This window comes from Candidatus Zixiibacteriota bacterium (assembly GCA_036480375.1).
Classification (GTDB): Bacteria; Zixibacteria; MSB-5A5; order GN15; family JAAZOE01; genus JAZGGI01.
The window spans coordinates 1-115,343 of record JAZGGI010000003.1 but is presented as its reverse complement, the minus strand read 5'-3'; the positions used below and the strand labels follow the sequence as shown (position 1 = coordinate 115,343).

General features: G+C 44.2%; 85 protein-coding genes, 3 tRNA genes and 3 rRNA genes (1 of these 91 running past the window's edge). 82 read left to right on the top strand and 9 right to left on the bottom strand.

Annotation, left to right across the window (positions count from 1 at the left end):
* From flgG to V3V99_00405, 24 genes are all read left to right on the top strand, one after another.
* On the top strand, window positions 1-779 hold the 3' portion of the coding sequence (gene flgG, locus V3V99_00520; GenBank protein ID MEE9441139.1) for a flagellar basal-body rod protein FlgG. Its footprint begins 10 nt before the window's first position; only the last 779 of its 789 coding nucleotides appear in the window; the start codon falls outside the window, past its left edge; its stop codon occupies window positions 777-779.
* A 2-nt stretch (window positions 780-781) separates the two neighbouring features.
* Window positions 782-1,486, top strand: coding sequence for a flagellar basal body P-ring formation chaperone FlgA (flgA, locus tag V3V99_00515; protein MEE9441138.1), 705 nt, complete (start codon window positions 782-784; stop codon window positions 1,484-1,486).
* A gap of 15 nt (window positions 1,487-1,501) precedes the next feature.
* Window positions 1,502-2,089: a flagellar basal body L-ring protein FlgH gene (locus V3V99_00510; GenBank protein ID MEE9441137.1), complete on the top strand. Its 588-nt coding sequence runs from the start codon at window positions 1,502-1,504 to the stop codon at window positions 2,087-2,089.
* 8 nt (window positions 2,090-2,097) lie between these two features.
* Window positions 2,098-3,207 (top strand): flagellar basal body P-ring protein FlgI, encoded by a 1,110-nt coding sequence (locus V3V99_00505; protein ID MEE9441136.1) that lies wholly within the window; start codon window positions 2,098-2,100, stop codon window positions 3,205-3,207.
* Window positions 3,208-4,101, top strand: coding sequence for a transglycosylase SLT domain-containing protein (locus tag V3V99_00500; protein MEE9441135.1), 894 nt, complete (start codon window positions 3,208-3,210; stop codon window positions 4,099-4,101).
* Window positions 4,102-4,130: 29 nt separating this feature from the next.
* Complete coding sequence (locus tag V3V99_00495; GenBank protein MEE9441134.1) at window positions 4,131-4,661, top strand: flagellar protein FlgN; 531 nt, start codon at window positions 4,131-4,133, stop codon at window positions 4,659-4,661.
* A 2-nt stretch (window positions 4,662-4,663) separates the two neighbouring features.
* Complete coding sequence (gene flgK, locus V3V99_00490) at window positions 4,664-6,064, top strand: flagellar hook-associated protein FlgK (GenBank protein MEE9441133.1); 1,401 nt, start codon at window positions 4,664-4,666, stop codon at window positions 6,062-6,064.
* Between the two features lie 34 nt (window positions 6,065-6,098).
* On the top strand, window positions 6,099-6,413 hold the full coding sequence (gene csrA / locus V3V99_00485) for a carbon storage regulator CsrA (GenBank protein ID MEE9441132.1): 315 nt from the start codon (window positions 6,099-6,101) through the stop codon (window positions 6,411-6,413).
* Between the two features lie 13 nt (window positions 6,414-6,426).
* On the top strand, window positions 6,427-6,597 hold the full coding sequence (locus V3V99_00480; GenBank protein MEE9441131.1) for a hypothetical protein: 171 nt from the start codon (window positions 6,427-6,429) through the stop codon (window positions 6,595-6,597).
* Between the two features lie 15 nt (window positions 6,598-6,612).
* Window positions 6,613-8,538, top strand: coding sequence for a flagellar hook-associated protein FlgL (gene flgL / locus V3V99_00475; GenBank protein ID MEE9441130.1), 1,926 nt, complete (start codon window positions 6,613-6,615; stop codon window positions 8,536-8,538).
* A 20-nt stretch (window positions 8,539-8,558) separates the two neighbouring features.
* Window positions 8,559-9,035 (top strand): flagellar assembly protein FliW, encoded by a 477-nt coding sequence (fliW, locus tag V3V99_00470; protein MEE9441129.1) that lies wholly within the window; start codon window positions 8,559-8,561, stop codon window positions 9,033-9,035.
* Between the two features lie 79 nt (window positions 9,036-9,114).
* A complete protein-coding gene (locus V3V99_00465; GenBank protein MEE9441128.1) occupies window positions 9,115-11,799 on the top strand; it encodes a tetratricopeptide repeat protein in 2,685 nt (894 codons plus the stop codon).
* Between the two features lie 263 nt (window positions 11,800-12,062).
* The gene (locus V3V99_00460) at window positions 12,063-14,216 is read left to right on the top strand and encodes a flagellin (GenBank protein MEE9441127.1); all 2,154 of its coding nucleotides are present in this window, start codon (window positions 12,063-12,065) and stop codon (window positions 14,214-14,216) included.
* Window positions 14,217-14,296: 80 nt separating this feature from the next.
* Entirely contained in the window at window positions 14,297-14,665 is a 369-nt protein-coding gene (locus V3V99_00455; GenBank protein MEE9441126.1) for a flagellar protein FlaG, read from the top strand.
* Window positions 14,666-14,696: 31 nt separating this feature from the next.
* The gene (gene fliD / locus V3V99_00450) at window positions 14,697-17,030 is read left to right on the top strand and encodes a flagellar filament capping protein FliD (protein ID MEE9441125.1); all 2,334 of its coding nucleotides are present in this window, start codon (window positions 14,697-14,699) and stop codon (window positions 17,028-17,030) included.
* On the top strand, window positions 17,031-17,516 hold the full coding sequence (locus V3V99_00445) for a flagellar export chaperone FliS (protein ID MEE9441124.1): 486 nt from the start codon (window positions 17,031-17,033) through the stop codon (window positions 17,514-17,516).
* Window positions 17,517-17,530: 14 nt separating this feature from the next.
* On the top strand, window positions 17,531-17,983 hold the full coding sequence (locus V3V99_00440) for a hypothetical protein (GenBank protein MEE9441123.1): 453 nt from the start codon (window positions 17,531-17,533) through the stop codon (window positions 17,981-17,983).
* Window positions 17,984-18,043: 60 nt separating this feature from the next.
* On the top strand, window positions 18,044-18,415 hold the full coding sequence (locus tag V3V99_00435; protein MEE9441122.1) for a hypothetical protein: 372 nt from the start codon (window positions 18,044-18,046) through the stop codon (window positions 18,413-18,415).
* 29 nt (window positions 18,416-18,444) lie between these two features.
* On the top strand, window positions 18,445-19,350 hold the full coding sequence (locus V3V99_00430; GenBank protein ID MEE9441121.1) for an HDOD domain-containing protein: 906 nt from the start codon (window positions 18,445-18,447) through the stop codon (window positions 19,348-19,350).
* 568 nt (window positions 19,351-19,918) lie between these two features.
* The gene (locus V3V99_00425) at window positions 19,919-21,349 is read left to right on the top strand and encodes a tetratricopeptide repeat protein (protein MEE9441120.1); all 1,431 of its coding nucleotides are present in this window, start codon (window positions 19,919-19,921) and stop codon (window positions 21,347-21,349) included.
* A gap of 20 nt (window positions 21,350-21,369) precedes the next feature.
* A complete protein-coding gene (locus tag V3V99_00420; GenBank protein MEE9441119.1) occupies window positions 21,370-21,918 on the top strand; it encodes an acyltransferase in 549 nt (182 codons plus the stop codon).
* On the top strand, window positions 21,915-22,565 hold the full coding sequence (hisH, locus tag V3V99_00415) for an imidazole glycerol phosphate synthase subunit HisH (protein ID MEE9441118.1): 651 nt from the start codon (window positions 21,915-21,917) through the stop codon (window positions 22,563-22,565). Before V3V99_00420 ends, hisH begins: the two co-directional genes overlap by 4 nt.
* Entirely contained in the window at window positions 22,528-23,295 is a 768-nt protein-coding gene (locus V3V99_00410) for an AglZ/HisF2 family acetamidino modification protein (GenBank protein ID MEE9441117.1), read from the top strand. Before hisH ends, V3V99_00410 begins: the two co-directional genes overlap by 38 nt.
* A complete protein-coding gene (locus tag V3V99_00405) occupies window positions 23,288-24,547 on the top strand; it encodes an N-acetyl sugar amidotransferase (GenBank protein ID MEE9441116.1) in 1,260 nt (419 codons plus the stop codon). Before V3V99_00410 ends, V3V99_00405 begins: the two co-directional genes overlap by 8 nt.
* Window positions 24,548-24,602: 55 nt before the next feature.
* Here V3V99_00405 and V3V99_00400 read toward each other — a convergent pair whose 3' ends face one another.
* Window positions 24,603-25,655 carry an NAD-dependent epimerase/dehydratase family protein gene (locus tag V3V99_00400; protein ID MEE9441115.1) on the bottom strand — a complete coding sequence of 351 codons (1,053 nt, stop codon included), beginning with the start codon at window positions 25,653-25,655 and terminating at the stop codon, window positions 24,603-24,605.
* A gap of 200 nt (window positions 25,656-25,855) precedes the next feature.
* On the opposite strand from V3V99_00400, the gene V3V99_00395 reads away from it, so the two are divergent.
* From V3V99_00395 to V3V99_00260, 28 genes are all read left to right on the top strand, one after another.
* The gene (locus tag V3V99_00395; protein ID MEE9441114.1) at window positions 25,856-27,124 is read left to right on the top strand and encodes a DegT/DnrJ/EryC1/StrS family aminotransferase; all 1,269 of its coding nucleotides are present in this window, start codon (window positions 25,856-25,858) and stop codon (window positions 27,122-27,124) included.
* Between the two features lie 131 nt (window positions 27,125-27,255).
* Window positions 27,256-27,332, top strand: a tRNA-Val gene (locus V3V99_00390).
* Window positions 27,333-27,374: 42 nt separating this feature from the next.
* Complete coding sequence (gene thrS / locus V3V99_00385; GenBank protein MEE9441113.1) at window positions 27,375-29,333, top strand: threonine--tRNA ligase; 1,959 nt, start codon at window positions 27,375-27,377, stop codon at window positions 29,331-29,333.
* Window positions 29,330-29,938 carry a translation initiation factor IF-3 gene (infC, locus tag V3V99_00380; GenBank protein MEE9441112.1) on the top strand — a complete coding sequence of 203 codons (609 nt, stop codon included), beginning with the start codon at window positions 29,330-29,332 and terminating at the stop codon, window positions 29,936-29,938. Before thrS ends, infC begins: the two co-directional genes overlap by 4 nt.
* A gap of 30 nt (window positions 29,939-29,968) precedes the next feature.
* Window positions 29,969-30,163: a 50S ribosomal protein L35 gene (gene rpmI / locus V3V99_00375; GenBank protein ID MEE9441111.1), complete on the top strand. Its 195-nt coding sequence runs from the start codon at window positions 29,969-29,971 to the stop codon at window positions 30,161-30,163.
* A 36-nt stretch (window positions 30,164-30,199) separates the two neighbouring features.
* On the top strand, window positions 30,200-30,547 hold the full coding sequence (gene rplT, locus V3V99_00370) for a 50S ribosomal protein L20 (protein MEE9441110.1): 348 nt from the start codon (window positions 30,200-30,202) through the stop codon (window positions 30,545-30,547).
* 5 nt (window positions 30,548-30,552) lie between these two features.
* On the top strand, window positions 30,553-31,569 hold the full coding sequence (gene pheS, locus V3V99_00365; protein ID MEE9441109.1) for a phenylalanine--tRNA ligase subunit alpha: 1,017 nt from the start codon (window positions 30,553-30,555) through the stop codon (window positions 31,567-31,569).
* 3 nt (window positions 31,570-31,572) lie between these two features.
* Window positions 31,573-33,954 carry a phenylalanine--tRNA ligase subunit beta gene (gene pheT, locus V3V99_00360; protein ID MEE9441108.1) on the top strand — a complete coding sequence of 794 codons (2,382 nt, stop codon included), beginning with the start codon at window positions 31,573-31,575 and terminating at the stop codon, window positions 33,952-33,954.
* A gap of 12 nt (window positions 33,955-33,966) precedes the next feature.
* Window positions 33,967-34,269: a hypothetical protein gene (locus V3V99_00355; GenBank protein ID MEE9441107.1), complete on the top strand. Its 303-nt coding sequence runs from the start codon at window positions 33,967-33,969 to the stop codon at window positions 34,267-34,269.
* A gap of 102 nt (window positions 34,270-34,371) precedes the next feature.
* Window positions 34,372-34,662: a cell division protein ZapA gene (locus V3V99_00350; GenBank protein MEE9441106.1), complete on the top strand. Its 291-nt coding sequence runs from the start codon at window positions 34,372-34,374 to the stop codon at window positions 34,660-34,662.
* 95 nt (window positions 34,663-34,757) lie between these two features.
* Window positions 34,758-36,320, top strand: coding sequence for a ribonuclease Y (gene rny / locus V3V99_00345; GenBank protein MEE9441105.1), 1,563 nt, complete (start codon window positions 34,758-34,760; stop codon window positions 36,318-36,320).
* Window positions 36,321-37,157 carry a TIGR00282 family metallophosphoesterase gene (locus tag V3V99_00340; protein MEE9441104.1) on the top strand — a complete coding sequence of 279 codons (837 nt, stop codon included), beginning with the start codon at window positions 36,321-36,323 and terminating at the stop codon, window positions 37,155-37,157. It begins immediately after the preceding gene.
* Complete coding sequence (locus V3V99_00335) at window positions 37,147-38,037, top strand: bifunctional 5,10-methylenetetrahydrofolate dehydrogenase/5,10-methenyltetrahydrofolate cyclohydrolase (protein ID MEE9441103.1); 891 nt, start codon at window positions 37,147-37,149, stop codon at window positions 38,035-38,037. The genes V3V99_00340 and V3V99_00335 overlap by 11 nt, the downstream gene beginning before the upstream one ends.
* A 273-nt stretch (window positions 38,038-38,310) precedes the next feature.
* Window positions 38,311-42,738, top strand: a complete 4,428-nt coding sequence (locus tag V3V99_00330) for a hypothetical protein (GenBank protein ID MEE9441102.1) — start codon at window positions 38,311-38,313, stop codon at window positions 42,736-42,738.
* Window positions 42,735-44,552 (top strand): PorV/PorQ family protein, encoded by a 1,818-nt coding sequence (locus V3V99_00325; GenBank protein MEE9441101.1) that lies wholly within the window; start codon window positions 42,735-42,737, stop codon window positions 44,550-44,552. The genes V3V99_00330 and V3V99_00325 overlap by 4 nt, the downstream gene beginning before the upstream one ends.
* Before the next feature lie 131 nt (window positions 44,553-44,683).
* The gene (locus tag V3V99_00320; GenBank protein ID MEE9441100.1) at window positions 44,684-46,699 is read left to right on the top strand and encodes a SpoIIE family protein phosphatase; all 2,016 of its coding nucleotides are present in this window, start codon (window positions 44,684-44,686) and stop codon (window positions 46,697-46,699) included.
* 285 nt (window positions 46,700-46,984) lie between these two features.
* Window positions 46,985-48,571, top strand: a complete 1,587-nt coding sequence (locus V3V99_00315) for a GGDEF domain-containing protein (GenBank protein MEE9441099.1) — start codon at window positions 46,985-46,987, stop codon at window positions 48,569-48,571.
* Between the two features lie 179 nt (window positions 48,572-48,750).
* On the top strand, window positions 48,751-49,734 hold the full coding sequence (locus V3V99_00310) for a polysaccharide biosynthesis/export family protein (protein MEE9441098.1): 984 nt from the start codon (window positions 48,751-48,753) through the stop codon (window positions 49,732-49,734).
* A gap of 47 nt (window positions 49,735-49,781) precedes the next feature.
* A complete protein-coding gene (locus tag V3V99_00305; GenBank protein ID MEE9441097.1) occupies window positions 49,782-50,909 on the top strand; it encodes a tetratricopeptide repeat protein in 1,128 nt (375 codons plus the stop codon).
* 14 nt (window positions 50,910-50,923) lie between these two features.
* Window positions 50,924-51,634, top strand: a complete 711-nt coding sequence (locus V3V99_00300) for a CpsD/CapB family tyrosine-protein kinase (GenBank protein MEE9441096.1) — start codon at window positions 50,924-50,926, stop codon at window positions 51,632-51,634.
* Between the two features lie 5 nt (window positions 51,635-51,639).
* Complete coding sequence (locus V3V99_00295; protein MEE9441095.1) at window positions 51,640-52,494, top strand: XrtA system polysaccharide deacetylase; 855 nt, start codon at window positions 51,640-51,642, stop codon at window positions 52,492-52,494.
* A gap of 30 nt (window positions 52,495-52,524) precedes the next feature.
* Window positions 52,525-53,838 (top strand): FAD-binding oxidoreductase, encoded by a 1,314-nt coding sequence (locus V3V99_00290; protein ID MEE9441094.1) that lies wholly within the window; start codon window positions 52,525-52,527, stop codon window positions 53,836-53,838.
* A gap of 12 nt (window positions 53,839-53,850) precedes the next feature.
* Window positions 53,851-54,588, top strand: coding sequence for an SDR family oxidoreductase (locus V3V99_00285; GenBank protein MEE9441093.1), 738 nt, complete (start codon window positions 53,851-53,853; stop codon window positions 54,586-54,588).
* Window positions 54,589-54,641: 53 nt separating this feature from the next.
* Window positions 54,642-55,586, top strand: coding sequence for an ABC transporter ATP-binding protein (locus tag V3V99_00280; GenBank protein ID MEE9441092.1), 945 nt, complete (start codon window positions 54,642-54,644; stop codon window positions 55,584-55,586).
* Entirely contained in the window at window positions 55,579-56,376 is a 798-nt protein-coding gene (locus V3V99_00275) for a hypothetical protein (GenBank protein ID MEE9441091.1), read from the top strand. The genes V3V99_00280 and V3V99_00275 overlap by 8 nt, the downstream gene beginning before the upstream one ends.
* A 102-nt stretch (window positions 56,377-56,478) precedes the next feature.
* Window positions 56,479-57,846, top strand: coding sequence for a dipeptidase (locus V3V99_00270; GenBank protein ID MEE9441090.1), 1,368 nt, complete (start codon window positions 56,479-56,481; stop codon window positions 57,844-57,846).
* A 4-nt stretch (window positions 57,847-57,850) separates the two neighbouring features.
* The gene (locus tag V3V99_00265; GenBank protein MEE9441089.1) at window positions 57,851-58,639 is read left to right on the top strand and encodes an SDR family oxidoreductase; all 789 of its coding nucleotides are present in this window, start codon (window positions 57,851-57,853) and stop codon (window positions 58,637-58,639) included.
* A gap of 56 nt (window positions 58,640-58,695) precedes the next feature.
* Window positions 58,696-59,544, top strand: coding sequence for a DMT family transporter (locus V3V99_00260; GenBank protein MEE9441088.1), 849 nt, complete (start codon window positions 58,696-58,698; stop codon window positions 59,542-59,544).
* A 42-nt stretch (window positions 59,545-59,586) separates the two neighbouring features.
* Here the strand turns inward: V3V99_00260 and V3V99_00255 are convergent, their stop codons facing one another.
* Window positions 59,587-60,723 (bottom strand): aminopeptidase, encoded by a 1,137-nt coding sequence (locus V3V99_00255; protein ID MEE9441087.1) that lies wholly within the window; start codon window positions 60,721-60,723, stop codon window positions 59,587-59,589.
* A gap of 127 nt (window positions 60,724-60,850) precedes the next feature.
* On the opposite strand from V3V99_00255, the gene V3V99_00250 reads away from it, so the two are divergent.
* On the top strand, window positions 60,851-61,870 hold the full coding sequence (locus tag V3V99_00250; GenBank protein MEE9441086.1) for a DUF3179 domain-containing (seleno)protein: 1,020 nt from the start codon (window positions 60,851-60,853) through the stop codon (window positions 61,868-61,870).
* Between the two features lie 236 nt (window positions 61,871-62,106).
* On the opposite strand, the gene V3V99_00245 is transcribed toward V3V99_00250, so the two are convergent.
* Complete coding sequence (locus V3V99_00245) at window positions 62,107-64,689, bottom strand: T9SS type A sorting domain-containing protein (GenBank protein ID MEE9441085.1); 2,583 nt, start codon at window positions 64,687-64,689, stop codon at window positions 62,107-62,109.
* Between the two features lie 223 nt (window positions 64,690-64,912).
* The gene (locus tag V3V99_00240; protein ID MEE9441084.1) at window positions 64,913-67,474 is read right to left on the bottom strand and encodes a hypothetical protein; all 2,562 of its coding nucleotides are present in this window, start codon (window positions 67,472-67,474) and stop codon (window positions 64,913-64,915) included.
* 221 nt (window positions 67,475-67,695) lie between these two features.
* On the opposite strand from V3V99_00240, the gene V3V99_00235 reads away from it, so the two are divergent.
* From V3V99_00235 to V3V99_00175, 13 genes are all read left to right on the top strand, one after another.
* A complete protein-coding gene (locus V3V99_00235) occupies window positions 67,696-68,940 on the top strand; it encodes an MFS transporter (GenBank protein MEE9441083.1) in 1,245 nt (414 codons plus the stop codon).
* Window positions 68,933-70,126: a hypothetical protein gene (locus tag V3V99_00230; protein MEE9441082.1), complete on the top strand. Its 1,194-nt coding sequence runs from the start codon at window positions 68,933-68,935 to the stop codon at window positions 70,124-70,126. Before V3V99_00235 ends, V3V99_00230 begins: the two co-directional genes overlap by 8 nt.
* Window positions 70,127-70,209: 83 nt before the next feature.
* A complete protein-coding gene (locus V3V99_00225) occupies window positions 70,210-72,717 on the top strand; it encodes a T9SS type A sorting domain-containing protein (protein ID MEE9441081.1) in 2,508 nt (835 codons plus the stop codon).
* A 29-nt stretch (window positions 72,718-72,746) separates the two neighbouring features.
* The gene (locus tag V3V99_00220) at window positions 72,747-74,162 is read left to right on the top strand and encodes a C1 family peptidase (GenBank protein ID MEE9441080.1); all 1,416 of its coding nucleotides are present in this window, start codon (window positions 72,747-72,749) and stop codon (window positions 74,160-74,162) included.
* A 188-nt stretch (window positions 74,163-74,350) separates the two neighbouring features.
* Window positions 74,351-75,709 carry a Trk system potassium transporter TrkA gene (gene trkA / locus V3V99_00215; protein ID MEE9441079.1) on the top strand — a complete coding sequence of 453 codons (1,359 nt, stop codon included), beginning with the start codon at window positions 74,351-74,353 and terminating at the stop codon, window positions 75,707-75,709.
* A 9-nt stretch (window positions 75,710-75,718) separates the two neighbouring features.
* A complete protein-coding gene (locus tag V3V99_00210) occupies window positions 75,719-77,317 on the top strand; it encodes a TrkH family potassium uptake protein (protein ID MEE9441078.1) in 1,599 nt (532 codons plus the stop codon).
* A gap of 123 nt (window positions 77,318-77,440) precedes the next feature.
* Entirely contained in the window at window positions 77,441-81,007 is a 3,567-nt protein-coding gene (locus V3V99_00205; protein ID MEE9441077.1) for an insulinase family protein, read from the top strand.
* A gap of 688 nt (window positions 81,008-81,695) precedes the next feature.
* Window positions 81,696-83,253 (top strand): 16S ribosomal RNA (locus V3V99_00200).
* A 146-nt stretch (window positions 83,254-83,399) separates the two neighbouring features.
* Window positions 83,400-83,473, top strand: a tRNA-Ile gene (locus V3V99_00195).
* 9 nt (window positions 83,474-83,482) lie between these two features.
* Window positions 83,483-83,555 (top strand) — tRNA-Ala (locus V3V99_00190).
* A gap of 163 nt (window positions 83,556-83,718) precedes the next feature.
* Window positions 83,719-86,735: ribosomal RNA gene (locus tag V3V99_00185) — 23S ribosomal RNA — on the top strand.
* A 93-nt stretch (window positions 86,736-86,828) separates the two neighbouring features.
* Window positions 86,829-86,945 (top strand): 5S ribosomal RNA (gene rrf / locus V3V99_00180).
* Together the 16S, 23S and 5S rRNA genes with 2 tRNA genes alongside form the textbook arrangement of a ribosomal RNA operon.
* 359 nt (window positions 86,946-87,304) lie before the next feature.
* Window positions 87,305-90,016 (top strand): VCBS repeat-containing protein, encoded by a 2,712-nt coding sequence (locus V3V99_00175; protein MEE9441076.1) that lies wholly within the window; start codon window positions 87,305-87,307, stop codon window positions 90,014-90,016.
* Window positions 90,017-90,515: 499 nt separating this feature from the next.
* Here the strand turns inward: V3V99_00175 and V3V99_00170 are convergent, their stop codons facing one another.
* Complete coding sequence (locus V3V99_00170) at window positions 90,516-91,460, bottom strand: hypothetical protein (protein MEE9441075.1); 945 nt, start codon at window positions 91,458-91,460, stop codon at window positions 90,516-90,518.
* Window positions 91,461-91,602: 142 nt separating this feature from the next.
* Window positions 91,603-92,979 carry a sodium:alanine symporter family protein gene (locus V3V99_00165; GenBank protein ID MEE9441074.1) on the bottom strand — a complete coding sequence of 459 codons (1,377 nt, stop codon included), beginning with the start codon at window positions 92,977-92,979 and terminating at the stop codon, window positions 91,603-91,605.
* Window positions 92,980-93,172: 193 nt separating this feature from the next.
* On the opposite strand from V3V99_00165, the gene V3V99_00160 reads away from it, so the two are divergent.
* From V3V99_00160 to V3V99_00125, 8 genes are all read left to right on the top strand, one after another.
* Window positions 93,173-95,107: a S8 family serine peptidase gene (locus tag V3V99_00160; protein ID MEE9441073.1), complete on the top strand. Its 1,935-nt coding sequence runs from the start codon at window positions 93,173-93,175 to the stop codon at window positions 95,105-95,107.
* A gap of 53 nt (window positions 95,108-95,160) precedes the next feature.
* The gene (locus V3V99_00155) at window positions 95,161-96,981 is read left to right on the top strand and encodes an ATP-binding protein (protein ID MEE9441072.1); all 1,821 of its coding nucleotides are present in this window, start codon (window positions 95,161-95,163) and stop codon (window positions 96,979-96,981) included.
* Between the two features lie 3 nt (window positions 96,982-96,984).
* On the top strand, window positions 96,985-97,695 hold the full coding sequence (locus V3V99_00150; GenBank protein MEE9441071.1) for a response regulator: 711 nt from the start codon (window positions 96,985-96,987) through the stop codon (window positions 97,693-97,695).
* A gap of 85 nt (window positions 97,696-97,780) precedes the next feature.
* Entirely contained in the window at window positions 97,781-98,650 is an 870-nt protein-coding gene (locus V3V99_00145; protein MEE9441070.1) for a YicC/YloC family endoribonuclease, read from the top strand.
* Window positions 98,651-98,660: 10 nt separating this feature from the next.
* Complete coding sequence (gmk, locus tag V3V99_00140; protein MEE9441069.1) at window positions 98,661-99,284, top strand: guanylate kinase; 624 nt, start codon at window positions 98,661-98,663, stop codon at window positions 99,282-99,284.
* 37 nt (window positions 99,285-99,321) lie between these two features.
* Window positions 99,322-99,573: a DNA-directed RNA polymerase subunit omega gene (rpoZ, locus tag V3V99_00135; GenBank protein ID MEE9441068.1), complete on the top strand. Its 252-nt coding sequence runs from the start codon at window positions 99,322-99,324 to the stop codon at window positions 99,571-99,573.
* Window positions 99,548-101,815 (top strand): type I DNA topoisomerase, encoded by a 2,268-nt coding sequence (gene topA, locus V3V99_00130; protein ID MEE9441067.1) that lies wholly within the window; start codon window positions 99,548-99,550, stop codon window positions 101,813-101,815. The genes rpoZ and topA overlap by 26 nt, the downstream gene beginning before the upstream one ends.
* A gap of 252 nt (window positions 101,816-102,067) precedes the next feature.
* Complete coding sequence (locus V3V99_00125; GenBank protein MEE9441066.1) at window positions 102,068-103,126, top strand: hypothetical protein; 1,059 nt, start codon at window positions 102,068-102,070, stop codon at window positions 103,124-103,126.
* A gap of 299 nt (window positions 103,127-103,425) precedes the next feature.
* On the opposite strand, the gene V3V99_00120 is transcribed toward V3V99_00125, so the two are convergent.
* From V3V99_00120 to V3V99_00110, 3 genes are all read right to left on the bottom strand, one after another.
* Entirely contained in the window at window positions 103,426-104,235 is an 810-nt protein-coding gene (locus tag V3V99_00120) for a DUF2971 domain-containing protein (protein MEE9441065.1), read from the bottom strand.
* 966 nt (window positions 104,236-105,201) lie between these two features.
* Window positions 105,202-106,023 carry a methyltransferase domain-containing protein gene (locus V3V99_00115; protein MEE9441064.1) on the bottom strand — a complete coding sequence of 274 codons (822 nt, stop codon included), beginning with the start codon at window positions 106,021-106,023 and terminating at the stop codon, window positions 105,202-105,204.
* Between the two features lie 22 nt (window positions 106,024-106,045).
* Entirely contained in the window at window positions 106,046-107,086 is a 1,041-nt protein-coding gene (locus V3V99_00110) for a cysteine synthase family protein (protein ID MEE9441063.1), read from the bottom strand.
* A gap of 240 nt (window positions 107,087-107,326) precedes the next feature.
* Between V3V99_00110 and tilS the strand changes: the two genes are divergently transcribed.
* The 8 genes from tilS to V3V99_00070 all read left to right on the top strand — a co-directional run bounded on the left by tilS (window position 107,327) and on the right by V3V99_00070 (window position 115,152).
* Window positions 107,327-108,703 (top strand): tRNA lysidine(34) synthetase TilS, encoded by a 1,377-nt coding sequence (gene tilS / locus V3V99_00105; protein MEE9441062.1) that lies wholly within the window; start codon window positions 107,327-107,329, stop codon window positions 108,701-108,703.
* Window positions 108,684-109,235, top strand: a complete 552-nt coding sequence (hpt, locus tag V3V99_00100) for a hypoxanthine phosphoribosyltransferase (GenBank protein MEE9441061.1) — start codon at window positions 108,684-108,686, stop codon at window positions 109,233-109,235. Before tilS ends, hpt begins: the two co-directional genes overlap by 20 nt.
* An 18-nt stretch (window positions 109,236-109,253) precedes the next feature.
* Window positions 109,254-111,218 (top strand): ATP-dependent zinc metalloprotease FtsH, encoded by a 1,965-nt coding sequence (gene ftsH, locus V3V99_00095; protein ID MEE9441060.1) that lies wholly within the window; start codon window positions 109,254-109,256, stop codon window positions 111,216-111,218.
* Window positions 111,142-111,774 carry a GTP cyclohydrolase I FolE gene (gene folE / locus V3V99_00090; protein ID MEE9441059.1) on the top strand — a complete coding sequence of 211 codons (633 nt, stop codon included), beginning with the start codon at window positions 111,142-111,144 and terminating at the stop codon, window positions 111,772-111,774. Before ftsH ends, folE begins: the two co-directional genes overlap by 77 nt.
* 29 nt (window positions 111,775-111,803) lie before the next feature.
* Window positions 111,804-112,646, top strand: a complete 843-nt coding sequence (gene folP, locus V3V99_00085; protein ID MEE9441058.1) for a dihydropteroate synthase — start codon at window positions 111,804-111,806, stop codon at window positions 112,644-112,646.
* Complete coding sequence (gene cdaA, locus V3V99_00080; GenBank protein ID MEE9441057.1) at window positions 112,647-113,408, top strand: diadenylate cyclase CdaA; 762 nt, start codon at window positions 112,647-112,649, stop codon at window positions 113,406-113,408. It begins immediately after the preceding gene.
* A 197-nt stretch (window positions 113,409-113,605) separates the two neighbouring features.
* Window positions 113,606-114,238, top strand: coding sequence for a type IV toxin-antitoxin system AbiEi family antitoxin domain-containing protein (locus V3V99_00075; protein ID MEE9441056.1), 633 nt, complete (start codon window positions 113,606-113,608; stop codon window positions 114,236-114,238).
* The gene (locus tag V3V99_00070; GenBank protein ID MEE9441055.1) at window positions 114,235-115,152 is read left to right on the top strand and encodes a nucleotidyl transferase AbiEii/AbiGii toxin family protein; all 918 of its coding nucleotides are present in this window, start codon (window positions 114,235-114,237) and stop codon (window positions 115,150-115,152) included. Before V3V99_00075 ends, V3V99_00070 begins: the two co-directional genes overlap by 4 nt.
* Window positions 115,153-115,343 lie beyond the last annotated feature (191 nt).

The window sequence follows — 115,343 nt, the reverse complement described above, 5'->3', positions numbered from 1 at the left end:
CCATGAACACGGCGGCGACGGGAATGGTCGCTCAGCAGACTAATATTGACAACATTGCCAATAACCTGGCAAACGTCAATACCACGGCATTCAAGAAATCAAGGGTAGAATTTCAGGATATTCTATACCAGAATTTCCGGCGGGCAGGGACGCCTTCTGCTGTCGGCGCGATTATCCCCACTAATCTTGATATCGGTTATGGATCCCGTGCGGTCGCAACAATGCGTGAGTTTAGTCCGGGTTCGGTGCAAATCACAAAGAGCGCGACCGATATGGCGATTGGTGGCAACGGTTTTTTTCAGGTTCAAATGCCGGATGGTACCACCGGATATTCCCGTGATGGATCGTTTAAGCTCAGCGCTGACGGTCAGTTTGTAACGTCTGACGGTTTTATAATGACCCCCAATATTACCGTACCGCAGGATGCGACGGATTTATCGATCGGCATTGATGGTCAGGTGTTTGTCCTTATTGTCGGGAACGATACTCCGCAACAGGTAGGTCAGATTGAATTGGCGAAATTTATCAACCCGGCCGGATTGTCGGCGGTAGGTCACAATATCTTTATTGAAACCCCCGCCTCGGGCACTCCGATTACCGGTAACCCCGGTTCGGAAGGATTCGGCCCGGTCGAGCAGGGGCATCTGGAAACTTCCAACGTTTCGGTCGTCGATGAAATGGTAAATATGATTATGGCACAACGAGCCTATGAGATAAACTCCAAAGTTATCCAAACATCCGATGACATGACGCAAGTTGTGAACAATCTGAAGAGGTAATTATGAGAAGAACAGCTTTGATTGCGGTAATTTGCCTGATGATTATGCCGGCCGTATTAATGGCTGAGAATAGCAAAGAAGATATTCAATATCTCGAAACATATCTCGCCGAAAAAATCGTTTCTGATTATGAGCTTAATTCGGATGACGTAGAGATACGACTAATCAGATGCGCTGCCAGGCTTGATGATTTATCTTCATGCGATATTCAGGCTTACCCCCTAACGCAATCCAATCCCCGGGGACGTTTCCCAATGCGAGTCGAGATTTATCGAGATGATGCCATGACAGGGAAAGGGTCGGTTACGCTTGAAGTTCGGATTTTTGCTGACCTGCCGGTTCCAATCCGGCGGATTAGTCGCAACGATATTCTGACTCCTCAAATGTTCAGTCTGAAGCGATTCGATGTGACGTCAATAAGGGAAAAAATGCTCACCGATCTTTCTCAAATGGAAAATATCCGGGCCAGGCAAAACTTGAGTGAAGGTCGGTATGTTTCTTTGAATAAAATTGAAAAAATCCCCGATGTGGAAAACGGAATGCCGGTCTCGATCATAGCCTCGTCCGGTATATTTGAAATACGCGCCAAGGGAATGGCGCTTCAGAGAGGATATATCGGGGAATCGATCAAAGTCAAAAATATCGATTCCAAAAAAATAATTATGGGGAAGATAACATCTCCCGGAGTAGTGGAAATAACGCTCTGAACCATGGAGGGTCAGATGAATATAAAACGAATTCTTATCATCACCGCGGTTATGTTGCTTCTGCCGTTTACTCTCAAAATTTACGGCGGCGATTTTGGTCAGGCTGCTTCTCTGTTTTCGGATATAAAGGCGCATAAAGTCGGTGATATTCTTACCGTCAACATTTATGAAAACACGCAAGCCACCAATAAATCGGAAAGTAAAATCGAAAAAGCAGGAAAATTCGAGACATCCGGCGGTCCCGGCACAGGTATCCTCGATTTTATCCCGCTCTTCGGCGTCAAGGGCGAAAATAAAAACAGTTTTGACGGCAAGGGTGAAAATCTCCGTAATCGAAATTTAAGAGCCAAAATGTCCGTGACCGTTATGGCCGTCAAAGAAAACGGCGATCTGGTTATCGAAGGCACGCGCACCATTGGAATTTCCAATGACCGAGAGACATTGACTCTCAGCGGAGTGGTTCGTCAGCGCGACATTAACCCGGATAACAGCATCGAATCGTATTTGATTGCCGACGCGCAAATATCGTATCGCGGCAAAGGAGCGATTACCGACGCCAGCCGCCCGGGACCGATTATGCGATTTCTTAACTGGTTGTTTTAGGAGGAATTATGGATTTACTTAAGAAAATTCTGACATTCGTTGTTCTCCTGAGCCTGCTGGGCGCTTCGGTTATGGGCTCTTCAGTGCGCATCAAAGATATCTCCCGGATTCAGAGCGACGCCGAAATGGATTTGATCGGTTACGGTCTCATTATCGGTCTTGACGGCAGCGGTGATGGCAAAGGTACCCAGTTTACCATTCAGGCTCTTGTCAATATGATGGAACGAATGGGGTTGACCGTTGATGCCAAACAGGTAAAAGTCAAAAACGTCGCCGCCGTCATGGTGACGGCCAAAATCACCGGGGCCTCCAAACCGGGCTCACGAATAGACGTGACCGTATCGTCGGTCGGGGACGCTTCATCATTACAAGGTGGAACTCTTTTGATGACGCCTCTTTCATCGATAGACGGGACCGTTTATGCGGTGGCTCAGGGTGCGGTGTCGATTGGCGGTTTTAATGTTCAATTGGAAGACGGCAATAAGATCGTGAACAATTATACTCTGGTTGGACGAGTTCCCAACGGGGCTTTAGTCGAACGCCAACCTCCCGAAACTGGAAATAATAAGGATTTATTCCTGTCGCTAATCAATCCTGATTATACGACTTCATCACGAATAGTCAACGAGATTAACAAGAAGTACGGCCTTTGCGCTTATGCTATTGATGAAGGAACCGTCAGAGTCAGGGTCCCCGATTCACTGGCACATCCAAATGATAAAATAAATTTCATATCCCGCGTGGGCCGCTTGCGGGTTTCTCCCGACGTGGTTGCCAAAATTGTCATCAATGAAAAAACCGGTACGATTGTGGCAGGCCAAAATGTATCGATTTCGCCTGTAGCCATGGCTCATGGTAACATAACAATAAATATCAGAACTCTGCCGGTCATATCGCAGCCGGATCCTTTTTCCGATGGGGAGACGGTTGTCACATCCGAATCGCGCTTGTCGGTCGAAGAGGAGTTGGCGCGAATTATTCAGTTGCCTGAGATCGTTACAATTTCACAGATTGCCAGCGCCCTCAACAGCATTGGAGCGACTCCGAGGGATATTATCGCTATCTTCCAGGCCTTAAAGGAAACCGGGGCTTTACGAGCCGAATTGGTGTTGATGTAAATGAAAATTAGTCCTTCAGAAATGAACCTGGGAGCGATTAAAAAACAGTCGTTCGGAAAAATCTCCGGTGATGAATCATTGGAGATTAAAAAGCATCGATTGCGCAAAGCGACTAAAGAATTTGAATCATATTTTGTTTTACATATGCTCAAGGCGATGCGCAAGACAATTCCGAAATCGGATTTGACATCGGGTGGACTCGGCCAGGGCATTTATACAGAAATGTTTGACGAACAGTTGGCTCGAAAAGTTTCGGGAAGCTCAACTAATAGTCTGGCCGATATACTTTATAAATCATTGGTGACCCAGCTTGAAGCGACCGAAAATTCCGAAAATAATGCTGATAAAGAAATCAGCACTGATATTTTAAATTTGCCACGATATCGAAACTCCTCCGGCGGCAGGATAGGTTCAAATAAGGCAAATGGGAGGCAGGTTGAAAAAACTGAAAGCTCAATGTCTCCATCGATTATTCGCAAGCCGCCAATTTCAAATGATCCAATCCTTTCCGAATTCGGACAAAGCATCGGTGCCGCTTCTCGAAAATACGATCTTAATCCCCAATTAGTCTATTCTGTAATTCTGGTGGAATCAGGGGGACGCCCTGACGCGATTTCACATAAAGGCGCCAAAGGCTTAATGCAATTGACCGACACAACCGCCGTCGAAATGGGCGTCAGCGATAGTTTTGATCCAGAGCAGAATATCATGGGCGGCGCCAAATATCTCAGAAAAATGCTCGATAATTTTGGTGGAAACTTAAAGTTGGCTTTGGCCGCGTATAATGCCGGGCCCGGAACCGTTTCAAAATTCAACGGTGTTCCACCGTATCCTGAAACAGAAAAATATATTGAAAGAGTATTGGATAAACTCCAGATAAACAAAAAGGAGTAATCGATTAAAACTTTGGGCTAAAGAGAATTATGAAAAATACCGAATATAAATATATGGATGGAACCATAGAAAAACTATTGGATAGACTCATCAGCGTCATCGGCAGTGAAGCGATATTGTTCGAGAAATTCCTTGAATTACTGGAAATACAGCAAAAGGCGCTGGTCGAAAATAATACTGAAGAATTGCAATCGGTAACATCCCAATTACAAAAAATCGCGTTGGAATCAAAGCATCTGGAAGATGAACGTGCGGAGATAGTGGAGACAATTCAGAGACGGGAAGGCGCGCAAGCGGATTTGAATGTATTGCGAATTTGTGAAATGACCGACAGGTCCCGCTCGACCCAATTGAGAACCCTGCGGGAAACGGTGTTGAGTTTATATTCGCAGATCGAGGAAACCCGAATGCGCAACGGTCTTTTGATAAAACAGTCAATGGATCAGATTCGAAATACAATGGAATCAATCGGGCGTATTCCGGCCCAAAAGGATATATACCAGGGGAAAGGGAACATCTCAAAAGAATATGCACCGATCGGTGTGGATAGGAGAGTTTAGGGATGCCGGGCTTATTTCATGGATTGGAAATCGGCAAGCAAGCGTTGCTCACCCATCAGTTGTCAATGACGACGATTGGACATAACCTCGCCAATGTCAATACACCCGGATACTCCCGCCAAAGAGTTACCGTTACCTCGGCCATGCCGATTGAGATGGCTAAGTTTAATATCGGATCAGGCGTTACGGCCAAAACGATTACCCATGTTCGCGATTTGTTCCTAACCAATCAGTACCGTCGGGAAAGTAAGTCCCTCGGCGAATGGACCTACAAAGAAAAATCTTTATCGCAGATAGAATCGTTCTTCGCCGAACCCAGCGATAACAGCCTGGGAAGCGCCCTCAATAATTTCTGGGAAAGCTGGTCATCTCTTGCCGCCGGAGACGCCGACTCCTCGACACCGCGCAATCAGATTGTTGCCAGTGCGAGGACGCTTATCAATTCCTTCAGGATACTGGACCGTCAGGTAACCGAACTGATTTCATCAACCGATAATGATATTGTTAACCGGGTAGAGCAGCTTGGTCAATTTGCAAAACAAATCGCCAATCTGAACAGATTGATAGCCAGTGAAGAACTGGGAGGACAAAAGGCGAATGATTTGCGTGACCAGCGAGATTATTTGGTCGATGAGTTGTCAAAACTAGTAGATGTTGCGACTCGTGAAGAGAAGAATGGAACTATCAGCGTTTTTATCAGCGGTCTGGCCATTGTCGAAAACGCGGATACATACGAGTTGGAGATCCGGAAATTAAGCAAAGACAATATAGTCATAAGTGAAATAGTCTGGGAAGGTACTTCAACCGCAGTCAAGCTAAAAGGCGGCGAGTTGAAAGGCTTAATCGATGTGCGGGATACTATTGCTCCCCGTTATCGCAATCGTTTGGATGATTTGGCCCAAACATTGGTGACCGAGTTAAACGCTATTCATAGGGCTGGCACCGACGTGTACGGCGACACCGGATACAATTTTTTTAACCCTCTTTTCACGACCGCCGGGACAATCCGGATTGATAATAGCATTACGCTGGATTCCGGGCGCATCGCCGCTTCTTTAAGCGGCGAAATCGGAGATAACGCCAATGCTTTAGCCATCTATGATATCAGGAATGGCTTGGTCGGAGCGTTGGGGAACGCCTCGATTACGGAATATTACAATTCCACCGTAGGCATGGTTGGGGTTGAAACGCACGAGGCGAAAACGTTCAAGAGCAATTTTGAGGTCCTGATGCAGCAGATTACCAATTCTCGGGAATCTGTCCAGGGCGTATCACTTGACGAAGAAATGGCGAATCTGGTGAAAATGCAGCATGCATATAACGCCGCCGCCAGGATCATTACGACAATGGATGAAGCGCTTGGCACGGTTATCCAGGGAATGGGCGTAGTCGGGCGGAGCTAAAAAACTTTGAGCAAGTTTCACCACGGAGGGTGACGTGCTGATATTGACAAGGAAGTTAGGGGAGTCTATCACCATTGGTGATGATATCAAGGTAACAGTTCTTGGTATCTATGGGCGCCAGGTGAGGATAGGCATAGAAGCCCCCTTACGAATAGTGGTGCACCGCGAGGAAATATACGTTAAGATACAGAACGAAAATCAGAAAGCGGCCAAAACCATTAAGGAGGACCTGACTAATGTAATAAAGGTCCTCAAACAAAAATTGAAAAGAGGAGATGGGAAGGCCAAGAAGTCGCCCCATATCAAACTTAAGCGCGATAATGATCAAAGATCACGGCCAAATGATTAATTCCGGGGATGATATGTTTGGAAGTAAAAGAAAAGCAAAGGAAGAATATGAGGATCCGGCCACAAAATACGGCCGGATGATAAGAGAAAAAAAGGGCCGGAAACGCTCTGAAAAGAAGCAATCACTATTATCCCGAATATTCAATATCGGGCATGATAGCGATTTTGTTTATCACGACGATTAAACCGGCGGGTGAGCCATGCGTGTAACTAACCAGATGATTATCAACCGGACGATTTTCAATTTGTCCCGGAACGCGTCAAGATTTATGGATTTGCAGAGCATGCTGTCCACCGGGAGGCGAATAAATACTCCGTCCGACGATCCTATCGGAACCCAGAGAGATTTGAATTATCGTTCAAGATTGGCCGAAATAATACAGCTTAAGTCCAATGTAAGCCAGGCGTACGGAAGACTGTCGTTCTACGAAGACACTCTTAATGATTTAAAAAACCTGTATGAATCGTCCAATTTAACCGCCACGACAATGGCCAACGATACCTTTACGGCGGTTGAGCGCGAAGCGGCCGCCAATGAAGTAGATTCCATATATCAACAGGTGCTGCAGTTGGCCAATAAAAAAATAAACGGACGCTATATTTATTCCGGTCATCGTATTCGAACAGCGCCGTTAGAAGCCAGCACCCACGGCGTTGTTTATAACGGCGACACAGGGATACTGGAAAGCGAAATAGAGGCTTCGGAGCGATTAATCACCAATCTAAATGGACAGGAAACGTTTTTTGCACCTCTTTTGACTCTCGGTGAAAACGGAGATCTAAGCGTGGGCATTACGAATATCACGAATCTCGCGGATTTAAATTTGGGCTCCGGGATCGACCAAACTCCGGGTACTTTTGAGATTCATGACGCCAATCGTGATCTTACTTATGTTATCGATGTATCCGGTGAAACAACCGTTGGTGATTTAATCACGAATATAAATACAAGCATGGGTGTTGGCGGGAATCTAACGCTTGATATTTCCGGTTCGGGCAATGCTTTGGAATGGAAACCCGAGATAGGTACCATAAATACCGTTACCGATATGACTCCGTTATCCAATCTACGCGAAGGAAACGGAATCACGAAGGATCCGGGACTTTTTAGAATTCGAAACGCTACTTCCACGATAGATTTTACTGTTGATATTTCAAGCGCGACGAATCTTGGTGAAGTGCGTAACGCCATAACCACCGCCCTAACCGGAGCTGGTATTTCAAATGTGTCGATAGGTTATAATGCCAATGGAACCGGACTGGCCATTACCGACGCCAATGCCGTTCCTCTTGATCTGATTATTGAAGATCTTACCGAGGAACAATCGACAGCCTACGAACTTGGGATTGCCGGAAATGTCGGAGCTAATCTTGAGGGCGCTGATTTGCGTCCTCAGCCCGATTTCACGATACGCGATATCGGCGGTCAAACAACGGCGACGGACCTGGGATCATTGGGAGGTATTCGCCATAATTTTATTGGACAGGATATTCGCCCCCGACTGACATCCGATTCAACTCTCGCTTCGCTAAATAATTTAACCGGCTTTGGACTGGGAGAAATCCATATTGCTCAGGGCAGCAGGACGGTCGTGCCAAATCTGGGCAATTCCTCATTGACGACTATAGATGATTTGATAAGCGCTATAAACTCGTCGGGTCTGGATGTGCAAGCGTCCATTAATGCCTCCGAAACAGGCATCCAGGTCGTTTCAACAATTGTCAATGAATCCTTGACAGTAAAAAGTAATGATTCGTCAAGAACGGCCGAAGCGCTCGGTATAGCCGGTTCGCCCGATATGTTGGGATCGCTAATTTTATTGTCAGATGCTTTGCATAATAACGATAGAGAGATGGCCGGGGCGTTGATGAACAATCTTGACCTGGCCATGCGGGAGTTATTGCGTTCCCGCGCCGATGTAGGCTCGCGTATGATGAGATTGGATACGACTCGGAATCGTCTCGAATCAACCGAAACATCGGTAACCAAAATGTTATCAGAAGTAGAGGATGCTGATATTATCACCCTCATCAGCGATGTTGCCCGCGAAGAAAATTTATACCAGGCGGCATTGGTGGCCAGCTCCAAGGTAATTCAGCCGTCTTTGATAGATTTTTTACAATAATAGGAAAATGAGGAATAGACATGAAAGTCATAACCGAGAGATTTGGTGAGCTTGAAATCAGTGAAGATTTAATCATAACCATGACCAAACCGATTTTGGGTTTCGAGCATTTAAGAAAATATGTCATCGTTGAAACCGATGATTTCGAGCCGTTTAAATGGTTTCAATCCATCGATGATCCCGGCGCGGCCTTTGTCATAATAAATCCTCTGCATTTTTTCCATGATTATATGGTTGAGGTCAATCCCAAAGAAATTGAGGAGTTAAATGTTGTCAAAGTCGAGGATGTTTTGACTTACGCGATTGTTACCATACCCCAGGATTATACCAAAATGACAGCGAATCTGCAGGGCCCGGTTTTGATAAATTCCGTTACGCGACTGGCAAAACAATTAGTCATGGTAAATTCTCATTACAAAATTAAACATCGCATGTTCGAGACGGTCAAGTCGGCCAAAACAGCCGTCCCAAAACGAAAAGTTTTGGCGGAAGTTTAAACACAATATCGGCACCTGATACATTTTGAATTTATCGCCATGTGTTCAATCAATTAAAACTCCTTTTTAGCGGATAGACATGAGCAAACAGAAAAGCAAAAATAAAAAGATATCTCATAAAAGAAAATTACAATTACGCTCAATTCAACCGGACGGAAATAATCTAAAGCGACAATTGAATAAAAACCCTCGGGATGACAACACAAGATATCAATTGGCGCAATACTATTTGGAATCAAAACAGGCTGAGAAAGCCCTCGAAATAGCCTTGCCTCTTGTTCAGAATATCCCTAAAGATAATAAAAGCAAACAAGCGATTGTTTTCCGATTTATCGCTTTTGCCGCGCTTTATGCCAACAGACTCGATGAAGCCGACGCCTATTCAAAGAAGGGAATTGACCTTGCCCCCGATAATCTCGATTTTTATTTTGTGGCCGCGATAACCTCCGCTCGACAAAGTAATTTTGAATCGGCCAAAGGATATGCGGAAAAATATTTGAATATTCGGGGAAATATGGCCAATGCCGAAGAATTAGCCAATCCTCTCGATCTTTCTTATAATATGAAATATCAACTTCTCAGCGGCTACGGAGCGGTCCTAAATGAATTGAACGAGAGGGAAAAAGCTGAGGATATTCTTTTTGAAGCGATAGAGGAAAATCCGGAATTTGAACCAAGCTATGTTAATTTGGCCGTATTATATAAATCACAAAGCAAATTTACCGAGGTATTTGAAATAATTAAGCAAGGATTACGGGCTATTCCTGAATCTGCCAAACTGCGGAAAATGATTGACTGGTCTGACAAGCGCACCACGATTTCTGCCTGTATGATTGTAAAGGATGAAGAGGAATTTCTGCCGCGATGTTTGCGATCAATCAAAGATGTTGTTGATGAAATTATTCTTGTCGATACCGGCTCGACCGATCGCACAATCGAAATTGCCAAAGAATTCGGATGCAAAATTTATCATTATCCATGGAAAGGGGATTTTTCCTCGGCCAGAAATGAATCAATGAAGTATGCCACCAAGGAATGGATTTTTATAATCGACGCCGATGAAGAATTTCCTCCCGAGGGAATACCGCAATTAAGGCTCGTGACAAGTCAGGATGAATTTGATATTGTATCAATTTCGGTAATCAATAAAAGTCTGGAAACCGGCCAGGTGACATCATTTCTCCCTTCGGTTCGCCTGGTTAAAAGGCGTCTTGATTTGAAATATTATGGCATTGTACACAATCGCCTCGATATTCCGGCTGATCTGCTTGCTTTGCGCAGTGAGATTCAACTATATCATTATGGCTATGATATCGCCCGTGATAAACTCGATAAGAAACTGGAGCGATCAAGAAAGCTATTGGAAAAACAACTGAAGAAGAATCCCAATGACGTTTATGCCAACTTCAACATGGCCCAGTTGCTCCGGGGATATAAAAACTCATCCAGTGAAGAAATCAGCAAACAAATTGTAGAACATGCCAATCGCGTTATCAACAATCCCGACTCCAAACTTCCGGTGTATTTTGGCCAACGAATAATGGCTCGTTATCAAAAGGCTATCGGTCTTTGTTCCTTACGAAAATACGAAGAAGCGGAAGAGTGTTGTCTGGAAGCGTTGGAAGAGAAGCCTGATTATCTCGATCCGATCCTGACTCTGGGTGATATTTATAATTATTTGACCAAATTTGATAAGGCCAAAGAATACTATCACTTGTATTTGGATAGTCAAAAGGAATATGACGCCGGAGATGAAAAGGATAATATTATTCTGCATAACCTCGAGGCCCGGCATAAGGCCTGGTTTGGCCTGGGATTGGCAGGCGAAAGGGAAGACAATCCGGAAGAAGCGATTGAAGCGTATCAACACGTTTTGAAAAACAAAGATCCATATCTCGATGCAAGCCTGCGTCTGGGGAAATTATATCTGGATAACGAATATTATAGCGAAGCCGAAGAAATATTCCGCAAGGAAATTGCCGGGGATGACACGGAAGCTTTGGCATTTCATGGCCTGGGCTGCGTATTGGCGTTGAAGAATCAAGAAGACGAAGCCATTACATATTTGGAAAAGGCGATTCAATTAAATCCTGATCTTGCCGAATGCCGACTAATGTTAGGTCAATTGCAATCAAAATCGGGCAATTTTGATAAGGGAATCGAGAATATAATTACTGCTGCGGAATCAAACCCTTCAAATCCGAAAATTAATTTTGAAGCGGGCAATAGCCTGTTTGAATTGGGCAATTTTGAAAAGTCGATTGAATGTTACACAAAAACTTTGGCGGTCACTCCCGATGATATAGAAGTTCTCAACAATCTCGGAAATTGCTTTTTCAAAATGAAACAATATCATCGAGCCGAAGAAATCTACCGGCAATTGCTTAAAATAAATCCGGATTACTGGCCGGCTTACAGGAATCTCGGGTTGTCATATTCTTACAATCAAAATCCGGAAAAAGCGATTGAGGCATTAATGCAATACTCTAAGAATACACCCGAAGATACAAGTATTTATAATGTTATGGGCTGCTGTATGTCGGATATGGGTTTGCATAGGGAGGCCATAGCCTGCTTTGAAAAGTATCTTTTAAGTTATCCTCAGGATTATATCTGTATCTTCAATATGGCCGATGCCTATTACAGGCTGGGCGCATTCGAAGCGGCACGGATGGGATACCGGCAGGTTTTGAATATCGCACCCGAATATGCGATTGCGCGGGAAAGGTTGAACAATCTGGAGAGTCCGGTAGCGACAAATTAACTTCCTTATTTTCAGCCGGTTAATAAAAAATATCTTCCAAAACCTCATAAAGTCAAACCGTAAATTGCCGATTTAATTAATGAATAAGTGGAGAAGTAAATTCACGCTAACCGAATAATGAAAGGAGGGGGCGGAAGACATAAATTTTGTCATGAAAATTTTTCGATTGTTAATAGGAATTTTGTGCCATGGATTGGCGGCAACCTTAATCCAAGGACATAGCGGGCAAGGAAGTCTCGCTTTGTTTCAAGGAGGAAATGCAAATGTCACTTCGTATTAACAACAACATTGCTGCAATCAACGCGCACCGTAATTTAACGGTAACCACCAGGGCGTTGGCCAGTTCGATGGAAAAACTGTCGTCTGGTTATCGCATCAACCGGGCTAGTGATAACCCGGCTGGTTTGGTTATTTCAGAACAGTTCCGTGCTCAGATCGCTGGTCTCGGCAAAGCGATTGAAAACTCGGAAGGTTCCATTAACATGATTCAGACCGCTGAAGGCGCTCTGAATGAAATGAACAATCTCCTGATATCCATGAGAGAATTGGCCATTCATGCCGCCAACGAAGGCTTTAATGACACTGATCAGTTGGCTGCTGACCAGGCTGAAATCGCTAACGCGATCGCTACTATCGATCGTATTGCCGCCAACACCCAATTTGGCACCAAGAAGCTGCTTGATGGCAGCAACGCCAACACCGCTACCATCACATCAGCAAATTCATCTTTGGTGACAGTTTTGGAAAGTCAGCTTACTACCGGTACGCACTCAGTATCCATTAGCAAGCAGACCGATTCGACCTCAACTTTGAACTCCACCGCCCTGGGTCTTTCCCTGAGTAACACCGATGGTGACCCGGATAATCTGGCTGAAGGCATCCACAATATTGATGTCCTCCAGGCTTCAGGTGGAGCCACCAAAACCTCAAATTCCGTTTATATGCAGGACTATTGGGGTAACGGAATGAGACTGGACGCGGCTTCCGCGGTTGGTACCATTAATAGTTCCACTGCCGGAGTCGTTCTGGCTAATGACGTAAGCGTTACGGTATCTTTCCGTGTGCAGGAGAGCGGCAGTTCCATTTCTCAGAAGCAGGCCGTTACCGTTGCTCTGGCTACTGGTGACAGTGTAACTGAATTCGCCACCAAGTTCAATACGGCTATTGCATCCAACTCCGCTTTGAACGGCAAGATCGAAGCTTCAGTTGATACTGGACGGTTAATCTTCGGTACTGTTAATGCCGGTACCCAGTATTCATTTGAGGTTAATGATTGGTCTGGATCGGCCAGTGTCGGTACATTCGCCGCCGGTACATCCGTCCGTGGTGTTTCAACCAATGCGCTTGACTTTGACGTTGATTCCGAGAATGTCACTCTCACCGCCAGCACGATGACCGTTGCGGCCGGTACTTACACTACCCTTGATTCTCTTATCACTGCTCTTGACGCTGCTTCCGGTACTGCCTATGGTAATATCGTTGGTACCGTCCGTGAAATGGGCATTCAGGCTAATGGTGATGATAAGATTAATTTCTTAACCAATGATGAAGGTTCGGATTATTCGGTTAAGATGGTTGACATTGGTGGAACCGATTCATTGCGCCAGGCGTTGGCTCTGACTCTGGATACAACCTCGCACTCTGGCACCGATGCCCTCATTGCCCTTGACGGTTACAACAACAGTATTTCTTCGGTGAAGTACAACACGACTGGAACCGCAACTCTGGCTAACAAGGCAGGGGATTCCTCGACGGTTGGTCGTGGTACGGTCGATATGATCGTTGGTACATCTGTTAATGGTATTGATCTGGGTAATCTGTTGCTCGACGTTTCCGCGCCTACCTTTAGTGTCTCTCTGGATGGCGCTCCCGGCACCTCTGCCACAGGTGGCGTCGATGCTTTGGTTTACAACCGCGATCGTACCGAATCACTTAAGTTAAATATTGGTCTCCGTTCGACAGGTGGTTCCGAAACCATCAATAACGTTGACCAGTCATTGGTCTTCCAGATTGGCGCCAATGTCGGCCAGACCGCCAAGATTGGTATCAGCAATATGGCTGCTTCAACTCTTGGCAGAGGTATTGCCGGCGTTATGTTCACCAATCTGTCCCAGATTGATGTTACTACCGCATTAGGCGCTCAGGATTCTCAGATGCTTATCGATACGTCCATTAACGAAGTCTCAACCCTTCGTGGCACGCTCGGTAGTTTCCAGAAGAACGCTCTGGAATCCAATCTGCGCAACCTGCGTATTGCCAAACAGAATCTGACCGCTTCAGAATCCACCATTCGTGATACCGATATGGCGGCTGAAATGTCAACCTTTGTTAAAAACCAGATTCTGCTTCAGGCCGGTACTGCTATGCTGGCCCAGGCCAACCAGGTTCCTCAGGTTGTCCTGTCGCTCTTTGGTTAATATACATAGGGATTTTGGGGAGGCGATATTCGCCTTCCCAAATCTCATAACCACGAGGTGAGATCATGCAAGTGGATGAGATGATTTCCACTGCGGGGCAGCACTCGATGGTGACGAAAGATATCGGACGTCGCGTCAACAATACGGATGTTCCGAGTGAAAGGGAAGTTGCGGATAAAGTCTTTGAAAAGACTGATGTATTTGAAAAAGGACAAAAAGAAATCGGCCTTGACGAGCTTGATAAAACCGTTGAAGGTCTGACCGAATATACAGGTTGGGGAAATTTTAATATCGATTTCGCATTGGATGACGAAACAAACAGTATGGTAATTAAAATTATAGATAGGGATTCGGGGGAAACGGTACGCCAAATCCCGCCGGAGCAAATGCTAAATTTGAGAAGCCATTTAAGAGAACTTCTCGGTTTAATTTTCGATCATATGGCTTGATAAATAGGATATTTATACATAGGAGTTAGGTATGCCCGGAGCAAATTCAATAGTCGGTCTGGCATCGAATCTTGATACTACCGCCATTATTGACGCGATGATTGCCGCCGATCGCCAGCCTGCTCTTTTCATGGAAAGAGATAAAGCCTGGAAATCTCTTGAGATTACTAAGTTCAAGGCATTATCCGCGAGACTACTGGCCCTGCAGTCAAGTATAAATGCTTTAAATGATGAGCGGGGTTTTTCGCAGGCCAGCATTCAGGTCTCAAATTCAAATATTTTAACCGCCTCAGCCGAATCAGCTATCGGTACCGGTACCTATACATTAAACGTCGATTCACTGGCAAAAAATCATCAGATCGCGTCTCAGGGATATACGGATGTCACTTCCGCTCTTCTGGGTACCGGAACCACAACAATTTCGATAGGCGATGATAATCCCACGACAATAGAACTAAGCGAAGACAATAATTCACTGATAGGCTTGAAAAACGCTATTAACGATGCCAATATTGGTATAACGGCGTCAATCATTAATGATGGTTCCGCTTCAAAATCCTATCGCCTTGTATTAAGCGGTAATGAAACCGGAGCCCAGGAGACAATCTCATTTTCAAGCTCGTTAACCGGCGGAGAAGCGCCGGATTTTATTAATTCTTCATTTGATAATCCGGAAACTACGGGATTCTCGGTTTCGGCGACATCTCAGGTGTCATTGGGAGCGACGTCGTCTTTTACCGGCGCGACCAATAAGGCTTTTACTTTTACCATCGCCGGTACGGGAACTCAAACCGTCGGGTCCGGAGATATCACGATAGACTGGACCGACGGAACCGATTCCGGATCAATTGTCGTATCTCAGGCGGATACGGAAATTATCGGGCCGGAAGGATTGAAATTATCTTTCGCTGATGGCGATTTGGTTGCCGGCGACACTTTTACCGTATCAACCTTCGCGCCTCTCCTTCAGAAGGCTTCCGATGCCCAGGTGTCAATGGGTTCCAGCGACGGTGGCGCCTCACCGATTATCATCAATTCAAAGACTAATACCGTCAAAGATATAATCACCGGATTAACGGTGGAACTAAAAAATATTACTACTGCCGAAACCGGCCCGGTCATCATCAGCACCGGACTGGATACGTCCGCGATCAGAAGCAAACTCAATAGCTTCATCAATGCCTATAATGACGTTATGGAATTTATCGATAAAGAAAATTCCTTTAACTCCGACACGGAAGAAGGCGGCGTTCTCATGGGGGACGTCACCGTTCAAATGATTCAATCGAGACTATCGGGATTAATTATCAATCCCATCGTCGGCCTCGATAAGTCGATGAGCGCACTATCGGCGATTGGCATTCGCGTTGATCAGGACGGGAAATTAGCCCTCAAATCTTCCTCCAAACTCACTTCGGCGCTTAAAGAAGATTTTGAGGCAGTTATGAGACTCTTCGTTGATGGAGGAGACTCGGATAATACGGGTATTTCGTTTTTAAGCACCTCTCCCGAAATTACCGGCGGTTCAGAGTTTGAAATTGATATCACTCAGGCCGCGACTCATGGGTATTACCAGGGCGGGAATATATCCGATCCCTCCACGACCCCGATTTCCCTGACCAGTTCCAACAATAAAATTCAATTGAGAATCGATGGTCGTGTCTCAGAAGTGATGACTTTAACGGCGCGAGAATACAGTTCATCCGCCGATTTAGTCAATGAAATACAAACTCGCATAAATAATGATAAAAATATAAGCGCTATGGGTGTTACCGCGGAATGGGTAGATACCGGGTCAGGAAAGGGATATATAAAGCTTACTTCATCCAGCTATGGTTCAGCTTCAAAAGCGGAATTAATGACATCGATTCCCAATTCGGCGTATGCTGATCTGGGGTTATCTGCCGGGACCTTACACGCCGGATTAGATGTTGCCGGTACTATTAACGGTGAATCAGCCACCGGCCAGGGTCAGGTTTTGACCGGAGACGAGGATAACGTAAACACCGCCGAGTTACAGCTTAAAATTACATTGACAGAAGCCCAGGTCAGTTCAGCCATTGAGGGAAATATAACGATCACAAAAGGTCTGGCGTCGGTTCTGGCCGAAAAACTCGATAATATCACGAAATCCGGCAGTGGGATCATTGATACCAAAACAAGCTCTCTTGAAAAGCAAATTGAAAATATAGATAAACAGATTAAGTCCTTAGACGAAAGATTAGCGATTCGTCGCGAATCTCTCGTCCTGGAATTTATAGAATTGGAAATGGTGCTTTCTCAGCTTCAGACCGAAAGCGCCTTCCTGGAATCACAATTAGAGGGGATAGCCGCAAACTTTGCGCAAATGACAGGGAAAAAATAAATGATTAACGGCCATAATGCTTACCGGGAAACCAGCACCATGGGTATGTCCCAACTGGATTTGGTTTTAACCGTATATCGCGGGACAATTGGCTTTTTAAATCAGGCCAAGACTGAATTTGAATTAAAAAACTATACTGAAGGCCGAACGGCATGCGACAAAGCGAGAAAATGCCTGGTTCATTTATATACTACTCTTGATATGGAAAAAGGAGGGGAGATAGCCGAATATCTGGGGAAAATATACGCCCATATTATCGAGCAGCTCGATATTGCAGTGGCTGATAAATCGCCAAAGTATTTTGAAGACATGATATCACATTTGATGACTATTAAAGAAGCATGGGACGGATTAAAAGAATTGGAAGATCAAAAAAACAATATTGAAAATCCAAATTCTAAAACCGGCAATATCGATCAGCCGGAAGAAGCTATTAATGATGATTTATCGCCTGTAAAACATAAAGAATTAGTAATTTCCGCTTAGGAGACTTTGATACAATGGAATATAACGCCATCAATGTACTGGAACAGGAACTTATTAGAATTCTTAAAGAGGAATACTCTTTTTATCAATCTCTCTATATTTTGATTGATAAGCAAAAAGATCTATTGAAATTTGAAAAGGAAGAAAAAATCCTCGATATCTATACCGAAATTGAAAGATGCCATAAGAGAATTCTGTCTTCGGAAAAAAAGGTAGCCGGTTTGCGCCAAAGAAATCCCAAACTCTTTCAACTGGCCGCTTCTGCGCCGGAAATCAGGAAAATCGCGCAAAGCATTGTCACTCTAATTCGCAAGAATATGATTCTGGTTAAAGAAAATGAAGAATATGCTTCAGGCAGATATGAAAGAATAAAAGCCGAACTCAAAGATTTGCAAAAATCGAACAAAATCGTTAAATATATAAAGGATGTCGAGCTTTCTCCACAGTTTGTGGACAAGAAAAATTAGATTTATCTAAAGCCTGGAATTTTCACTGTCGATACATAGGACTAGTAGAGGTGAAAAACGATGAAGATAGGACCTGTAGACAGTGGCGGACGTCCTGAACGTCCCCAAAATGAGACACAGAGGAGAGACAAGGCTGGGTCGGAACAAAATCGGCGACAAAATCGCTCAGATTCGATAGATATATCGAAATCGGCCCGGGAATTATCCGAATATGCGGAAAGCAACAAGAGCGCTAATCGAGATGTTCCCCAACCGGCGCCAGCCGATTTGCCCGAGCAACTATCCGCCTATACCGAAGAGATAGAAGAATCCCAGGTACGGGAAGAAAAAGTTGAACAGGCAAAGCAAAGGGTCGAGTCAGGATATTACGATTCAGCCCGAGTCAAAGAGGAGATCGCCAAAAGGATCACTGACGACGTCTTTGGTGAATGACTTCCTTGACGGGGGAGAAAAGCAGCTTTATGACAACGCAGCTTGTCGATTCAGGGATTGAAGAAAAGATCATACGAGTAATCGGAGGAGTAAATAATTTACCTACTCCGCCGATTGTATTTTCTCAAATACAGAAAGTGCTGAACAATCCCAATACTTCGGCATTCGATATCGCCGCAATTCTACAGGAAGATCCGGCGATCTCGGCCAAGGTTTTAAAACTCACCAATTCCGCCTATTACGGATTAACCAAGGAAATTGAATCGGTCCGACAAGCCGTTGTTATCGTCGGCATGGAAGCGATAAAGAATTTGGTATTATCGGCCTCAATGTTCGCAGCTTTCTCAAGCAGTCAATTGGACAAAGAATTTCAGGATGTATTCTGGAGGCATTCACTCGGTACCGCCTTTGCCGCCCGTCTTTTGGCCCATAAATTAAAAGCGAATATGGGCTTTGACGCCGAGGCGGCGTTTTCAGCGGGGATGCTTCACGACATTGGCAAAATGGTTATCTCTGTATATATGCAGGATGACGCGAAAAAACTCAGCGAACTAAAACTTCAAAAGCCGGATACACCGGATCATGTTCTTGAAGAAGAAGTGCTGGGATATAATCATGCCCAGATCGGTTCGCTTCTTGCCAAACAATGGAAATTGCCGCATAAATTGCAGGAAACGATAATGTTCCATCATTTCCCTCAATTGACCGAAAGTGACAACAATAATCTTCCGTATTTGATTCATATGTCGGATTACCTGGCACATTATACTTTTGATTATGATGCCGAAGAAGATAAGGAATTCAAAATGGCCACGCAGGAAGGCATTCTGGATTATGTCGGGACTTCATTAGACGGTTTGGTGTCTTTTTCCCCGTTGCTCCGTGAAGAATACAGCAAGTCGGAAACCTTTATGGAAATGGCAAAGGGTTTGTAAGAAGTATTATTCCTGACAGTAACCTAATTTCAATTAATCCCCAATTACTTATTCATATCCATTCTTATTCTAATCTATTCATTTTTCAATATTTGATTGATCTGCCCTGCTACAAAACTATTCACCATCAGGACAATCTTAAAAATTCTAAAATAAGTTAAGATCATCTGTGAATGGTCTCGAAGGATTGAATGACCAGTGCGTGTAATGTAGGCATCCAAAACCAAGGAGGTTACTCTATGGATGAATCTGCCCTGAAAATAGTATTCCAATTTCTAATCTTTTTAGTTATTCTTTTACTTTTCTTCACTAGCAGGGTTTGGTGATTTACAAATAAAGTAGTACAAATCATATATTTTATTGCCTTTCGCGAAAAATTACCCGACCTGCATAGGAACAAAACTCCGATGTTCCATTGGTTATAATTGATCCCACAACCCCCTAAAGTTAAAATAATATCACACAAACACTTAAAGCACTAAAATCTTCATAAAATACATCAAGATTCGGCGAGATTTTTGCAACTCAGACTGAAAAGATTTCATATTTTATCGCTGAGTGACAGGGAATGTCTGAGTTACTTACAGAAGCCGAACAGCTTTATAATCAGGGGCAAATCGAAAGAGCCAGGGAACGATTTGAAGAGCTTGTCCGGAGCAATCCCCGCAACAAAGAGGCGCTTAATAATCTTGGTGTCCTGGCCTATGAAGAAAACAAATTAGGCGATGCCGCCCGATATTTTACTCAGGCATTGGAAATAGATCCGTTCTATAAGGACGCTATCTTTAATATCTGTGGTTTACTCCGTGAAAATGGGAATCTTGACGCCGCCGGATCATTACTTGAAATCGCCGTAAATAAATATCCAGATGACACCGAGTTGGCCGAGCTACTGGATGAATCGCTACAGGCAAACACCTCCGTTTCGGATATAAAAGAATCATTAATCGGTGATGATGAAAAAGTTTCGGAATCCGAATCAGTAAAAACTCTCAGGGTTTTGCAGGGTACATACGAAATCGCCAATCAGAGTCATACGATTTCCAAGGCTCTTCAAAGTCAGGGTATGTATTCCAAAACGCTCTGCTATTACCCCAATTACCTGAAATATAAATCAGACTATACCCTTGATCTTGCCTCATATAAGAACACCCGGGAAGCGAAGTCGCATCTTATGAAATTTGCCGAGCAATTAGTCCCGCAATTTGATGTTTTTCATTTTCACTTTGGAACAACCCTGACCCTCGATTATTCTGATTTGCCGATATTGCAGAAAGCGGACAAAAAGATAGTCACTCATTACTGGGGCAGTGATGTGAGATTAATGTCCAAAGCACAAGAATTCAATTCTTATATAAAAGTCAAAGGCGATAACGAAGCAGGCATCATTCGCAACATGGAATCGATGGCCAAATATGTTTCGCATTGCATTGTCGGCGATGAGGAGTTGTATCAATATGTCAAAGATTATTTCGAGCATGTCCATATAATTCGCGCGGCGATAGACCTCGATAAATATGTGGCGCCAGAAAATAAAAAAGAAAATGAGAAATTCCTGATCGTTCATGCCCCCACCGATTCGGATATCAAGGGCTCGACCTTTATTCAGCAGGCGGTTGATGATCTCAAGGAAGATTATGATTTTGAATATCGTTTGATTAAAGGCATGTCGCATGAAGAGGCTAAGAAAAATTATGCCGAAGCTGATTTGATTGTCGATGAACTTCATTGCGGCAGTTACGGCCTTTTGTCAATTGAGACAATGGCGATGGAAAAGCCGGTAATAACCTGGATATGCGATTTTATGAAAGAAAAATATCCGCCCGAACTGCCGATCATATCGGCCAATCAGGAAACAGTTAAGGATAAAATAAAGTACGCTCTGGATAATCGAGATGAGCTCAAAGAGATTGGGCAGCGGGGCAGAGCCTACGTAGAAAAATATCATGATATGAATAAGATAGCCCGGCAATTGATGGAGTTATATCAGGAAATATAGAATAACGGAGATTTGTGTAAATGAATTTTTCGGGCACAAATAAATATTCGACGCACGGCGATGGCAACTTTTCTCCCGATGATTTCGGAGGATTAGGTCGGAATGTCATTTTCGAAAATGGGGTATTGGTTTTCCACGCGGAAAATATTTCTATCGGTGATAATGTCTATGTCGGCCATAACGCTATCCTGAAAGCATACTATAAAAATGAGATGATAATAGGATCCGATACCTGGATTGGCCAGGGATGTTTTTTCCATAGCGCCGGCGGCATTAAAATCGGCCGCGCCGTTGGAATCGGTCCGGGGGTGAAGATATTGGCTTCGGCTCACGACGATAGAATCATGGAAATACCGGTTATGCATAATGATTTAAAATTCGCACCGGTAAAAATTGGAGATGGAGCCGATATCGGAGTGGGTTCGATAATCTTACCCGGAGTCAAAATTGGTCAGGGGGCGATCATCGGCGCCGGATCGGTCGTGACTCGGGATGTTCTCGATTACGCCGTGGTCGCGGGAACTCCGGCCAAATTGATGCGGATGCGAAAGGAATCGGTCCTGGTATGATTATCATCGTTGATTATGGCATGGGCAATTTGCGCTCGATTCAAAATATGCTGAAGCATCTGAATGTCTCCTCTGAGATTTCTTCAGATAGAGAAATAATATCGGCGGCGTCAAAAATAATCCTGCCCGGAGTCGGTTCATTTGAAAAGGCCGTCGAAAATATCGATAGATTGGGAATACGCGATTTGCTGATAGAAAAAGCAAGGCATGAAAAAATCCCATTTCTGGGGATTTGCCTGGGAATGCAACTCCTGGGAGATTCAAGCGAAGAAGGTACACTTCCCGGATTGGGGCTTGTACCAGGACGTTCCGCTAAATTCAATTTTGAATCCAATAAGATGAAAATTCCTCACATGGGCTGGAATACGGTGAGTATTATAAAAGATGACGTTCTTTTTGGTAATATGCATGAAGATTCCCGGTTTTACTTTGTTCATTCCTATCATTTTGTATGTGAAAACGAAACTGATATTCTTACGATAACTGAATACGGCAATAATTTTATTTCAGCTATATCCAATGAAAATATCCGCGGCGTACAGTTTCATCCCGAAAAGAGTCATAAATTCGGAATGAAGCTACTTAAGAATTTCTCGGAGTTGAAACAGGATGTTAATGACAAGAGTTATGCCCTGTCTGTTGCTTGATGATGGGCGCCTGGTAAAAACAATAAAATTCAAAAGTTCTCGGTATGTCGGTGATCCGATTAATGCCCTGAAGATTTATAACGGCAAAGAAGTCGATGAACTTATTCTTCTCGATATTACCGCGACTCGGCAAAACCGTAAACCGCCTTTTAATATCATAGAAGAAGTCGCTTCGGAATGTTTTATGCCGGTTGCTTACGGTGGAGGGATTAGAAATATCGAGGATATGAAAAAGATTTTCTCTCTGGGTATCGAAAAGATATCGATCAATAGTTATGCCGCGGAAAATCCGGATTTTATAAAAGAGGCGGCCTATACTTTCGGTTCACAGAGTGTCATCGTTTCAATTGATGTCAAAAGGAATGCGTTCGGTAAATATCGCGTTATGACGCATGGGGGAACACAAAACACCAAATATGATCCGGTCAAATATGCTCAAATGTTTGAATCACATGGGGCCGGGGAAATAATAATAAATTCTATAAATCGTGATGGAACTTTTGAAGGATATGGTATCAATCTTTTGAAGAGCGTCACTTCAGCCGTGTCGATACCAGTCATTGCCCTGGGCGGCGCGGGTTGCGTTAATGATATTGTCAGGGCGGTCAAAGAAGGCGGAGCATCGGCTGCCGCAGCCGGAAGTCTATTTGTTTATCAGGGAAAAGGTTTGGGTGTCCTGATAAATTTCCCTCAACGGGAAGAATTGGAAGCAGGATTAAAAAATGGATAGCAATATGCAGGTATGTGCCAGATGTATATATGACGAACGTATTCCCAATATCAAATTCGATAATGAAGGGATTTGCAATTATTGCCGGGAAAGCGAAGAGTTGGAAAAAGAATTCCCGACTGGGGATAAGGGTTGGGAAATCCTGAAAAAAATCGCGGAAGAGATAAAACGTAAAGGCCGGGACAAAAAATACGATGTCGTCGTCGGAGTCAGCGGCGGATGTGATTCGTCATATCTTTTATACCTGGCCAAAGAAAAATTGGGACTCCGTCCGCTCGCGGTCCATTTTGACAATACCTGGGATTCAAAAATCGCCGTTGAAAATATCTATCGTGTCACCAAAAAACTAAATATCGATTTATATACTCATTTCGTTGACAATAAGGAATACAATGACATTTACAAATCGTTTTTCAAAGCATCGGTACCCGAAATTGATACTCCGGCCGATATCGGCCTGATTACGACCTTATACATGGCGGCGGCGAAATTCGGAATAAAATATATTATGGACGGCCATTCGTTTCGCTCCGAGGGTATCTCGCCGCAAGGCTGGTTTTACATGGACGCCCGATATATTGAACGCATTCAAAAGAAATTCGGCCACCGGAAAATTAAGACCCTGCCACTTTTGAAATTGTGGAGATGGATGAAATGGGCTATGGTCAATCGAATAAAAAGAATCCGGCCATTATGGTATTTGGATTACAATAAAAAGGAAGTCAAAGAATTTTTAATAAACGAATATGACTGGCAATGGTATGGCGGCCATCACATGGAAAATCGCTCGGCCTATTTCGCCAATAACTATTATCTCCCTGAGAAATTTGAAATCGATCTGCGCTTTTGCGAATATTCGGCGCTCATTCGCGCCGGACGAATGAGCAGGGAAGAGGCTCTCCGGAAAATCACCGAAGAAAAACCGTTTGACAAAGATATCCTCGCGGAAATCAAAAAACGGCTGAGTTTCAGTGACGATGAATTTGAAAATGTAATGAATCAACCGAAAAAGACTTTCCTGGATTATCCCACATATAAACCAACTTTTGAACGATACCGCCGGCTCTTTTGGGTAATGTATAAGCTGGATCTGGCACCAAAGAGCTTTTATGTCAAATACACCAAAAAACATACTGCCGAGGAAATTCAAACGATTCGGAACATTGGAAAAATCCCTTTGCCGTGGCATACAAAGCCAGACGTGAAAATTGATGAACCTATATCAGAGACGAGAATTTCGGAATTAGTTTAATAAAAAAAAACGCGCCGATAGGCGCGTTTTTAGTTTCCCCTCATTTTATTTATCTTTACACGGCTACTAATTCACTTACATTTTTTACGGCATTCATGGAATCTTTGTGTTCGGGAAGTGAACTTAAATATTCGGCCGTCCGTAATATTCCTTCTTCAAGATCAACGCTGGATTCAAATCCAAATAATTCCTTGGCCTTATTAACCGATTGGATGCGAAGCTCAACATCCGGCCCGGGATGTGGGACAAAGCGAATTTTTGATGTTGAATTTAAGACCCTGACGACGGTCTGGGCCAACCCAAAAACAGTAATTACGGCGCGAGCGTTTCCGATATTAAATGATTCACCGATTGCATTGGGCATGGTCATCGCCAGCATCAGGCCTTCAATAAAATCATCAACATAACACCAGGCTCGAATCTGATTGCCTTCGCCCTGTACAAAAATATCTTCATCTCGTAAGGCAAGCTTAATGAAAGTAGACAATGCTCCCTCGCCGACCTGCCCCGGACCGTAAATATTGAACGGTCGTACCGTAACGGTCGGCATACCATATTCCTGATGAAACGCTTTGGCCAGATGTTCACCGGCCAGTTTGCTGACAGCGTACGTCCATCGGGCCTCCCCGACAGCCCCGATATGCGTCGTGTCACCTTCTTCGGAACGAAAAGCCGATTGTCCGAAAACCTCGCTGGTTGAAAAATATACGAGTCGTTCCAATTCGGGAACCGTTCGAGCGGCATCGAGTACTTTGGCCGTGCCGACCATGTTCACTCGCATCGTTTCGGTCGGTTTTTGAATGACCGTATCAATCCCCGCCACCGCGGCGCAATGGATAATTATATGAGAACCGTGCATCGCATCAACCATAGCCTTATAATCCAGAATATCACCGTTGATCATACTCAAATTTGAGTGATTTATATAGGGGCGGTCTTTAATTGAGTTACGTCTCAGGTTATCGTATATGATGACTTCGTTTTTATCGAGCAACCGTCCCGCCAGGGTAGAGCCGATAAACCCGGCCCCTCCGGTAATAAATATCTTTTTCCCGATAATAGGGATCGCCTGACTGGATAGATTCGTTGAATATTGATGAGGCGTCATGAAAACTCCATTTAATTAACTTGGGGACAATCTCCCATATGCTTTCAAGTTATCGGAATGTGACGCGTTTTGCTTAATGTGTGAATGGAGAAATTTTAGTAGTATCCGGATATCAAATACGCCCATTTTTATTATATTTTGGCTAACGAATAAGGCGTGCGATGCCGATAATAATTGTGTATATTTGGAGGCATAAGAGGTTGGGAAACAGTTCCAAAAATAATAAATGCCTGGCGAACGTTCCTATTACATTACCAATGTTCGATGGAAATGAGGAGCGGGAAGTTTGTGAAGTTCTTCGTTCCGGATGGGTCGTTCAGGGACCAAAGGTCGCGGAATTTGAAAAAAAGTTCGCTTCTTTTGTAAATGCACCCAATGCGATCGCGGTATCTTCCTGTACGACCGGGTTGCATCTGGCTCTCCGGGTAATGGGTATCGGTCCGGGGGATGAAGTTTTATTACCTTCGTTTACTTTTGTCGCAACCGCTAATAGCGTCGAATACACGGGCGCCAAACCTGTTTTTATTGATATAGATCCCTGGACTTTCAACGTCAATCCCGTAAGTGTCTCGGTGTATTTAAACAAATTAAAATCTGCCGGGCAAAAATTACCCAAAGCCATAATTCCGGTTTCGCTTTTTGGTTTGTGCGCCGATATGGAATCCATTAATGAAATCGCGAGAAAGTATAATTTGATCGTGATAGAAGACGCCGCCTGCGGAATGGGCGCTACTCGGGCAGGAAATCATGCCGGAAACGAAGCCGACATGGCTGTATTCAGCTTTCACCCTCGACAGGCAATTACGACCGGTGAGGGTGGAATGATTATCACCAAAGACAATGATATCGCGGATAAATTAAGAGTCATGAGAAATCATGGCGCATCCGAATCAGATATTGAAAGGCACATCGCAGAAGGTGGTTCTCTCTTACCTGAGTTTAATAGTCTGGGATATAATTATCGAATGACTGATTTGCAGGGAGCTGTCGGTGTGGCGCAAATGGAAAAAGCCCGTGAGATTTTTGAAAACAGAAGACGCGCCGCGGCGCGTTACGATTATTTTCTTCAGGATATAAAAGGTATTGAGACGCCGTATTTGCCCGACGGATATAATCATGCTTATCAGTCATACGTTTGCATGTATAAGTTCAACGCCATGACCGGGGACCGATATATTAATTGGGATACTATTGAAAATTGGAATACCGAGCGAAATCGATTGATGAAAGGCTTGCAGGAACAGGGAATCGCGGCTCGACAGGGAACTCACGCGGTTCATACTCTCGGATATTATAAAGACAAGTATGGATACGAGGATCACGATTTTCCGTATTCATATATTGCTGACAGGTTGTCAATCGCCTTGCCGATTTTTCCTCAAATTACTTCCGGCCAGCAGGGGTTAGTAGTCGATATTCTCAATACAATTGTCCGGGGCCTAATAAGCATCGGCGGTAAGAAGTTCTAATTGGATCAGCAAATCCGGATTTCCCGCGGCAAATTGGGTTTGTCTCAACCGGATCAAGATTTCCCTTGACAATTCCGATAATTTAATGTAACTATATCGGCTTATGCGGTTGAGGTATCATATTGATTTATGGGCGATTAGCTCAGTTGGTTAGAGTGCTTGCTTGACATGCAAGAAGTCACTGGTTCAATTCCAGTATCGCCCACCATAAAGGTTAAAACCCTTATTTGAAAAGGGTTTTATTTTTGTAATGGCTGACATTAATATAAAATTGCCGGATGGCAGCGACAAATCATTTCCCGCCGGAGTGACCGGGCTTGAAATCGCCAAATCTATTTCCGGGCGTTTGGGAAAAGAGGCTCTGGCCATAAAGGTTAACGGTGAAAATATCGATATAATGAGGCCGATTGATTCAGATTCTGAGGTCAGGATTTTGACCTGGGAAGATAGCGAAGGGAAATATGTCTTTTGGCATAGCTCGGCTCACATTATGGCTCAGGCCGTATTGGAATTATTCCCGGAAGCCAAATTAGCCATTGGTCCGCCTATTGATGAGGGTTTCTATTACGACTTCGACGTGGAAAAACCGTTTTCTCCCGAGGATTTGGAAAAAATCGAAAAGAAAATGGCGGAGATTATCGCCGAAAACACTACTTTCAGTCGGGAAATTTGTAATCGCGATGAGGCTCTTGAGAAATATAAAAAGCAGGGTGATATTTATAAGACCGAACTAATCGAGGAAATGCCTCCCGACGAAGAAATCACAATTTATAAGCATTCTCATTTTGAAGATTTGTGTCGTGGTCCGCATATACCGTCAACCGGAAGAATAAAAGCCTTCAAGCTACTCTCTTCATCCGGGGCCTATTGGCGAGGTTCGGAAGAAAACAAGATGCTTCAGAGGATTTACGGGGTAACCTATCCGAAGAAAAAATTGCTCAACGAATTCCTCGAGAAACTGGCCGAAGCGGAAAGACGCGATCATCGCAAACTGGGCAAGCAGCTTGAATTATACATGATTTCCGAAGATACCGGACCGGGTCTGGTTCTGTGGCTTCCGCGCGGCTCGGTCATCCGTAATGAGATAGAGAATTTCTGGCGCGAAGAGCATTACAAGCACGGCTATGAACTGGTCTTTTCACCTCATATAGCTAATCTGGAATTATGGCACCGCAGCGGTCATACTGATTTTTACAGCGAGGATATGTATAGTCCCATGGAGGTTGATAAGGCCAAGTATCAAATCAGGCCGATGAACTGTCCTTTTCATATAACGATGTATTCATCCCGGAGGCGCTCTTATCGTGAATTACCCCTGCGGTGGGCCGAAATGGGCACCGTTTACCGTTATGAGCGGGCCGGCGTTTTACACGGATTGATGAGGGTGAGGGGCTTTACTCAGGATGACGCTCATATATTTTGCAGACCTGAGCAGATGGAAGATGAACTGATTCGTCTGGTAGATTTTTCATTACATATTCTGCGCTCGTTCGGATTTTCGGAATTAGAAGTTTATCTGTCCACCCGGCCCGAAAAAGCGATTGGCGACCCGAAAGACTGGGAAGCGGCTCAAAATGGCTTGCGTCGGGCGTTGGAGTTTCATAAATTAAAGTTTGGGATTGATGAAGGCGGAGGAGCCTTCTACGGTCCCAAAATAGATTTGAAAATCAAGGATGCGTTGGGTCGTTCCTGGCAATGTACTACTATTCAATTTGATTTTACTCAACCTGAACGGTTTGATATAACGTATATTGACAGTGACGGTCAACGCAAGCGGCCGTTTATGATCCATCGGGCTCTTTTGGGTTCTTTGGAGAGATTTTTTGGTACCTTGATTGAGCATTATGCCGGAGATTTTCCCTTATGGTTGTCACCGGAGCATGCCCGGATTCTACCGATTACCGATCGCGCTTTGGCTTACGCGAGTGAATTGAAAGATGAATTTCGCGAGGGGAGCTTAAGGGTTTCAGTCGATGATCGTTCGGAGAAAATCGGGTATAAAATTAGAGACGCGGAATTATCAAAGATTCCGATAATGATGATTATAGGCGACCGCGAGGTTGAATCCAGTACCGTTTCCGTGCGCAGGCGCGGATTGGGTGATTTGGGAGTCATGAATACCGACGATTTACTCGCAGGCATGGTGAGCGAAGTAAAAGAACGGCATAATACTCCGCAAGTCGGTAAAAAGAAGGAGGATATAGTATAAAGAATCAGGAAATTCGGGTTAATGGGCGCATCCGTGTTTCGCCTATCAGGCTTATAGGACCGGATGGTGAACAGGTAGGCATTATTCCTACCGCTGAAGCTCTGGAAAGGGCCCGAGATGCCGGTCTGGATTTGGTGGAAGTTTCACCGACGGCTCGGCCGCCAGTTTGCCGCATATTGGATTACGGAAAATACAAATACAACCTGGCAAAAAAAGCGGCGGATTCGAAAAAGAGGCAGCATACGATCAGTGTTAAAGGGATGAGGTATCGCCCAAAAACCGAAGAGCATGATTATCAGTTTAAGTTAAAACATGTTCGCTCATTTTTGGAACAAGGAAACAAAGTCAAGTGCTTTGTTTTATTCCGGGGTCGTGAAAAAGCGCATACCGAATTCGGCAAAAGAATACTCGATCGTCTTGTAGAAGACTTGCAGGATATCGCGATTGTTGAGACCCTGCCCAAAATGGAAGGCCATAGCATGAATATGCTGGTGGCTCCTTTGACCAGACAGACCAGGAAAAAAGACAAAGGCCGCGAAAAGAAAGATAAAGTAAAAAAGCAACCCGTCCCCCAGGAGATGGCTTCGGAAAAAAAAGAAGAATAAATCTGGAAATTAGATTAGACGGAGATAGAAATGCCAAAAATGAAAACCAATCGATCCGCCGCTAAGCGGATTAAGAAAACCGGAACTGGCAAAATGAGACGATTTCATTCAAAACATCGTCATATTTTGACCAAGAAATCCCGGAAATTGAAACGCAAACTTCGTTCCGCGACTTTGATTGCCAGGTCCGATGAACGTCAGATGAGCGTAATGTTGCCGTATTAGAACGGTAAGCGATTATAATTATCAGGAGAAGAACAAATGCCACGGTCGAAAAATAGCGTTGCCGCCAAGGCTCGACATAAAAAAGTATTGAAAAAAGCTCGCGGTTATTATGGCGGGCGCAGCCGGTTGTATCGTACCGCTATCGAATCGGTACATCGCGGTCTCAAATTCGCTTATCGGGATCGACGTCGAAAAAAACGCGAATTCCGCAGACTCTGGATCACACGTATTTCAGCCGCAGCTAAACTGTGTGATATTAATTACTCAACTTTTATGAATGGATTGAAAAAATCAGGCATAAATCTCGATCGCAAATCACTGGCTGATATCGCGGCGAGAGATATGAGTACTTTTGAACGTCTGGTAGATATGACCAAGGCCTGATTTCGATGGACGTCATAAAACAACTTGAAAAGGTTGAAGTCGAAGCCGTTGAAAAAGTCAATGCGGCCGATTCACTCGAATCAATTGAGAAGATTCGGGTAACCCTTTTGGGCAAAAAGGGTGCGCTGACATCAATCCTGCGCGGTCTAAAAGATCTTTCACCGGAAGAAAAACAAGAGGTCGGCGGACGAGCGAATAAAGTCAAAGCTAATCTTGAGGCATTAATAAAAAGTAAAAAAGAAGAATTACTAGAAGGCGGCGGCGGTGGGGCATCGTTCGATTATACTCTGCCCGGACGACCCTATCGACCCGGGCACCGTCATCTGATAACGCTCGTCCTTGATGAAATCTGCGGTATCTTTCAGCGAATGGGTTTTGAAATCGCTTCCGGCCCGGAAATTGAAAATGATTATTATAATTTTGGGGCGCTGAATTTCCCTCCCGATCATCCCGCCCGCGATGAACAGGATACATTTTATGTCGAGGGTGATTTATTACTACGGACTCATACCTCCAATGTTCAGATACGCGAATTCGAAAAACGAAAACCGCCGGTGAAAATAATCGCTCCCGGTCGAGTCTTTCGCAACGAAGCGGTCAACGCCCGAAGTTTCTGTGTTTTTCACCAGGTCGAGGGTTTTCTGGTCGATACCGATGTATCTTTCGGTGACCTAAAAGGCGTTCTGGAAGCGTTCTGTTATGAGTTTTTTGAAGAAGGGGTCAGGCTGAAATTCCGGCCCAGTTTTTTCCCGTTTACCGAACCATCAGCGGAAGTTGATGTCGAGTGTTTTCTTTGCAGGGGAAAAGGATGTTCCCTGTGCAAATATGAAGGATGGCTCGAAATTTTGGGGTGCGGAATGATTGACCCCGAAGTTTTCAGGGCCGTCGGTTATGATGCCGAAAAATATACGGGCTACGCTTTTGGGATGGGAATCGAGCGGATTGCCCTTTTAAAATATCGTGTCAATGATATTCGGCTTCTTTACGAAAACGATATCAGGTTTATTAAGCAGTTCCGTTAAATTATGAAATTACCGTATAGCTGGCTTAAAGAAATTACAGGCGTGGATTGGTCCGCCGAAGAAATGGAAGATCGCTTAACCTGCTCAGGGACGGCCGGGGCTCTGGAAAAGTATGATCCGGAGCATTTTAAAAATGTCGTAACGGCTAAAATTACCAGTCTTGAAAAGCATCCCAACGCCGACAAATTGCAAGTCGCTGAAGTTACAACGGGGGAGACGACCTATACGGTTATTTGCGGCGCGCCCAACTGCGCCATTGACCAGATCGTTCCGCTGGCGCTGCCCGGCGCCAAACTCCGCGGGGAGTTTGAGGTCAAAGAAATTACCATGCGCGGCGTCAAATCTTCTGGCATTATTTGTGCCGAAGATGAATTGGGACTGTCTAACGATCACACCGGTATCATGGTTTTCGATGATGATACCGAATTAAACAAACCGGTTTTCGAGCATCTGGATCTCAATGATCCGGTTATCGATTTTGAAATTACGCCTAATCGGCCTGATTGTCTTTCGGCCAATGGCGTTGCCCGAGAAATAGCAGCGCTGGCCGATCTTGACATAAATCTTGAAAAAGAACCACCGCCGGAAATTTCAGAAAGAGCCGAAAATTATATTGGCGTTATTATTGACGATGCCGATGCTTGTCCTCGCTATGTGGCTCGCATTATAAAGAATATTAAAATCGGCCCCTCTCCCGACTGGCTAAAGAAGCGATTGACCGATTGTGATATCCGACCGATTAACAATATCGTGGATATTACCAATTACGTCATGCTTGAGACCGGACAGCCTCTGCATGCCTTTGATTATGACAGATTCGGGTCAAAAGAAGTTGCCGTTCGCCGCGCCCATGATAAAGAAAAATTTACGACTCTTGACGGGCAGGAACACGAGCTCGATTCCGATATATTACTTATTACAAATGGCAAAGAAAGCGTTGCCGCGGCTGGGGTGATGGGCGGAATCGACAGTGAAGTTACTCCGGAAACTACAACAGTGCTTCTGGAATCGGCTTATTTCAACCCATCCGTCATCAGGCGTTCTCGAAAAAAATTGAGTATTATTTCCGAATCTTCCTATCGCTTTGAGCGAGGAATCGATCCCAACGGAACCGTCAGGGCCGCGGATCGTGCGGCGGCGTTAATGGCCGAGCTTGCCGGAGGCGAAGTTCTGCAAGGTGTCGTTGACAATTATGCCAAAAGGATTGATCCAATCAAGGTTGAAATGCGCCCCTCGCGAGCCAATAAATTGATTGGCGCCAATATTCCGATTGACTTCATGAAGAATAAACTGACTCGATTGGGAATGAAGGTTGAGTCGAATGATGATAATATTATCGCTGAGGTGCCTGCGTTCAGACCTGACATCACGCGCGAAGTCGATTTGATAGAGGAAATTGCTCGGATTTACGGCCTGGACAATATCCCCAGCAATAATCAAAACTCCGGACCACTATTTTCACCCACTCATCGCCGCGATACAATTCGCAATGACTTGAGAGAGATTATGACCGGGCTGGGTTTTGAAGAATCTCTGGGGACAGGTTTCGCTCAACCTAAAAGGATGAAATTGCTCGAGCCCTCCATCGAACCGATAGAAATTACCAACCCAATATCAGATGAGTTCGGATATTTGCGCTCGCGCCTTTTATATTCACTTTTAGTATCGACGGGCAACAATATCAGACATCGCAATATCAATATCAAATTATTTGAAATCGGTAAAATATATATTAGAACGAAAGATTTGCCGATTGAGCCTGAGTATTTCGGATTTATATTATCCGGACAAACCGATGATATCTACTGGCAAAAATCTCCGGGCGAGTCAGATTTATATGAATTAAAAGGGATAGCCAATGCCATCTGCGACCGCCTGAGAATTAGTTCGATCGCGCTTGAACCGGAAGCATATGGCGGATATGATAAATCCTGCTCATTTAGCGTTGTTCGGAACGATCAAAAACTGGGAAATATAGGTCGGGTGGCGCCCAAAATCGCCCAGGTTTTTGACATTAAGCAGGATTGTTTCGCGGCCGAATTTGAAATCTCAAAACTAATTGATCTCGATCAGGGCATTACTCCCTTTAAATCCCTGCCCAGGTATCCGGCATCGGCGCGCGATATCGCAATCGTAGTGAGAAATTCAATTTTTGTCCGGGATATACACGATTCAATCCTGAATTCGGGCGGCAAATTAGTTGAATCGGTTGAGTTTTTCGATATGTTTACGGGGAAACCAGTTCCTGAAAATATGAAATCGCTGGCATTTTCGGTTAGTTTCCGCTCATCCGATAAGACTCTGGAAGACGCCGAAGTTGACGCGGTGTTTAATAAAATCGTAAAAAATCTGGAGCAGAAATTTGATGCCCGGTTAAGAGAATAGGACGGAGCAATTATGGAATCATTTGCTAAGCTCGAAGAACGAATCAACAAAGCCGTCGCTCATATAGAAAAAATGATGAGCGAAAACGAAAAAATGGATGCGCTAATAAAGGAACTTGAGAAGGCCAATTCAGATCTGAAAATAACAAACAATGATTTAAAGAAGAGAATAAAAATTATTGAAGATGGCAATAAGGCTCTGGAGGCGGCAAAAGTTGAAAATGAGAAGCAATCGCAGGAAATTTCGGAAGAAGTAAAAGACAAAATTGAGGGATTGCTTGCCAGAATTGAAAAATATGAGCAAAGTGCGAAGTAATTTGTACTTGACATAAAAGCGCAGTTTGTGCGATATTGAGGTACTGGAGAAGAGAAAGTCCAATTTGGTATAAAAGGCCGGTTTTTAAGCGATATGGAAAAAATGGAATCTTCAAAGAATCGAGTTCGCGTTAATATATATGGTGAAGAATATACCGTTCGTTCCGATGGCGATATAGAGTATATGAAAGAAGTCGCGCGCTACGTCGATTCCCAAATGCGCGCCATCGCCGATAAAACGCCCAATAAATCACCCTCTCGGGTGGCTATCCTGGCAGCTCTGAATATAACCGATGAGTTATTCAGACAAAAAGAGGGGCAGCATGATTTTTCTGAGTTTGAGAAACGAGCCGGCGATATAATTTCATTATTGGACGATAAAATTCCCGATTAAGAATTGTTGGGGTGTTTGCGAAAATTAATACCCGAATAATTTTATCCCTCTTTCTCCTTCTAAATTAAATTCTCCTTTGAAGGAGGTATAAATAAATGGAAACAACACTTTTTATTGTTCTTATAGTTTTGGCCGCCGCCATTTCCGGCTATGCGGCATGGATTTTATCCCGTCGCGTAGGAAATAGAAAATTAGCCAATGCCGAGGAATTCGCGCGGCGAATTGTGGCTGATGCCGAAAAAGAAGCGGAAATAAAGAAAAAAGAAGCAATTCTTGAAGCCAAAGATGAATGGTATAAAGCCAAGGCGAAATTTGAACGCGAAATTCAAAATAAAAAAACCGAGTTCTCCAAAATCGAAAGGCGGTTGTCTGATAAAGAAACGAACCTGGATAGAAAAATAGAAACCGCCAATAATCGTGAGAAAAAGATTCAGGAAAAAGAACGTAGTAATGCGACCCGAGAAAAAGCAATTTCAATCAGGGAAAAAGACATTGAAAAATTAATTGCCGATCAAAATGTCCAACTCGAAAAGATATCGGGTATGTCGGCCGAGGAAGCCAAGCAGATTCTAATCGAAAATATGACAAGTCAGGCCAAAATCGACGCGGCCGCCCTCGCGAAAGAGATAAAAGAAATTGCCGAACGGGACGCGGAAAAAGAAGCCCGCGAAATTGTGACTCAGGCGATTCAACGCTGTGCCGCCGATCATACCGTCGAATCAACCGTTTCGGTTGTAGTTCTGCCCAATGACGAAATGAAAGGCCGGATTATCGGGCGTGAAGGAAGAAATATTCGTTCATTCGAGACTGCGACGGGGATAGACGTCATTGTTGACGATACGCCCGAAGCGGTGATTCTGTCCGGATACGATCCCATCCGCAGGGAAATCGCTCGCATGGCTTTGGAAAAACTGGTTGCCGATGGCCGGATTCATCCTACCCGTATTGAGGAAATAGTGGTCAAAGCGGAAAAAGATATGGAAGTTATCATCCGTGAGGCCGGTGAACAGGCCGCATTTGATATCGGTATTCACGGCCTTCATCTCGATATTATAAAACTTCTCGGTAAATTGAAATTCCGTACCAGTTACGGACAAAACGTCCTGCTCCATTCAGTCGAAGTGGCCATGCTGGCCGGTATCATGGCTTCCGAACTCGAACTCGATCCTGCCATCGCCAAACGCGCTGGTCTATTACATGATGTGGGCAAAGCTGTCGATCGTGAGACGGAGGGAACCCATACGCAAATCGGTTCTAATATCCTGCGGAAATATAATATCGACCCGGCCATAATAAACGCCGTAGAATCACATCATGGCGATGTTCCTCAGGAAACGCCTTACGCTATCCTGGTGCAATCAGCCGATGCCATTTCCGGCGCTCGCCCCGGAGCCCGTCGTGAACCTCTGGAAAGCTATATCAAACGCCTCGAAAAACTGGAAGAGTTAGCGGATAGCTTCAAAGGAGTTTCAAAAGCGTACGCTATTCAAGCCGGCCGAGAGGTTCGCGTTATCGTCGAGTGCGATGAAATGGATGATCTGGCCTCGTCAATTCTGGCAACCGATATCTCCGGTCGAATAGAAACCGAAATGGAATATCCCGGGCAGATTAAAGTTACGGTAATTCGTGAAATGAGAGCCGTGGAGTACGCCAAATAAATGTCATTGTGCAAAGTAATTTTCATAGCCGACGTTGTCGGTAAACCGGGGCGGAATATTCTATCCCATATGACCCGCCGGCTGAAATACAAATATCAGGCTGATTTTGTAATCGCCAATACCGAAAACGCCGCCGGCGGGTTTGGCATCACTCCCGAGATGGCTCGGAAAGTATTCACCTACGGTGTCGATTGTCAATCATCAGGCAATCATATCTGGGATCGTCAGGGAATCGGTGATTACCTCAGGGAAGAATCCCGATTAATCCGCCCGGCCAATTACCCCGGAGCGCCCGGAAACGGATTATATATCGGTCAGGCGGGTGATTATCCGATTGCCGTTATCTCGCTGATGGGTCGAACATTTATGTACGATATTGATTGCCCGTTTAAGACCGCCGACCAGATAATTAAGAAACTGGATGAGAAGATCAAAATCATCATCGTTGATTTTCATGCCGAAGCGACTTCGGAAAAGCTGGCGGCCTTTTTCCATCTTGATGGTTTGGTTTCGGCGGTAATCGGAACTCATACCCATGTACAAACGGCTGACGAACAGATATCGGGCCGTGGTACGGCATATATCACTGACGTCGGGATGACGGGGCCCTATGATTCAATTCTGGGGATGAACAAGAAGCCGGCCCTGGCACGATTTTTATCGGGTCGTCCAATTCGATTATCGGTGGCAGAAGATGATGTTCGGATATCCGGAGTCTATCTCGAATTTGATATGGAAAACGATACACGGGCAATAAAAATTGAAAGATTCAACATGGAAACGGATCTTAATTTACCTTTTCGCGATCCAGAGGAGGAAAGCGCTAATGCAGGGTAAGCTGATTAACGGTAAGGCGATAGCGAAAAAAATCAAACAAGAACTTAAGGTCGATATTGAAGATTTAAAATCGCGGGGAGTGATACCGGGGCTGGCGGCGGTTCTCGTTGGAGATGATCCCGCATCGCAATTATACGTTAACAGTAAAGCCAAAACCGCTAGCAAATTGGGCCTTTTCAGCGAAGTCATCAAACGCGACGCCGATATTTCTCAAAACGATTTAGTCGAAATAGTTAATGAACTAAACAATCGAGATGATATCCACGGCATTTTGGTGCAATCACCCCTGCCCAAACATATCAACGAAATGGACATCACGCTTACTCTCGATCCTCTCAAAGACGTTGACGCGTTCCATCCCATGAATATGGGGCATCTGTTAATCGGCGAGCCGATTTTCCTGCCCTGTACACCGTTTGGCGTTATCAAGATGATTGACGATATAAATGTCGACCCCAAAGGCAAAAAAGTGGTCGTTCTGGGTCGCAGCAATATCGTGGGAAAACCTCTGGCCGTCATGCTAATGCAAAAATGGCAGGGCTGTAACGCCACCGTGACTGTTTGCCATACCGGTACAGCCAATATTCCCGGCGAAACCATTCAGGCCGATATTATTATCGCCGCTATCGGACGTGCTAATTTCGTTACGGCTGATATGATAAAAGAAGGCGCCATTATTATCGATGTAGGGCAGAATCAGGTCGAAGATAAAAATGCTCCTAAAGGTTATAAGCTCTGCGGTGATGTTGATTTTGACGGATGTCTCGAAAAAGCTTCGATGATAACACCCGTACCGGGCGGAGTCGGGCCGATGACAATCGCGATGCTGATGTATAATACGGTAAGAGCAACCAAGCTTAAGTTGGTTTATAATAAATAATTATCAGGATATTATAAAGTATCGCATTAGATATTAAGCTAAAGCAATAATTGATTTATCACAAGTTCAGATTTTCGTTCATAGTTATTGGGCCTGCAGTATTATGATGAGCCTATGATTCTCACTGCGTAAAAAGCGCAATTAATTGCAACCGTTTTTTTTTATTCAAATTCACACTACAGGATATAATATTCTCAAATCCGACAGTAATTTTCTTGTCACGCTAAGATATTCAAATACAGGCGAATATAGAAGCCGGAAATTTCCTTTAAAATGTATCAATCTAATTATCGCAGGAAATTCGAAACGCGATTCAAAGGCATGGCTTTTGCTTCAAGGCAGTCGAACAATTATATTTTGCAGATTCTGAATATGGCTCAGAAAATACTGATACTCTTCATACTCGTTTTAACAGCTTCGGTCATGGCTACTGAAAGCCCCCACGATAAAATTGAATTTGTGGACGGTCCTTATGTTTTATCGGATACTATTCAGGCAGCGCCGGGCCACCCGATTATTCCCACTGAAATCGAAAATATAACCGATTCTTTATCCGATTATGTCGTTGGCCGAATGAGCGTCCATCAAATCGGATTCATTTTGCCTGAAAACACCAAATTTCCGAGCGGATTGATCAAAAAACGAAAAATTGTTTTAACGTTTCCTCCGGAATTTGATATATCGACTGTGACTTCGGTGACTTACCTTGATAAAGATTCAACCGGATACATGCCCAATATAACCGGGATATTTGTTTATTCGGAATCGGTCGTTATCGAGATTACCGAATATAAGAATGATCCTCATCGGCCATACCAGGTTTACTTTAATATAGACGCTATCGCCAATCCCATACGAAGTGGAGATTATCGAATTGTGGTGCAAGTTGATAATTTCTTTGGACGGACCATAGCCGGGCCGAATTTCAGCGATTTCTTCACGATTCTCCCCGATGAACCGGCCCAGCTGGCGATATTGCCAACCGGAGATTTATCAATTATCGCCGGCGAGACGATCATGTTTGAAGCGTTTATTGCCGACCAATACGGCAATATCATCAGCCCGGAAACTGCTATCTGGTCGATTGATGACACTCAGGATAATATCGGCCGCATGTTCGGCTCGGCTTTTCAGGCGACTACTGTGGGTGTCGGTCGAGTTGTCGCTACGGCCGGAGATTTGACCGCCTATTCAGGAGAGATAACGGTTTCGCCGGGAGAAACGGCTCAGATTATTGCCGTCCACGAATCCGAATCGGTAAATGCCGGAACTCCATTAAATAACGATATTACCATTACCCTGGCCGATGATTTTGGAAATCGCAAATATGATTTTATCGGATCGGTTTGGTTTGAAAGTGATGATAGCGAAGCGGAGATTACTTATGATGTTTCAAATCCTTATCAGTTTACTGCACAGGATCAGGGGCGAAGAGTCTTTTCTGGTGACGGGTTTATTTTCAAGACGGCGGGGCAGAGGGTATTATTAGTCAAAGAAGTATCCGGATTATCCGCAACGATTGAAAATATCTTTGTTCTTTCGGGCCAGTTGGCTGATTTTGATGTTTCATTTTCGCAAAATACACGAGCGGGAGAACCGCTTACAATCTCGATCTCCAATGCTGTTGATTCGAGCGGAAATCCGTTTACGGGTATGATAGATATTGCGGGGGGAGAGATTGCGCCTGATGGAACCATGCCTATCATCAATAATATTTATGTAGGCAATGGCGAAGGTTCAACTAATATTCGGCTCTTTGCGGCGGGGATAAATAATCTGGTCTTATCTCATGAGACTATCGAACGTACTCTTGATATAAATATTTTGCCGGCTCAAACCGACCGCATGAGTTTATCGGTCGATGAGACTCAGTTTATTGGCAATAAATTATTTGGCGGATTGACGATTGAAGTTTTTGATCGATATGAAAATCTTAAAACCGATTATAATGAAGTCGGCGGCGAAGTCCGCTTCGAGTCGGAAACCGGCGAGTTTACTCCGGAAGCTATTCAACCAGCTACTTTTATCAACGGCGTTGCGGACATTACAGAAATATCATTCGATGGCCAACCGGGACCGACTGTACTTTTGGCTAAAATGATCGTCGATGGCGAGCTATTGATTGAATCCACCGAATTTATCGCAAATGGGATTGTTGCCCGGCCCAATGATGATTTTCCGATTGCATCAACGATACCTGAGACATGGGAAGCCTCTGTAAGAGCTTACGGCAAAAATTTCGGAAATATAACACCTGTATTTCTTGAATTTCGATCTGAAATATTTAATGAAACTGATGAACAGGTTATCTCGCCATATCCTGATCAATGCTTACCTGAACCCGGTGATGCGATTGGATGCGTGATTATTGATAATATTAAAGCTGAGTTTCCTGCCGAAGAATACGATTATATTATCATTGCAGAAGCGCATTACCAGATTGATGATATTATCTTCATCACCGAATATGAGTTTTCGCACATGTTCGAAGTTGTGCCGTTTATTCCGTTTGAAGTAATATCTGAAAATTTACCCGACACGGCGTTTCAATATGATTATGATTTACAGGGCGGAATAGTCATAAGAAATGAAAACTCATATGAACCGGCCAGGAGTTTTGATATAACTCTTAGAATCGCTCAAGATTCATCATTATTTAGTATTGCTCAGGTGCGTTTCAAGGAATTCAACTGGGAGCCGGAAATATCCCATGAATTCATGCTCCGATTACGGGATGAATTCCCAACAAATATTTATGAATATATCATCGAATATCGTTCAGTCATACAATTTGAAGATAACTCAATTGTCACCTATCGCGGCAAATTTGATTTAGGTAAAAACCTATCAATCCTCCCTCGTGCCAATATACTTGTCAATGACAATGCTATCACTCCGGCCTCAGCGATTGCGGGTTCGGCTGTTTCATTCACCATACCCCTTAAGCTTATTGGCTCGTCTTCGATTAATCTAAACGGCGCAGGAACTCAATTAATTGTCACCGACGGCTCAATTACCAGTTCCGCCCGACTATTGGAAGACGAATACATCTTAACCCCCGGAGTTACTAACATTGCCAGCGCACCGTTGACTATTCCGGAAGAATGGATTGGAAAAACATTAACCGCCAAATTACTGCTTAATGGAATCGAAGCCGATATAATTCCTGTCGATGAAGTAAAATCGTTCGCGTTCCCGGTTACGATTGTCGGCAGTCAATTCTTAAGTATCGGCCATTTATCTATCGAAGCTCCCAACGCTCCCCATGTCAACACCGGGCAGGAATTCGGTATCAGCGGATACGTAATCAACACCTCCACTGAGGATTTTGAAGAATCCTTAACGGTTGGTTTATTCTCAGACGGTGAATCGATAGTATTCGAACCGGTTGATATTACTTCCGTACCCGCCAAAGATTCGGTCAAAGTTCTATTTTACGTCATGGCGGGCGGTAACCCCAACCCGGCCGAACGATTTTATATGGTCCCCCTGAGCGGTCAGGATGTTTTGCAGCCGCGTCCGGATAATAATATTGTCGCTGTCATCCAGACGCCCGCGAAATTAATATTTGACGCCGAATTTGTCGACCGCCCCGGCTCTCTCGCGATCCTTGATTACGCCGAAGATTTTTCAATCGTCGCTGAATACCGCAATAACGGTCAGGCTGAAATTGAAGGCGGAACCCTGATTTTGGATTATTTTGGTTCCGGCGATTTTGGCGTTAATTTCCCGATTGAGCTTCCTCTTGACGATGAACTTATTTGGAATCTCACTTCACCGGCAACGGAACTTATATCCGAATTTCTTATCAAATGGGGTGAGTTGCCTATTGATAAAAACACCGGGGAAGCGGTAGAAGATTTGAGCCAGCCAATTATACTGCCGTTTATGGTAAAAGCCTCAATTACGAAATTGGTTATCCAGCCAGATTCATTCGATACCCAGCCATTGGTCAGAGATGCGACAGCCATATTATTTAAACTGATGATGGAAAACGTTTCCAATGATATTCGCAATTCGATTCTGATAAACACGATTACTATTACAGTTACCGATCGCGACGGCAAACAAATTGATGGAGAGTATTTGGTCACCGAAACCGGCTCGGCCTTTTATCTCGACGATCAGCCGATAACATCCCTTGAGCTTGTTGACGGCAAACTGGCCTACAGTTTTACCGGCTTAATTATCCCTCCGGGTGAAAAAGAAATTATCGAACTGCGATTCACCCCCAAAGTTGATGCCTTTTTCGATTTCTTCAATATGCGTCTTGAAAGCGCTGATATTTCAGCCGAATTCGCCTCCGGGCCAAGGATTGGCGAGAAAGTAACCGTAACCGGTATTTTGGATCGCGCCTTCGAGATCAATTTACCTCAGGCAATAATCGCGACCGAATTTGGCGAGTCGTTTAAAAATTACCCGAATCCGTTCAATCCCAACTTTGAAGAAACCGAATTTATTTATAACCTCCCGACTGATTCTGATGTCGATATTTATATCTACGCCGTCACTGGCGAACGAGTCCGTCATCTTCATTATGACGCCGGCAGTGTTGGAGGCCAATCGGATCAATTGGCCCGAGCCTATTGGGACGGCCACAACGGCGAGGGTGATGTTGTTCTCAACGGTGTCTATGTCGCATATATCGAAGTCGCCGAAGGCAATCTCACGGCCAAAGTCAAAATAGCGGTGGTGAAATGATGCGGAAAATTATTTTCATATTCGTTTTCGCAATGACGCTCATCTCCGCTAACGCCTGGTCGGGAGACGACGGCGGCACCGAATCGGTTTTCAGCATCGGCGGGGGAGCCCGGGCAATGGGCATGGGTAACGGATTTATCGGACTGGCCGATGACGCTACCGCCATATATTATAACCCGGCCGGCCTGACATCACTTCAGACTCAACAGGTTTCATTCCTCCACGCCGTGTTATTTGAGGAAACCACTTACGATTTCATAGCCTACGCTTATCCATCTATCTGGGGGACTTTCGGCGTCGCCGGAATGAGAATCGGCACCGATGATATCGGTCGGCGCGGTTCGGATTATTATGACCTGGGTCGTTTTTCAGCTTCTCAAATGCAAATACTCTTTTCTTACAGCCGGGCTTTTTTAAATAGATATTCAGCTGGTATAACATTTAAGATGAATCATCAATCGATTGATAATTATTCGGCCTACGGTTTTGGTTTTGATCTGGGTGGACGGGCGAAAATTATTAACAATCTTTATGCCGGGTTGGTTATCCAGGATATTATCGGGGCCAAAATGCAGCTGATAAGCGAGAAAGAAAGAATCCCAATTACTTTTAAGACTGGATTATCATATTATCTTTCAAAGAAAGATTTCCCGGTCTTTGGTCGCGTCAATCTGGATTTGGAAAAACCCGAAAATCGCTCTGTCAAAGTACGCACGGGATTTGAGGCGATACATAATTCCGGTTTGGCTCTCCGGGCCGGATACGATCGCGATAATCCATCGCTGGGGATGGGGATACAATATCAAAATTTGTTCGTGGATTACGCCTACAAATTTATCGATCACCTCAGCGACAGCCATCGGTTTTCCTTTACACTCAATTTCGGCATTACTCAGGACGAAAGTATCGCTCAGCATGAAAGCGCTGAGCAGGCAGGCGTTCAGAGCGCACTCGAAGAAAATCGAAAACAAGCGCTCAAAAAATATATGGATAAGGCCAATGATTTCTATGATGCCGAAATGTATGACTCATCCCTGGCGGCATATTATCGAGCCGACGCGTATGCTAAAGACGAAGATGGAGAATTTATAAAATCACGCATCAACGAAATCAATGTCACTCTGAGTGGATTGAACGGCTATCCATCCCGAACCGACACGATAATGACCGGAGGTACCGGAGTCGATTTGATGACACAGGCGAGGATTTTATTTGAAGAAGGCGCCTTGATTCCGGCTCATAATATGATACGCCTGGCTCGCCTATATGGAATTCAATCGGCCGATCTCGACACTTTGGATTTAGCCGTTAATTTCGCCATAAATAGAAAAATCAATACCAATCTCGAGATAGCCAAATCATCATTCGATAATGGCGATTACATTACCGCATACGACAGATATAATACCGTTCTGATGTATGATTTCCAAAATGAATTGGGCAGAACGGGATCACGGTTGGCTGAAAAGCGGCTTAATCTGGCCCAGCATCTAAATCTTGGCCTGGAATATTTCAATCAGGGCAAGTATATATCATCGCAGCGTACTCTGCGCATGGTTCTTGGTTTGGATCCGGGAAATAAAACCGCCCAGGAATATCTGGATAAGATCACCGAACGAATTCATCAGTCGCCCTCGCTTGAGGACCTTCAAAAAGATAGCCGGATTTGGAATGTCTATCTCGAAGGTCTCGAATCCTTTCGCCGAGGTGATTATGAGAACGCGATTCGCCTCTGGGAAAATGTCCTGGAAGTTTATCCAAACAACAGAAATACTCTTGAAAATATCAAACAGGCTCGGCTGCGTCTAAAATAATAATTCGCGATTCGAAAAGTGAATTGCGCCGGAAGCCTTAAAAAATAAGGGCTTGATGATTTTTTTATTACGTTAATCCCTGCTTTTTTTACTACATTGAACCTATGTTCCGAAGACCGATAAGAGAAACGGTGGCCGCATTTCCGGCCCAGGAAAGCCAACTGGCCGGGTTGCGCAAAACGGTTGAGGAAATCTGCCTTCAGGCTAATTTATCATCCAAAGAGATCAATAATATAGTTTTGGCTATTGAAGAAGGCGCGACTAATATTATCCGTCACGCCTATATGTTTAGCGAAGGCGAAATACGGCTTAAAGTCGAGGTATTCAAGCATTCGATAGTATTTTCATTATTCGACAACGGCAAATCGTTTCAGCCTCCCGACAAATCAAAACTCGATTTGAAAAAAATGGCCGCCACCGGTAGAAAAGGCGGACTTGGTTTTTATCTTCTTAATAAGGTAATGGATCGCGTTGAATATTTTTCTCTGGAAGGCGAAAATGAACTGCGAATGACGAAGTTTTTATCAGACCGGGGAGAGAAGGAACTCGAATGGGGAGGCGGCCTTTCGCTGCGCGTTAAATTTTCCGCTTTTACTTTTTTGATTGTTGTGGTGCTTGTTATCGGGGCCTATCTTTACATTAATTCCCGTTCCAGTCAATATATTCAGTCACAACTCGAAGATACTGTCAAAGCTCTCAGCAGTACAATCACGTCGCAAGCCTCCGGATTTATTATTAACCAGCGCTCTGACGCCGAGTTTGATGAATTAGTGGTTTCATATCAGCGGGCGAATGAGATTATACAGGCAGTGATAATCGTGGATACGAATGGAGTCATCATCGCAGATTCCCGCGGCCCGACACGATTATATACCAGGCTCGAAAATAGGCTTTTATCGCTCATCGACAGAACCTCTGATAAAAAGATTTTCCCATTTGAGGAAGGACAGCAGGTTATCGTCGGGCAAATCAATTTGGGCGGTTCCAATCTCGGCGCAATCGTTTTGGAATATTCATCGCTGGTTATGGAAGCGGAACTAAAAGATGCGCGAGAAATAATTTTAATTATAACCGCACTCGGTTTGCTTATCGGGATTACCGGAATTTATCTGCTTTCAAATTATTTTGTCCGTCCGATTGGGCGAATCGTATATCGAGTTCGTAAATTCGCGGAAGGCGATCTGGAAAGTCAGTTGCCCCTAAAAGGCGCCGGAGAGTTTTACGAAATTTCCAAAGCCCTTAATGAATTGATTATGCGCATGCGCCGCGATCGAAAGAACATTATTGAGCGGGAAATTATGCAAAAAGAGATGCAGATGGCCGAGGAAATCCAGAAAGCTCTGATCCCTACGCAGTTGCCGTCCATCGAGGGTTATGATTTTGGCGCCATCTATAAATCAGCCCGAATGGTCGGCGGAGATCTCTTTGATTTTGTTGAAATAAGCGATCATACTTTTGGGGTCGTTGTCGCTGATGTGTCCGGTAAGGGCATTCCGGGATCGCTTGTAATGTCGATGGTCAGAACCGCTCTGAGGCTTGAAGCTCGCAGTTCCAAGTCAGCTCGGGATGTCCTGATAAAGGTCAATGATTACGTCTCTGGCAATATCAAATCCGGAATTTTCGTTACTATACTACTGGCAATCGTCAATACCAAATCCGGAAAGATTAATTTCGCCTCCGCCGGCCACAATCCCTTACTGCATTTCAATAGCGCTTTAGGTGAGGCCAGTTTTATCAATGCTGGGGGAATGCCGGTCGGATTAAAGCCGGGTCGCCATAAATTTGCCGAGGCAATAAAATCGGCCGAACTCAAACTAAAAGAAAACGATTTTCTCGTTATATATACCGACGGCGTAACCGAAGAGCGGGGCCGAAGTAACAAAGCCTACGGCACCGAGAGAATCGTTGAAATTCTCAAGGAAAATCACTCAGACTCAGCCGAGAAAATTGCGCGATTATTCGAATCAGACATTGCCCGATTTGTCGGCAAAAACGATCAACACGATGATATCACCATGGTAATTCTCAAGAAATGCTCTCAGGCCGGATGTTCGAACGAGACGCGAACTGACAAGAAGGAATCGGTTCCCCAGGATATCAAAATCGATTCGGTTACGATAAAACCCAAATCCACGCCAAAAAAATAGTCCGATATTACCGCCAATTATATTTTCTGAATGCGGATTATTGACGTAATACGTTAAAGGTCACAAACTTAAGGGTCCTAACGGCGATTTGTTATGGACTAACATTTCCGTTTTTATGTTGACAAATATACATTCTGACTTATTCTATTAGATGAAGCAGAGTTTACAAGGGTTTTTCAGTAAAATCAAACAGGTTGGTTGCGTTTGGATAGCCTCACGTTAAATATTATCCTGTTTCTGCTTGTCGTGATTCTAATTGTATTGCTGATTATCAAGCAGAGGCAAATGCGCAAGCTGAACCCGCTAAAAGACCTTGAATCTGTCTTAGCGGGGATCGCGTCAAGTCTGATTAGTTGCCGCACCGAGGGGAAAATTCAAAAGGTGGCCAGTCAGCTTTCCGCTATTTTTATCAATCACCTACAGGCTGCCCAAATCCTGTTTTTCCGCTGCCAAAAACGCAATATGGAGATGAACTACGTATATGGATTGAAGAATATTCGTCGCTCCCGCTATCGTATTCAAATTTCAGATAATCTCCTAAAACAGCTTACTTCCGGGAAAATGCTTTACAATATTTCGGAACTGGATGGAAACTTAAATAATGACCTGGAAAATCTGCTGCTGGACAAAAAATTCAATTTAGTTTTTCCCATTTTTTGGAATGAAAATCTATTCGGTGTCTATTTTATCAGAACCGCTCTGCCGTATGGCCATCCTCTTATAAATTTATTTTTGCTTTTCCTGAATCAAAATCTATCCATTACCTATCACCTGACCCGGGTTGAATCGACTCGCAGGATGCTCGAAAGTAAACTTAAAAACAATAAAATTCAGGATAATGCTAAAGGAAAATATGCGGCCAATGCTTCCCAGGTTAATGACCCCGGATATCTAATTGAAATGTTTACCCATCGAAAAGTGGATGATTTGATGGCCAACGTTTTCGAAAAGGTTAAAACCGGTCTGAAGGCGGATAAATTACTATTCCTATCCCGACCTTATTCGGGAGCTCCAAATAATCTTAAATATTCGATTGGAATGGACCGCAAAGAGTTTCCGATCGATAGTAAGGAGTTCGGAAAGATTTTCGGGGCCATGCAAAAACAGCAGATTTACGATATCCGGAAAATTCCAAAAAGTATGGACGAAAAAATACTGCCCGAAAGAATTTCTCAAATTGGAATGGATTACATGTCAACTTTTTCCCTGGACGAAAAAGAACAGGGATTACTCTTTTGGTCTGGCAGGGATGAAGATAGTCAATCCGATTTTAAAATACTTAATCAGTTCGAGAGAGTAGCTCGACGGGCCATGAATAATGCCCTGGAATTTGAAAAATACGAAGAGATGTCATATACCGATAGTCTTACCAGATTATATAATTATCGCTACTTTATAAAACGTCTCGGCGAGGAAATTCAGCGCGCCAAAAGATTCAATCGCCGCGTTGGATTGCTTCTATTTGATATTGATGATTTCAAAGTATATAACGATAATTTTGGACATCAGTGGGGGGATGAATTGTTGCGTTGCATGGGCGATACGTTATCCCGCTCGCTTCGTTCCATTGATATAGTATCGCGGTACGGCGGCGATGAATTTTGTATTATAATGCCGGAAGCCGATAAAATTACCTGCGGAATTTTCATGGATCGCCTTCGTCATGCCATAAATTCCACAGACTTCAGAGATAAGGCTAATGGCTTCGAGGGGAGAATCACGATCAGTATCGGAGCCGCCATTTTCCCCGATGACGCCGAAAACGCCGATAGCTTAATATACTGCAGCGATATGGCTTTGCTCCATTCCAAAAATTATGGCCGTAATCGCAGCACCCTCTTTTCCGAGGATTTGCTTACTGCCAAAAAATAAACTTCCCTTATTTATTCCTCTGCGTATAAACTTGTAAATAGAATTAAGCAAGAAGGTTAGACTGAATTTGCCTTGACATAAAATTCCAAAAGCGGTTACTTATATGGTTAATTATTGGAAAAATAAGTCGATTTTTTAGAATAAGGACGTATAGTCGGCTATAATTCAAGGATGGAAAAATGTATCAGAGGAAATCGCTGATTTTTCTTCTTAGTATAATCTGCGTATTTTGCGCTTATTCCGGACTGACTTTCGCCAACGATGAATACGTAATCGGCCCGGAGGACGTCCTGCAAATCAGCTTCTGGCAAGAGCCCTCACTGGATCAGATTGTAAAGGTAAGACAGGACGGGAAAATCACCCTTTCGATTATTGGCGAAATTCAGGCTTCCGGCTTAACCAGCAGTGAGCTGGCCACACAAATCGAGAGAAACGTGTCACTGTATAATCAGAAAATATCCCAGGCGACGGTAACCGTTACGGGATTCAATTCTCAAAAGGTATTTGTTTCAGGTGAAGTCGGCGTTACCGGAAAAATAACGTTTGAGGTGATTCCGGATATTTGGACCGTTATAAGAGAAGCGGGAGGTGCCACTGAGCTGGGAGACTTAACCCGCGTCAGTATTATTCGCTCAGACGAAGACGGCGGAGAGATGATCACGGTTAATGTATTAGAGGCTTTGGCTTCCGGTTCGCTGGATAGGTTACCAAAACTCAAAAGCGGCGATACGGTCGATATTCCTCGCGCCGCAGGCGGTCTTCCGGGCCGGCAATTGACTTCCGATTACGGCGAACGCAAAAACCTGTTTTATGTTATCGGTGAGGTGAACCGTCCGGGGCAGCTTGAATTTGACGGGGAAGTCGATATACTCGACGCTATCGGATTAGCCGGTGGAACAACCGAGCGGGCTAATCTCAAAGATGTCAGGATAATAACTAAAAACGGTTCGGGAACCTCGGTGATAAAGACAAATCTTAAAAAATACCAGAAGGAAGGTAACCCAAAACGCCTAACCATCAAGCGTGAAGATACGATAGTCATCGGTCAAAAGGGTCGGCCGTGGATTAGCTGGGATAACTTACGGGATTTCGCGATGATTACGACGTCAATCGTCACTTTATACCTATTAATTGACAGAACCCGAGATGATGAGATCCGATAATGTCCGAGCCACGCTAAAAACATTTAACCAGATTTCGGAATGACGATATGGATGGATATCGATTAAAAAGTAAAGTCGCTATTGACGAGCGAGAATTTTTAATACAAACCGTAAATGATGAAGAGAAAAACGCGGTCGTCTCCTCTCTCTTCGTCGATGGCAAAGTTATTGAAACCTGCGACTTCCCTCACCCGGAAAATAAAACGATTGCAGATATCGAAGGCCTTGTCATAAGCGCCCACGAGGAAAAGAAAACAGAGATTGAACACCTCCTGGCTACTTTTGGCAAAGTCGCCGGCTCCAATGATCCTGATTTAATGTTCAACGTCGGTACGGCATTTTACTGCAAAAAGCTTTATGAAGAAGCGCAAATTTTATTTGAATCTGTCATAGCCTGCAGACCTGACCATTATCAGGCGGGCAATTATTATGGTTTAACCCTGATGGCCCTGGGGCAGTTCGAAAAGGCTGTAATGGCTCTGGGGAGAGTCGTGGAATTGAAACCCGGATTCGCGGATTTTCATAATAATTATGGTGAAGCCTTATTGGAGAGCGGATCATGTCGGCGGGCGATAGAAGAATTTGAGGCGGCTCTGAAGATTAATATTTATTATGCTGACGCCTATTTCAACATCGGTATCGCATACCTGTCAAATGCCGTCACTCACGAGAATTATGAATTCTTTGAATATATGCTTGCCAACATAAAAGACAGCCTTAATCGCGCCATTATGATAACACCGGCTTTTAAAACCAGCCGCTATGACGAAACTATAAATTTAATCGAAACCGGAGAGTACGCACAGGCGCTAATTTTACTTAAAGCCGTCCGAGATATAAAAAAGGAAAAAAGCCGACAGGAATTTTCCAGTTGTTATCTCAGGTTTTTACTTTTTTCGGAAAAAGTTAATGAGCGGGCGGTCGCGGATCGTATTCAATATCTGCAGTCGATTCTGGAAAAGAATCCCAATTATTCTGACCTGCATCATGAACTGGCTTTGTGCCATCTGCAACAAGCCCAGATTAGCTGGAATAAAGGGATTAAACACTTTGGCGAGGCCCTGAATATAAACGCTCATTTGACCAAATCGGAAAAAAGCCGGAAACAGGCCGAATCATTTGCCGAGCAATTGAAAGAAACGCTGATCAATATTGCCCGTTTTGAAAACGAATAGGGAACCTGGTTGTTATGGCCAAAAAATTGAAATCGTTAAACCTGTTTGAATATTTTGACGCCGAATCGCCTTATGCTACCGAGTTTAGGCGACTTTTGTATAATCTTAACGGAGTCCTGTCCGGCGATAAAACAAAAATAATTCTTATTACTTCTTCAATGCTCGCCGAAGGCAAATCCATTATTGTCGCATATTTGGCGATGACCGCGGCGGGCAGGAAAAAAAGAAAAACCTTGTTGATCGATTGCGATTTACGTCGTCCAACTTTGCATCGTTTGTTTGATCTTCCTCGGGAAGCGGGGCTGGTTGAAGCCCTCAGCGAAAAAAAATCATTAAAAGATGTTATTAAGAAAACGGCCAATGATTACCTTGATATAATTACCGCCGGCAAAACCGTCGCCAATCCGACCGATGTCTTTGATTCCGAGGCGATTCACAATTTCCTCAATGAAGGCCGGTTTTATTACGATTTGATACTCCTCGATTGCGCCCCGGTTTTACCCGTATCGGATCCTATGCTTTTGGCTCCGTTGATGGACGGCGTTATCATGGTCGTCAAAGCCGGCAGCACTCCACGGGAGGTAGCCCAACGAGCCGCCCGGCTCCTGCAAAACAACAAATCCAATTTCGTCGGAATAGTCCTGAATAATCTGGAAAATGCCCTGCCATATTATTACAACGAATCGTATTACGGGTATGAGTATAAACAATCTCCGAACGATTAATCCTCATGAAAAATATTCTAACCGTTGATCTGGAAGACTGGTTTTCCGTCGAAACCCTTCAAGATGTCATCAGTCGAAATAAATGGCCTGAGCTTGAATCCTCACTAATCAAAAACATTGATGATATCTTAAATCTTTTCCATGAGAAAAAACTAAAGGCCACCTTTTTTGTTTTGGGCTGGGTTGCCGATAAATATCCCGCCGTGATTGCGGATGTCGCCGCTGCCGGACATGAAATCGCCTGCCATAGTTATTATCATCGCATGGTTTCGTCGTTGACTCCCGAAGAATTTAAAAAAGATACCGAAAAAGCCGTAAATGCAATCGTTAAATCGTGCGGGGTAATCCCATCGGGATATCGGTCGCCCAGCTGGGGCATAAAACGCGATATGCAGTGGGCTTTTGAAATTCTCGGGGAACTGGGTTTTGAATATGATTCGTCTATCTATCCCATTTATCATGATATTTATGGAGACCCTGATGCTCCCCGACGCACTTTTGAGATAGAATTGAAGTCCGGTAAGAATATCGTAGAAATACCGGCGTCGACTATAAAAATTATGGGGGCTAGAATACCTATCGGCGGCGGGGGATGGCTGAGGCATTTTCCCTATTGGTTTACGCGTTGGGGCATTAAAACAATAAACAAACAAAATATGCCCGCGGTAGTCTATTTCCATCCCTGGGAACTGGATGACAATGTTCCCCGGGTGCAGATGAGTCGTAAAAATAAAATACGCCAATATGGGAATCTGAAAACTGTAAAGACTAAATTGGCGAAATTATTAAACGATTTTGACCTTCAATCCATGGACGATTATCTTTACGAACTTCGAGAAAATACGAAAAATTTTGTTTAAAAATTGTTCGAAATCTCAGATATTAGATAAATGAATAGCCAATACAAATCATGGGGTAGATACCCAACCGCACGACAGACATCGTGGTCGATTCTTCTACGGCAGGATAATTTGCCGCCTGAGAAAATCACTCCATCCGGTTTGCCTTACGGTTTGGGGCGCAGTTATGGAGACGTCTGTCTCAATGATGGGGGAACGCTGATTCTGACCCGAGCCCTCAATCATTTCATATCTTTTGATACGGAAAATGGAATCCTGATATGCGAAGCGGGCGTTAGCCTCGATGAAATCCTGAAATTAATTGTTCCCCAGGGGTGGTTTCTTCCCGTAACGCCGGGTACAAAATTTGTCACCGTTGGAGGAGCTATCGCCAACGATGTCCACGGAAAAAACCATCATGTCGCCGGTTCTTTCGGATGCTTCGTCACACAATTTGAATTACTCCGTTCGGACGGCAGTCGTCTCTTATGCACTGCCACGGAAAACGAAGACTATTATAATGCAACAATTGGCGGTATGGGTTTAACCGGACTCATAACCTGGGCCAGGATAAAATTGATCCCCATTGTAAATAACCGAATCGCTCAAAAGACGATTAAGTTTAAAAGACTCGAAGATTTTTTTGAATTATCAAATCGCCTGGCTCCCGATTACGACTACACTGTCGCCTGGATAGATTGTCTCGCCTCGGGAAAATCCCTGGGACGGGGATTGTTTATGGCCGGAAATCACGCCACCGTCAAAAACGGCATTTCCCTGGCATATCCCCAAAATCAAAAATCATCTTCGATTCCTTTCGATTTCCCAGAATTTGTTCTCAATAATTTTTCCATTAAACTGTTCAATAAATTGTATTATCATAAACAGCGTCGCCGTGAAAAAGAAAAATTGACCGATTTTGATTCGTTTTTTTATCCCCTGGATGGTATCAATGACTGGAATCGAATCTATGGCAAGCGTGGATTGTTGCAATATCAATGCCTGGTACCCAATCATGATACCGATGTGATTAGAAATATCTTGAAAACCATATCGGATTCCAGGCAGGGATCGTTTCTTGCGGTCATTAAAGTCATGGGGGATATTCCGTCGGCAGGCATGATGTCTTTTCCCCAACCGGGCATAACGCTGGCTCTGGATTTTCCGGCCAAAGAATCCGTATTCAGGCTATTTAAGAAACTTGACGTCATTGTTCGAGAAGCTGGTGGACGACTATATCCGGCCAAAGACTCCTGTATGTCCGCCGGAGATTTTCAATCGTATTATCCCGAATGGGAAACGTTTGCCAAATTTATCGATCCTCGATTTTCTTCGAGTTTCTGGCGGCGGGTTACGAATAAATAAAGGACGGTACCGATGAGTAATATTTTGATTATGGGCGCGACCTCGGCAATCGCGCAGGAAACAGCTAAGCTTTATGCCAATTCTGGAAACAAATTCTTTCTGGTCGCCCTGGAAGATGATTTACTTCGCACGGTTGCCGATGACCTATCGGTCAGGGGCGCGGGAGCGGTCGAGTACAGAACGCTGGATGTTTTGAACTATGATAAGCATGAAGATATCATCAATGCGGCCTGGGAAAATCTGGGCGAAGTAGATATAGTGTTGATCGCTCACGGCGTTCTGGGGAAACAACATGAAGATGAAAACGACTTCAAGAAAATCGAGTTCATTCTGAATGTCAATTTCATGAGCTGCATTTCAATTTTAACCATTATGGCCGGGAAATTTGAAAAACAAAAAACGGGATCAATCGCCGTTATATCTTCCGTCGCCGGGGACAGGGGCAGAAAAAATAATTATGTTTATGGCGCCTCGAAAGGCGGCTTGTCGATTTTTCTGGATGGTCTGCGGGGCCGCCTGGCTCAATCCAACGTCAATGTGATTACAATCAAACCGGGCTTCGTTGACACGCCGATGACGCAGGAGTATGAAAAGGGTTTGCTCTGGAGCAAACCCGAAACGATTGCGAAATGTATTAAAGCGGCGATTGACAAAAGAAAAGGCGTCGCCTATGTGCCCAAATTCTGGTATTGGATAATGTTTATTATCAGGCATATCCCTGAGAAGATTTTTAAGAAATTGAATTTTTAATATTATTGGATGCTTAGGCGCAACTTTTAAAGACAGTGGACGTCAAGATTATTATGGCAATGGCAGGAAAAGCAATTTCAGTAAATGAATTATCCAAATGCTTTAAGGGTGGCCTCAAAGGTCAGGAAGTATTAGCTCTGTCGGGCGTTAGTTTCGATGTAGAAACGGGGCAGGTTTTCGGGCTTCTGGGACCCAACGGAGCCGGTAAAACGACAATGGTCAAAATTCTTATCGGCGCGTTGAATCTCACCAGCGGCTCGGCAACCGTTAACGGCCTTCCCATAAATAATTCCGCCGCGCGATCCAAAATCGGATTCCTGCCCGAAAACCACAGATTTCCCGCCTACTTGACGGGAATCCAGATGCTACTAGTTTTCGGAGGGATGGCCGGTCTCTCATCTAACGTTATTAAGACAAGATCGCTTGCGCTTCTTGAACTGGTCGGCATGTCCCGCTGGGGAAATACTCGAATTAAAAAATATTCTAAAGGAATGATGCAACGGCTGGGATTGGCGCAGGCGCTTCTTAACGATCCCGATATATTATTTCTCGATGAACCGACCGACGGCGTTGACCCGATTGGCAGGCGCGAAATTCGCGATATCCTTCGCGAACAAAAAGCAAAGGGCAAAACCATTTTCTTGAATTCTCATCTTCTCGCTGAAGTAGAATCGGTGTGCGACAAAGTGGCCATTCTGGATAAAGGCAAACTTATTGCCTTTGGACCAATCAATGAACTTATAAAAAAGCGCCCGCAGTATAAAATCGAAACGGTGAATTTATCCCATGACGTATCGGAAACATTCAAGACAAAATTTCCAGACGCGCATCTTAAGGAAAACTCGATTATTATCGAACTTGAAGAAATGCGGCTGATAAATTCTATAATCGATCTATTAAGACAACTCGAGGTCGAAATTATCTCGGTCACCCCGCAAAAAATATCGCTCGAGGACAGCTTTATGCAGCTCGTTTCCCGGGAGGATCGCCATGCCTAAGTTCCTGGCGATACTGCATGATTCGTTCCTCGAAATTAAGGTCCGCAAAATTTTCTATCTCTATTGGATTGTGGCTCTGATAAATATTTTTATTATCGCCCTTCTTCCCGATCTGCAGATCAATGGCACTAATATCATGGATTCGGATATTATTCCCCCGGAATTCCTCAATGAAGCTCTAAGCCATTATTTTGGACGCTTCTTCGGCTTTTTCATGCTATTGATGGTTTTCGGTACCGCCGGACTTTTGCCTTCGTTTCTTTCCAAAGGACGAGTCGAGCTGGCCCTGTCCAAACCGATAAATCGATATAATCTGTTAATCATGAAATTCTTCGCGGTCTTTTTGATTCAATTCGTCGTACTGGCGATTGTATCAATTCTAATCTGGCTGACGATTGTTATTAGAATAGGAACCTATCCGAGCGGTTTTTTCTTTGGTCTGCTATACGCCGCGCTTCAATTCCTGATAATTTATAGTATCGTGTTCTTTCTCGGTCTCTGGTCGAATTCGGCCGGAATCGCCATCATGGGATATTTTATGTTATATTTCGCGGGACAATTGCTGTCTATCCGTGAAGGTATTTATGCGTTTCTAAATAATCAGACCTGGGAAAACATTTTAGATACGGCCTACCATATATTGGCCAAAATTTCCGAAATATCCGACAATTACGTTTCAATCATGTCCCAGCATGGTCGCATAGATTATTATCCGGTCTGGTCATCCTTGCTCTTTGGGGCGTCGTTGTTATTAATCGGTATGCTGATTTTCAAACGCCGCGATTATTAATAATCTTTATTTCCTCGACGTACAAAGCTTCACTTGATAATTTATTCCCCGACGTATATATTCCCTGATTAATGTTAATTTTCGTTCAAAAGGAGAATATCTATGATCCCGTTGGATTACCTGAAAGAACAAGAATCTAATTCTTTGGAACAATTAAAAGAGCTTCTGCGGATACCGAGCGTCAGCGCTCAGTCAGCTTACAACGATGATATGATAAAATGCGCCGAATGGGTTGCAGGATATATGAATGATATCGGCATCAAATCTGAAATCATGGAAACCGGCGGGCATCCGGTGGTTTATGGCGAGCATTGTCAGGCTGACGGCGCGCCGACCGTTTTAATATACGGGCATTACGATGTTCAACCTCCCGAACCTTTGGATCTCTGGCATTCCGGTCCGTTTGATCCGATCGAAAAAGACGGTTATCTTTGCGCCCGAGGCTCGACCGATGACAAAGGACAATTGTTTACACATTTTAAGGGAGTGGAATCATATCTCAAAACTGTTGGTTCTCTTCCCATGAATGTGAAGTTTTTGATTGAAGGTGAAGAAGAAGTCGCCTCGGAAAATCTTCCGGTGTTTGTCGAAAAATATAAAGATAAACTCAAAGCCGATATAGTATTGGTTTCCGACAGCGCCCAGTATGGAATTGGTATGCCGGCTATAACTTTTGGGTTGCGCGGAATAGCCTTTGTTGAAGTCAAAATTATCGGGCCGGACAAAGACCTGCATTCAGGCGGTTACGGAGGAGCCATCGCCAATCCGATTCATATGCTGGCCCAAATAATAGCGCAGCTTCATGACGATAACGGTAAAATAATGATTGACGGTTTTTATGATGATACCTATACCATGAGTGATTGGGAAAAAGCTGAATTCGATAAACTTCCATTTGATGAAAACGACTATAAGGCCTCGACCGGCGTCAATAAACTCTGGGGCGAAAAAGAATTCACAATTCTGGAACGAAATTGGGTGCGCCCGACTCTCGATTGTAACGGCATAACTGGTGGGTATCAGGGAGAAGGGGCCAAAACAATCATTCCTTCGTGGGCATCAACCAAAATAACCATGCGTTTGGTACCGGATATGGAGCCGGATGACATATGCGATAAAATTGAGACTTATTTAATGAAAATTTGTCCCGACACGGCTAAACTTGAAATAGTCAAACATGGCGGCGGCCGTCCGGTTCAGGTTCCGACCGAAGGCCCCTGGCTCGATGCCGCGGCTCGAGCCATAAAGACCGGTTTTGGAAAAGAACCCTTCTTTACCAAAGAGGGCGGATCGATTCCAATCGTGGAAACATTCAAAACCGTTTTGGGGCTTGAAACGCTGCTCGTCGGTTTCGGGCAAAAGGATGACAATGCCCATTCACCCAATGAGAGATTCAGGATATCTGATTTTCATTTAGGATGCCGTACTTCCGCGGCTCTGCTTGAAGAATTAGCGAAAGTTAAGGTTTAATATTATGGATTTTGAACTACATGACAAAGTAGCTCTGGTAGCGGGGGCGTCAGCCGGATTAGGTTTCGCTGCCGCGAAAACATTATTTGAAGAAGGCGCCCGTCTTGCTATCTGTTCCAGCAATCAGGAACGAATCGATAAAGCGGCGATATCGCTCTCCAAAGACACTAATAAAGTTCTACCGATTATGTGTGATCTTTCCAAGGAAAGTCAGATTAAGACTTTGATTGATAGGACAGAAGCGCATTTTGGCAAAATAGATATTCTCGTCACGAATTGTGGAGGACCTCCCCTGGGGACTCATGAAAACCTGACCGAAAAGGAATGGGAATTGGCTTATAACTTGACGTTTATGTCAACCATTCGATTGATCCAGAGTGTCCTGCCGGGAATGAAAGAACGAAAATTCGGCCGTATTATCCTTATCACATCAATGGCCGCCAAACAACCGGTTCCCAATCTGATGCTTTCAAACTCGTACCGGGCAGGATTACTCGGTTTTGCAAAAACTCTCTCATTGGAAATTGCAGAAAACGGCATAACGGTCAATACCGTCCTTCCCGGATATACCGCCACTGATCGACTCGATTATTTTGCCAAAGAGATAAATGAACAGACCGGCAAATCTCGGGAAGAAATATATAATAGCTGGCAACAAACCGTTCCAGTCAAGCGGCTGGGCAAACCGGAAGAGTTAGGCGCTTTGATAACATTTTTGGCTTCTCAGCAGGCGGCCTATATTACCGGGACTGCCATTGCCGCCGACGGCGGTCGATCGGCAGGGATAATCTGAATATATCGAGATCTTTCGGCAGTCCGTCGCTATCGCTGCTTCTGGCAATAGCGCTGGTGCACCAGACTATTATGGGTGGTACTTTCATTGCCGCCCGATATGTTTTACTTCAAACCGATCCGCTGGCGGTGGCTTTTTTCCGCTATTGTATTTCGGCTACGATATTGTGTTCAATCGCGATTCGTATAAGTAAAAACGGGAAATCCATTCCTATAACTTCTGCCGATAAGAAAAAAATTATCATCCTCGGCCTGGTAATAATCATGCTCAATCAAACTTTGTATCTTGTTGGGCAAAAATTCACAACCGCGGCCCACGGCGGTATTCTATTCGCGACGACTCCGGTCTTCGTCTATTTGATGGCCATGCGGCATCTGGGTGAAAAATGGTCGCTCAAAAAAGGACTGGGTATTTTGCTAACTGTCGCCGGCGCGGCGTTAATCTTTGGAGAAGATATTATTGATTTCAGCGATAATATACTCCTTGGCAATATCATCATATTAATCGCCGTGGTCGCATGGGGATATTATACCGTCTATGGAAAACCATTGGTCCAAAAATACGGAGCCTTTCGAATTACCGCTTATTCGATCGGAGCCGGAGCAATTATCTATTTCCCGATCGGAATCTGGCGTGCTGTCACAGCCGATCTATCAAACATCGACGCTTACGGTTGGTGGGGACTGTTGTACATTTCAATTATGACTTCGGTAATCGGTTATAGTATCTGGTACTGGTTTTTAAAGTACATGGAGGCCAGCCGGGCGGCTGTTCTCGTCAATATTCAACCGATAATCGCCGCGATATTGGGTTATTATATTCTGGGAGAATCAATCAGCGGATTATTTATTCTCGGTGGTATGATAATTATCGCAGGTGTGACAGTTACGCAATTAGTCAAATGAGCGATCCGGATTGAATCCGAACCGCTCATTTTTACATAATTATTAAATACCTTTGCTTCTGAGTGCCGAAGCTGAAAATGATTTCTCGAGCTTTTTGTCAACAAATATCCCGTTCTTGCGGAATAGCTTTCCGTCAAGATAAATTTCTCCGCCGCCGTACTCCTTGCGGTGAATCTGGACTAAATCCCAATGAATGGCGGATTTGTTGCCGTTGGGAGCTTCATCGTAACATTGTCCGGGAGTGAAGTGGAATGAACCCGCAATTTTCTCGTCGAAGAGGGTGTCTTTCATCGGATGCAGTATAAACGGATTGACGCCGATTGCAAACTCACCAATATAGCGAGCACCTTTATCGGTATCCAGAATCTCATTGAGCTTTTTGGTATGATTGTCGCATTCGGCATGGACAATCTTTCCGTTTCTGAACTCAAATTTAATATTCTCAAAAGTTATCCCCTCGGTCAATGACGGTGTGTTATAGGTAATATAACCATTGACGCTGTCTTTGACCGGAGCGGTATAAACCTCGCCGTCCGGAATATTGCGCTCGCCATCGCACTTAACAACCCCAATACCTTTAATCGAAAAATTCAAATCGGTTCCGGGTGCGACAATGCGAACCATATTCGTTTTACGAAGCTTATTCACCAGGGGAGTCATCGCTTTCGACATCCTGGCGTAATCCAGGCAACAGACATCAAAGTAGAATTTTTCAAAAGTCTCCTGACTGGTTTCGGCCAATTGTGCCATGGCATTATTGGGATATCGCAGAACGCACCAACGAGTTCTTTTGACCCGTTGCTCGAGATGCACCGGCTTATAATAATGCATTTTATTCATGTTCATTTGTTTTCCCGGAACGTCAGCCAGATCAAACGGATTGTCCGAACCGCGCAGGCCCAAATAGGCGTCGAATTCCTTCATTAGTTTAAGATGAAGTTTTCCGAATGCTGTAAATTGATTTTCGGACGCGCCCATTATCCAGTTTCTCTGGAGGGATTCATCATTATAATACCAAAACGGTATGGCGCCGATTTTAGTCGTTTCCTTAATCAATTCTTTTGCGAGTTCAAGAGTTTCCTTACCCTTGACTTCAATCATTATCTTTTCGCCTTTTTTAAGCTTGCATGAATAATGGATTAGGCTTTTGGCGAGAATTTCATTGCGTTTATCTTTCATTATGTACCTCTGTTGTTGATTTTAGGCTCAATAATAGTAGATTATCGGGATGAAGGCAACTTATATCCCCAAATATCTCAATGAATCTATGGATGCGACGTAATAAATTCAGAGAAAGCGAGGCGTTATGAAGTACATCAACCTTCTGTTATTGTGCTTGTTTATTCTTGGAGGTATATCCATGGCTCAACGGGACGTGAAAACGGAAATGGTCAATGGACACACCATGTATATTGTATTGGAAAAAGGCATGATCCCCGGCATTTATAATCCCGAATACATATCTCAGGAGCAGGCAAAGGAGTTTTATTTTGATAACGAACCTGTTATGATAGTCAGTTCGGGAGATGAAACTCATGCCTATTCCATTTGGCATCTTGACCATCATGAAATCGTCAACGATCGCATCGCCGGAAAGGCAATCACCGCTACCTGGTGACCGCTCTGCTACACCGGCATAGTTTATGCCGCAGAGATCGATGGGAAAACTCTAACGTTTGAAGCCTCCGGACGATTATGGCGAGACGCTCTTGTCATGGAAGACGATCAAACCGGTTCGCTCTGGTCGCAGATAACCGGGGAATGCATTAAAGGGGAGATGCAAGGTAAAAAGCTAACCCTTTTTCCCTCCGGTATGACAATTTTCAAATCCGCGCTTGAAATACCCGGAATTGAATTTTTGAAAAAGCCGGAAAGAGGCGGCGACAAATCTGTTTATGAAAAGTACTTCGTGGATAATAATAAAATCGGAATTTTCGGCAATACTTTTGATGACTCAACTTTCGCGTCCAAAGATATTATTTACGGCCTGCAATCAAGCACCGCAAGACTGGCCGTCAAAAGCGAGTATCTTAATGAAAAACGCGTTATTATTGCCACTCTCGGAGATCAGAAGATTATGCTTATAGGGGGAGAAGATAATACCGTCGCGGGATACAAAATTCCGGATCATCTCAAGGATTTAGCCGTTTCATTCCCGGATCGGAATACAACGATATTACAAACCGGCGATGAAAATTTTGGTGAATTGAAATTTGATAGGATAATTCAAGTATCCGGGAAAAAACTGGATAGCCATCCGGTTATTACTGCTTTTTGGTTTGCCTGGAAATCGTTTTTCCCGTCAACTGACGTATATACGCCATAAAATTAAAAGCCGCAGTTCGAATCGAATCGAACCGCGGCCTTTTTCTGTCAAACCCTTCTCATTTACTTAGACGCAAATTGCCGCCTTAAGGTTGCGTTTTTAATTTATGTTTTGAAAATTCCATAAAAAACTGTTCGCCCTCAAGGTGTTAATATGCATATTCTTATCAGGAATTGTATGGTTGGGCATAAAAAAAGCCGATAAAATACCGGCTTTTTTTAATTATTCTCAAATAGCTATTTCATAATAACCAGTTTTCCAATCTGATCTCCCATATCCGATTCCACATGCCAAAAGTAAATGCCGGTGACAACCGTTTGCGTATTGCGGCTGATGACATCCCATACTTCATGCTGAGTTCCCGGACCGCCTTCGGGGTGATAATGCTCTATTTCCTTAATCAGATCACCATCTATTGAATATATCCGAATCGTACAGATTTTTGGTAAATTAGAAAAATTAATTACCCTTGTCCTTTCGGCGGATTTGGTCCTGTCACGATTTTCATAACCGGCGGCGGCGTAACCACCGTCAATACGATACGGATTTGGATAGACCGAAACATTCAGCGAGTTTTCCTCAACTTCTTCGCTGGAGGGAAGCGGGAAATCCTCGACGGCGTTTACCAGCGGCGATGATTCCAGGGCTCCCAGATCAAAACTCAAAGAACCATAATCAAAAGCGGTGACAGAAAAATGATAAGGGATGGAAGGCTGTAAATTCCTAATCACATACTCATATTCATAATATCTCATCCCGCCTTCATCGGTAGTGTCAGTCGGATCGCTTTTCGATGCATTGGGGTAAACCCGGTGAATAAGATTGGGATTGGACAAATCCGATTGATTCCAGTCCTGGGGGACAAAATACATAAATTGATTTCTGGTCGGATCGACAAAGTATTTGGACTCGTCATAGTAATCCAAAGGTTCAAAGCCCTGGCCATATAGCTTTTCCAGATAATCGCGAGTGAAGACAGGAGGATCCTCCTCCTCCTCCGATCGCTCCCAGCTCTGACGAAGTTCGCTATATATAAATTTCTTATAGTCATCCACATCAAAAGAAGTCAATAATACAAAATCGGATTCCTGGTCAGTAAGAGAATAATAAACGCGATATCCCTCAAAATCCTTTTTGCCCGAAAAAACATCAATCGAATTTTCGCTGCGCTGTCCATTCCATCGAATAGTAACTTCTCCCTTGCCCGCTATGACTTTAATCTCCGGAGGGGGCGGCGGTGCCGCTCCGCGAAAATCGGGAACCCCGTCTCCTGCATAATACACCTTCCGGCAGTCGGGCAGCATGCTATCAGGAGGCATCTCATCTTCGGTAAAATAAATGATCGAATCGGTTCCCGCGCATGACCAGTTATAACGGCCCGAATCCAGGTCTCCATCGGTATCGTATCCGGGATTGTCAAATACCCACGCCGCCCACCGGGCATTTTTCCCGAAGTCATCAAAACTGAGTGTATTATAGAAGGCATCCGGATTATAGGCGTCAAAATATTCCGCGAAATTATCAGGCGATTGATGAACCTCATCACCCGCAAGATAAGCGAGAGTCACCGGTAATGTGTCACCCGGATTGATGTCGAAAGGCCCAAATGATAGCAGATATCGCGTGTCAAAACCGTCCGCAAAATCAATAGCCTGACCGGGTCGCGGAGGAGGAAGATATCCTTCTCCGCTGTGATTTACGGCAGAAAATAGTTGATCATAGTCAAATTCAGGTTGTGACATCACATAATATTTGTTTTTATCTCCAGTCGGCGTACCCACGTGACCGCCGCCTCCAAAATCTCTGAATGGATTGTCGTCAGTTCCGGCCATACGCGGCCCAAAATCAAGCGTCGCAACCCCATTCGAAATCCACCAGTTAAAGCTATAGTTTAGATCAATATTGGGCGAACGAACCACTCTTGTTCCGGTAGCGGCGATTAGTGACCTGAAATCCCAAACCAAGTTACCGCCCGACCTGATCGGATTGCCGTCATTATCCGCGATCCAGGCTATGTTGACCGTATCCAGATCAAATCCAAATCCCGGTGGCATGGCAACCGTATCACGAAAACCGCAAATATCGTCGATGTGTCCGGCCTGTTCGGAAAGATGGATAACATCGGCATCAATATAAACAGCGATATACATTTCCCGAATGGGAAAAATACCGATATTGGTAATCTGATAATCAAATAGAATGAAATCCTCAGCGTAATCATAACTCCAGGCATAACTGCTTTGCTTGACAGCAATATTTAACGGAACATGCGGTCGGTTTTCATAAGGATCCGCGCCCGGCAGGCGAATATTTGTATCGGTAAAAGTACAAATAAAATCCTGCTCGGAAACAGCGTCAATATGATATTCATTTCTGGAGGAAAGATTTGATCGCGCGATAATTGCTCCGGAAGGTCCCGGATCGGGGAGTAATTCGCGCATACCTCGTACCCAGCCGTCGGAACCGGTTGAAACCAACGTATCACGGCCAACAATGGCTCCAATCCAAAGAGCTCCGGCGTAGAGATACTCAAGATCGGAATTAATTGGAAATTCTGCGTTGGGGCAGGGCTCGCCGTCGCATAAAAAACCGTCATCGCCAATTCCAAAAGTCCCATAATTGGTAATGGTCATTCCAAGCTTGCCAATATTATGATAAGCGTATTGTGTGTTTGGATTTTCGACGGTTGGCCTTAAGGCAGGATTACTATTAAATCCTGGCTGGGGACCGAATTCTGCCCGGCCAAATACCATACTTGTCGAATAAATTGTGAGGAAGATAGCAAAAAGAAAACTTGAAGTAGTATTTTTTTGTAGCATCTGTCACACACCTTTTCAATAATAAGAAATTGAGCGCTAGCCTAAAGCTCATTTATTGCGCATCAACAATCTAATACTTGATTATTGTCGAATCAAGCTGTTTTTGACCGCATTTCGCGCACTTTAACTCGAATACGATATTAAGGATGGATCGTTAAAATGACCTAAATAAAAAAAACCAACCCCGCAGGGCTGGTTTTACTAATTAGTTATGCCTTATTATTTATTTCATGATGACCAGTTTTCCGATCTGATCCCCCATATCCGATTCCACATGCCACAAGTAAATGCCGGTGACAACCGCTTGTGTATTTCTGCTGATAACATCCCAGGTTTCATGCTGTGAGCCGGGACCTCCATCAGGATAGTAGTGATCAAATTGCTTAATTAAATCACCATCAATGGAATAAATCCTGATTTTACACAATTTTGGCAGGTTTGCAAAGTTAATGACGCGAGTGCGCTCGGCAGATTTGGTTCGGTCACGGTTTTCATATCCGGATGCGGCATATCCTCCATCGATCCGGTAAGGATTGGGATAAACAATTACATCCATGCCTTCCTTCTCAACTTCCTCTGCGGATGTTAACGCGAAATCCTGAACGGCATTAACCAGCGGAGATGATTCCAGAGCTCCCAAATCAACCTTCAAAGAACCATAATCAAACGCTGTAACCGAGAAATAGTAAGGTACTGATGGCTGAAGATTGTCAATTACATATTCGTATTCATAATATCTAAGCCATCCCTCATCTGTAGTATCCGACTGATCATCCCTGGAAGAGTTGGGATATATTCGATGTATCAAGTCAGGATTGGATAAATCCGATTGATTCCAGTCCTGAGGGGCGAAATACATAAATTGATTAGTGGTCGGATCTTCAAAGCGGTTGGATTCGTCAAAGTAATCTAAAGGCTCAAATCCCCGCCCATAGAGCGTTTCCAAGCTATCGCGAGTAAAAGGAACACTCGTTTGCTCCCAGACCTGAAGAATTTCGTTATATTCAAATCGTTTGTAGTCATCAACATCAAATGAAGTTAACAGGACGAAATCAGACACGCGGTCAGAAAGTGAATAATATACTCTAAATCCCTCGAAGTCCTTTTTCCCGGAAAATACATCGATAGAGTTCTGAGACATTTCTCCGTTCCAGCGCAATGTAATCTTTCCGTGTTCAGGAATAGCTGTAATCACAGGGGGCGGCGGCGGAGCGGCGCCTCTGAAGTCAGGAACGCCATCTCCTTTATAATATATTTTTGTACACCTGGGCAAGAGAGAGTCATCAGGAGTTTCATCTTCGGGAAAATATAATGTTGAATCAGTACCCTGGCACGACCAATTATATCTTCCTGAATCCAAATCGCCATCGGTATCATAACCGGGATTATCAAAGACCCAGTCGGCCCAGCGGGCGTTTTTCCCAAAATCGCTAAAATCCAACGTATTAGAAAAAACCTCGGGATTATATGCGTCGAAATGCAGTCCAAAATCCGCGGGCTCCGAATGAAGACTATCGCCCGCCAAATATGCCAGCGTTACCGGTAAAGTATCTCCAGATGCGACATCAAAAGGTCCAAACGAAAGCAGATAACGAGTATCAAATCCATCTGCGATATTAATCGCCAGACTGGGCTGTGGCGGAGGCAAAAATCCCTCGTCAGGTTTGCTCACAGCGCTATACAATTGATCGTAATCAAATTCCTCATGGCTCATAACATGATATTTTACCCGGTCGCCATTAGGGGTGCCGAGATGCGGTCCAAATATATAAAATGGATCATCGTCAGTCCCAGCCATACGAGGACCAAAATCAAGCGCCGGATCCCCATTTGAAACCCACCAGTTAAAACCGTATTTTAAATCTTCATTAGGAGTTCGGATAACTCTTGTTCCCGTTGCCGCGACCGGAGATCTGAAATCCCACACCAACTGTCCGCCTGATCGAACCGGGTCACCATCGTTATCGGCGATATAGGCAATATTGACCGTATCCAGATCAAATCCAAATCCTGGCGCCATATCAACTGTCCGACGAAATCCGCAAATGTCATCAGTGTGGCCGTTTTGTTGGTTTGCAGCATGCCAAACGTCAGCATCAACATAAACAGCTATATAAAGGTCAGAAATCGGGAATATTCCCATATTGGCTATTTTATAGTCGAAAAGAACGAAATCTTCGGCATAATCATAACTCCAGGCGTACGTTGATTGCGTAATCGACACATTCAATGGAATATGCGGCCTATTATCATTTCCATCTACTCCGGCTTGATCAACATTAGTATCTGTGAAAACACAAATATAATCCTGTTCCGAAACCGCGTCAGGGCTATAGTCGGAGCGCGACGGAATATTCGATCGAAATTGGATAGCACCGGCATCACCGGGATCAGGCAATAATTCCGTAACTTGTTGAGCCCAGCCATCAGCCCCAATAGAAACCAAAGTGTCTCGTCCGACAACCGCTCCAATCCAAAAAGAGGCCGTAAATAAATACTCAATATCCGAGTTGATAGGATATTCCGCGGAAGGGCATATTTCTCCATCGCAAGTACCGCTTACATAACCGGTACCAAAAGTCCCAAAGTTAGTTATCGTCATGGCCAATTTGCCAATATTATGCACCACGAATTGCTTATTCGGCAAATCGACATTTGGTCTGGGTGACATGATTCCGGGATTTTCATTCAAATCATAAAGCGCTCTGGAATTACCGACGCTTATTAAACCAAGGGAAATAAAAAGTATTATTCCCAATACCGCAAGAAAGTTTCGCTGTCGCATACTAATCCCTCAATATAGAAGTGACAATAATTTTCATACCTCTCAATATAATGACGCATTTGGCTGTCATTTTGTAAAACAGAAACTTATAATAATTATTTATCCTTTGACAGGCAAGTGCCAAACGTAATTTTTTTACAAATTTCTGATATAAATCTTACTCGCTTTATCCCTGATTTGACGGTATAATAGCAACCTGGAGGAAGACATCACTCTTGAAAATGTTTGCAAAATTTTACGGATTTGATTCCCGTGTCTATATTCTTGGGGTAGGGTGGTTCGTCACATCGGCCGGATTTGCCATGGTCATTCCCTTTATGACCATTTATTTCTTTCAGGAACTCCATATGTCAATGGGGGCGATAGGCTTATTTTTTGGGTTTTCCGCGATTCTCAGAACATTGCCTCAGCCCGTGGCAGGTGAGTTGTCGGATCGGTTGGGTCGAGTCCCGCTTATGGCCTGGTCGCAAATATTGCGTTCCTTCACTTTTGCAGGGGTTGCAATCGCGATCGCTATGGGCAAAGGATTTTGGGTTATCGGCTCAATAATCGGTCTTAACTACATTTTGGGTGCTTTCGTACATCCCGCGGCCAACGCCATGGTCGCCGACCTGGTTAAAAAAGAACAACGGATTTCGGCTTACGCTTTTTTGCGAATTGGCGGTAACCTGGGTTGGGCCATCGGTCCGGCGGCCGGAGGATTTATCGCGCAAAAATCGTATGCGACTCTATTTTTATGCTCCGGAGTTATGGCGCTTTTATCCGGTCTGTTTTTTATGGTATTTTTGCGAGATGTCCCTATTCAGTCCCGATCCCGGCAATCCGATTTTAATTTGAAAGACATATTTAATATCAGCAAGGATAAAAAGCTTTTTGAATATTGCGTCATATCCCTAATTCTTTTTCTCGCGGTGGCCCAGTTAATTGCCGCCCTATCCGTTTACAGCACGGATACAATCGGTATTACCAAACAGGATTTGGGAATTCTTTATTTAATTAACGGAGCCATGGTAGTTTTCCTCCAATATCCTATTTCAGATGCGTTAAAAAAGTTTCGCTTAACGAGGCAATTAGCCCTGGGGGCCTGGATATATACGATCGGATATTTTAGTGTCGGATTCGCGACCAGCTTTATATGCCTGATTATATGCATGGTTGTGATAACTCTGGCCGAAATTATTGTCTCACCGCCCTCGGTAACCATCGTAGCTAATTTGTCGTCTCCCGGATATTATGGAAGATACATGGGCATATTCGGCATGTTCCAAACATTAGGCTGGTCATTGGGGCCCACCCTGGGAGGATTTCTACTCGATGCCTTTACATACAATCAGACCTACATGTGGATTGTTATTTCATGCTTCTCGGCTTCTGCGGGAATTCTCTATATGAAATTTGAAAGAAAAATTTCGGCCTCAGTAAATAATGGTTCGAAAGCCGAAAAAGGAAGCGTAGCAAGTGCCTGAAGTAAGCAGCGTAAAAAAATGCTCGGTTTTCCTTCTATATACTGAAATTGGAAGAGGACATCCGACATATCTTGACGGCATTATCGAAATACTTGAAACAAAATACCCGGATATAAAATACCATAGAACCGATGTATTCACGCTTTCATCGGGAATGTCTTTATTATTCTGGAAAATAATTCGCACAATCTATTACCTGGGGGCCCGAGGAGGAATTATTTCAAGAATATATAACATGCTAAGAAATAACTTAAAGCCGGGAAAGGGAAATACTTTTTTATCACGGATTTTGGGCAAAAAAATAATTGAACGTCTTAAAGATTTTTCAGGATTAGTAATCGTTGCTCATCCTATCCTCGCTCAGATTCTCAGCCCTCGATTTAATGTTGTTTACCAACACGGTGAATTAGTCGTTCCCGATGAAGCCATCGTTAAAAACTGCCGGAAAATAATTGTCCCGTTACAATTTACCGCAGATAAATTCACAAACGCCGGAGTTCGATCAAATAATATTACCATCGTCGGGCAATGTATTGAAAACAGACTAATTTCCTGTTTAAGGACTACAATTGAATCGCGCCTGGAAAGATTAAGAAATACAAATAAATTTCACGCCGCGATATTCTCCTCCGGGGCGCATCCGTCAGCGCACATTAATAAGATCATCCTAATTGCAGAGTCATTATTAAATCATGGCCACGATGTCATAATTTTCACTGGAAATTCAAGAAAATTCAGGTACAGACTGGCAAATCATTTCAAACGCGCGGATATTGAATTCTCAGATTCCTTAAATATAGAATCAAACCTGAAGATATTATACAGCGAAAATAGAGACATTGAAAACGAAACTACAGCCAGGATGTTTCCTCATATTGATTTTTTCGTTGCTCCCGCGCACGAAAGGACTAATTGGGGGACAGGCCTTGGAATCCCTCACTTTATCCTTTGCCCACACTACGGATCATTTGCCCCACTGAATGCCGAATTCGCGCTTGAACAAGGAGTTGCTTATGAAATTAAGGATAATGTTACTGCTCGGAATTTCAATCAATTAGTTAACGATTTCAGAAATAATAGTGATTTGGAGAGAATGATAAATAATGGATTGGGGAGATATGAAAATTCAGGTTTTTCTCAAGCCGCTCGTATTATATCTTCAATGATTAAATCGCAGGATTTATAGATAAATATCATCTTGTTTCACCGGATGATTCCCATTATATTGGCCTGACAATTCAAAGTGTGTAATGAAAAAAGGGTGCATCCTTGAGTAATGCGACTTTTGTCAGGGGATTGATAACGGGAATCATTATTCCTCTTATACTCCTCAACCCCTGTCAATCCAAATCTAAATTTGAATATTCAGAGAATTCCAAACTCGCTTTTCTAAGACCATCCGCGGATGATTTTCCTAATTTTGGCATTGAAGTCCATAAAATAAATAAGCTCTGGCTCTCGATAACTAACTCCGGCATGTTCGGTACCGGATTCGCCGACACCTATATTGATCCGGAGACGGGCCGTCCTGCCCCGTCGTGCGAATATCCGGCCGGCTCCGATATTACTTATTTATATATTGCGGCAATATGGGCGGGGGCAATTGTCGGGCGAGACACTCTGGTCTCGGTCGGCTCCGATGGAAATTATGACGTTAATGAATTCTGGCCCGATGCCGGTGAACGGGGAGCCTTTATTCGTCGCAGCAATATGCGTACCTCGCATGAATATTTGCCAGACGCCGTTTCAGAGCAAGACTTTATCTGTGTTTTCACTGATACCAATACCAGCGGAAGTTTGACCGGCGAAGACCCGGTTGATAATAGGCCTCATATTCCTTTGGGTCTGGAAGTAACCCAGCGCGGTTACGCCTGGAGTTACGATTATGCTGAGGACTTCATTATTCTCGATTATTCCATTCGGAATATAAACCGATTCCCGTTAAAAGAGCTTTACCTGGGCTTATATGTCGATGCCGATGTATATCACGCTTCTCATCAAGGCGGATATGAAGATGATATATGCGGATACCTGCATTCGATTCCCTCGTTCAATCCTCCCGGTTTTGAAGATACCGTGAGGATAGCCTGGAATGCCGATAACGATGGCGATCCCAACATTGAAGCCGGATTTATTTTCGACTTCACTTCAGCCACCAGCGTTACCGGTACCTCACTACTCAGAACTCCAAACTCTGATTTAAGATTTTCTTTTAATTGGTGGATTGCTCATCCCGAACCCTCACTCGATTGGGGACCTCGGTTAGCCGGTTCGGAAGAACGACCTTTTCGAGATTTCGGAACCGGAATGGGACGGCCTTCCGGAGATCTAAATAAATATCATGTCATGTCAAACGATGAATTTGATTATGACCAATTTGAATCTGCCGTCAATCATTCCGCGGAGGGATGGTTGGGGCCGCCTCAATACTCAACCGATTTTGCCGACGGTTATGATAATCGTTATTTATTTTCCTTTGGACCTTTTGATATTCAGCCCGGAGATACACTGCCGATTACTCTGGCCTACGTAGCCGGTGAGAACTTTCATGTACGGGCCAGGGATTTTTCTGATACCTGGGATCCCTATAATCCATACGCCTACATGGAAAGACTTGATTTATCGGATATCGGACGAAACGCAATGTGGGCCAATTGGATATTTGATAATCCCGGTGTTGATACCGACGGTGACGGCGACTCGGGCAGCGTTCGCTGGGTTATCGATTCGTTAACGATGGATTCAGCCGCCTATTTTTATACCGGGGATGGGATTCCCGATTTTTGCGGCGCCGCTCCGCCACCTCCGCCCAGGCTATACGTCACCTCCGAATATGGAAAACTTCGTATCCGCTGGAATGGCGAGATTTCGGAAACAAATGTCGATGTTTTCTCCGGCTTGAAAGATTTTGAAGGCTATCGGGTGTATTTTGGAGAAGATAATCGAGAAGCTGATTATGTGTTGGTGACTTCGTATGACCTCGAAAATTACAATATGTACACATGGGATACAAGATTACAGACCTGGAAACAATCCGATATTCCTCTATCACGGGAATCTATCTCGGCTTTATTGGGACCGGGATTCGATCCCAATCAGTACTTATCACCGGATAACTCTTATGCCAAAGATGGAAATTTTTTCTATTTTCGTGCGCAGGATTGGAATCAATCCTCATTATCAAAGCCGCGTGGCATAAGAAAGGTTTACGCCGATTCCGACCCGGATGATCCTTCTGACATAACTGAAAATGGTCATCACAGGTTCTACGAATATGAGTATGTTTTAGATAATCTGCAACCCTCGGTACCATATTACGTTTCGGTTACGGCTTTTGATTTTGGGAGCCGAAAAGCGGCCCTCTCGGCCATGGAATCAGCCCCGAATCTCAACGCGGTTCAAGCTTACGCTTTGCCGTCAGCGGAATTAGTTGAGGAGGAAGCGCTAAAGGTTCAGGTCTATCCAAATCCTTACCGGATTGACGGCGGGTATGCCTCGGCCGGATATGAAAATAGAGATCGCACCCGTTCCGCCGAACGTACCCGGGCTATCCACTTTATCAATTTGCCGAAAATTTGTACTATCAGGATATTTACTCTGGCTGGCGATCTGGTTAAGGAGATTAAACATTTTAAGCCCGATGGCGGCCCCAAAGCCCAGCACGAAACCTGGAATGTCATCTCGCGTAATACTCAAGCTATCACCACGGGAATATATATATATACCGTTTCATCGGAGATGGGAGAACAAATCGGAAAAATCGTTATCATGAAATAAATTATCTTTCGATCTTAAAAGGAGTTTTTATGACTTCAAAACTTTCTGCAATTCTTTTGTTGGGGCTGCTTATTATCATGGGAGCGACAGCATCGCTTGCCAAAAATGATGGGGGGATTTCCGAAAAATTCATTGACCAGTTGCAGGCGAAACCGATGACACAAACGGATAAAACAATCGGTAATATTCTGGCCAATAAAGACATCAAGGAATTTGCCGTCAATCGGGAAAAGATGATTGCCCATAATAATCATGTTAATCACAAAATAAAAACCAGCGATATAACAAGTCAGAAAAGCTCGGGAAGATGCTGGATATTTGCCGGAGTCAATGTCTTGCGCATCCAGGCTATGAAAAATCTAAAGGTTAAAGATTTAGAGTTTTCTCAAAATTATATCCATTTCTGGGATAAATTCGAGAAATCAAATTACTTCCTGCAAAGGATGATTGATTTGGCCGATCGCCCTATTGACGATCGCGAAATGGAAATGGTTATGCGCGATAATATTGGTGATGGTGGCTGGTGGAATTATTTTACGGCGCTGGTAAAAAAGTACGGTTTGGCGCCCAAGGAAATAATGCCGGAAACTCATAATAGCTCAGCAACCGGACGCATGAATGGATTCCTCAAACTTCTTGTTAAGGGATTTGGAATGGAATTGAGAAACATGGCCCGGGACGGTATATCAGAAAAAGATTTGTCGCAGAGAAAAGAAGAAATGCTCGCCGAAACTTATCGACTGCTGGTTTTGCATCTGGGCCAGCCCCCGACCGAATTTACCTGGCGCCATGAATTAGCCGATACCACCGTTGAAGGCACCGTAACGGAAACATATACTCCCAAGTCTTTCTTCAAAGCCGCCATCAGCGATGATCTTGATGATTTTGTGGCGTTGTTTAACTATCCCGGTAAGGACTTATATTTGAATTATAACATGACCCTGAGTCGAAATATGTATGATGAACCAGATCTGATGATTGTCAACGTGCCAATCGATACGATGAAAATGTATACGATGAAATCTATTCTTGATTCTATGCCGGTCTGGTTTGCGATGGATATCGGTCAGGAAAATTATAGCGACAAAGGCATCATGAGGCTGGGCATATACGATTACGAATCTATCCTGGGGCTCGAATTCAATCTGCCCAGAGAAGATTTGATGCATCTGGGATTAATCGGCTCAACCCATGCCATGGCTTTTATGGGAGTCGATACGGTCGATAATTTTCCAAGCAAATGGCTGGTTGAAAATAGCTGGGGTTCCAAGCGGGGAGACGACGGAAAATGGTACCTTTATGATGACTGGTTCGATCGCTATATGTATGGAGTTATCATTCACAAGCGGTATTTATCAAAAGATTTGCTCGATATCTCAAAATCGAAACCGATTATGCTGACGCCCTGGGATCCCATGGGAGAAGTCGTTAGAGAAAACAATTAAACACTTTATATCGAAAAAGGCGGCCCGCGGCCGCCTTTTTAATAGCGTCTATTTTGATTTACCATCGACTCAAAATGTCAGTCATTTAATATTGACAGATTGATTACTAATGTCTTAGTTTATTTGTGAATTCATGTGAAGCTGTGGTCTTTACCGGACGGACCGGGTTTTTAAACGCGGAGAATTGTGTGAGAATTGTTATCGTTGGCGGGGGAGTAGTCGGCTATAGCCTGGCTCGGCAATTGCTGCATGACAAGCATACCGTTATCTTGATCGAGCAGACACCTGATATTGCTGAACATATAGCGGAAAAAATGGACCTGCAGGTGTTGTCCGGATCGGGGTCTTCGCCCACTGTTCTTCAACAGGCCGGAATCGAAAATGCGGATATGGTTATAGCCGTCACGCCCGTTGACGAAATAAATATCTTAGTCTGCAGTATCGCCCGGCAATATGGAGTTACTCAGCGCATTGCCCGACTGCGCAACCGCGAATTTATATCTCCGGACCGGCATGTCAGCCTGATAGATTTGGGAGTTACTCAATTTATTTTCCCCGAGCAGGTCGTCGTCGATTCGATCCTTCAATATATAGATACCCCCGGAGCCCGGGAAGCCGTCAATTTTGAAGACGGCAATATATTTTTACGCGGTTACCAAATTGTGGCCGGGATGCCGATAGTGGGTAAATCGCTAATCGAACTTCGCGGCCTTATCGAACCGAATATCTTTCTTGTTGCTGCCGTGATTCGAGACGGCAAAGGTATTATTCCACCGGGTGAATTTGTCATAGAAGCTGGAGATAAGGTGTTTTCCCTATTCCCGCGCGAAGTCGCGCCCCGATTCATGGAATTGATATATGAATCCCCGGCTCCGGTGAAACGTGTCATCATAACCGGAAATAATTTATCCACAATGCAGCTGGCTTCGGCTATCCAGGAAAAAGTCCCCACCTTAATATTGGCCGATCCCGATAAAGAACATGCCGAATTAATGGCCGCCGAACTCAGTAAGACTGATGTGATTTTTGGCGATTGTACCGAGGCCGATACATTAAAGGAGATGGATATTAATCGGGCCGACTTTTTTATTGCCTCCTCCAATGAAGCCGATTATAATATGTTATCAGCCCTATTGGCCAAATCTGAGGGCGCCCGGGAAGTCATTGCCGTTTCCATGGATGAAAAACAGGATCACCTGTTTCATTCGATCGGGATTGATCATGTCATCAATCCGCGGGTAACGGCCGCGAAAGAAATCATGCAAATTATCAGCCGCGGTTATTTCGGTTCCGTTGTCCGGCTGGGCGACGCCGAGATTGAAGCGGTGGGTATGACTATCCCGGAAAATTCCAAAGTCGTCGGTATCCCTTTGAAAAAAGCCTGGAAAAAAATCCGAAAGGGCGCCATTATCGGTATTATTATTCGCGGCGACACCATGATTATCCCGGATGGTGAGACGGTTCTTGAAGGAAATGACCATATTATTACGATAGCTTACACCACATTGCTACCATCCATTCGCAAGCTATTTAAATCGACAAATTGATTATTGATTATGGACGGTAAAGCGGTAGCATACGCCATTGGCAAAATGATGCAGTTGATTGCGGTCATCCTCTGTGTCCCTTTTGGCATAGCGATATATGACCTGGAGGTAATAACCGCTTCTGCCGTCATTTCCAGCCCCGAGACTTTAGGCTTTGTCCTGGCGATTGTTATTTGCTTTATAACGGGAACCCTGATAGCCTGGTTTTGCCGAGCCCATCGAGATGAGCAGGGTATTCGGGAAGGCTATGCCATTGTGGCCTTCGGATGGATTGTTTTCGCATTCCTGGGATGCATTCCGTTCTTTCTGTATTTTGTTTCCATGAGCGGAGATTTCACACTGCCAAATTTATTAACCTGCTTTACCGATAGCTTCTTTGAAATCATGTCGGGATTTACAACTACCGGTGCGACCATATTAACCGACATCGAATCGATCCCGGATTCGTTACTATTCTGGAGAAGCCTGACTCATTGGCTGGGGGGGATGGGAATTATTACGTTAGCCCTGGCAATCTTTCCCGCCATGGGCGTTTCCGGTTATCAGATGTTCCGTGGCGAAATTCCCGGTCCTACTGCTGACCGTCTCAGGCCCCGACTGGCCCAAACCGCGGCGATACTCTGGGGAGTTTACGCGCTCCTTTCAGCCGCTGAAACAGCCTTACTATTATTGGGGGGAATGTCGCTTTTTGATTCCCTGTGTCATACTTTTGGAACCATGGCTACCGGTGGGTTTTCAACCAAAAACAGTTCCATTGCCGCCTATGGCTCAGCCTACTTTGAATGGATTATTATTATTTTCATGTATCTGGCCGGCGTTAATTTCCTGATACACTTCAATGTCCTGCGAGGCAAATGGCGTCAGGCCGTTATTAACCGCGAATTTTTATTTTATACCGGAATCATTATCTCTGTTGCCCTTCTGTTTTCGATTATTCTCTACGGTGGAGATGTAAAACCCGCACAACATTCGTATCAACATTTTAAATATGAGCAGGCTTCGTTTGAGGATTTTAATAATCACGTAATTGAAGAAAAATCAAAATACGCGGGAATTCATGATTGCGTCAGGATAAGTTTATTTCAGACCGTCGCCATTACGACAACAACAGGTTACGGAACGGCTGATTTTGACCTCTGGCCGGATATCGGAAGATTCTTATTATTGATTTTGATGTTCTTTGGAGGGTGCGCTGGCTCAACCGGCGGGGGCATGAAGCAGATTAGAATTTTGATACTTATCAAAACCGGCTGGAGAGAACTCAGGAAGCTGACATTACCGAAACTAATTGCGCCTCTACGCATGGGCGGTATTCTGATTGAAGAAAACAAAATTACGAATATAGCGTCGTTTTTTATCCTATTTATGATGCTCTTCGTCGCAAGCGCGTTTCTACTGACTTTTTACATCCCCGATTTAACAACCGCGATATCAGCCTCCGCCGCCTGCATCAATAATATCGGGCCGGGATTAGGAGGTGTCGGTTCCGCCGAAAATTATCAATGGATTCCCATTCCCGGAAAATGGATATTAATCGCCTGTATGCTCCTCGGCCGTCTTGAAATATTTACCGTCCTGATTGTCTTCAGACCCTCGTTCTGGAAATAATTGAGCCAAACCCGTTAATAAAAATTCTAACAGTTTCAATTGAACCTTTTCTTTGATTCGTTCGTCTATTATAATTAATATCCTTAACGCTTATCGCATTGATTAACGAATAGAAAGGTCATCATGAATTTCAAAACAAAACTTCCGGCAATTACGACAATAATTTTAATTCTCCTGTCAATAAACGTTTTCGCCGATAATTGGCTCGAAGGTTTACAGGAGGATGGAACCTATAATAATTTTATCGCCGAAACGGTTTATCTCGACGCCAAAGATAAGGCGGCAGGAGCTCGCTTGATTCATAAAAAATCAGGCTTTACAGTCGATTTATTTCAGATTCAATCGCAACCGCAAGCTTTCTTATGGGTCAACAGCGATCATTTTAATGACCAGGGAGAACCGCATTCCTGTGAACATTTACTTCTCGGAAAAGGAACTAAGGGCCGCTATGTCGCGTCCCTCGAAAACATGTCCCTGGGCCGCCGCACCGCCTGGACCGGACAAATCTATACCTGTTATCCTTTCAGCTCCGGCGGTGGATCTGACGCTTTTTATATGCTTTTCAAAGAAAAACTGGATGCCCTTTTAAATCCGACCTTTTCCGACGAGGAAATTCGCCGCGAGGTTTATAATATCGGAGTGGAAATCGACGAATCTACCGGCCAACTCTTTCTGGAAGAAAAAGGAACAATTCACGCCGAGATGATAAGCTATGATGAAAAATACTGGAATCATTTTTACGATGTCGTTAATGGCATGATTTATGGCGAATCACATCCCCTGGCCATTAGCGAAGGAGGTACTCCCGAGGCGATTCGAAATATGACCGCGGCCGATATGAGAACATTTCATGAAAAGTACTATCAGTTAAACAACATGGGAGCCGTGATTGCTTTTCCGGGAACGGTGTCCGCGGAAGAATTCCTGGAGCGTGTGAACGTCATCCTGAGTGATTTGGGTAGTGAATACTCCGAACCCGGAACCCGTCAAATTCAAAAGTTACCAAATCCGGAGCCCAATTTCACTCCCGGCGAAATCAGGATCACCCGTTATCCCGGAGCCAGCGAACAGGATCCGGGTTATATAATGTATGCCTGGCCGGCAAATCTTGAATTGACTCTTGAGGAAAAATTCCTGCTTGACGCCTTTCTGGACGGTTTGGCAAACGGCCAGACATCGAATCTTTATAACAAATTTATTAATTCCGATACCCGCGTCATGGATATCGGAGCCAACGGCGTATGGGGAGGCGCCGATGATTATATCGGCCATAGCGTCAGTGTCGGTTTTACAAATGTTTCCCCGGAAAATATCAATAACTCAACAATCTCCACGATAAAAAGACATATAATCGAAGAAATTGCCGCCGTCGCCGCATATCAATCAGGCTCAGATGAATTGTCCGAATTCAATAATCGTGTAAAGAGCAATCTCGTTCAGAGCAAAAAATCGGCGGCCAATATGTTGAACTCTCCGCCCGGTTTTGGTCAAAGATCGGGAAGAGGTTATTGGTACGACGTCGTCAAAGACCTTGAAAAATATCCCGGATTCAAAATATCTTTAGTCTATAATGATCTTTTTGATTACGGATTCAATCAGATTGAGAAAAATGAAAACATCTGGAAGTCGATAATAGAAAAAGCGCGTCTGATTAACGTTGATCCGATCGCGGTCGGATGCAGGGCCGATCCGACATTACTCGAGAAAGCCGCCAATGCGAAAAAGGAACGACTCACCGCGTTTGCCCAGAACTTAAAGAATAAATACAATACCGATAACGAGCAGGAAGCCCTGGTCAAATTCAAAGAAGATTATGATCGTGATACAAAAATAATTGATGATGAAATGGCCAAAATCCCCATGCCAAAATTCATCGATAATCCGCCGTTATCGCTCGATCCGCAACTCGATTATCAAGTCGAAACCTTGTCCGAAAATGTGCCATTGGTGTTTTCAAAATTCAACAATATCACTTCCGCTACTTTTGGTATCGCTTTCAACCTGAGAGTTATCCCTCGGGATAAATTAATATATCTTCCCTTGATTCCTTCATTGATTGGAGATATCGGAGTCATCAAGGATGGCGAATCCATCTCGTATGAAAGCCTGACTGATAAATTGAAAAATGAAGTGCTGAGCCTGAACGGTTCCTTTTCGTCAAATCCAATATCGGGAAGAGTGGAATTATTGATAACCGGGGCCGGCAGCAATATTGATGAAAGCGAAAACGCCCTGGGTTGGATAATAACCGGACTCCTGAATCCATATCTCGAATCTGACAACCTGTCGCGAATTCGAGACGTCGTAATTAACAATCTAACATCACTGCGCAGACGAACCCAGACATTTGAAGAATACTGGGTTTTTTCCCCCGCTAATGGTTACAAATATCAGCGCGACCATTTGTATATGACTGCATCATGTTTCCTGACCCAGGAACATTTCATGCATCAACTCAAATGGCGGCTGAAGAACCCCGGCAATACAAATACGATTCAGTCCGTTCAGGAACTTTTCACGTCTCTGGCGTCGGCAGGGGAAAGCTCATCCAAAGAAGATTTAATCGATTTTGCTTCCACGTTTTCCACCGGCGATCCGGCGCGGTTTGAAAGCGGACTATTTGGACAATTTGTCGAGACGTATATGTTAAGTCCGGTCGAGGCTCAGGATATAATTCAGGATGCTTTGTCGGATATGGCTACTATTCTTTCTCATGTGCCGCCGGAAAATGCTGCCCAGGAGTGGATCTATCTGGCCAATCAAATGAATAATGATTTGCTGTTCCGGCCCGAAAAAGTATTGTCCGACTTAAAAGAGACTCTGGCATTGATTCGAAACAGAAATACCGCTCGCACTTATTTGATTTCCAATTCCGAAGACAAAGAGAAACTTCTACCGGTCGTTGAAGATTTAATTGCATGTCTTGACGATCGCGCGCCCATCTTTCCAACCTATGACAATTCGCCCGCCGTGTGGGATAGAATGAAAAGCCGGTACCCGGATTTGACAAATCCTGTGTACGCCGGACTGGTCATAAAGGATTCTCGAAATGGAGTCTTTATTTACCGGGCTGAAGGCGCCGACTATAATACTGTCGACGAAGAAAAGCTCCTTGATTTTTTGACGGCCAAATTATATGGCGGCACCGGGAGTCACTCGTTGTTCATGAAAACATGGAGCGCCGGTTTGGCCTATTCGAACGGACTGCAATCTTCTATTTCGTTTCAACAGACTTCATATTATGCCGAGCGGTGTCCTGATTTGGCCACCACCATGAGATTTGTCGTTAATGAACTCAAAAACGCGACTTATGATCCTCAACTCGCGGAATACGCGATCGCTCAACCGTTTCTTGTTAATCGAGGAGCTAACAGCTATCAAAGCCGCGGGAGGGCGATGGCATCCAATTTGGCCGACGGCATAACGCCCGATGTGGTAATTGCATTTCGGGAACGAATTCTCGAATTAAGGAAAAGGGAAAATCTCTATGATATTCTGCATGCTCGTTTGGAAAAAGTCTGCGGTACCGTCCTGATCGGATATGGACCAGCCCTCTCTGAAATCAACGGTTCATTTTTCGTCATCGGGCCGGATGCCCAATTTGAGAGCCTCGATAAATATATTTCCGAGACGGAAGGCAAACAGGAAATCTATAAAATATACGCGCGTGACTATTGGCTGGTAAATTAAATGCCAAAAGAAGGAGTCGGTAAAAAATAAACCGGTTCTATCGCAATAGATATAATTTGTATAATATAATTATTAATCCGACCGCGATATTTATTAGGGCCCGGACTCAATAAATTCGAGATTTCTTTTCGTACCATATTTGGAATGAGAGAGTTTTGTTTTTCTTTAAAGATATATTGAAAAAAATCGTATTTAATTTTCGGCCAGACCAGGCATTGCAATTTTCTGCAGGATAAGCTCTCAATGAAAGTAATTAAGCAACAAGACGTTATGGCCGTAATCAAGATTGGTTTGAGCCAGGTAAAATATTTTGAACATCTTTGGGAAAATGGCTTGACAATAGGTGATTAAAGTATTATTGTCCCCTGCCGATTGATAGAAAGGGTTGATATACAACGAGATTGGAACATCAGGATTAAGGAAAAAAAGTAAAATAATCTCTTGACACCCTTACTAAATGGCTTTATAATACGAGTCTGCCGGCGAAATGGTCGGCAGTTTTTTTCGGTTCTTTGAAAACTAAATAATATGTGCAAAGCGATCACATGTCGAAGATGAACTGTATAAGTGGTAACGATTGTTTATTATAAGATAATCGGTACCACATCAATTCTATCCGAGCAATTGAAAGTGTCTGATTTGAGCGGATACTTCCGTTGTTTTCAAAAAAGAAATAATTTTTTAAAAATATACGGAGAGTTTGATCCTGGCTCAGAACGAACGCTGGCGGCGTGTCTAATACATGCAAGTCGAACGAGAAAATCCGGCTTCGGTTGGATGAGTAAAGTGGCGAACGGGTGAGTAACACGTGGACAATCTGCCCTTGAGTTTGGGATAAGCCCGGGAAACTGGGTCTAATACCGAATGATATCTTGAGAAGGCATCTTCTTTAGATCAAAGGCGGGACAACTTGTTGTCCTGTCGCTCAGGGATGAGTCCGCGGTCCATTAGCTTGTTGGTGGGGTAACGGCCTACCAAGGCGACGATGGATAGCCGGCCTGAGAGGGTGGACGGCCACACTGGGACTGAGATACGGCCCAGACTCCTACGGGAGGCAGCAGTAGGGAATATTGCGCAATGGACGAAAGTCTGACGCAGCGACGCCGCGTGGGTGATGAAGCTCTTTGGAGTGTAAAACCCTGTCAGTGGGGAAGAACCGTATATGGAGTAACTGCCATATACCTGACGGTACCCGCAGAGGAAGCTCCGGCTAACTCCGTGCCAGCAGCCGCGGTAATACGGGGGGAGCGAGCGTTGTTCGGATTTACTGGGCGTAAAGGGCGTGTAGGTGGATATTCAAGTCAAATGTGAAAACCAGCGGCTCAACTGCTGGCCTGCATTTGATACTGGACATCTTGAGTACGAGAGGGGAGAGCGGAATTCCTGGTGTAGCGGTGAAATGCGTAGATATCAGGAGGAACACCGGTGGCGAAGGCGGCTCTCTGGCTCGATACTGACACTAAGGCGCGAAGGCCGGGGGAGCAAACAGGATTAGATACCCTGGTAGTCCCGGCAGTAAACGATGGGCACTAGGTGTTGGGGGTATCGACCCCCTCAGTGCCGCAGCTAACGCATTAAGTGCCCCGCCTGGGGAGTACGGTCGCAAGATTGAAACTCAAAGGAATTGACGGGTCCCCGCACAAGCGGTGGAGTATGTGGTTTAATTCGAAGCAACGCGCAGAACCTTACCTGGATTTGACATGTAGTGGACCGGTGATGAAAATCACCTTTCCCTTCGGGGACTGCTATACAGGTGCTGCATGGCTGTCGTCAGCTCGTGCCGTGAGGTGTTGGGTTAAGTCCCGCAACGAGCGCAACCCCTGTCCTTAGTTGCCATCGGGTAATGCCGGGAACTCTAAGGAGACCGCCGGTGATAAGCCGGAGGAAGGTGGGGATGACGTCAAGTCCTCATGGCCCTTATATCCAGGGCTACACACGTACTACAATGGCCGGTACAGAGGGTTGCAAGACCGCGAGGTTGAGCCAATCCCCAAAACCGGTCTCAGTTCAGATTGGAGTCTGCAACTCGACTCCATGAAGTCGGAATCGCTAGTAATCGCGTATCAGCAGGTCGCGGTGAATACGTTCCCGGGGATTGTACACACCGCCCGTCAAGCCACGGAAGTTGGGGGTACCCGAAGTCGTTTGTCTAACTACGGAGGACGGCGCCTAAGGTAAAACCAATGACTGGGGCTAAGTCGTAACAAGGTAGCCGTAGCGGAAGCTGCGGCTGGATCACCTCCTTTCTAAGGAGCAGGTTTCGATTAACCGCTCTGAGCGGTCTAATCGAAAACCGAGGTCGATCAGTTCGCCTCTTCAGTGATCGCCGCACATATTATTGGTGATAAATTTCGTCCAGCGCTTTTTCGGGCGGCACCGTTTTTTCATTAATGGGCTTATAGCTCAGTTGGTTAGAGCGCGCGCCTGATAAGCGCGAGGTCGGTGGTTCAAATCCACCTAGGCCCATTTTTTTATGGGGATGTAGCTCAGCTGGGAGAGCATCGGCTTTGCAAGCCGGGGGTCGTCGGTTCGAGCCCGATCATCTCCACTTTGACGATTAAAGACTATTATAAGTCTGGATATAGATTTATTGCTCTTTGACAACTTCATATTGTCGCAAGCTAATTTTGAGTATTTAATTATATTCTAGTTAGCGAGCATCTTCATTAAGTAGGCTACCAAATGAAATCTTAGTCGATTTGAATAATTATGATCAAGTTACTAAGGGCATGCGGTGGATGCCTTGGCACAGAGAGGCGATGAAGGACGTGGTAAGCTGCGATAAGCCTCGTCTAGGTGCAAACAACCTTTGAGACGGGGATATCCGAATGGGAAAACCTGACGCCGCGAAAACGGCGTCAACGGCAACTGAATACATAGGTTGTCGTGGAAAACGCAGGGAATTGAAACATCTTAGTACCTGCAGGAAAAGAAAACAACCGTGATTTCCTCAGTAGCGGCGAGCGAACGGGAAACAGCCTAAACCGATTGGCGTGTTAAAACTGACAGGTGTTGCGCCGTCGGTGTTGTGGGATTCGAGATTGGTCTGACTGTCATCAGGCCGGAAAGTTACAAATCAGCGGTTTAGCTGAAGCTTTTGGAAAGCTGCGCCGAAGAGGGTGATAGCCCCGTAAGCGAAAAATCGTTGACTTTCTTTGCTCGAACTCCCGAGTAGTGCGGAGCACGTGGAATTCCGTATGAATCCGCCGGGACCACCCGGTAAGGCTAAATACTCCTCTGTGACCGATAGTGAACCAGTACCGTGAGGGAAAGGTGAAAAGTACCCCGGAAGGGGAGTTAAATAGTACCTGAAACCGTATGCCTACAAGCGGTCGGAGGAAAACATTATTCTTCGGAACGATGTGGACTGACGGCGTGCCTATTGAATAATGATCCGACGAGTTACTCTTCTGTTGCAAGGCTAAGCCAAACTCTGGCGTAACCGTAGCGAAAGCGAGTCTGATAAGGGCGTATTAGTAGCAGGAGGTAGACCCGAAACCAGGTGATCTATGCATGGCCAGGATGAAATTCCGGTAAAACGGGATGGAGGTCCGAACCCACCAATGTTGAAAAATTGGGGGATGAGCTGTGCATAGGGGTGAAAGGCCAATCAAACCTGGCAATAGCTGGTTCTCCCCGAAATAGCTTTAGGGCTAGCCTCGTGCATGAGTGTTGCGGAGGTAGAGCACTGGCAGGGTTAGGGGCCCCACAAGGTTACCGACCCCTTCCAAACTCCGAATGCCGTAACATGCTTCACGGGAGTCAGTCTGCGAGGGATAAGCTTCGTAGGCGAAAGGGAAACACCCCAGACCGCCGGCTAAGGTCCCCAAGTGCAGCTAAGTGGTAAAGGATGTGAAGTTACTTAAACAGCTAGGATGTTGGCTTAGAAGCAGCCATCATTTAAAGAAAGCGTAACAGCTCACTAGTCAAGTGATTTTGCGCCGAAAATATACGGGACTATGCTGTACACCGAAGCCGCGGACTTCATGCTTGCATGGAGTGGTAGGGGAGCATTCTGTATCGACTGAAGGCAGGCCGCAAGACCTGTTGGACGGTACAGAAGAGATTATGTCGGAACGAGTAGCGATAAGGCAGGCGAGAAACCTGCCCACCATAAGCCTAAGGTTTCCTGGGGAAGGTTAATCCTCCCAGGGTTAGTCGGACCCTAAGTCGAGGTCGAAAGGCGTAGACGATGGAAAACAGGTTAATATTCCTGTACCGGGTCGGTCGCGTTTTAATCTATGGGGTGACGCAGAAGTGAAGGTCAGCCATCTGTTGGATTAGGTGGTTTAAGCCCGTAGGCGGGGAAGGCAGGCAAATCCACTTTCCTAACGCCGAGAGGTTATGACGAGAGCTTCGGCTCATAAAGTGACCCTAATCATGCTGCCAAGAAAAACCTCTGTGATAGTTACCGATTCGTCCGTACCGCAATCCGCCACAGGTAGGCGAGGCGAGTAGCCTAAGGTGCTCGAGCTAACCCACGTTAAGGAACTCGGCAAATTGACCCCGTAACTTCGGGAGAAGGGGTGCCGCTAGTAGGTGAACTCACTTGCTGAGTGAGCCAAGGGCGGACACAGAAAAATGGCCCTGATGACTGTTTACTAAAAACATATGTCTCTGCTAAGTCTCACAAGACGACGTATAGGGACTGATACCTGCCCGGTGCTGGAAGGTTAAGAGGAGAGGTTATCCTTCGGGAGAAGCTTTGAATCGAAGCCCCAGTAAACGGCGGCCGTAACTATAACGGTCCTAAGGTAGCGAAATTCCTTGTCGGGTAAATTCCGACCTGCACGAATGGTATAACAATTGGGGCACTGTCTCAACGTGGGACTCGGTGAAACTGTAGCAGCGGTGAAGATGCCGTTTACTCGTATCGGGACGGAAAGACCCCGTGAACCTTTACTATAACCTGACATTGGCATTTGGTCAGGCATGTGTAGCATAGCTGGGAGGCTTTGAAGCTGGTCCGCCAGGATCGGTGGAGCCATCGTTGAAATACCAGCCTTGTTTTATCGGATGTCTAACCTTGGGCCGTGAATCCGGTTCAGGAACAGTGTCAGGCGGGTAGTTTAACTGGGGCGGTTGCCTCCTAAAAGGTAACGGAGGCGTGCAAAGGTTCCCTCAAGCCGGGTGGTAATCGGCTGTAGAGTGCAAAAGCATAAGGGAGCTTGACTGCGAGACTTACAGGTCGAGCAGGTGCGAAAGCAGGCTTTAGTGGTCCGGTGGTTGTGTGTGGAAACGCCATCGCTTAACGGATAAAAGGTACTCCGGGGATAACAGGCTTATCACTTCCGAGAGTCCATATCGACGAAGTGGTTTGGCACCTCGATGTCGGCTCATCACATCCTGGGGCTGTAGGAGGTCCCAAGGGTTCGGCTGTTCGCCGATTAAAGTGGTACGTGAGCTGGGTTTAGAACGTCGTGAGACAGTTCGGTCCCTATCTGATACGAGCGTTAGGATACTTGAGGAGAGCTGACCCCAGTACGAGAGGACCAGGTTGGACCGACCGCCAGTGCACCTGTTGTCACGCCAGTGGCACCGCAGGGTAGCCGCGTCGGGAAGGGATAAGCGCTGAAGGCATCTAAGTGCCAAGCCCACTCCAAGATGAGGTATCCCAAGCTTTTAGCTTCTGAAGGACCCTGGAAGACCACCAGGTTGATAGGTCACAGATGTAAGCGTTGTGAGATGCTCAGTCGAGTGATACTAATAGTCCGTGAGACTTGATCTTAAAAATTTCTTATCTGATTATCCAAATCGATTCGAAATTAATGACGATGCTGGCTTACTTTTAGCCTGCGGCAATATGTTGTTATAAATATGTGCCGGTAGTTATAGCGCAGGGGCCACACCTGTTCCCATTCCGAACACAGAAGTTAAGTCCTGCCGCGTCGATGGTACTGCACGGGTGACTGTGTGGGAGAGTAGATCGCTGCCGGCTCTTTTATTTTTAAAATCGTATACTGGATTGCTGAATAACCACTTAATTCCAAGACTGAAGAGTACTTTTTGTCCAATTGGTCTGCATGTCAAATATTACCCAATATTGGTATATTTATTAATAATAAATGTGTTGACAAGACCGACTATTTATTCTACATTTGAAATAAGGCGCTCCAATCGTTTTTGTTTGTGCTTACATACCACAGTTGCCGCACAAATCTTTATGACTTTTCATCGGAGCACAACTTACGCTGAACATCTGATACATTATTAACACTATTGGGCGAAATGGTGCGTTAATTTCAGAATGATTGGGTGTTGTGCCGTTATATTATTGCCTTAGTTTTGGGGGTGACTATGAACTTCAAATCTTTTATTTTAGTTATAGTATTAATCTGTCTATCAGGTATTGTCCTGGCAAACAATAAACTTTTTGAAGGCCGGATCGATTATCCGGTCGGTAATTACCCGCGCGATCTTACCGTGGCTGATTTTAATGGTGATGGTTCGGCTGATATTGCCGTCGCCAATACCGGCGATGATAATATAACCGTGATGTTAAATGACGGTATGGGTAATTACCAGGATACAGCCAATTATATCGTTGGTGATAATCCTATTACAATATTGGCAGATAATTTTAATGAGGATGATGATATCGATCTGGTCGTCATGAATAATTTTTCATATAATTTTTCGGTTTTATTGAATCAGGGTGACGGTACATTTGCCCCGGCTGTCAATTATACTACTCTAGACGATACTCCCAAAATCCATTGTGCCGATTTTGATGGTGATGGTGATGTAGATATAGGGATTTTGTTTTTAATATCGGGATATTTCCTGATTCATCTCAATAATGGTGATGGGACTTTTGTAACCGATTTTGATTTAGGGTTTGCAATTCCTAATAGACCTCGCCATTTTTATAGCGCTGATTTTGACAATGACGGGGATTACGATCTGGCTTTTACGTTATATAGAAAATCGGTGAACAATGTTTTGATTTTGTTAAACAATGGCGATGGTACTTTTGTTGCTGGAACTTCATTTACGACCCGAAATGATCGACAGAGTCATATTACTGGAGGTGATATGAATGACGATGGCAATATCGACATAGTTGTATCTTGTTCTAATCCTCCTTATTATCCTCCTTATAATCCTCCAGAACTATTTATCTTCCTGAATCAGGGTGATGGGACATTTGCGTTGCTCGAAAATTACAGCCTTTCCTATACAGCCACTTCACTTTCACTTCATTTAATAGATTTGGATAATGACAACGACCTTGATATCATTGGCATACCCTATGGTATTAGTGCTCTGTCGCTATTATTGAATAGCGGAGATGGCATTTTTCAAGATGCCGGTGATATATTCGTACAGTCCGATGTTGAGGCAGTAGATGCAGGTGATTTCGATAACGACGGCCTAAACGATCTTGCAATTATAAATGCCAGGTACGATTCTAAATCATTATCCCTGTTATTCAATCATGGTGACGCTTATTTTCCGCAGGCGTATAGATATTGTGAGGGAGCCAGTGGCATTTCAATTTCCGGATCTGACTTCGATGGTGACGGCGACTTGGATTTGGTTGGGATCTCTCCCGGATACTTTTCAGATGTGTGGAGTGGGTGGGTACCAGGATCGCTTGAATGGTTATGGAATAATGGTGACGGGACATACTCTGCTGCTTTTAGGACACTACCCCGAGACCCTATCGATCTTTTTGAATCTGACCTTGACGGCGATGGTGATTGTGATCTTGCAGTGGTATCTTATTTTGATACTTATGCTCTATGTATTCTCTTGAATGAAGGTGATGGGTCCTTTACTACACTATACAATTATGACTTTGGAAATCAATTCCCGGGGCGAATTTCTGGTGCTGACTTTGACAATGATGGGGATGTTGATTTGGTAATTGCATCAAGCAACATTTTCATGTTTTCTAACAATGGCGATGGAAGCTTCTCGCTTGCCGAGAGCTTTAGTGCCGGGAATAGAATATCATCAATAACTTTTGCCGATCTAAACGGTGATGAATATTCCGATCTGGTAACGACAAATTACAGTGACGATTATATCGGTTATGTATCGTCATATTTGAATAACGGCGATGGCACATTTGGAACCGCGGTATCCTTCAATGTCGGGAGGTATCCGGTTGACGTCTGCGCCGCCGATTTTGATGGTGATTCGATCCATGATCTTGCCGTAGTAAACCGTGGCGGATCTGAAAACGATCCCCCCTATCCCTCTTTTAGTAGTATCTCTGTATTGAAGGGATACGGTGACGGATCCTTTGCTCCCGCAGTGTTTTATCTCTCGGGAAATTCCTTCTTCCCTGCATGCGTTTATGGAGCAGATTACGATTCTGATGGTGATTACGATTTGGCGGTGCAAATAGAGCGATATAATGGCGCGGATGGGCTGTCGGTTTTACTGAACGCCAGTGACGGTACTTTTACTCAAAATATCACATATGGTTTCGGGGACTTTGGTGGATCGGGGGTGTTCGGCGGGGATGTTGATGATGACGGAGACATCGATCTTGCGGTCGGGGCAATGATGCTGATAAATACGACCCATGGGGAATCATGCCGGAATGATTCGGATTGCGACCATGTACTCGACGACAACGATAACTGCCTCCATACCAAAAATCCGGGTCAGGCGGATACCGACGGCGACGGCGTCGGCGATGAATGCGACAACTGCCCGCTGACTTATAATCCGGATCAGGATTATACTGACTCTGACTCAGATGGAATACCCGATGCTTGTGATATATGTTTCGGATATGATGATAATATTGATTCTGATGACGACGGCATACCCAACGGATGCGATTACATCTGCGGCGATGCCAATATGGATGACCAGCCAAACGTCGGTGACGCGGTGTTTATCATCAACAATGTCTTTAAAGACGGTCCTGCACCTGATCCAATTGGTAGCTGTGATGTTAACTGTGACGACGAATGCAACGTCGGCGATGCGGTTTATTTAATCAACCACGTCTTCAAAGACGGTCCGGCGCCATGTGCGGGATGTGAGTAAGGATTAGCAAATGTTATTTTATCCTATACATATACTCCTCGCTCAAACCGCTCATAGGGGACAAAAACAATTTGACCACCATACCCTTCGGGGGTGACTATGAACTTCAAATCTTTTAGGGCGGCAGGTCACAATTTTGCTTCACAAAATCAAGACCCGCCGCAACGAAAATCTTTGGTTTAGAGTTATCCACAATTGATTTTTGCAAAATTCGCTGTAATGCGATATGTATCTGTTGCTTACAGCGAATTGGGTTCGTTTTGTCCTTTTTAGTATTTCGTAAAAGACTACTTTCCCATTGGTCACAAACACTCAACCATAAACCATTTCATTCAATAATGCGGATGTTTTCAGTAATTGCGGTGGATTAGATGGAAAATTGCGGAGGCTCTATGTGGGAACCCACCGGTCTTCTAATAGGATCGGCTACCGTATAGACCTCCCAATCAACATTCACTGATGGACCGCCTGGCCAGTTTTCCCCATAATAAAAGACCCATTATTGAGCGGCCCCATTTTCGGGCTCATAGTGAAGTAGCATTATGTCAATAACATCCAAAACGACTGATAGGGCTCGACGTTGCCCAACTTGAATTTGTAGTTGACTGATGAAGTAAATAATGACTCCCATTATGAGAGCGGCAAGACTGACTATAAGGCACACATCAGAAATGCTGGGTTGACTAAAATACGTTGCTATCGGGTCCTTTACTATGATGGCTATAAGAGAACCAGCTATGCCGAGTGAACTTAGAATAATGGAAATTCTCTGTACGTCGGTGCTTATCGTTGCAATCCTTCGCTCGAAAAGCTTCTTTAAAGTGCCCAAAGGATGTGCCTTAGTCTCGCTGTAGTCGTGGATTTTCCTTTGAATTAAGTCCTTTATTAGATTATATTGGCTCAATCTTGGATCAGTATCTTTGCCGCCTTCGCCTTTCTGTATAATTACTCTTGCAAGCACTAAAGTCTCAACTAGATGCTGAATGCGAGTAACAATTGGAACAATGGCAAATGTGAGATACATGAACGGCCACAAATTCCATAACCACAGTCTTCTGCGAAGCTGCTTCGGATAAATATCCTCATATGATAGGTTCCCAAATCTGTATACATCTGTTGGATTCTTTTTGTGATATTTGATTACTCTTTTGTAAAAGATATATCCGTGAAGAATAGCAAATAACATAGAGCCGATTAACATGAACCGAAAATTCACCGCATCAAACATGCTATCTGACCGTGACTCCAAAAACACCAGTGGCACTATAAATATCACATAGATAACGAGGTAGATGAACCAGTATGTCCACAAGTACCTGCGACTAATACGTTTGTCTATTGAAACGAGAGATTCCTTCTCACTACCCTCCGGACCTGAAGGAGATAACTCTTCTCCAAGCATTGAAATTGCGAATTGATTAATCTCAAGATAGACACGGTACATGGCTTGCCTCCTTTTGATTAAGTATTACTCACGAAAATGGTTTAGCTTCATCCTGATCTATTATTCTTACATATAATTTGATTTTATCACGGTTTATTATACTCATTTGAAAGTTGCTCCATTTATCTTACCATATCCCCCCCTACTCCACATCAGGATACATATCAGAAGAAGAACCGTTGGCGCGGTTGTTCATTCTCTTGAAATAATCTTTGGTGGCGCGCATGACGGCGGGAGATAATAATATCGTTCCGATCAATGTTGGGATGGCCATCAACGCAAAAGCCGTATCGAGCATATTCAGGACCGTATCCTGCGCCCAGATAGCCGCGAAAAACATGCTGATGATATAGACATAAACATAATAATCACCGAATTTATAACCTAAAAGATACCGCGAACATTTGAGGCTGTAATAAGAATAAGATATCATCGTCGAGACCGAAAACAGCACAATAATAAGCGTCATGACATACCGACCGAGATTCGGCATCGCTTTTTCAAAGGCGCTGACCGTCATCACGACGCCGTCATCGGCCGTCGGAACTCCCGATGATAAAATCACCAGCGCCGTCAGCGTGCAGACGATATTGGTATCGAGAAACGGGCCGAGCATAGCAATCAAGCCCTCGCGCACCGGCTCTTTGGTTTTGGCCGCGCCGTGAGCCATAGGAGCCGTTCCCAACCCGGCTTCGTTGGAAAAAGCCGCGCGTTTTATGCCGGTCACCAATACTTCGCGAAACGCAACCGCCGTCCCACCGCCAATCAATGCCTGACCGCCGAAAGCCGAAGTAAAGATCGATTTGATAATATCCGGAACCATCGAGGCGTTGCTCAATACGACATACAAAGCCGAAACGACATAGAGAACGAACATCGCCGGAACGATTTTACTGGTAACTTTCCCTACTCGAACGATTCCGCCCAGAATCACGATTCCCACGATAACGGCGCAGATAATTCCGGTCGCATAGCGGCTGATTCCCCAGTCGGCGTGAAGAAGTCCCGATAATTGATTGGTTTGAAACATCGCCAGGCAACCGACCATTCCAAAAAGCGCGAACAACATCGCCAACGGTTTGAAGTATTTACCCAGGCCGACTTCGATAAAATACATCGGCCCGCCCTGGTCGATTCCTCGTTCATCTTTTTTGCGATACAGGCAGGCGAGGGTACAGGTGAAATACTTGGTTGACATGCCAACCAGTCCGGCCACCCACATCCAGAAAATCGCACCCGGTCCGCCCAGTGTAACCGCGATAGCGACTCCCGCGATATTACCCATTCCAATCGTCGCCGACAGCGCTGATGACAACGCTTGAAAATGCGAAATCTCTCCGGGATCATCCGGATTGTCGTATTTCCCGCGCAGAATATTTATGGCGTGCTTGAGCCTTCGGAAGGGAATAAATTTTCCCATCAAGGTAAATAAGATTCCGGCGGATATTAACAGGATTACAAGGGGAATTCCCCAAACAATATCAACGGCGTCAGCCCAAAAGGCGCTAAATGATTCCAAATAAAATCTCCGGTGTGAGCAAAAAATAAAATTGCGTTTAATATTTCGTTCAATATAAACGTCTGAGATGCAGGTGCAACAGAAAACAGGAACTAAAAATCCGGTTTCGAATGAATTTTATAATTTCATTTTCCGATATCTCTTTTTAAATTGTGCCATGCGTGTTTCTGATGCGACCAGAAAAGGAAGGGTGATGAGAAAATTATTTTTAATTTCAATTCTGATACAATTAATTGTCTGCCCGACGGTATGGGCCGAATACTCAAATAAAATCATGCCTTTGCTAAAATCCCGAATGTCTCAAACCGGAGCCGATTCTACTCATAAAGTCTGGATATATTTTGCGGATAAAGACACTTCGTCGGATAATTTCCAAAAAGCGGCTGACGCGATCTCTGAACGCGCTCAAAACCGCCGTGCCAATATTCCTCTCGATGAATACGACTTGCCAATAACTCAATCGTATCTCGATAGCATCGCAAACACCGGAGCCAAAAACATACATCAATCAAAATGGTTGAATGCGGTATCGGCATATATGAATTCATCCGCGATAGAATATCTCTCAAAATTTGATTTCATCCGCAAAATCGATATCGTTAAAACACTGCGCCGTGATTTGCCCCGAGAGCAAAAAGTCATCGAACAAGCGATGATGACCGACAGCGCCGATTACGGTCTGTCATATAATCAGAATCACATGCTTGGCGTCGATTCAGCCCATGCTCTGGGACTCGACGGCCAGGGCGTCTTAATCGCCCTGATTGATAGCGGTTTCAGGTTCGGTCATCCGGCTCTCGATTCAATCATTGTCATAGACTCTTATGATTTCATAAACAATGATACTTCAGTTGATGATGATCTACCCACTGCCGGTCAAATTAATCATGGAACCAAAGTCCTATCCGTCATGGGGGGATACATGCCGGGTAGTTTAATCGGTCCGGCTCCCAGCGCTCAGTACATGCTCTACAAAACCGAAATCGTCGATATCGAAATCACACTCGAAGAAGACCTCTGGGTGATGGCCGCCGAACGGGCTTCGGATATGGGCGCCGATATAATATCAACCTCTCTGGGGTACGCATACTTTGATGACACGACTTATACCTATGACGCCTTTGACGGCAATACCACCGTCACAACGATTGCCGCCGATATCGCCGCCTCGCGAGGTATACTGGTCGTTGTTTCAGCCGGTAACGAGGGCAATAAACCATGGCATTACATTATCGCCCCTGCCGACGGTGATTCAGTAATCGCGGTAGGAGCCGTCGATCCCGATTTGTCACCCTCCGATTTTACCTCATTCGGTCCCACTTATGACGGTCGCGTTAAGCCGGAACTGGCCGCTCAGGGAACAATGGTCGTCGGCGCAAGCACCATTGGAACGGGTATAACTTTCCTGTCGGGGACTTCTTTTGCCGCTCCCCAGATTGCGGGGATTGCCGCTTTGGTTATTCAAGCCAATCCTCATTTGAAAGGCGACCCTGATCAAATCAGGCAACGACTCATTGAATCCGGAAACAATTACCCCAGCTTCGATTTAAGCTACCGCCTTGGCTATGGAATCCCCAATGTTCTCAAAGCCGCCAAGAATCTGCGCATCAGGGCTCTTCCCATAGTTTACCTCTCCGTCGGGCAGGATACTGCTATTGATATTCGGGTCGATAAACTTGAAGGAATGACCGTCACCCTGGAAATTGAAAATCTTCCTCCGGATTTTGACCTTATTGACAATGGCGACGGAACGGCCACACTTTACGCCATCGGTTTATCCACGCGCGTTGGCGCATACAGCTATACTATTGTCGCGCGGGAACAGAACGGGCTGATTGACTCACTATATTTTACTATAATTACCGTAAGAGCTGGCTCGCCCTTTGTAGTCGGTCCTAATCCCTTTACCGATTACCTGGTCATCAATTCAGCGGTTAACTTTGAGCAGGGCTATGTTATCCAAATTTTCTCTCTCAACGGGGAGATGATTCTTGAGCAAAATATCCATGAAAATCAATATGTCTGGCGCGGACAAAATCAACAAAATCAAAATATAGCTTCCGGGGTTTATTTTATTCGAATTACTGCCGATGGTATAGAGGAAAGAGTAAAAGTCTTTAAATTTTAGAAAAGATGCCCAATACCATCGCGTCTGAACAAAAAACGGCGTCCCAGTGTGCCGTGTTTAAAATCGATCTTAAGGGTCGCCTGGTCTATATCGATGAGCGGACCGAAGATCTGTTCGGTTTAACCTGTGAAGAATTGTTTGGAAAATCAATATATGACTTCATCTCCGGTTCTTCCAGGCGAACGTTAGACCAAATCATTTATAATCATAAAAGATATGAGTCTTTTTTCCAGGCGATACAGTTATCTTATAAACTCCAGGACGGAAGGCATCATCAGATTGACACGGTTATAACTTTGAATTTTATCGGGGGCAGTCCGGTTAATTATCAACTGATTCTTCTTCCCGCGCAGCCGATACATGAAAAACAATCGGAAAATATCGAAAAAGAATTCTTAAAGCTGCTTGATAATGACATTGAGAATATTGATTTGAATAGGCTTGCCCGGCTTCTATGCCTGGCTGGTGAATATGCCGAAGCCGAATTTTATTCTCCCAATCGACGAGATCAGCTTGTTACCATCGCGTCCTGCCCCGAACGGGAAACCGGTATAAACGCCCCGGCCTATATTGAATTGTTCGCCATCGAACCTCAGGATAGATATTCATTTAGTCCCGATGATAAAGCGCTTCACGAAGGTTTCGGACTGAATCGCTCGGAATCACTGCAATTTTTAAATTACCGGGGCATAAACAATCTGGTCCTGCGTCTGGTGGGACCGGTCGAACATCAGCCCGGTTCGTCCGCGATCAATAATCTCAGGCGAATGGTAAAACTCTGGAACATGCGCTTCCAAACATCGGATGAATCCGATTCAATAGGACAGAACTTTTCCTTCATTGGGCAAATTTGCGACCGGATGAAAATAAAATTGGCAATTACCGATGACAAATATGATATCGCGTACAAGAACGAATCTTTTGAGATATGGCAAACGGAAATATTAAACATATCGAGCGCCAATAACCTGAAAGATATCCTGTTTTCCATTGACTTATATAATATGGATGATAAGCCTGTCGATTTCTCAGGAACCCCGTTCAATCAGGCCGTAATAAATAATTCTTGTGTTTCGGCGCAGATTAATCTGCAGGAGAAAAAGCCGAATATGGTAATTTCGGCCCCCCTCAATTTCGGCGAAAATAATTTATACATCCACGCGGTCTTTTCTCATTTCGGTGTTCTCTCTTCCGTTGGCGAAGAATTTATCCTCCAGTCACTGGCTCATGATTTGCGCGCACCGTTGATATCGATTGATGCCTTTGCCCGACGACTGGCCGACAAAAGTTCAAATTTCGTTGACGAGCATGACCTGTTCACCGTTAACTGCCTCCGCGAAAACATCGATATAATGAGTGATATGATTGGGGGTATTGAGGAAATGTCACGCCAGTGGAATTATCGCGAAGAACTTACCCGGGTGGCCGTCTCTAAAATAATAAACGGCCAGATTGATCGTCTGAAAATCGCCTATGCCGATAGAGATTACAGGATTGACATCCCCGATGATATCCCCGAATGCAAAGCCTCCAAAAATCAACTGAATCGGATGTTTGGCAATCTGCTTGAAAACGCCTTTAAATTTTCCACGGGAAATAAAAAACCTAAAATCAAAATTAATTATTCACTCAAAGATAACGCGCACACATTTTCTGTTACCGATAATGGTATTGGAATTCCGCGGGAATATTTAAATAAAGTATTTGACCCCTTCTTTAGAAATCCGGATAACATCGATATCCCCGGAACCGGAATCGGATTATCAATTGCCAAACGAATCGTCCAATCCTGGGGAGGAGATATAAAAATCGAGTCCGATGTTAACTGCGGGACAACGGTAATGTTTACTTTACCGTTATCAAAGGGGGACTAATATATGAAAAAGCACATGAAAATAGCTTTAATTGAAGATAACCGGTATCACGCTATTCTCTTTGAGCACTCCGTCCTGGAGCAATATCCCGGGTTTGAAATATTGTCATTTATGCGCGGTAATGATTTCCTGAAAGTTCAGGATAAAAACCAGTTTGATCTCATCTGCCTTGATTATCATCTGCCCGATAAGAACGGCCTTGAACTGTTATCGATTATACGATCTGAATTGGCCGATATCCCCATCATTGTCATCACCGGAGTCGGTTCCGAACAGACCGCGGTTGAGGCTATGAAATCAGGCGCCACCGATTACATCACCAAAAATTCCAACTACATTTCCACGATCCCCAGGGTAATAAAACAGGCTTATCAAAAGCAGAAATTAATCTTAAAAAACAGACGGTTAGAGGAGAAAGCCAGGATCGCTGAGAAATTTGAGACGATTACCATGACAACTTCGACCTTGAACCATGAAATTAATAATCCCCTCATGGCCATATTAGGTACCGTGGAATTGATATTAGATGACCCCGGAGTTACCGATCGAAAAATTAAAAATAAGCTTGAAATGATTGACACCTCTGCCCGGAGAATTCAGGATATAACGCAAAAGATGGCATCTCTAACCGACGCTCCCATAACGCAAACTCCCGCCGGGCCAATGCTTAAGATTAAAAGGCGAGGAAGGAGGCCTAAGGGGATCGTCGTTTAATCGAAATTGATACATTTTATAAAAGCAATTGACAAAATCGTGTAATTCCCTATATTCTCAGCTTATCAAAAAGGATGTATAGCTTATGAATTCAATGACCGGATATGGCCGGGCTGAATTACACCGCAAAGAATATGGGCTTAGCGTTGACCTGGCATCGATTAACAGTCGCTATCTTGAAAGTATATGCCGTATGCCGCGAGCTCTGGCCGGTCTTGAAAGCAATATTAAGAAAGAAATATCGAGTAATTTTTCACGGGGTAAAATTACTATCACGGTCAATATTGAAATATCCCCTTCGTCGGCTCAGATTATCGACATGGACGCCGCCGAAGCGTTTTATAAACAACTCAGAAGTATCAAGAAAAAGCTAAAGTTAAAAGGCGAACTCGATATTTCTCAGATTGCCTCGGCACGAGAAGTCCTCGTTAATCCTCAGGAGACGTTTGAAGCCAATGGATTATGGCCGGATATTGATAAACTGTTAAATAAAGCCATCCGTGATTTGAAAAAAATGAGAGCGGCCGAAGGCAAAAACCTCGCCCGAGATATGAGAAAGCGTTGCCGCCAAATAGGCCTGTTCATAAAGGAATTGGAAAAACAAGCCTCCCGGAATGTAGCGGAATATAAAAAACGACTGGAAAAAAGGATTAATGATTTGGGCGACGGCATTCAGCTTGATTCATCCCGTTTGGCCGAAGAAGTTACAATCTACGCCGACCGCTCTGATATTTCTGAAGAATGCACAAGGTTAAAATCACATTTAATTATGTTTGTTAATACCTTGAAAAACTCTGATCCGTCCGGAAAACGCATGACTTTTATTCTGCAGGAAATGGGCCGGGAGGCAAATACAATCGGTTCCAAATCTCTCTCAGGCAAAACAGCGGCGGTGGCCATTGAAATAAAAGAAGAAATTGAAAAACTACGCGAGCAGGCTCAAAATATCGAATAAGGCAAAATCGGTGGGTAAAGCGGCAAAAAAAGGGAAAATCGTTATTATCTCCTCGCCATCCGGAGGCGGCAAAACGACTATCTGCCGGAAATTAATCAGGAAAAACAGAAACTGGCAATTTTCAGTTTCGTACACAACTCGCGAGAAGCGAAAAGGCGAAATCCACGGCCGCCAATATTATTTTGTTGACCGGGAAGAATTTATAAAACTTCGAGAGAAAGATTTTTTCGCGGAATCGGCCAGAGTACATCTTTATTATTACGGCACGCCCCGCAAGCAGCTTGAGCAAGTCGTTAGGAAGGGGGGAGTTATACTCCTGGACGTGGATGTCAAAGGAGCCGCCAGTATCAAAAAGAAATATCCGGAAGCCTTGTCGTTGTTTATCCGCCCGCCGTCAATTAGAGAACTGAAGAAGAGATTGAAAAGGAGGGGTACGGAAACCCGGGCCCAGATGGAAATCAGGCTCCAAAATGCCATCAAGGAAAATGAAAAATTCAGACAATTTAACTATGTTATAGTAAATAAAAACATTAATGAAGCTGTGTCCGCTGCCGACTATATGATTAAATCATGGACGGTCGGCGTTACCTATTTTGGGCGGAACAATTCGAGGACCTATATGGTTCCTGAGTAGGCAATCAATCGAAAATAGGAATGCAGGAGGAGAATATATGGGATTTGTACCGCTCGATACATTATATGAGATGACTGAAAACCGTTATCAAGCGGTTTTGGTTGCTTCCCAGCGAGCTCGCCAATTAAACGATATTCACTTGGCGAAATTGGAAATGTTATCAAAAGAAAATGCCGACAAAATTGAAATTGACGGTCGAAAAGTCACTTTTCGAGCATTAAAAGACTGCCTCGAAGGAAAGGTCACGATAAAGACAGACTCCAATGGCGAAGAATCTATTGATAGTTGAGTCTCCGGCTAAGTCAAAAACATTAAAGAAATTTCTTGGTCGGACCTTCGATGTTAAAGCTACCGTCGGGCATATTATTGATTTACCCAAATCAAAGACCGGCGTTGATGTCGAAAATGAATTTGAACCTGATTATGTCGTCATTGACGGCAAAGATAAGATCATAAAAGAGCTTCGCGCTGCCGCCCAAAAAGCCGAAAATATTTATCTGGCTCCCGATCCCGACCGCGAGGGCGAAGCTATCGCGTGGCATGTCGCCAATAGCCTGAAAAAAGACCGGAGAATTACTGCTCCCATCAGTCGCGTCGCTTTCAATGCTATTACCAAAAAGGCCGTGACTGAAGCTTTCAATCATGCTCGCGAGATCGATATTAATCTGGTCAACGCCCAGCAGGCGCGTCGTATTCTTGACCGTCTGGTCGGATATGAAGTCTCACCTTTCTTGTGGAAGACTATCGCAATGGGCCTCTCGGCCGGCCGCGTGCAATCGGTAGCCTTGCGAATAATCTGCGAGCGTGAACGGGAAGTTCTTGATTTTGTCCCCCGCGAATACTGGGAAATCGAAGCCGAATTCGCCAATAAGAAAAAACAGACTTTCACGGCCAGGCTGGCCAAAATTAAAAATAAAAAATCGGAACTGCCCGATAAAGAAACTACCGACAATATTCTCAAAATCCTCCAGACCAAAAAATTTGAAATCTCCGATATCAAAATCGGGACCAAAAAAAGATATCCCCTGCCGCCTTTTATTACTTCAACCCTGCAGCAGGATGCGGCCACAAAGCTCGGTTTCGCTCCGAATAAAACTATGCGCGTCGCGCAGGCATTATACGAAGGCATCGACCTCAAAAACGACGAAGGAACCGTCGGACTTATCACCTATATGCGTACCGATTCGGTCCGCGTTGAGCCCGACGCCATCAACGGCGCCCGCGAATATATCAAGAGAAAATTCGGCAATAAATATCTGCCCGAAAAGCCGCGCTTCTTCAAAACTAAAAAATCGGCCCAGGACGCTCATGAAGCGATTCGCCCGACTTATCTTGAATACAGCCCCGATAAAATAAAGAAGGCTCTCACCAAAGATCGCCTTGCGCTTTATACATTAATCTGGGATCGCTTTATCGCCTCCCAGATGGAACCGGCCGTTTACGATACCGTCTCGGTTGATATCACCGCCGACGAGTTTCTCTTCCGGGCCAGTTCGCTCAACCTGAAATTCGACGGCTATCTGAAGATTTATAAGGAAAGTGAAACTAACGGCAACGGCAAAAACGGAAATAATAAAGATAAAAAAGAAATCCCGCCGTTGGAAATCGGGGAAGAAGTCAAAGCCAGAAAATTCGATCCCAGCCAGCATTTTACCAAACCGCCGCCGCGTTTCTCCGAAGCGTCGCTGGTAAAAGAAATGGAAGCCAAAGGTATCGGCCGACCCTCAACCTATGCGCAGACTATTGCGACTCTGAAGTCCCGAAAATACGTAGATTTGACTGAACGCCGCTTGATACCAACTGAGCTCGGTTTTACGGTTACGAAAATTCTGGTAGATAATCTCAATCATCTTTTTGATGTTTCATTTACTGCCAGCATGGAAGATGAACTCGACGAAATCGAGGAAGGCAAGATTGTCTGGACAGACGTTCTTCACGAATTCTATGATCCCTTCTCGCTAAAAATGGCAACTCTCAAAGGCAAAGCCAAAGAGATAAAAGAATCCTTAACCGAACAGACCGACGAAAAATGTGAAAACTGCGGCTCGCCCATGATTATCAAATGGGGCCGCAACGGCCGCTTCATGGCCTGCAGCAATTATCCCGAATGCAAAACGACCAAGCCTCTCGAAGAGGAAGAAAACGGTATCGAAACCGACGTAATCTGCGAAAAATGCGGCGCCAATATGCAGATTAAAAACGGTCGATTCGGAAAATTTCTCGGTTGCACCAACTATCCCAAATGCAAACACACCATGGCCATTACGACCGGCGTACCATGTCCCAATGATAATTGCAAAGGTGAAATTGTCGAGCGCAAAACCAAACGAGGCCGGCCGTTTTATGGCTGCAGCAAATATCCCAAATGCGATTTTGCCTCATGGAGCAAACCGGTTGACAAAAAATGCAAAGCCTGCGGTCATGCCTACATCGTCGAAAAAGAAACCAAAGCCAAAGGCCTGCATCATTACTGCCCCAAATGCAAAACAGTTTCATTCCCCCAACCCGCCAAAGAAGCCGTCAGCAAGTAATCAATAGTCAGATATACAAAACTCAAATACTCAAAAAATGCGCGAGATCAAGCCTTTTTTTTATCTTGTAGGTAGAAATCCCTGCGGTTTCGCCAATGGGATTTGAATTTTATATTCTAAATACAATAAATATTCTTGACTAATCTCGAATATTATTTTATTGTTGTAACAACTATTGTAACGTAATTGAAGATAAATTACAAATATATAGATAATTATCTTTAAGGACGAATCGGCCTAAGGAGGGTGATTATGCGTAATTTGTGGCTAATAAGCCTGATGGCGTTGATAATATTCGTCAGTGCATCGGTGTCGCTGGCACAGGAAAGTATAACCGAAGAAAGCATTTATGAATGCGTTCGGGGTAAGACCTTAGAAGACGCCGGATTATCCGCTTGCGATAGCCTAATGCTGTTATTAAAGGTGGAAGAAGACAGTAGAAATAAATTGACGATGTCGATTACCGGGAGCTTCAAAAGCGACGATGCCGGAGACAAAAACACTACCAATCTTAGCAGTGCCGTGAATATCACCAAAGGCCAATATCCAGGGCAATTACGATTTAAGGCAGCCGGTCATCTGCGCTATGAAGACGGAGAAGTCGAAGATGATGTAACCAAATATCGGCTCAATTATGATTATTACGTTCACCCGAACATTGAATTGTACACATTTATTGAAAAATTCAAAGATAGTTATTTGGGCATTCATCAAAGGATTGAAATAGGTTTTGGCGCCAAATGGGAAAACCATCTATTCGGTTTGATAACGGATAAGGATACTAAAATAATTGAACATTTGAAAACGCAGATGTTAGCAACTGATACGAGTACATTGAGTCCTTATGTGAAAACCGCTCTGTCCACCATTAAAAAACGAGATAGCCGATTAAGGATTGGTTTGGCGCTTACGCTATTTAAGGAGATAGAACATCCGGAAGATATTGTAGAGACCATAAATGATATCGATACCTCCTTTTCCATCCCATCCGAAACACTATATCGTCTTGTCGCATATCAGTCGCTCATATACCGGGCCACCGAGGATTTAAAAATCACAGGCCTTTGTTTTGTCAAAGCCGCCGCTTTTAAGGGCCAATTTGTAGATTTCGATGATATTCGAGTCGATGCCGAATTCAAAGCTGAATTATCACTAAAAGAAGATAAGCACGGTAACGGCAATGTCAGCCTTACCCTGGGCTATAATTACAATTACGATAAACAACCGCCGTCTATTATTCACGACGCGATAAAATACGAAGCCGAAAATAATCACGGCACTTCCACGCTTGGGATAACTATTAAGATTTAAGTAATATCGGGAGGTTAAGTATGGCTACATATAAAGATATTCAAGAATGGGTACGGAGCCACTGTGGGTTTGTGCCCCAGACATGTTGGATCGGGCACTGCAAGGAAATTAATAAAATCCCCTTGATACGAACTCCACCCAAAAAGCGTGTCAAGCCGTGCCCTTCGAAAAAACAGCCTTGTATCGAAAGAGCATTTCGACACTTCAGATGGATGTAATTGTTCATGACGTTCGTTGTTTGCGGCAGTACTGGCAGTAGCAGGTCGAAACCCCCGCGGTTTCGACATTGAGGTTATTTTTCAATAATCTATGGACTCTTTAATTAATCCAAAACTATTTTCTTGCATTTTTGTTATAAATAACTCTGGCCGATTTTTCCGTTTTTGCAAGGCATCAATAATCTGTTCCTTATCCTCTGGTGATATCTTGCAACCCAAATATACCTCAGCAATTATCTCATCCAATAAATCAATTTCTACATTCGTTTTATCAAAGAGAATTAGCCTATATTCATTTTCATAACTCCATGCAGACGATTTAGTAATTAATGGCTTCTGAGTTATTTCCTCATCATCCATTTTGTATGGGTTGAAGAGAGGGTAGTCGATCTCGTATTCTACTTTATGAATATCAATTAAATTGTCAGCGTAATAAAGTGGGTCGTTTCTCATATTATCTAACTTCTGCATATCGAATCCGACACAAAAGCCTCTGTGAGAATTGGAATAATGAGTCCAGAGTAAGATATTTAAACACTCAGCAGATAATGAAAAAATGCCAAAGTCATTAAATAGTTGCTCTCTTGTCATATCTTGAGTCATTTTAATGTGCGTACGATTTCTTAAAAGCCCTTTCTTACGCCATTTCTTTGCAAGATCTCTTTTCTGGATTCGATTCAGATTAGGATTATCTTTATTTATACGATCACTGTATTTATCACTAATTTCTTGTCTCGAGCCTTTATCATATCGTAACGGTATAGTGCCATCAAATGGGTCATTGAAATTTCGAGCGGATGTGAAAAATATTTTATTATGGCTTAAGATTCGCCTGTGTTTTTCAACATGCCAATCTCTATATTTATATAAAATATCAGGATTATCAGTCATTCATCTCATCCTTGGTACTCCGCGTCTAATGACATGAGGAATGATTTATCACTTGACAAACCAGTATTTCCTCAAATGCATTTAATAATAGACCATTTATCTGATAATCGCAATCACATTTTTCTTTCAAAGTTACCTTTAATTACGAGTTCCCCTCTTTTGGTGAGGATAATTATTGGATGGAGTCGTTAATGATGCGAAATACAATAAAGCAAAACGGTGAGTTTCCTAAAAGAATTCGTAATTAACACCGGTTTGATATGACCCAAAACGTTAATCTGAGGAAACAAACCCATTTTCCCGGCAAATGTGGACACATGCCGGTCATCAAAACTTTGGCCAAAAATCCGGGTCATCTACGCGACAGCCAAAAACAGGCCTTTGCCTGTCGTAATCACCACCGACTTGATATGACCAAAAACGTTAATCTGAGGAAACAAACCCATTTTAGAAGTTGCTCACTGTTCCGTCGGTTCCTTAGCGAAGCGGCGAACCGACGGTAGGCCATCTATGCGACAGCCAAAAAGGGATTACATCCCCGACAGCCAAAAAGGGATGACATCCCCGACAGCAGAAAACAGGCCCCAGCCTGCGAAAAGGACAAAACGAACCCAATTCGCTGTAACCTAAATAGGGATTAGGATATACAAAGAATTTTAAAAAATGAATATGTGGATAACTTTAAACCATAGATTGCCGCGCTCACTATGTTCGCTCGCAATGATAAGATGATGGATTTGGACGACAACCCGAGGGTTGTCGCTACGCAAGACTAACACACCCCGCCCTTCGGGCACCCCTCTCAAAAGGGGAACAGGCGAAAGTTGCCACGACAACTCGAGAGTTGTCGTTACATAAAATGTATTTCCGGACAGCCTCTGGACATCTGATTGGCACATAGACAATGAGGCGCAATTTTTTGGCAGGAGCCCTTTAGGCTCTTTTCCACAAGACTATATTGTCAGCCTATTGCATCGCCGTTCTATTTGCCGCTTTTTTTGAAATCAGGATATTGATCGCTTCGGTGACGTTGAGACTACCGTTTTTACCGCGGAGGCGATTATACAGTTCACGTCGGATGAAATCTTTTTTGTTTTCGGGGACTGAGTTCAACTGCGTTTCTCCGGTGACGGCATTGAAACGGCGAACATATTCATCGGCGTCAATCGGTTCCTGGGTGGAAAGTACATATCCGCGACTAATCTGAAATCCGGCCGACTGCAGACGCCGGCAATGTCCACTAACATCCTCGAGGCAAACGCCGATATCCTGCAGAACCGAATTGCAGTTGAAGCAATCTCGATAAACGGCGCGAACATCATCGATTACTTTGAAAAATTCTTTGTAGACGTCGGTATGAAGCGCAATCAAGCCGAACGATCCGCCGGGCCTGAGGGCCCTTTTGACTTCCGCGATGAAAGCATCCTGATCACCAACCCAGGGAAGTACATTGGAAGAAACAATAACATCAAAAAAGTCATCTGAAAACTCCAATGCTAATGAATTGCCAATTTTTAAATCGATATCTTTAAATCCGTTATTCCAAAGTCTGCGGCGACACAACGCAAGCATTTTTTCCGACAGGTCAATTCCGGTAAACTGTTTCGGACTTTTTAGTTTTTTCAAAACTTCCAGCGATAAAAGACCCGAACCGCAACCGATATCCAGGACTTTTTCATTTCCGGTCAGTTTCAAATCTTCGACCAAAGTCCGGACCTGATGCTCCCGGCAGGGAGTTACGATATTGTCATACTCTCGGGCAGTTTCGTTAAACGTATTGTAGCGCATGTGTCACCTCGGGGTTTAGGTGTTAGTCAAGAAAACCATGTTCGCGCATCCATTGGTCGTTATAAATGCGCGACAAATATTTAACCCCTGAATCCGGCAGTATGACGACCATGGTTTGTTTGGCGTCATGTTCGCGGGCGTACTTTAGCGCCCCCCAAACTGCCGATCCCGATGAACCACCAGCAAGAATTCCTTCTTTGGCGGTCAATTCCCGTGCGATAAGAAAACTGTCTTTATCCGAGACTTTGATAAAATGATCGATATATTCGTATTGCAAAGTCGGGCAGTTTTTGTCCTCTCCGATTCCCTCGACAAAATAGGGATGAGGATCGATTAATTTCCCGGATGCTGCAAAATCAGCGAAAACCGATCCGATCGGGTCGATTGCCACTGAAATCAATTTTGGTTTTCGCTCTTTCAAATATTTCGAGCATCCCGACATGGTCCCTCCGGTCCCGACGCCTCCGACGAGAATATCAATATCGCCGCTGGTCTGTTCCCAGATTTCCGGGGCGGTCAGATGATAATGAGCTTCCGGATTGGTGAGATTTTCATATTGATTCAATATAAAATAATCGCCCGTTTCCTCGCCCAGTCTGACAGCGGCGCTGTAATAAGATTCCGGCGATTCGGCCGGGACGGCTGTCGGGCAGACGTGAACTTCGGCGCCGTAAGAGCGGAGAGTATTTATTTTTTCGTCGGACATTTTATCGGGAATAGTGAGAATGACCCGATAATTATGCACCGCTCCGAACATCGCTACCGCTACTCCGGTATTACCGGAGGTGGCCTCGACAATTGCGGTTTTAGGACCGATTTTGCCCTCGGCCATGGCCTTATTCAATATGTATATGGCCATCCGGTCTTTGATTGACCCGCCGGGATTCATGAATTCCGGTTTGACGTAAATCGTCGTTTGCAGTCCATCGGTCATACGGTTGAGTTTAACGAGAGGAGTGTTGCCGACCGTTTCGAGGAGATTGTCAACTTTTCTCGATTTCAATCCCGAGACCGGCATCCTGATTTGGCCGTTTATTTTGAAATTTGTTTTATTGTAGCTCATACTTTCCTCGCAATCAAGATAAATCAAAGACTAATTTTGTCAAGGATTATTTATTCAAATCCCCATCGGTTAATCGTAGATTAAAATTCCCTTCATAACTTTTTGTTATTCTATAAGATAGAAACGATTTTTCCGCCCGTGAGTTCCAGATTCGTAAAAAAAATTGTCAAAATATTTCTTCAAATGGGCGTTTTGATAGGTTATATTCCATAAGTTGAGGCCAGAAAGAATAATAATTTTATGGATATGCAGACTCAAATTAAGAAAACAATCGGGCGATATTCGCTGATTGCTTCCGGCGATCAGATTCTAGTTGCTCTCTCCGGGGGACCGGATTCGGTAGCATTGCTGCATATCCTTGATAATTTGAAAGAACAATACGAAATCTCACTCGCCGCGGCATATATAAATCATAAAATTCGGCCCCGAGCAGCCAGGAAGGAAATATTGTTTTGTTCCGAAATGTGCAAAGAGCTTAGCATTCCGTTTTATCAAGATGAAATTGATATTCCCGGACTATCAATGGAAGAAAAAACCGGTACTGAAGAAACAGGGCGGAAATATCGATATCAAGCGCTGCGAAAAATCGCAAAAGAGAACGGATATAACAAAATCGCGACGGGACATCATCGGGATGATCGAGTGGAAACGATTCTGTTTAATCTGGCGCGGGGAACAGGTCGCCATGGGATGATCGGATTCCAACCTTTTCGAGACAATGTTATCAGGCCTTTATATGATGTCAGTCGTGAAGAAATTTATGATTATCTGGAAGATAAAAAGATTGCCTATGTAATAGATAGTTCCAATACCAGCCCGCGTTATACTCGCAATCGGATACGCAGGCGCTTGATAAAACTGATCGAGAGGGATATTTCGTCATCAGCCAAAGATAATATTATTCGTTTTTCAGAAATCCTGCGGGCTGAGGAAGAGTTTCTCGCCGAGTATACCTCGAAATTATTTGGAAAACTTCACGCCATTACACCGGGCGGGAAGAATACTCTTGATTTGAAAAACAAATTAGACTATGATGTATGGCTCCAGCGTCGCTTATTGGTGCGTTTGTTGAAGCAGTGCGACGTGGATGAAATTGATTATGCCCTTGTCGAAAGGTTGCTCAAGAAGGTTAAAATCGGTAAAAGCGGAAAGATTCAAATCAGCGCTGAGCTATATGCCGATTATTTGAATGAAAAACTATTCGTTTTTAGACCGGGGCGGGAGATAAAGAGCGCTTATATTGAAATCCCGGGCAGATATGATTTGGATTATCCCCGAGTTTGGATTAAATTTGAATATATAGACGAGGATGAGGATATAGAAAGATATAAGAGAGATAAATCCGCAGCCTGTATTGACGCGGAGAAAATCAAATTACCTCTCAGTATCGGGGGGCTCAAACGAGGTCTCAGAATTCATCCTTTCGGTCGGCCGGGCAGGAAGAAGGCGCGAGATTTTTTGACAGATATAAAGTATCCTCGTCCATTACGCGATGAATTGCCCGTCGTATATGATAATGAGGGGGTAGTGTGGTTGGCGGGAATAGAAATTGATCAAAGGTTAGCGATAACCAGACGAACAAGGAAGATTTTGAAAATTGAAATCGGAAGGCGTTAGATTAAAAGCAAAGCCGTTTGAACTGCTCTTCACGCAAAATGAAATCAATCGCGTGATAAGCGATCTGGGTGAGGAAATATCTGAAGATTATGAAGACAAAAATCCGATTCTTCTGGGAGTACTAAAGGGATGTTTTGTTTTTATCGCTGATTTGGTGAGGGCTATTTCTGTTCCTTCAGAAGTTGAGTTTATTTCCGCTCATAGCTATGGATCAGGAGATAAGCCCGGCAAATTAACTTTATCCGGCGGTCCCCAGGTGTCGCTAACCCGTCGTCATATCCTGATGGTGGAAGGAGTTGTTGATACCGGCCGAACCGCGGTTTCCATAATGGAGTCACTAAAAAGTATGGAACCTGCCAGTGTAGAAATCGTTACACTATTAAATAAAACGGGACGCCGGGAGCTTGAAATTGAAATAAAGTATTCCGGTTTTATGATTGAAAAGGATTTTGTTATAGGATACGGGCTCGATCATAATCAATTATATCGAAATTTGCCCGTTATCGGAAAGGTAGTCGAGTTTGAGAAATAGTTACGGAGAAAAGTCTTAATGAAGTTTAACGATAATTATAATAAATCCAATGTGCCTCGGGGTGGAGGCAAAAAACATCCGGTTGATAATAAGAAAGAGGGACCTTCCTGGAAAGGGACCGGCCGGACCGCCTTTTTCTGGATAATGTTGATTCTATCCGCTCTTGTTATTTACAGCCTTATTGGCGATACCGATACGGACGTCGCTCAGATTTCATATTCAGAATTTTTGAGATATCTGGATCAGGATAAAGTCGCGTCGGTTGAGTTTACCAATCGTAAGTTATCGGGGCGCTTTACCGAAGAAATGACAGTCGCGACAGTAGCGGGAGGCGGACGTTTTCGGAAATTTCACCTGCGCATTCCTTTTGAAGATCCCAAGCTTGTGGATAAGCTATCAGAAGCCGGGATAGCTATCAAGGCCAGTCAAGAGGGCTTTAGCTGGGGAACGGTTCTTATCTCAACCGCACCCTGGTTACTTTTGATATTTTTCTGGTTATTCATGATTCGACAGATGCAGGGTGGCGGCGGAGGGCCAAAAGGGATATTTTCATTCGGCAAGAGCCGCGCCAAACTTTTAACCGATGAACGACCCAAAGTCACTTTTGCCGATGTGGCCGGAGCCGAAGAAGCCAAAGAAGAATTATCGGAGATTATTGATTTTCTGAAGGACCCGGGCAAATTTCAAAAACTGGGCGGCAAAATTCCCAAAGGCGCTCTTCTATTAGGCGCTCCGGGAACTGGCAAAACGCTTCTGGCGCGGGCTATTGCCGGGGAGGCGGACGTACCGTTTTATTCAATGTCCGGTTCTGATTTTGTAGAGATGTTTGTCGGCGTTGGAGCCTCTCGCGTTCGCGACTTATTTGAGCAGGGCAAGAAAAACGCTCCCTGTATTATATTTATCGATGAGATTGACGCCGTCGGACGTCATCGTGGCGCGGGATTAGGGGGCGGACATGACGAACGCGAACAAACTCTCAATCAGCTTCTGGTCGAGATGGATGGTTTTGAATCTAACGAAGGCGTAATCCTGATTGCCGCAACTAACCGTCCCGATGTTTTGGATCCTGCGCTTTTGCGTCCGGGACGATTTGACAGGCAGATTGTGGTCGATATTCCTGATGTTCGAGGTCGAGAAGGAATATTTAAGGTCCATACTCGGAAAGTTAAACTGGACAACGACGTAGATTTGAAAATTCTTGCGAGAGGAACGCCGGGCCTGTCGGGAGCCGATATTGCCAATTTGGTTAATGAAGCGGCCCTTCTGGCGGCTCGTAAAGATAAAGATTCCGTTGAGATGTCGGACTTTGAGGATGCCAAAGATAAAGTCATGATGGGCGCCGAGCGCAGATCGATGGTGATTACCGATGAGGAAAAGAAAACGACCGCCTATCACGAAGCGGGTCACGCCATACTCGCAAAGCTGATTCCCGGGGCTGATCCGGTGCATAAAGTCACTATAATTCCCCGAGGCCAGGCTCTGGGCGTAACTCATTATTTGCCTATCGATGATAAGCATAACTATAACAAAAAGTATATGGAAACCCGCTTGGTTTATTCGATGGGTGGCCGGGTAGCGGAGAAATTAATATTCAATGATTACAATACCGGCGCCGGAATAGACATTCAGCAGGCAACCGTTTTGGCGAGGAAAATGGTTTGCAATTGGGGTATGTCCGATAAGTTAGGCCCGGTCGATTTCGGTTCCAGAAAGGAGCATATCTTCCTGGGACGGGATATTCGGGAACAGCGAGATTTTTCGGAAGCGACGGCTCAATTAATCGACAGCGAAATTAAACGATTTGTTGAGGAAGCAGAGGCGACAGCGACGAAATTATTGAGCGAAAATGTTGAAAAGCTTCACCGGCTTGCTGAAGCATTATTGGAAAAAGAAATAATCGATGGGAATGAAATCGACGATATCATCAACCCCTCCGACGGAAAATCAGAAGAAACCCCGGAAAAAGCTCCGCAATCCGATTGATCGAGATAAGATTGTCGAAGGGGTAAGGCTGATACTGGAGGGTGTCGGAGAGAATATCAACCGCGAGGGGTTGCTGCGGACTCCGGAACGAGTCGCCGAATTTTATATTGAGGCGTTTTCCGGAGTGGGGATTAAGGCCAGCGAAAAAGTCTCATTATATACGGCTGAAAATCGGGATGAAATGGTAATTGTCAAAGATATTCCATTTTATTCAATTTGCGAGCATCATCTCCTACCGTTTTTTGGGAAAGCGCATGTTGCCTATATCCCTAACAACAATAAAATAACCGGATTTTCGCATCTGGCCCGGGTTATAGAGACTCTCGCTCGCAGGCCTACGACTCAGGAAGTTATGACTTCCAAGGCGGCCAATATCATTCGCAAAACGATTAATCCCAAAGGGGTTTTGATTGTTACCGAGGCCGAGCATTTATGTCTGACTATGCGAGGGATAAAAAAACCAGGTACGATGACGATAACGTCGGCCATCCGGGGATGTATGCGCAAGGACGCGACTCGGGCCGAAGCTTTTGCTCTTATTAAGGGACAAAAATAATAAATTCTCGATAGATATAGAATGCTCTAATGCCGAACGAGAAGTTGGCGATAACGCTGTCTGATAACAATCAAATAAAGTTCACCCGCCCGGCGGTAATGGGGATTGTTAATTGTACACCCGATTCATTCACTATCCATTATTCATCTCAGGAGGAAGCGATATCAAACGCAAGGCGTATAATTGAAGAAGGCGCCGATATTCTTGATCTTGGCGGCGAGTCAAGTCGGCCAGGTTCGGAACCTGTATCATCCGAAGAAGAATTAAATCGCGTTATACCGGTCATTGAAAACCTGCGCGGCTTTTCCAATATTCCTATATCAATTGACACTACTAAGGCAATTGTCGCGGGAAAAGCATTGACATCGGGGGCAAATATAATTAATGATATATCGGCTTTTGCTTTTGACGCCGATATGCCTGGAATTGCGAAGCGGTTCGATTGTCCTGTTATTATGATGCATATTAAGGGAATTCCGAAATCGATGCAGGACGCTCCGCATTATGACGATGTTATTAATGAAGTCTCCATATATTTTTCAGAAAGAATTGACTTTGCCGTTGCTCAGGGAATTAAGCGAGAAAAGTTGATTCTTGATGTCGGGATAGGCTTTGGCAAACGGGTGGAAGATAATTTGAAGCTCATTAAGTATTTGAAAAGTTTTGAATCGTTCGGGTTGCCTCTTTTGTTAGGCGCATCTCGAAAATCGTTTATTGGCAAAATTACCAGGGCCGAAGTTGAAGACCGCGTTTCAGGTTCACTTGCCGTCGCGGCGATCGCGGTCAATAACGGAGCCGATATTATAAGAACTCATGATGTGGCGCAAACCCGGCAAGCGGTGGATATGGCGTTTGCGTTGCGAGAGGCTTAGATGGAACTTTTTACTCTTGGTTTTATCAAATTTCGTCTGATCGATTTACTCGATATTCTTATCGTTGCCTATATAATTTATAAGCTCCTGACCTTAATGAAGGGCACTCGTTCGGCCCAGATGATTACGGGACTGATTTTGGTTTTATCTTTGGCGTTTATCGCTTTTTGGTTCCGTCTCGAAGGTTTGATGTGGCTGTTTACTCGTTTCGCGACTGTTGGTATTATTGTTGTGGTGATAATTTTCCAACCGGAACTACGCGGAATGCTGGCTCAGATGGGGCATAGTCGAGTATTTCGGATGCTCGTTAAATATGAGGGGACCAAAATCATTGATGAGGTCGCCCGGGCGGCGATACGACTGGCGGAATTGAAATACGGGGGATTACTGGTTATTGAACGCTCGGTTGGTCTGAAGAATTTTATCGAAACCGGAAAAATACTAAATGCTCAGTTATCGGCCGAGGTCATTACGACGTTGTTTACGCCTTATACTCCCCTGCATGACGGCGCTGTGATTATTTCGAGTGAATTTATTTCAGCCGCTGCCTGCACTTTGCCTCTGACTAAAAATCCCCGGTATCGGAAACTCTACGGAATGCGCCATAAGGCGGCCATCGGCGTGACGGAAGAATCGGACGCGATTGTGGTTGTTGTTTCGGAAGAAACCGGGGAGATTTCGTTGGTCTACCAGGGGATGTTGCATCGCGACATTGATCGTTCTGATTTGCGAGATACCCTGACGGATTATTTTAAGAAATAAATTTTTTTTTTGAGGCAGTAAAATAAATTTTTTATTTGATATTTTTTAGTTTTAGAGAGCTTCTTCTAAATTATTATTTATCAATGCATTATGGGTAATTTTTGATAATTGTGCCACGAAATAATACTTTTTCATTGCGTTATTATCAACAATTTGCTATATCTTCATATACTGTAATTGTTTGAGAGGTTACTATTATGTCTGAAAGAGCAAAAAAATCAATAAAACGGGAAAATCGCTTCGATAAAGCAATAAAAATTTTTCGAAGAAACAATGGTCTGCTTAGAACTTCGCAGGCAAAATCAAAAGGGATTCATGAAAGCACAATATACGAACTATACAGAAGGGAAAGACTAGAGCGCATTTCGAGGGGACTATTTCGACTTCGAGATCAACCCGCAGTAAGTTTTTCAGATTATGTAATAATATCGAAAAGGATACCAAATTCAATCATATGCCTCATTTCATCTTTGTCTTACTTTGAATTGACAAATCAAATACCACATGAACTCTATATTGCGATTAAAGCATCCACTAGAATACCTGAATTTGAAGCTCTTCCAGTTATACCATTTGAATATAGTGCAAATCACTTTGAAAAGGGTGTTGAAATTCACAAGGTTGGCAAAGTACCTGTCAGGATTTATTGTCCCGAGAGAACAATTATGGATTGCTTCAAATATAGGAACAAAATCGGTCTCAATATTGCCATAGAAGCACTTAAGCTTTATCGAAAAAAGATGCCCATACGGATGGATTTGCTGGAAAAATACGCAAGAATGAACAGAGTTTTTCGAATTGTAAAACCATATCTTGAAGCAATTATATGACCCCAGACGAAATAAAAAATATTCCTGCATCAATTAGAGGTCGGTTACAGAATAAGGCCCGCGAGACAGGCAGGGTTTTTTCCGAAATCCTGCAGTATTATGCTATGGAGTGTTTTCTTAACCGGCTATCAATGTCAAAATATATTGATCGATTTTTCTTAAAAGGCGCGTTGATGTTAGTTGCCTGGCAAGCGCCGCAAAATCGTCCAACAATTGATATCGATTTTTTGGCAAGAATTGACAATGACCTGACCAATATTGAAAGTGTAATTCGCGAGATTTGTTCAATAGAGGTGGAATCAGATGGATTACGATTTGATACAGAAAGTATCCGCAGTGAGCGAATAGCTGAGGATGTTCAATATGAAGGAATTCGCGTATCATTTATCGCTTATCTTGAGAAAAGTAGAATAAATATGCAAGTAGATATTGCATTTCACGATAAGATTTATCCCAAACCAATTGATATAGAGTATCCCCGGATATTGAAACAAAAGGGTTCGCTAAATCTCAAAGGCTATACTATGGAAAGCGTTATTTCTGAAAAATATGAGGCAATGGTCAAACTTGGTGTTATTAATAGTCGTATGAAAGATTTCTATGATATATGGTTGTTGTCAAAAATGTACGATTTTCAAGGGGGGATTTTGAAAGAGGCATTAATGGCTACTTTTACAAATCGGGGAACTACTATACCCCAGTCAGATTATCCCCTGAGTGGAGCACTACGGAATGATATGGATAAACAAAAAATGTGGACTGCGTTTATTAAAGTGGGTCGGATTCAGGATGCGCCGGAGCGATTTGGAGATGTTGTAGATTCCATAAAACGATTTTTGTTTCCCGTACTTCAATCAATAATATCCAAAAAGGATTTCAATAAACGATGGTCGTATTCGAAAAACTGGAAATGATTCATATTTGAAAATTGACTTGCCGGCAACAATAAACCAATTAGATATTAGCCGGCAATTGTAGTGAGCCTGTAAGGAATTTTGTGTAAATGTAAATAATTGATTATGCTTCGAAATTGAAAACTGAAGCATTTACACAGGAGACCAACATGAGTTCGATTGATCCCGCTCTAATCAAAGAATTACTCAAG

Excerpts from the sequence above, each read along its gene's own strand:
- flgA (MEE9441138.1), top strand. The coding sequence starts at position 782 with ATGAGAAGAACAGCTTTGATTGCGGTAATTTGCCTGATGATTATGCCG.
- V3V99_00510 (MEE9441137.1), top strand. The coding sequence starts at position 1,502 with ATGAATATAAAACGAATTCTTATCATCACCGCGGTTATGTTGCTTCTG.
- V3V99_00505 (MEE9441136.1), top strand. The coding sequence starts at position 2,098 with ATGGATTTACTTAAGAAAATTCTGACATTCGTTGTTCTCCTGAGCCTG.
- V3V99_00500 (MEE9441135.1), top strand. The coding sequence starts at position 3,208 with ATGAAAATTAGTCCTTCAGAAATGAACCTGGGAGCGATTAAAAAACAG.
- V3V99_00495 (MEE9441134.1), top strand. The coding sequence starts at position 4,131 with ATGAAAAATACCGAATATAAATATATGGATGGAACCATAGAAAAACTA.
- flgK (MEE9441133.1), top strand. The coding sequence starts at position 4,664 with ATGCCGGGCTTATTTCATGGATTGGAAATCGGCAAGCAAGCGTTGCTC.
- V3V99_00480 (MEE9441131.1), top strand. The coding sequence starts at position 6,427 with ATGTTTGGAAGTAAAAGAAAAGCAAAGGAAGAATATGAGGATCCGGCC.
- flgL (MEE9441130.1), top strand. The coding sequence starts at position 6,613 with ATGCGTGTAACTAACCAGATGATTATCAACCGGACGATTTTCAATTTG.
- fliW (MEE9441129.1), top strand. The coding sequence starts at position 8,559 with ATGAAAGTCATAACCGAGAGATTTGGTGAGCTTGAAATCAGTGAAGAT.
- V3V99_00465 (MEE9441128.1), top strand. The coding sequence starts at position 9,115 with ATGAGCAAACAGAAAAGCAAAAATAAAAAGATATCTCATAAAAGAAAA.
- V3V99_00460 (MEE9441127.1), top strand. The coding sequence starts at position 12,063 with ATGTCACTTCGTATTAACAACAACATTGCTGCAATCAACGCGCACCGT.
- V3V99_00455 (MEE9441126.1), top strand. The coding sequence starts at position 14,297 with ATGATTTCCACTGCGGGGCAGCACTCGATGGTGACGAAAGATATCGGA.
- fliD (MEE9441125.1), top strand. The coding sequence starts at position 14,697 with ATGCCCGGAGCAAATTCAATAGTCGGTCTGGCATCGAATCTTGATACT.
- V3V99_00445 (MEE9441124.1), top strand. The coding sequence starts at position 17,031 with ATGATTAACGGCCATAATGCTTACCGGGAAACCAGCACCATGGGTATG.
- V3V99_00440 (MEE9441123.1), top strand. The coding sequence starts at position 17,531 with ATGGAATATAACGCCATCAATGTACTGGAACAGGAACTTATTAGAATT.
- V3V99_00435 (MEE9441122.1), top strand. The coding sequence starts at position 18,044 with ATGAAGATAGGACCTGTAGACAGTGGCGGACGTCCTGAACGTCCCCAA.
- V3V99_00430 (MEE9441121.1), top strand. The coding sequence starts at position 18,445 with ATGACAACGCAGCTTGTCGATTCAGGGATTGAAGAAAAGATCATACGA.
- V3V99_00425 (MEE9441120.1), top strand. The coding sequence starts at position 19,919 with ATGTCTGAGTTACTTACAGAAGCCGAACAGCTTTATAATCAGGGGCAA.
- V3V99_00420 (MEE9441119.1), top strand. The coding sequence starts at position 21,370 with ATGAATTTTTCGGGCACAAATAAATATTCGACGCACGGCGATGGCAAC.
- hisH (MEE9441118.1), top strand. The coding sequence starts at position 21,915 with ATGATTATCATCGTTGATTATGGCATGGGCAATTTGCGCTCGATTCAA.
- V3V99_00410 (MEE9441117.1), top strand. The coding sequence starts at position 22,528 with ATGTTAATGACAAGAGTTATGCCCTGTCTGTTGCTTGATGATGGGCGC.
- V3V99_00405 (MEE9441116.1), top strand. The coding sequence starts at position 23,288 with ATGGATAGCAATATGCAGGTATGTGCCAGATGTATATATGACGAACGT.
- V3V99_00400 (MEE9441115.1), bottom strand. The coding sequence starts at position 25,655 with ATGACGCCTCATCAATATTCAACGAATCTATCCAGTCAGGCGATCCCT.
- thrS (MEE9441113.1), top strand. The coding sequence starts at position 27,375 with ATGGCTGACATTAATATAAAATTGCCGGATGGCAGCGACAAATCATTT.
- rpmI (MEE9441111.1), top strand. The coding sequence starts at position 29,969 with ATGCCAAAAATGAAAACCAATCGATCCGCCGCTAAGCGGATTAAGAAA.
- rplT (MEE9441110.1), top strand. The coding sequence starts at position 30,200 with ATGCCACGGTCGAAAAATAGCGTTGCCGCCAAGGCTCGACATAAAAAA.
- pheS (MEE9441109.1), top strand. The coding sequence starts at position 30,553 with ATGGACGTCATAAAACAACTTGAAAAGGTTGAAGTCGAAGCCGTTGAA.
- pheT (MEE9441108.1), top strand. The coding sequence starts at position 31,573 with ATGAAATTACCGTATAGCTGGCTTAAAGAAATTACAGGCGTGGATTGG.
- V3V99_00355 (MEE9441107.1), top strand. The coding sequence starts at position 33,967 with ATGGAATCATTTGCTAAGCTCGAAGAACGAATCAACAAAGCCGTCGCT.
- V3V99_00350 (MEE9441106.1), top strand. The coding sequence starts at position 34,372 with ATGGAATCTTCAAAGAATCGAGTTCGCGTTAATATATATGGTGAAGAA.
- rny (MEE9441105.1), top strand. The coding sequence starts at position 34,758 with ATGGAAACAACACTTTTTATTGTTCTTATAGTTTTGGCCGCCGCCATT.
- V3V99_00340 (MEE9441104.1), top strand. The coding sequence starts at position 36,321 with ATGTCATTGTGCAAAGTAATTTTCATAGCCGACGTTGTCGGTAAACCG.
- V3V99_00335 (MEE9441103.1), top strand. The coding sequence starts at position 37,147 with ATGCAGGGTAAGCTGATTAACGGTAAGGCGATAGCGAAAAAAATCAAA.
- V3V99_00330 (MEE9441102.1), top strand. The coding sequence starts at position 38,311 with ATGTATCAATCTAATTATCGCAGGAAATTCGAAACGCGATTCAAAGGC.
- V3V99_00325 (MEE9441101.1), top strand. The coding sequence starts at position 42,735 with ATGATGCGGAAAATTATTTTCATATTCGTTTTCGCAATGACGCTCATC.
- V3V99_00315 (MEE9441099.1), top strand. The coding sequence starts at position 46,985 with ATGCGCAAGCTGAACCCGCTAAAAGACCTTGAATCTGTCTTAGCGGGG.
- V3V99_00310 (MEE9441098.1), top strand. The coding sequence starts at position 48,751 with ATGTATCAGAGGAAATCGCTGATTTTTCTTCTTAGTATAATCTGCGTA.
- V3V99_00305 (MEE9441097.1), top strand. The coding sequence starts at position 49,782 with ATGGATGGATATCGATTAAAAAGTAAAGTCGCTATTGACGAGCGAGAA.
- V3V99_00300 (MEE9441096.1), top strand. The coding sequence starts at position 50,924 with ATGGCCAAAAAATTGAAATCGTTAAACCTGTTTGAATATTTTGACGCC.
- V3V99_00295 (MEE9441095.1), top strand. The coding sequence starts at position 51,640 with ATGAAAAATATTCTAACCGTTGATCTGGAAGACTGGTTTTCCGTCGAA.
- V3V99_00290 (MEE9441094.1), top strand. The coding sequence starts at position 52,525 with ATGAATAGCCAATACAAATCATGGGGTAGATACCCAACCGCACGACAG.
- V3V99_00285 (MEE9441093.1), top strand. The coding sequence starts at position 53,851 with ATGAGTAATATTTTGATTATGGGCGCGACCTCGGCAATCGCGCAGGAA.
- V3V99_00280 (MEE9441092.1), top strand. The coding sequence starts at position 54,642 with ATGGCAATGGCAGGAAAAGCAATTTCAGTAAATGAATTATCCAAATGC.
- V3V99_00275 (MEE9441091.1), top strand. The coding sequence starts at position 55,579 with ATGCCTAAGTTCCTGGCGATACTGCATGATTCGTTCCTCGAAATTAAG.
- V3V99_00270 (MEE9441090.1), top strand. The coding sequence starts at position 56,479 with ATGATCCCGTTGGATTACCTGAAAGAACAAGAATCTAATTCTTTGGAA.
- V3V99_00265 (MEE9441089.1), top strand. The coding sequence starts at position 57,851 with ATGGATTTTGAACTACATGACAAAGTAGCTCTGGTAGCGGGGGCGTCA.
- V3V99_00255 (MEE9441087.1), bottom strand. The coding sequence starts at position 60,723 with ATGAAAGATAAACGCAATGAAATTCTCGCCAAAAGCCTAATCCATTAT.
- V3V99_00245 (MEE9441085.1), bottom strand. The coding sequence starts at position 64,689 with ATGCTACAAAAAAATACTACTTCAAGTTTTCTTTTTGCTATCTTCCTC.
- V3V99_00240 (MEE9441084.1), bottom strand. The coding sequence starts at position 67,474 with ATGCGACAGCGAAACTTTCTTGCGGTATTGGGAATAATACTTTTTATT.
- V3V99_00235 (MEE9441083.1), top strand. The coding sequence starts at position 67,696 with ATGTTTGCAAAATTTTACGGATTTGATTCCCGTGTCTATATTCTTGGG.
- V3V99_00220 (MEE9441080.1), top strand. The coding sequence starts at position 72,747 with ATGACTTCAAAACTTTCTGCAATTCTTTTGTTGGGGCTGCTTATTATC.
- V3V99_00210 (MEE9441078.1), top strand. The coding sequence starts at position 75,719 with ATGGACGGTAAAGCGGTAGCATACGCCATTGGCAAAATGATGCAGTTG.
- V3V99_00205 (MEE9441077.1), top strand. The coding sequence starts at position 77,441 with ATGAATTTCAAAACAAAACTTCCGGCAATTACGACAATAATTTTAATT.
- V3V99_00175 (MEE9441076.1), top strand. The coding sequence starts at position 87,305 with ATGAACTTCAAATCTTTTATTTTAGTTATAGTATTAATCTGTCTATCA.
- V3V99_00170 (MEE9441075.1), bottom strand. The coding sequence starts at position 91,460 with ATGTACCGTGTCTATCTTGAGATTAATCAATTCGCAATTTCAATGCTT.
- V3V99_00160 (MEE9441073.1), top strand. The coding sequence starts at position 93,173 with ATGAGAAAATTATTTTTAATTTCAATTCTGATACAATTAATTGTCTGC.
- V3V99_00150 (MEE9441071.1), top strand. The coding sequence starts at position 96,985 with ATGAAAAAGCACATGAAAATAGCTTTAATTGAAGATAACCGGTATCAC.
- V3V99_00145 (MEE9441070.1), top strand. The coding sequence starts at position 97,781 with ATGAATTCAATGACCGGATATGGCCGGGCTGAATTACACCGCAAAGAA.
- rpoZ (MEE9441068.1), top strand. The coding sequence starts at position 99,322 with ATGGGATTTGTACCGCTCGATACATTATATGAGATGACTGAAAACCGT.
- topA (MEE9441067.1), top strand. The coding sequence starts at position 99,548 with ATGGCGAAGAATCTATTGATAGTTGAGTCTCCGGCTAAGTCAAAAACA.
- V3V99_00125 (MEE9441066.1), top strand. The coding sequence starts at position 102,068 with ATGCGTAATTTGTGGCTAATAAGCCTGATGGCGTTGATAATATTCGTC.
- V3V99_00120 (MEE9441065.1), bottom strand. The coding sequence starts at position 104,235 with ATGACTGATAATCCTGATATTTTATATAAATATAGAGATTGGCATGTT.
- V3V99_00115 (MEE9441064.1), bottom strand. The coding sequence starts at position 106,023 with ATGCGCTACAATACGTTTAACGAAACTGCCCGAGAGTATGACAATATC.
- V3V99_00110 (MEE9441063.1), bottom strand. The coding sequence starts at position 107,086 with ATGAGCTACAATAAAACAAATTTCAAAATAAACGGCCAAATCAGGATG.
- tilS (MEE9441062.1), top strand. The coding sequence starts at position 107,327 with ATGGATATGCAGACTCAAATTAAGAAAACAATCGGGCGATATTCGCTG.
- ftsH (MEE9441060.1), top strand. The coding sequence starts at position 109,254 with ATGAAGTTTAACGATAATTATAATAAATCCAATGTGCCTCGGGGTGGA.
- folE (MEE9441059.1), top strand. The coding sequence starts at position 111,142 with ATGAAATCGACGATATCATCAACCCCTCCGACGGAAAATCAGAAGAAA.
- folP (MEE9441058.1), top strand. The coding sequence starts at position 111,804 with ATGCCGAACGAGAAGTTGGCGATAACGCTGTCTGATAACAATCAAATA.
- cdaA (MEE9441057.1), top strand. The coding sequence starts at position 112,647 with ATGGAACTTTTTACTCTTGGTTTTATCAAATTTCGTCTGATCGATTTA.
- V3V99_00075 (MEE9441056.1), top strand. The coding sequence starts at position 113,606 with ATGTCTGAAAGAGCAAAAAAATCAATAAAACGGGAAAATCGCTTCGAT.
- V3V99_00070 (MEE9441055.1), top strand. The coding sequence starts at position 114,235 with ATGACCCCAGACGAAATAAAAAATATTCCTGCATCAATTAGAGGTCGG.